Annotated in this window: 108 protein-coding genes and 1 tRNA gene (2 of these 109 only partly in view); 72 read left to right on the forward strand and 37 right to left on the reverse strand. The window is 71.2% G+C overall.

Annotated features, from left to right (window positions below; translation table 11 throughout):
• Positions 1–907, reverse strand: partial view of an ABC transporter substrate-binding protein gene (locus AC3ENQ_RS06090; RefSeq protein WP_431802715.1) — the 5' portion only. Its footprint begins 641 nt before the window's first position; only the first 907 of its 1,548 coding nucleotides appear in the window; it begins with the start codon at positions 905–907; its stop codon lies off the left edge, out of view.
• A 193-nt stretch (positions 908–1,100) separates the two neighbouring features.
• Between AC3ENQ_RS06090 and AC3ENQ_RS06095 the strand changes: the two genes are divergently transcribed.
• The 6 genes from AC3ENQ_RS06095 to AC3ENQ_RS06120 all read left to right on the forward strand — a co-directional run bounded on the left by AC3ENQ_RS06095 (position 1,101) and on the right by AC3ENQ_RS06120 (position 7,777).
• Entirely contained in the window at positions 1,101–2,111 is a 1,011-nt protein-coding gene (locus tag AC3ENQ_RS06095; protein WP_431802717.1) for an LLM class flavin-dependent oxidoreductase, read from the forward strand.
• Between the two features lie 73 nt (positions 2,112–2,184).
• Entirely contained in the window at positions 2,185–2,898 is a 714-nt protein-coding gene (locus AC3ENQ_RS06100) for an alpha/beta hydrolase (protein WP_431802719.1), read from the forward strand.
• A complete protein-coding gene (locus AC3ENQ_RS06105; protein WP_431802721.1) occupies positions 2,895–4,220 on the forward strand; it encodes an O-acetylhomoserine aminocarboxypropyltransferase/cysteine synthase family protein in 1,326 nt (441 codons plus the stop codon). The genes AC3ENQ_RS06100 and AC3ENQ_RS06105 overlap by 4 nt, the downstream gene beginning before the upstream one ends.
• On the forward strand, positions 4,217–5,278 hold the full coding sequence (locus AC3ENQ_RS06110; RefSeq protein ID WP_431802723.1) for an LLM class flavin-dependent oxidoreductase: 1,062 nt from the start codon (positions 4,217–4,219) through the stop codon (positions 5,276–5,278). Before AC3ENQ_RS06105 ends, AC3ENQ_RS06110 begins: the two co-directional genes overlap by 4 nt.
• A gap of 220 nt (positions 5,279–5,498) precedes the next feature.
• Entirely contained in the window at positions 5,499–6,626 is a 1,128-nt protein-coding gene (locus AC3ENQ_RS06115) for a pyridoxal-phosphate dependent enzyme (RefSeq protein ID WP_431802725.1), read from the forward strand.
• A complete protein-coding gene (locus AC3ENQ_RS06120) occupies positions 6,623–7,777 on the forward strand; it encodes a cystathionine gamma-synthase (RefSeq protein ID WP_431802727.1) in 1,155 nt (384 codons plus the stop codon). Before AC3ENQ_RS06115 ends, AC3ENQ_RS06120 begins: the two co-directional genes overlap by 4 nt.
• Before the next feature lie 169 nt (positions 7,778–7,946).
• Here AC3ENQ_RS06120 and AC3ENQ_RS06125 read toward each other — a convergent pair whose 3' ends face one another.
• Both AC3ENQ_RS06125 and AC3ENQ_RS06130 read right to left on the reverse strand, forming a co-directional pair.
• The gene (locus AC3ENQ_RS06125) at positions 7,947–8,630 is read right to left on the reverse strand and encodes a DnaJ family domain-containing protein (RefSeq protein WP_431802729.1); all 684 of its coding nucleotides are present in this window, start codon (positions 8,628–8,630) and stop codon (positions 7,947–7,949) included.
• Positions 8,631–8,726: 96 nt separating this feature from the next.
• The gene (locus tag AC3ENQ_RS06130) at positions 8,727–9,470 is read right to left on the reverse strand and encodes a GTP pyrophosphokinase (protein WP_431802731.1); all 744 of its coding nucleotides are present in this window, start codon (positions 9,468–9,470) and stop codon (positions 8,727–8,729) included.
• Between the two features lie 89 nt (positions 9,471–9,559).
• On the opposite strand from AC3ENQ_RS06130, the gene AC3ENQ_RS06135 reads away from it, so the two are divergent.
• From AC3ENQ_RS06135 to AC3ENQ_RS06160, 6 genes are all read left to right on the forward strand, one after another.
• Positions 9,560–9,961: a PadR family transcriptional regulator gene (locus AC3ENQ_RS06135; protein ID WP_431802732.1), complete on the forward strand. Its 402-nt coding sequence runs from the start codon at positions 9,560–9,562 to the stop codon at positions 9,959–9,961.
• Positions 9,958–11,925 (forward strand): HAAS signaling domain-containing protein, encoded by a 1,968-nt coding sequence (locus AC3ENQ_RS06140; protein WP_431802734.1) that lies wholly within the window; start codon positions 9,958–9,960, stop codon positions 11,923–11,925. Before AC3ENQ_RS06135 ends, AC3ENQ_RS06140 begins: the two co-directional genes overlap by 4 nt.
• Before the next feature lie 116 nt (positions 11,926–12,041).
• Positions 12,042–13,124 carry an FUSC family protein gene (locus AC3ENQ_RS06145; protein WP_431802736.1) on the forward strand — a complete coding sequence of 361 codons (1,083 nt, stop codon included), beginning with the start codon at positions 12,042–12,044 and terminating at the stop codon, positions 13,122–13,124.
• A gap of 166 nt (positions 13,125–13,290) precedes the next feature.
• Entirely contained in the window at positions 13,291–13,896 is a 606-nt protein-coding gene (locus AC3ENQ_RS06150; protein WP_431802738.1) for a PadR family transcriptional regulator, read from the forward strand.
• A gap of 141 nt (positions 13,897–14,037) precedes the next feature.
• Positions 14,038–14,877 (forward strand): sulfurtransferase, encoded by an 840-nt coding sequence (locus AC3ENQ_RS06155; protein ID WP_431802740.1) that lies wholly within the window; start codon positions 14,038–14,040, stop codon positions 14,875–14,877.
• Positions 14,878–15,049: 172 nt separating this feature from the next.
• Positions 15,050–16,000, forward strand: coding sequence for an aldose 1-epimerase family protein (locus tag AC3ENQ_RS06160; protein WP_431802742.1), 951 nt, complete (start codon positions 15,050–15,052; stop codon positions 15,998–16,000).
• Positions 16,001–16,119: 119 nt separating this feature from the next.
• On the opposite strand, the gene AC3ENQ_RS06165 is transcribed toward AC3ENQ_RS06160, so the two are convergent.
• Positions 16,120–16,323, reverse strand: a complete 204-nt coding sequence (locus AC3ENQ_RS06165) for a hypothetical protein (RefSeq protein WP_431802744.1) — start codon at positions 16,321–16,323, stop codon at positions 16,120–16,122.
• A gap of 178 nt (positions 16,324–16,501) precedes the next feature.
• On the opposite strand from AC3ENQ_RS06165, the gene AC3ENQ_RS06170 reads away from it, so the two are divergent.
• Together AC3ENQ_RS06170 and AC3ENQ_RS06175 are read left to right on the forward strand one after the other, a co-directional pair.
• Positions 16,502–17,155 carry an asparagine synthase gene (locus tag AC3ENQ_RS06170; protein WP_431802746.1) on the forward strand — a complete coding sequence of 218 codons (654 nt, stop codon included), beginning with the start codon at positions 16,502–16,504 and terminating at the stop codon, positions 17,153–17,155.
• 235 nt (positions 17,156–17,390) lie between these two features.
• Positions 17,391–17,463, forward strand: a tRNA-Arg gene (locus AC3ENQ_RS06175).
• A 48-nt stretch (positions 17,464–17,511) separates the two neighbouring features.
• Here the strand turns inward: AC3ENQ_RS06175 and AC3ENQ_RS06180 are convergent.
• Both AC3ENQ_RS06180 and AC3ENQ_RS06185 read right to left on the reverse strand, forming a co-directional pair.
• The gene (locus tag AC3ENQ_RS06180) at positions 17,512–18,882 is read right to left on the reverse strand and encodes an RNA polymerase sigma factor (RefSeq protein WP_431802747.1); all 1,371 of its coding nucleotides are present in this window, start codon (positions 18,880–18,882) and stop codon (positions 17,512–17,514) included.
• A gap of 28 nt (positions 18,883–18,910) precedes the next feature.
• Entirely contained in the window at positions 18,911–19,297 is a 387-nt protein-coding gene (locus tag AC3ENQ_RS06185) for a YciI family protein (RefSeq protein WP_431802749.1), read from the reverse strand.
• Between the two features lie 252 nt (positions 19,298–19,549).
• Between AC3ENQ_RS06185 and AC3ENQ_RS06190 the strand changes: the two genes are divergently transcribed.
• Together AC3ENQ_RS06190 and AC3ENQ_RS06195 are read left to right on the forward strand one after the other, a co-directional pair.
• A complete protein-coding gene (locus tag AC3ENQ_RS06190) occupies positions 19,550–20,374 on the forward strand; it encodes a sugar phosphate isomerase/epimerase family protein (protein WP_431802751.1) in 825 nt (274 codons plus the stop codon).
• Complete coding sequence (locus AC3ENQ_RS06195) at positions 20,371–21,531, forward strand: Gfo/Idh/MocA family protein (RefSeq protein WP_431802753.1); 1,161 nt, start codon at positions 20,371–20,373, stop codon at positions 21,529–21,531. Before AC3ENQ_RS06190 ends, AC3ENQ_RS06195 begins: the two co-directional genes overlap by 4 nt.
• A 120-nt stretch (positions 21,532–21,651) precedes the next feature.
• Here AC3ENQ_RS06195 and AC3ENQ_RS06200 read toward each other — a convergent pair whose 3' ends face one another.
• Positions 21,652–23,583, reverse strand: coding sequence for an alpha-amylase family protein (locus AC3ENQ_RS06200; RefSeq protein ID WP_431802755.1), 1,932 nt, complete (start codon positions 23,581–23,583; stop codon positions 21,652–21,654).
• Between the two features lie 121 nt (positions 23,584–23,704).
• Between AC3ENQ_RS06200 and AC3ENQ_RS06205 the strand changes: the two genes are divergently transcribed.
• Complete coding sequence (locus AC3ENQ_RS06205; protein WP_431802757.1) at positions 23,705–24,070, forward strand: VOC family protein; 366 nt, start codon at positions 23,705–23,707, stop codon at positions 24,068–24,070.
• An 83-nt stretch (positions 24,071–24,153) separates the two neighbouring features.
• A complete protein-coding gene (locus AC3ENQ_RS06210; RefSeq protein WP_431802759.1) occupies positions 24,154–25,692 on the forward strand; it encodes an L-serine ammonia-lyase, iron-sulfur-dependent, subunit alpha in 1,539 nt (512 codons plus the stop codon).
• Between the two features lie 134 nt (positions 25,693–25,826).
• Here the strand turns inward: AC3ENQ_RS06210 and AC3ENQ_RS06215 are convergent, their stop codons facing one another.
• Together AC3ENQ_RS06215 and AC3ENQ_RS06220 are read right to left on the reverse strand one after the other, a co-directional pair.
• Positions 25,827–26,483 (reverse strand): hypothetical protein, encoded by a 657-nt coding sequence (locus tag AC3ENQ_RS06215; RefSeq protein WP_431802761.1) that lies wholly within the window; start codon positions 26,481–26,483, stop codon positions 25,827–25,829.
• Complete coding sequence (locus tag AC3ENQ_RS06220; protein ID WP_431802763.1) at positions 26,408–26,806, reverse strand: hypothetical protein; 399 nt, start codon at positions 26,804–26,806, stop codon at positions 26,408–26,410. The genes AC3ENQ_RS06215 and AC3ENQ_RS06220 overlap by 76 nt, the downstream gene beginning before the upstream one ends.
• Before the next feature lie 344 nt (positions 26,807–27,150).
• Between AC3ENQ_RS06220 and AC3ENQ_RS06225 the strand changes: the two genes are divergently transcribed.
• Both AC3ENQ_RS06225 and AC3ENQ_RS06230 read left to right on the forward strand, forming a co-directional pair.
• On the forward strand, positions 27,151–27,621 hold the full coding sequence (locus tag AC3ENQ_RS06225; protein ID WP_431802765.1) for an Hsp20/alpha crystallin family protein: 471 nt from the start codon (positions 27,151–27,153) through the stop codon (positions 27,619–27,621).
• 315 nt (positions 27,622–27,936) lie between these two features.
• A complete protein-coding gene (locus AC3ENQ_RS06230) occupies positions 27,937–29,046 on the forward strand; it encodes a DUF2804 domain-containing protein (RefSeq protein WP_431802766.1) in 1,110 nt (369 codons plus the stop codon).
• A 30-nt stretch (positions 29,047–29,076) separates the two neighbouring features.
• On the opposite strand, the gene AC3ENQ_RS06235 is transcribed toward AC3ENQ_RS06230, so the two are convergent.
• Positions 29,077–29,505: a MarR family winged helix-turn-helix transcriptional regulator gene (locus AC3ENQ_RS06235; RefSeq protein WP_431802768.1), complete on the reverse strand. Its 429-nt coding sequence runs from the start codon at positions 29,503–29,505 to the stop codon at positions 29,077–29,079.
• Between the two features lie 97 nt (positions 29,506–29,602).
• Between AC3ENQ_RS06235 and AC3ENQ_RS06240 the strand changes: the two genes are divergently transcribed.
• The gene (locus tag AC3ENQ_RS06240; protein ID WP_431802770.1) at positions 29,603–31,480 is read left to right on the forward strand and encodes a DUF2207 family protein; all 1,878 of its coding nucleotides are present in this window, start codon (positions 29,603–29,605) and stop codon (positions 31,478–31,480) included.
• 117 nt (positions 31,481–31,597) lie between these two features.
• Here the strand turns inward: AC3ENQ_RS06240 and AC3ENQ_RS06245 are convergent, their stop codons facing one another.
• Complete coding sequence (locus tag AC3ENQ_RS06245; RefSeq protein ID WP_431802772.1) at positions 31,598–33,193, reverse strand: isocitrate lyase; 1,596 nt, start codon at positions 33,191–33,193, stop codon at positions 31,598–31,600.
• A 180-nt stretch (positions 33,194–33,373) separates the two neighbouring features.
• On the reverse strand, positions 33,374–33,697 hold the full coding sequence (locus tag AC3ENQ_RS06250) for a hypothetical protein (protein ID WP_431802774.1): 324 nt from the start codon (positions 33,695–33,697) through the stop codon (positions 33,374–33,376).
• A gap of 268 nt (positions 33,698–33,965) precedes the next feature.
• Between AC3ENQ_RS06250 and AC3ENQ_RS06255 the strand changes: the two genes are divergently transcribed.
• Positions 33,966–35,369, forward strand: a complete 1,404-nt coding sequence (locus tag AC3ENQ_RS06255) for an HNH endonuclease signature motif containing protein (protein ID WP_431802776.1) — start codon at positions 33,966–33,968, stop codon at positions 35,367–35,369.
• Between the two features lie 431 nt (positions 35,370–35,800).
• The gene (locus AC3ENQ_RS06260; protein ID WP_431802778.1) at positions 35,801–35,977 is read left to right on the forward strand and encodes a hypothetical protein; all 177 of its coding nucleotides are present in this window, start codon (positions 35,801–35,803) and stop codon (positions 35,975–35,977) included.
• Positions 35,978–36,341: 364 nt separating this feature from the next.
• Here AC3ENQ_RS06260 and AC3ENQ_RS06265 read toward each other — a convergent pair whose 3' ends face one another.
• From AC3ENQ_RS06265 to AC3ENQ_RS06280, 4 genes are all read right to left on the reverse strand, one after another.
• A complete protein-coding gene (locus tag AC3ENQ_RS06265; protein ID WP_431802780.1) occupies positions 36,342–37,184 on the reverse strand; it encodes a phosphotransferase in 843 nt (280 codons plus the stop codon).
• Positions 37,181–37,906: a class I SAM-dependent methyltransferase gene (locus AC3ENQ_RS06270; protein ID WP_431802782.1), complete on the reverse strand. Its 726-nt coding sequence runs from the start codon at positions 37,904–37,906 to the stop codon at positions 37,181–37,183. The genes AC3ENQ_RS06265 and AC3ENQ_RS06270 overlap by 4 nt, the downstream gene beginning before the upstream one ends.
• Positions 37,907–38,020: 114 nt before the next feature.
• The gene (locus AC3ENQ_RS06275) at positions 38,021–38,539 is read right to left on the reverse strand and encodes a hypothetical protein (protein WP_431802783.1); all 519 of its coding nucleotides are present in this window, start codon (positions 38,537–38,539) and stop codon (positions 38,021–38,023) included.
• Positions 38,540–38,830: 291 nt separating this feature from the next.
• Positions 38,831–39,001 carry a CsbD family protein gene (locus tag AC3ENQ_RS06280; protein WP_431802785.1) on the reverse strand — a complete coding sequence of 57 codons (171 nt, stop codon included), beginning with the start codon at positions 38,999–39,001 and terminating at the stop codon, positions 38,831–38,833.
• Between the two features lie 281 nt (positions 39,002–39,282).
• Between AC3ENQ_RS06280 and AC3ENQ_RS06285 the strand changes: the two genes are divergently transcribed.
• From AC3ENQ_RS06285 to AC3ENQ_RS06305, 5 genes are read left to right on the forward strand one after another with little or no spacing between them, the layout of a single operon-like run.
• Positions 39,283–40,131: a MetQ/NlpA family ABC transporter substrate-binding protein gene (locus AC3ENQ_RS06285; protein ID WP_431802787.1), complete on the forward strand. Its 849-nt coding sequence runs from the start codon at positions 39,283–39,285 to the stop codon at positions 40,129–40,131.
• Positions 40,128–41,180 carry a methionine ABC transporter ATP-binding protein gene (locus AC3ENQ_RS06290; RefSeq protein ID WP_431802789.1) on the forward strand — a complete coding sequence of 351 codons (1,053 nt, stop codon included), beginning with the start codon at positions 40,128–40,130 and terminating at the stop codon, positions 41,178–41,180. Before AC3ENQ_RS06285 ends, AC3ENQ_RS06290 begins: the two co-directional genes overlap by 4 nt.
• Complete coding sequence (locus tag AC3ENQ_RS06295) at positions 41,177–41,845, forward strand: methionine ABC transporter permease (protein ID WP_431802791.1); 669 nt, start codon at positions 41,177–41,179, stop codon at positions 41,843–41,845. The genes AC3ENQ_RS06290 and AC3ENQ_RS06295 overlap by 4 nt, the downstream gene beginning before the upstream one ends.
• Before the next feature lie 2 nt (positions 41,846–41,847).
• Positions 41,848–43,026 (forward strand): aminotransferase class I/II-fold pyridoxal phosphate-dependent enzyme, encoded by a 1,179-nt coding sequence (locus tag AC3ENQ_RS06300; RefSeq protein ID WP_431802793.1) that lies wholly within the window; start codon positions 41,848–41,850, stop codon positions 43,024–43,026.
• Positions 43,027–43,085: 59 nt separating this feature from the next.
• Positions 43,086–43,559: an S-ribosylhomocysteine lyase gene (locus tag AC3ENQ_RS06305; protein WP_431802795.1), complete on the forward strand. Its 474-nt coding sequence runs from the start codon at positions 43,086–43,088 to the stop codon at positions 43,557–43,559.
• Positions 43,560–43,575: 16 nt separating this feature from the next.
• Here AC3ENQ_RS06305 and AC3ENQ_RS06310 read toward each other — a convergent pair whose 3' ends face one another.
• Positions 43,576–44,541: an aggregation-promoting factor C-terminal-like domain-containing protein gene (locus tag AC3ENQ_RS06310; RefSeq protein ID WP_431802797.1), complete on the reverse strand. Its 966-nt coding sequence runs from the start codon at positions 44,539–44,541 to the stop codon at positions 43,576–43,578.
• Between the two features lie 279 nt (positions 44,542–44,820).
• Here AC3ENQ_RS06310 and AC3ENQ_RS06315 point away from each other — a divergent pair, with 279 nt between their 5' ends.
• Positions 44,821–46,995, forward strand: coding sequence for a glucose PTS transporter subunit IIA (locus AC3ENQ_RS06315; protein WP_431802799.1), 2,175 nt, complete (start codon positions 44,821–44,823; stop codon positions 46,993–46,995).
• Between the two features lie 62 nt (positions 46,996–47,057).
• Here AC3ENQ_RS06315 and coaBC read toward each other — a convergent pair whose 3' ends face one another.
• Positions 47,058–48,317: a bifunctional phosphopantothenoylcysteine decarboxylase/phosphopantothenate--cysteine ligase CoaBC gene (gene coaBC, locus AC3ENQ_RS06320; RefSeq protein ID WP_431802801.1), complete on the reverse strand. Its 1,260-nt coding sequence runs from the start codon at positions 48,315–48,317 to the stop codon at positions 47,058–47,060.
• 68 nt (positions 48,318–48,385) lie between these two features.
• Here coaBC and AC3ENQ_RS06325 point away from each other — a divergent pair, with 68 nt between their 5' ends.
• Entirely contained in the window at positions 48,386–49,129 is a 744-nt protein-coding gene (locus tag AC3ENQ_RS06325; protein ID WP_431802803.1) for an NRDE family protein, read from the forward strand.
• Positions 49,130–49,484: 355 nt separating this feature from the next.
• Positions 49,485–50,129, forward strand: a complete 645-nt coding sequence (locus tag AC3ENQ_RS06330; protein ID WP_431802805.1) for a YdeI/OmpD-associated family protein — start codon at positions 49,485–49,487, stop codon at positions 50,127–50,129.
• 60 nt (positions 50,130–50,189) lie between these two features.
• Here AC3ENQ_RS06330 and AC3ENQ_RS06335 read toward each other — a convergent pair whose 3' ends face one another.
• Positions 50,190–50,783 (reverse strand): TetR/AcrR family transcriptional regulator, encoded by a 594-nt coding sequence (locus AC3ENQ_RS06335; protein ID WP_431802806.1) that lies wholly within the window; start codon positions 50,781–50,783, stop codon positions 50,190–50,192.
• Positions 50,784–50,868: 85 nt separating this feature from the next.
• Here AC3ENQ_RS06335 and AC3ENQ_RS06340 point away from each other — a divergent pair, with 85 nt between their 5' ends.
• A complete protein-coding gene (locus AC3ENQ_RS06340) occupies positions 50,869–51,948 on the forward strand; it encodes a hypothetical protein (protein WP_431802808.1) in 1,080 nt (359 codons plus the stop codon).
• 266 nt (positions 51,949–52,214) lie between these two features.
• On the opposite strand, the gene pgi is transcribed toward AC3ENQ_RS06340, so the two are convergent.
• Positions 52,215–53,891: a glucose-6-phosphate isomerase gene (gene pgi, locus AC3ENQ_RS06345; RefSeq protein ID WP_431802810.1), complete on the reverse strand. Its 1,677-nt coding sequence runs from the start codon at positions 53,889–53,891 to the stop codon at positions 52,215–52,217.
• A gap of 84 nt (positions 53,892–53,975) precedes the next feature.
• Here pgi and cofD point away from each other — a divergent pair, with 84 nt between their 5' ends.
• Entirely contained in the window at positions 53,976–54,968 is a 993-nt protein-coding gene (gene cofD / locus AC3ENQ_RS06350; protein WP_431802811.1) for a 2-phospho-L-lactate transferase, read from the forward strand.
• A 129-nt stretch (positions 54,969–55,097) separates the two neighbouring features.
• Here the strand turns inward: cofD and AC3ENQ_RS06355 are convergent, their stop codons facing one another.
• On the reverse strand, positions 55,098–56,459 hold the full coding sequence (locus tag AC3ENQ_RS06355; protein WP_431802813.1) for an aminotransferase-like domain-containing protein: 1,362 nt from the start codon (positions 56,457–56,459) through the stop codon (positions 55,098–55,100).
• 174 nt (positions 56,460–56,633) lie between these two features.
• Here AC3ENQ_RS06355 and AC3ENQ_RS06360 point away from each other — a divergent pair, with 174 nt between their 5' ends.
• From AC3ENQ_RS06360 to AC3ENQ_RS06430, 15 genes are all read left to right on the forward strand, one after another.
• Positions 56,634–57,482: a nitrilase-related carbon-nitrogen hydrolase gene (locus AC3ENQ_RS06360; protein ID WP_431802815.1), complete on the forward strand. Its 849-nt coding sequence runs from the start codon at positions 56,634–56,636 to the stop codon at positions 57,480–57,482.
• 61 nt (positions 57,483–57,543) lie between these two features.
• Positions 57,544–58,986, forward strand: coding sequence for a dihydropyrimidinase (hydA, locus tag AC3ENQ_RS06365; protein ID WP_431802817.1), 1,443 nt, complete (start codon positions 57,544–57,546; stop codon positions 58,984–58,986).
• A gap of 11 nt (positions 58,987–58,997) precedes the next feature.
• The gene (locus tag AC3ENQ_RS06370; protein ID WP_431802819.1) at positions 58,998–60,026 is read left to right on the forward strand and encodes a TIGR03842 family LLM class F420-dependent oxidoreductase; all 1,029 of its coding nucleotides are present in this window, start codon (positions 58,998–59,000) and stop codon (positions 60,024–60,026) included.
• A 21-nt stretch (positions 60,027–60,047) separates the two neighbouring features.
• The gene (locus AC3ENQ_RS06375) at positions 60,048–60,938 is read left to right on the forward strand and encodes an ABC transporter permease (RefSeq protein WP_431803317.1); all 891 of its coding nucleotides are present in this window, start codon (positions 60,048–60,050) and stop codon (positions 60,936–60,938) included.
• Positions 60,935–61,765, forward strand: coding sequence for an ABC transporter ATP-binding protein (locus AC3ENQ_RS06380; RefSeq protein ID WP_431802821.1), 831 nt, complete (start codon positions 60,935–60,937; stop codon positions 61,763–61,765). Before AC3ENQ_RS06375 ends, AC3ENQ_RS06380 begins: the two co-directional genes overlap by 4 nt.
• Complete coding sequence (locus tag AC3ENQ_RS06385) at positions 61,762–62,550, forward strand: ABC transporter permease (RefSeq protein WP_431802823.1); 789 nt, start codon at positions 61,762–61,764, stop codon at positions 62,548–62,550. Before AC3ENQ_RS06380 ends, AC3ENQ_RS06385 begins: the two co-directional genes overlap by 4 nt.
• A gap of 124 nt (positions 62,551–62,674) precedes the next feature.
• The gene (locus AC3ENQ_RS06390) at positions 62,675–63,853 is read left to right on the forward strand and encodes an ABC transporter substrate-binding protein (RefSeq protein WP_431802825.1); all 1,179 of its coding nucleotides are present in this window, start codon (positions 62,675–62,677) and stop codon (positions 63,851–63,853) included.
• 74 nt (positions 63,854–63,927) lie between these two features.
• Complete coding sequence (locus AC3ENQ_RS06395; RefSeq protein ID WP_431802827.1) at positions 63,928–65,286, forward strand: aspartate aminotransferase family protein; 1,359 nt, start codon at positions 63,928–63,930, stop codon at positions 65,284–65,286.
• A gap of 140 nt (positions 65,287–65,426) precedes the next feature.
• Positions 65,427–67,730: a 7,8-didemethyl-8-hydroxy-5-deazariboflavin synthase CofG gene (gene cofG, locus AC3ENQ_RS06400; protein WP_431802829.1), complete on the forward strand. Its 2,304-nt coding sequence runs from the start codon at positions 65,427–65,429 to the stop codon at positions 67,728–67,730.
• On the forward strand, positions 67,727–69,280 hold the full coding sequence (locus AC3ENQ_RS06405; protein WP_431802831.1) for a flavin-containing monooxygenase: 1,554 nt from the start codon (positions 67,727–67,729) through the stop codon (positions 69,278–69,280). Before cofG ends, AC3ENQ_RS06405 begins: the two co-directional genes overlap by 4 nt.
• Positions 69,277–70,278 carry a glucose-6-phosphate dehydrogenase (coenzyme-F420) gene (gene fgd / locus AC3ENQ_RS06410; protein ID WP_431802833.1) on the forward strand — a complete coding sequence of 334 codons (1,002 nt, stop codon included), beginning with the start codon at positions 69,277–69,279 and terminating at the stop codon, positions 70,276–70,278. The genes AC3ENQ_RS06405 and fgd overlap by 4 nt, the downstream gene beginning before the upstream one ends.
• Positions 70,275–70,937 (forward strand): 2-phospho-L-lactate guanylyltransferase, encoded by a 663-nt coding sequence (locus tag AC3ENQ_RS06415; protein ID WP_431802835.1) that lies wholly within the window; start codon positions 70,275–70,277, stop codon positions 70,935–70,937. The genes fgd and AC3ENQ_RS06415 overlap by 4 nt, the downstream gene beginning before the upstream one ends.
• A 12-nt stretch (positions 70,938–70,949) precedes the next feature.
• Complete coding sequence (locus AC3ENQ_RS06420; RefSeq protein WP_431802836.1) at positions 70,950–71,786, forward strand: Cof-type HAD-IIB family hydrolase; 837 nt, start codon at positions 70,950–70,952, stop codon at positions 71,784–71,786.
• A 63-nt stretch (positions 71,787–71,849) separates the two neighbouring features.
• On the forward strand, positions 71,850–72,680 hold the full coding sequence (locus tag AC3ENQ_RS06425; protein ID WP_431802838.1) for an aldo/keto reductase: 831 nt from the start codon (positions 71,850–71,852) through the stop codon (positions 72,678–72,680).
• Positions 72,681–72,721: 41 nt separating this feature from the next.
• Positions 72,722–74,815, forward strand: a complete 2,094-nt coding sequence (locus AC3ENQ_RS06430) for a S9 family peptidase (protein ID WP_431802840.1) — start codon at positions 72,722–72,724, stop codon at positions 74,813–74,815.
• Positions 74,816–74,883: 68 nt separating this feature from the next.
• Here the strand turns inward: AC3ENQ_RS06430 and AC3ENQ_RS06435 are convergent, their stop codons facing one another.
• On the reverse strand, positions 74,884–76,053 hold the full coding sequence (locus AC3ENQ_RS06435) for an RtcB family protein (RefSeq protein ID WP_431802842.1): 1,170 nt from the start codon (positions 76,051–76,053) through the stop codon (positions 74,884–74,886).
• Between the two features lie 367 nt (positions 76,054–76,420).
• Here AC3ENQ_RS06435 and AC3ENQ_RS06440 point away from each other — a divergent pair, with 367 nt between their 5' ends.
• Positions 76,421–76,600, forward strand: coding sequence for a hypothetical protein (locus tag AC3ENQ_RS06440; RefSeq protein WP_431802844.1), 180 nt, complete (start codon positions 76,421–76,423; stop codon positions 76,598–76,600).
• Positions 76,601–76,635: 35 nt separating this feature from the next.
• On the opposite strand, the gene AC3ENQ_RS06445 is transcribed toward AC3ENQ_RS06440, so the two are convergent.
• Together AC3ENQ_RS06445 and AC3ENQ_RS06450 are read right to left on the reverse strand one after the other, a co-directional pair.
• On the reverse strand, positions 76,636–77,337 hold the full coding sequence (locus tag AC3ENQ_RS06445; RefSeq protein WP_431802846.1) for a Pr6Pr family membrane protein: 702 nt from the start codon (positions 77,335–77,337) through the stop codon (positions 76,636–76,638).
• A 29-nt stretch (positions 77,338–77,366) separates the two neighbouring features.
• A complete protein-coding gene (locus AC3ENQ_RS06450) occupies positions 77,367–78,197 on the reverse strand; it encodes a siderophore-interacting protein (RefSeq protein WP_431802848.1) in 831 nt (276 codons plus the stop codon).
• A gap of 79 nt (positions 78,198–78,276) precedes the next feature.
• Between AC3ENQ_RS06450 and AC3ENQ_RS06455 the strand changes: the two genes are divergently transcribed.
• The 4 genes from AC3ENQ_RS06455 (at position 78,277) to AC3ENQ_RS06470 (ending at position 82,151) form a co-directional block, all read left to right on the forward strand.
• The gene (locus AC3ENQ_RS06455) at positions 78,277–79,293 is read left to right on the forward strand and encodes a siderophore ABC transporter substrate-binding protein (RefSeq protein ID WP_431802850.1); all 1,017 of its coding nucleotides are present in this window, start codon (positions 78,277–78,279) and stop codon (positions 79,291–79,293) included.
• Between the two features lie 62 nt (positions 79,294–79,355).
• Entirely contained in the window at positions 79,356–80,333 is a 978-nt protein-coding gene (locus tag AC3ENQ_RS06460; protein ID WP_431803319.1) for an ABC transporter permease, read from the forward strand.
• Entirely contained in the window at positions 80,326–81,399 is a 1,074-nt protein-coding gene (locus tag AC3ENQ_RS06465; protein ID WP_431802852.1) for an iron chelate uptake ABC transporter family permease subunit, read from the forward strand. The genes AC3ENQ_RS06460 and AC3ENQ_RS06465 overlap by 8 nt, the downstream gene beginning before the upstream one ends.
• Complete coding sequence (locus AC3ENQ_RS06470) at positions 81,396–82,151, forward strand: iron ABC transporter ATP-binding protein (RefSeq protein ID WP_431802854.1); 756 nt, start codon at positions 81,396–81,398, stop codon at positions 82,149–82,151. Before AC3ENQ_RS06465 ends, AC3ENQ_RS06470 begins: the two co-directional genes overlap by 4 nt.
• 44 nt (positions 82,152–82,195) lie before the next feature.
• On the opposite strand, the gene AC3ENQ_RS06475 is transcribed toward AC3ENQ_RS06470, so the two are convergent.
• The 3 genes from AC3ENQ_RS06475 to AC3ENQ_RS06485 all read right to left on the reverse strand — a co-directional run bounded on the left by AC3ENQ_RS06475 (position 82,196) and on the right by AC3ENQ_RS06485 (position 84,456).
• The gene (locus AC3ENQ_RS06475; protein WP_431802856.1) at positions 82,196–82,453 is read right to left on the reverse strand and encodes a hypothetical protein; all 258 of its coding nucleotides are present in this window, start codon (positions 82,451–82,453) and stop codon (positions 82,196–82,198) included.
• A 98-nt stretch (positions 82,454–82,551) separates the two neighbouring features.
• Complete coding sequence (locus AC3ENQ_RS06480; protein ID WP_431802858.1) at positions 82,552–83,532, reverse strand: DNA-3-methyladenine glycosylase family protein; 981 nt, start codon at positions 83,530–83,532, stop codon at positions 82,552–82,554.
• A gap of 165 nt (positions 83,533–83,697) precedes the next feature.
• Positions 83,698–84,456: a winged helix-turn-helix domain-containing protein gene (locus AC3ENQ_RS06485; protein ID WP_431802859.1), complete on the reverse strand. Its 759-nt coding sequence runs from the start codon at positions 84,454–84,456 to the stop codon at positions 83,698–83,700.
• Positions 84,457–84,898: 442 nt separating this feature from the next.
• On the opposite strand from AC3ENQ_RS06485, the gene AC3ENQ_RS06490 reads away from it, so the two are divergent.
• The 4 genes from AC3ENQ_RS06490 (at position 84,899) to AC3ENQ_RS06505 (ending at position 86,138) form a co-directional block, all read left to right on the forward strand.
• Positions 84,899–85,270: a P-loop NTPase family protein gene (locus AC3ENQ_RS06490; protein ID WP_431802861.1), complete on the forward strand. Its 372-nt coding sequence runs from the start codon at positions 84,899–84,901 to the stop codon at positions 85,268–85,270.
• On the forward strand, positions 85,267–85,566 hold the full coding sequence (locus AC3ENQ_RS06495; protein WP_431802863.1) for a GNAT family N-acetyltransferase: 300 nt from the start codon (positions 85,267–85,269) through the stop codon (positions 85,564–85,566). The genes AC3ENQ_RS06490 and AC3ENQ_RS06495 overlap by 4 nt, the downstream gene beginning before the upstream one ends.
• A 90-nt stretch (positions 85,567–85,656) precedes the next feature.
• Positions 85,657–85,923: a hypothetical protein gene (locus AC3ENQ_RS06500; RefSeq protein ID WP_431802865.1), complete on the forward strand. Its 267-nt coding sequence runs from the start codon at positions 85,657–85,659 to the stop codon at positions 85,921–85,923.
• On the forward strand, positions 85,920–86,138 hold the full coding sequence (locus tag AC3ENQ_RS06505; protein WP_431802867.1) for a hypothetical protein: 219 nt from the start codon (positions 85,920–85,922) through the stop codon (positions 86,136–86,138). Before AC3ENQ_RS06500 ends, AC3ENQ_RS06505 begins: the two co-directional genes overlap by 4 nt.
• Before the next feature lie 25 nt (positions 86,139–86,163).
• Here AC3ENQ_RS06505 and AC3ENQ_RS06510 read toward each other — a convergent pair whose 3' ends face one another.
• Positions 86,164–86,985, reverse strand: a complete 822-nt coding sequence (locus AC3ENQ_RS06510; protein WP_431802868.1) for an alpha/beta fold hydrolase — start codon at positions 86,983–86,985, stop codon at positions 86,164–86,166.
• A 93-nt stretch (positions 86,986–87,078) separates the two neighbouring features.
• Here AC3ENQ_RS06510 and AC3ENQ_RS06515 point away from each other — a divergent pair, with 93 nt between their 5' ends.
• Genes AC3ENQ_RS06515 through AC3ENQ_RS06525 form a run of 3 tightly spaced genes read left to right on the forward strand, consistent with a single transcriptional unit; the run spans position 87,079 to position 92,887 of the window.
• Complete coding sequence (locus AC3ENQ_RS06515) at positions 87,079–88,572, forward strand: MFS transporter (RefSeq protein ID WP_431802870.1); 1,494 nt, start codon at positions 87,079–87,081, stop codon at positions 88,570–88,572.
• Between the two features lie 50 nt (positions 88,573–88,622).
• Entirely contained in the window at positions 88,623–89,846 is a 1,224-nt protein-coding gene (locus tag AC3ENQ_RS06520; RefSeq protein WP_431802872.1) for an exonuclease SbcCD subunit D, read from the forward strand.
• Positions 89,843–92,887, forward strand: coding sequence for an AAA family ATPase (locus AC3ENQ_RS06525; protein WP_431802874.1), 3,045 nt, complete (start codon positions 89,843–89,845; stop codon positions 92,885–92,887). Before AC3ENQ_RS06520 ends, AC3ENQ_RS06525 begins: the two co-directional genes overlap by 4 nt.
• 61 nt (positions 92,888–92,948) lie before the next feature.
• Here AC3ENQ_RS06525 and AC3ENQ_RS06530 read toward each other — a convergent pair whose 3' ends face one another.
• The gene (locus AC3ENQ_RS06530; RefSeq protein ID WP_431802876.1) at positions 92,949–93,980 is read right to left on the reverse strand and encodes an FUSC family protein; all 1,032 of its coding nucleotides are present in this window, start codon (positions 93,978–93,980) and stop codon (positions 92,949–92,951) included.
• Between the two features lie 68 nt (positions 93,981–94,048).
• Between AC3ENQ_RS06530 and AC3ENQ_RS06535 the strand changes: the two genes are divergently transcribed.
• On the forward strand, positions 94,049–94,228 hold the full coding sequence (locus AC3ENQ_RS06535) for a hypothetical protein (RefSeq protein ID WP_431802878.1): 180 nt from the start codon (positions 94,049–94,051) through the stop codon (positions 94,226–94,228).
• A 130-nt stretch (positions 94,229–94,358) separates the two neighbouring features.
• Here AC3ENQ_RS06535 and AC3ENQ_RS06540 read toward each other — a convergent pair whose 3' ends face one another.
• Positions 94,359–95,246, reverse strand: coding sequence for a hypothetical protein (locus AC3ENQ_RS06540; protein ID WP_431802879.1), 888 nt, complete (start codon positions 95,244–95,246; stop codon positions 94,359–94,361).
• Positions 95,247–95,347: 101 nt separating this feature from the next.
• The gene (locus AC3ENQ_RS06545) at positions 95,348–95,914 is read right to left on the reverse strand and encodes a phosphorylase family protein (RefSeq protein ID WP_431802881.1); all 567 of its coding nucleotides are present in this window, start codon (positions 95,912–95,914) and stop codon (positions 95,348–95,350) included.
• A 148-nt stretch (positions 95,915–96,062) separates the two neighbouring features.
• Between AC3ENQ_RS06545 and AC3ENQ_RS06550 the strand changes: the two genes are divergently transcribed.
• A complete protein-coding gene (locus AC3ENQ_RS06550) occupies positions 96,063–96,650 on the forward strand; it encodes a 4'-phosphopantetheinyl transferase family protein (protein WP_431802883.1) in 588 nt (195 codons plus the stop codon).
• Between the two features lie 28 nt (positions 96,651–96,678).
• Complete coding sequence (locus tag AC3ENQ_RS06555; protein WP_431802884.1) at positions 96,679–97,122, forward strand: DUF1622 domain-containing protein; 444 nt, start codon at positions 96,679–96,681, stop codon at positions 97,120–97,122.
• A gap of 54 nt (positions 97,123–97,176) precedes the next feature.
• On the opposite strand, the gene AC3ENQ_RS06560 is transcribed toward AC3ENQ_RS06555, so the two are convergent.
• Positions 97,177–99,249 (reverse strand): NAD(+) synthase, encoded by a 2,073-nt coding sequence (locus AC3ENQ_RS06560; protein ID WP_431802886.1) that lies wholly within the window; start codon positions 99,247–99,249, stop codon positions 97,177–97,179.
• Between the two features lie 92 nt (positions 99,250–99,341).
• Between AC3ENQ_RS06560 and AC3ENQ_RS06565 the strand changes: the two genes are divergently transcribed.
• Together AC3ENQ_RS06565 and AC3ENQ_RS06570 are read left to right on the forward strand one after the other, a co-directional pair.
• On the forward strand, positions 99,342–102,908 hold the full coding sequence (locus tag AC3ENQ_RS06565; RefSeq protein WP_431802888.1) for a TM0106 family RecB-like putative nuclease: 3,567 nt from the start codon (positions 99,342–99,344) through the stop codon (positions 102,906–102,908).
• A gap of 50 nt (positions 102,909–102,958) precedes the next feature.
• Entirely contained in the window at positions 102,959–103,258 is a 300-nt protein-coding gene (locus AC3ENQ_RS06570) for a DUF3467 domain-containing protein (RefSeq protein ID WP_431802890.1), read from the forward strand.
• A gap of 25 nt (positions 103,259–103,283) precedes the next feature.
• On the opposite strand, the gene upp is transcribed toward AC3ENQ_RS06570, so the two are convergent.
• Positions 103,284–103,916, reverse strand: coding sequence for a uracil phosphoribosyltransferase (gene upp, locus AC3ENQ_RS06575; protein WP_431802892.1), 633 nt, complete (start codon positions 103,914–103,916; stop codon positions 103,284–103,286).
• Positions 103,917–104,067: 151 nt separating this feature from the next.
• On the opposite strand from upp, the gene AC3ENQ_RS06580 reads away from it, so the two are divergent.
• On the forward strand, positions 104,068–104,499 hold the full coding sequence (locus AC3ENQ_RS06580) for a nucleoside deaminase (RefSeq protein ID WP_431803321.1): 432 nt from the start codon (positions 104,068–104,070) through the stop codon (positions 104,497–104,499).
• Here AC3ENQ_RS06580 and AC3ENQ_RS06585 read toward each other — a convergent pair.
• Together AC3ENQ_RS06585 and AC3ENQ_RS06590 are read right to left on the reverse strand one after the other, a co-directional pair.
• Entirely contained in the window at positions 104,388–104,687 is a 300-nt protein-coding gene (locus tag AC3ENQ_RS06585) for an alpha/beta hydrolase family protein (protein ID WP_431803323.1), read from the reverse strand. The two genes, AC3ENQ_RS06580 and AC3ENQ_RS06585, sit on opposite strands and share 112 nt — an antisense overlap.
• Before the next feature lie 22 nt (positions 104,688–104,709).
• Positions 104,710–105,822, reverse strand: a complete 1,113-nt coding sequence (locus tag AC3ENQ_RS06590) for an alpha/beta hydrolase (protein ID WP_431802894.1) — start codon at positions 105,820–105,822, stop codon at positions 104,710–104,712.
• A gap of 97 nt (positions 105,823–105,919) precedes the next feature.
• On the opposite strand from AC3ENQ_RS06590, the gene proC reads away from it, so the two are divergent.
• Positions 105,920–106,753 (forward strand): pyrroline-5-carboxylate reductase, encoded by an 834-nt coding sequence (gene proC, locus AC3ENQ_RS06595; protein WP_431802896.1) that lies wholly within the window; start codon positions 105,920–105,922, stop codon positions 106,751–106,753.
• Between the two features lie 48 nt (positions 106,754–106,801).
• On the opposite strand, the gene AC3ENQ_RS06600 is transcribed toward proC, so the two are convergent.
• The gene (locus AC3ENQ_RS06600) at positions 106,802–107,473 is read right to left on the reverse strand and encodes a potassium channel family protein (RefSeq protein ID WP_431802898.1); all 672 of its coding nucleotides are present in this window, start codon (positions 107,471–107,473) and stop codon (positions 106,802–106,804) included.
• 8 nt (positions 107,474–107,481) lie between these two features.
• Positions 107,482–108,924, reverse strand: coding sequence for a TrkH family potassium uptake protein (locus tag AC3ENQ_RS06605; RefSeq protein WP_431802900.1), 1,443 nt, complete (start codon positions 108,922–108,924; stop codon positions 107,482–107,484).
• A gap of 79 nt (positions 108,925–109,003) precedes the next feature.
• Between AC3ENQ_RS06605 and AC3ENQ_RS06610 the strand changes: the two genes are divergently transcribed.
• The 5 genes from AC3ENQ_RS06610 to AC3ENQ_RS06630 all read left to right on the forward strand — a co-directional run.
• A complete protein-coding gene (locus AC3ENQ_RS06610; RefSeq protein WP_431802902.1) occupies positions 109,004–109,417 on the forward strand; it encodes an ArsR/SmtB family transcription factor in 414 nt (137 codons plus the stop codon).
• A gap of 146 nt (positions 109,418–109,563) precedes the next feature.
• Positions 109,564–109,755, forward strand: a complete 192-nt coding sequence (locus AC3ENQ_RS06615) for a helix-turn-helix domain-containing protein (protein ID WP_431802904.1) — start codon at positions 109,564–109,566, stop codon at positions 109,753–109,755.
• A gap of 82 nt (positions 109,756–109,837) precedes the next feature.
• On the forward strand, positions 109,838–109,936 hold the full coding sequence (locus AC3ENQ_RS06620; protein WP_003792170.1) for a 30S ribosomal protein bS22: 99 nt from the start codon (positions 109,838–109,840) through the stop codon (positions 109,934–109,936).
• A 105-nt stretch (positions 109,937–110,041) separates the two neighbouring features.
• Entirely contained in the window at positions 110,042–110,332 is a 291-nt protein-coding gene (locus tag AC3ENQ_RS06625; RefSeq protein ID WP_431802906.1) for a rhodanese-like domain-containing protein, read from the forward strand.
• Positions 110,329–110,589, forward strand: partial view of a glutaredoxin family protein gene (locus AC3ENQ_RS06630; protein WP_431802908.1) — the 5' portion only. Its footprint extends 18 nt past the window's final position; only the first 261 of its 279 coding nucleotides appear in the window; its start codon is at positions 110,329–110,331; its stop codon lies off the right edge, out of view. Before AC3ENQ_RS06625 ends, AC3ENQ_RS06630 begins: the two co-directional genes overlap by 4 nt.

The raw sequence follows: 110,589 nt of genomic DNA on the forward strand, positions 1-110,589 counted from the left end.
CGATCGCGTAGCGCACCGCTTCGACCACTCTCGGATCGGTGAACGGCTCCTTGTTGAGATTCAGACTGAGGAACGAGATCACCCAGTTCGTCTTCGGGTCGCGGATGACGTCGAAGCCGGCCGTCTCGGCCTGCTCGATGAGCGCGGGCGTGATCGTCGCGAAGTTGTACACGCCGGTCTGCAGCGACGACACGAGCGTCGACGGGTCGTTGCCGCCGTCTATCTCGATGCGGTCGATGTGGATCTCGTCCGCGTCCCAGTAGTCCGGGTTCTTCTCGAGGACGATCTTGTCTTCGGGGACGAGGGAGACGACCTTGAACGGCCCCGCACCCACCGGCAGGCTCGTATTGAGCGCCTGCGGATCCTTCTGCGCCGCCACCTTGCTCGTGATGAGACCGGCTCGGTTGCTCAGGAGGTACGGCAGTTGGTAGTCGACCGTCTTCAGATGGACGACGAAGGTGAGGTCGTCGATCACCTCGACGGTGTCGATGTTCTCGTAGGAGCCCGCCAGGGCGGAGTTCTCCTGCCTTTTGGCGCGCTCGATGAAGTACTTCACCGCCTCCGCGTCGACGGGGGAGTCGTCGTGGAAGGTGAGACCCTCGCGGAGAGTGAAGGTCACGGCGGTGCCCTCGTCGTTGTACTCCCAGGAGGTGGCGAGCGCGGGGTGGAGCTTGCCGTCCTCGCCCCGCGTGATGAGCGACTCGTAGATGGGTGTCATCGTCGTCGTCGCCCCGGTCGCCCCCGTGACGATCGGGTCCCAGTTCGTGTTGAGGGCGGCCACGCCCCACTTCACCACGGCGGGCGCGGCGTCGCCCTCTCCGCGGGGCGTGTTCGAACCGCATCCGCTCAGGGCGAGCGCGACGGCCGCCGCGGCGGCGACCGCGGCGGTCAGGGTGAGTCTTCTCATGAGGTCTCCGTGCAGGGTGGGAATCGGGTGCCAGGGGCAAGGACGCGCCAGTCCACCACGGCCCGGCGGCCGGACCCCGCGGATCGTTACGTCGCATTGCGCCGCGTGTCGTCCGCTTTCATCGGCGTCGGTGGAGTCCGCGCGCGAGCCCCAGACTCGGGACATCCAGACCCGTCGCCGCGAAAGAGCCGTCATGTCTCCCACACCTCCCCGTCGCCGCATCGGCGTCTTCGTCCTCCCCTCGGCACGGGGCGACGCGAGCGTACTCACCCGTCGGATCGTCCAGGCAGCCCGCGATGTGGAGAACGTCGGCTTCGACGCCTTCTGGCTCGCCGAGGGTCACTTCGGCACGATCGGCGTCTCGTCGGCGCTGACCGTGCTCGCCGGCGCCGCGGCCGCCACCGAGCGCATCGACCTCGGCACGGCCGTCGTTCCGATCGCCTTCGACAGTCCTCTGCGCCTCGCCGAGGTGGCTGCGAGCGTCCACGCCCTCAGCGGCGGACGGCTGCAGCTGGGGGTCGGGAAGGGCAACGGGCACGGGTTCTCCTCCCAGGCGTACCGCGCCTTCGGTCTTGACGAAACCGGCCGCGAGGAGCTCTACTGGGGGGCGCTCGCGGATCTGCGCACCCTCCTCACCTCGGGCGCGCGGGTCGACGGCGAGCGCGTCGCCCTGTACCCGCCGCCGGCCGATCTGGCGACGCGGCTGTGGCAGGCGACATCGGGGGAGGCGACCGCGGTCGCGGCGGCGCGTTCCGGCGACGGGCTCCAGCTGCATCGCGTCGTGCGCGCCGGCGACACCGGCACCGTGCAGCGCGCCCTCGTCGACGCGTACGTCACTGCCTACCCCGCGACCGCCGCCACGGCCCCGCGGATCGCCGTGTCGCGCGCCGTGTTCGTCGCGGCATCCCGAGGGGACGCCCTCGAGCGCATCGGCGCGATCCTCCGCGACGACCCTGGCGCGCTCCCGCTCGGCCAATCGGGACAGACGGCGCTCGATTACGTTTGCCTGTCCAACACTCACGTGGGTTCGCCCGCAGAGATCGCCGCGTCTCTCGGCGAGGACCCCACGGTGCGCGCCGCGACCGATCTGCTCCTCGCCCCTGTCCTTCCCCTCGCCGACGCGGGATTCGCCGACCAGCTCGTGGGCATCGCGGAGGCGAGCGACCACGGGCTGCGCGCCCCCGCGCTCGCGTCGACGCTGTGATCGACCGAGACGTTGCCCGCAACACCCCGCAACAAGGTGGCGCCATGCGGCGTCGCTCAGTGAAATGGATGCCATGACCTCCGCTCCGACGCTCCCGCCCGTCCTTCACGAACCGCCCGCCGGAACACGCGTACGCGGTGTCCTCGCCCTCATCGCCGGGGCGGGGGAAGGCGCCGACGTCTACGCCCGATTCGGCCGCCGCCTCGCTTTCGACGGGTATGTCGTCGGCGTCTTCAGCGGCGACGACACAGCGCGGACGCAGGCATGGCTGGTCGCGCAGGAGCCTGGGCCGCGTGTCCTCGTCGGGTCGGATCGCGGCGCTGCGATCGCTCTGACGGCTGCTGCGGGCGCGCGCGGCGCGGGCATCGACGGCGTCATCGTCGCCGGGCTTCCGATCGCGGGTCGGGACGACGCGTCGGCGTCGCCTGAGGAGCGCTCCGCCTGCCCTGTCCACCTCGGTGTGCTCGCGGCGCAAGACGCACCCGGTGACACTCGCAGCGCCGCCGCGATCCCCGGCGACCGTGCGCTCGCCGGTATCCGCGTACCCGTCCTCGCGATCCACGGCGGCGCCGACCCCATCGCGCCGGTCGGGACCGCCCGCGAAACGCTCGCCGCGGTGCCAGAGCTGGAGTTCGTCGAGACGGTCGATGGGCTCCACGACGCGCTCAACGACCAGAGCCACCGCTCCGTCGCCGCGACGATCGTGCTGTGGCTCGAGCGGCTGCGCGCCGGAAGTGTCGAGCAGCCGATCGTGCGCCACCCGCTCGTCGAGGCGGCCCGCGCGTGAGCGACGGCTTCGCGTCGCTCCAAGTGCATGAGGGGTACACCCCTGGCACGCCGCAGAACGCGGTCGCGACGCCGATCTACCAGACGACGGCGTACGAGTTCGCCTCGCTGCAGGATGCCGAGGACATCTTCGCGCTTCGCAAGGCCGGCAACCTCTACTCGCGCGCCTCGACCCCGACGCAGGTGGTGTTCGAGCAGCGCGTCGCCGCGCTCGAGAACGGGACGGCAGCGGTCGCCGTCGCGTCGGGGCAGGCCGCGGTCGCCGTCGCGCTCCTCGCGCTGGCCAAGGCGGGGGAGCACATCGTCGCCGCGCGCCAGCTCTACGGCGGCACGGTCGACCTCCTGCAGGACACGTTCGCCGACTGGGGCATCGCGGTCGACTTCGTCGATCAGGACGACCCGGATGCGTGGCGCAGCGCGATCCGCCCCGAGACGCGCGCCCTGTTCGCCGAGTCGGTGACGAACCCCACGGCGCAGGTGCTCGACGTCCGAACGGTCGCAGACATCGCGCATGCGGCGGGCGTGCCGCTCATCATCGACAACACCGTCGCGACGCCCTATCTGCAGCGACCGAAGGACTTCGGTGCCGACATCGTCGTGCATTCCGCGACGAAGTACCTCGGCGGGCACGGCACCTCCATGGGCGGTGTCGTCGTCGACCTCGGCACCTTCGACTTCGGTGCCGACCCGGGCCGTTGGCCGCAGCTGACCCGCCCCTACGCCCGCATCCCCGGTGTGACGCTCTGGGACCGGTTCGGTGCGGCGGGTCAGGCGCTCGCCGTCCTCATCCGCACGAAGTACGTCCACGACCTCGGCCCCTCGCTGTCGCCGTTCAACGCGTTCCAACTCCTTCAGGGCATCGAGACGCTCGACCTCCGCATCGCGAAGCACACCGCATCCGCGCTCGAGGTCGCCCGCTTCCTCGACGCGCACCCCGCGGTCTCGGCCGTGCATCACCCCGGCATCCCGGGGAATGCGTGGGCGGATGCCGCACGCACCTACCTCCCCAAGGGCGCGCCGGCCGTGTTCTCGTTCGACCTCGCCGCGACCGGCGATGCCGACGCCGACCGCGCGCGCGTGCACACGGTGGTCGACGGGCTCGGGCTCGTCAAGCTCGTCGCCAACATCGGCGATGCCCGGTCCCTCGTGAACCATCCGGCATCCATGACCCACAGCCACCTCACCGACGTGCAGCTGGCGGATGCCGGGATCTCCCCGACGACGATCCGCCTCTCGATCGGGCTGGAAGACCCGGCGGACATCATCGCCGATCTGGAACAGGCTCTCGGCCGTCTCTCCGCGCCCTCGAAAGGAACCTCATGACGATCGACCTCGGCTACTGGACTCCGGTCTACGGCGGCTTCCTCCGAAACGTCGGCGACGAGGAGGGGATGGCGGCGACGTGGGCGTCGATCCGCGATATCTCGATCACCGCCGACCGGCTGGGCTTCCACACGACGCTCGTGCCGGAGCTCTACCTCAACGACCGCAAAGGTCCCGAGGCGCCGAGCCTCGAAGCGTGGTCGCTGTCGGCCGCGATCCTCGCCGTCACCGACCGGCTGCGTGTCATGACGGCCGTGCGTCCCGGCTTCCACCTGCCGGCGGTCCTCGCCAAAACCGTGTCGACGCTCGACTCGATCGCGCCGGGGCGCGTCGCGCTCAACGTCGTCGCGGCCTGGTGGGCGGAGGAGGCGCGGCAGTTCGGCGGACGCTTCACCACCCACGACGCCCGCTACGTGCAGGCGGAGGAGTTCGTCGACGTGCTGCGCGGGCTGTGGGAGAGGACGCCGTTCGACTTCGCGGGTGAGTACTACACGCTCGAGGGGACCATCGTCGAGCCGAAGCCGTCGGCCGCACCCGTCGTCTTCGCGGGCGGCGAGAGCGACGCGGGGAAGGAGTCGATCGCACGGTTCGCCGATGCCTACGTCATGCACGGCGGAACGCTCGAGGAGGTGACGGCGAACGTCGCCGACATCACCGAGCGCTCGCTCCGCTGGACGGGACGACCGATGCGGGAGATCGGCATGCCCGCGTACGTCATCGTCCGCGACACCGAGGCCGAGGCGCAGCGCGAACTCGAGCGCATCACATCCGTCGACGAGTGTTCGCCCGGCTACGCGTCGTTCGAGCAGTTCCGGCAGAACTCCAACCTCTCGCTCGAGCTCACCAAGCGGGAGTACTCGGTCGGCACCCGCGGGCTGCGTCCGAACCTGGTCGGCACACCCGAACAGGTCGCCGAGCGGATCCGGGCGTACGGCGACGCGGGCATCACGCTGCTGCTCATCCAGTCCTCGCCGCTGCGCGAGGAGCTCGAGCGCATCGCCGAACAGGTGTTCCCGCTCGTGCCGCAGAGCTCCGCACCCTCGCTTCTGGGGGTCTGAGCGCAGCGGGTGAGGCCGGGGAGTGTTACGCCGAATGTGTAACACTCCCCGGCATCCTGGGTCGTGGGTTACTCTGGCGGGGTGTTCCTGACCTGTCGCTGTTGTCGCTGACGCCGAGGCGCGTACCCCGCGCCCGCGTTCTCCCGACGACCCCGACAGCCCGCCGCTGATCCCCGCGCATCGCGCGCCTCACCCCGCGGCCCCATCCACAGGACTCCTCATGCGCTACGTCTCGCACATCGCCGACCTCGTCGGCAACACGCCCCTCGTCCGCCTCGGGTCCGTCACCGACGGCATCCGCGCCACCGTTCTCGCGAAGGTCGAGTACTTCAACCCGGGCGGCTCGGCCAAAGACCGCATCGCGAGCCGGATCATCGATGCCGCGGAAGCATCCGGGGAGCTCCGCCCCGGCGGCACCATCGTCGAGCCGACGAGCGGCAACACCGGCGTGGGCCTCGCCCTCGTCGCGCTGCAGCGCGGGTACCGCATGGTCTTCGTCGTGCCCGACAAGTTCGAGGGTGAGAAGACGGCGGTTCTCCGCGCGTACGGCGCCGAGGTCGTCGTCGTGCCGACGAACGTGCCGCCTGAGCACCCCGAGTCGTACTACAGCGTCTCCGACCGCCTCGCGCGCGAGATCCCCGGAGCGTTCAAGCCCAACCAGTTCGCGAACCCGAACGGACCGCGCGCGCACGCGGAGACCACCGGCCCCGAGATCTGGCGCGACACCGATGGGCGGGTCACGCACCTCGTCGCGGGCATCGGCACGGGCGGCACGATCAGCGGCACGGGGCGCTTCCTCAAGGAGGCGACGGCGGGCGAGATCGTCGTCGTCGGTGCCGACCCCGAGGGTTCGATCTACTCGGGCGGCCCGATCCACTCCTACGCCGTCGAGGGCGTCGGCGAGGACTTCTACCCCGACACGTTCGATGCGTCGGTCGTGGACCGGTACGAGCGGGTGTCGGATGCCGAGAGCTTCGCGATGACCCGCCGCCTCGCCCGCGAGGAGGGCTTGCTCGTCGGCGGGTCGTCGGGCATGGCGGTCGTCGCGGCGCTCCGCGTCGCGCGGGGCCTCCCCGATGACGCGGTGGTCGTGGTGGTCCTCCCCGACCACGGCCGCGGCTACCTCACGAAGCTGTACGACGACGCGTGGCTCGAAGCCCGCGGCATCCCCCTCGCCTCCCCCCCACCCACCCCACCCACCGCACCCACCGCACCCTCCGCGGTCACCGCACCCTCCCTCCCGCGAGACCGCGTCTTCTCGACGAAACCCGGCGAGAACGCCGGTGGTCTCGTCGAGAACGCGCGGTCTCGCGGGGGCCGAGACGACCTGACAGGAGTCCGTTCATGACCACCCCCGCCGCCCGCGGCTTCGCGAGCCTCGCCGTCCACGCCGGGCAGGAGCCCGACGAGAGCACGGGAGCCGTCATCCCGCCTGTGCACTTCTCGACGACATATGCCCAGGACGGCATCGGTGGCCTCCGCCAGGGCTACGAGTACGGCCGCAGCGGCAACCCGACCCGCACGGCGCTGCAGGCGCAGCTCGCGGCCCTCGAAGGAGGAGCGCACGCGTTCTCGTTCGCCTCGGGCCTCGCAGCGGAAGACGCGCTGCTGCGCGCCGCGCTGCAGCCCGGCGACGAGGTGCTTCTCGGCAACGACGTCTACGGCGGGACCTACCGACTGCTCGCGCGCGTGCTCGGTCCGTGGGGCGTCGGACTTCGGACGGTCGCCATGAGCGACACGGATGCCGTGCGTGCGGCCGTCGCGGCGGCACCCCCGCGCCTCCTCTGGGTCGAGACGCCGTCGAACCCGCTCCTGCGCATCAGCGACATCGCCGCGCTCGCCGAGATCGGACGCGAGGCGGGCGCGCTCGTCGTCGTCGACAACACGTTCGCGACCCCGGCGCTGCAGCAGCCGCTCGCGCTCGGCGCCGACGTCGTCGTGCACTCGACGACCAAGTACCTCGGCGGACACTCCGACGTCGTCGGGGGAGCGGTCGTCCTGAACGACGACGCCCTCGCGGCCGAGGTCGGCTTCCTGCAGTTCGCCGTGGGCGGCGTATCCGGGCCGATGGATGCCTGGCTCACGACGCGCGGCATCAAGACCCTCGACGTGCGCATGCGCCGGCACAGCGAGAACGCGGCATCCGTCGCCGCATTCCTCGAGGGGCATGAACGTGTTGCGCGCGTTTACTACCCGGGGCTCGCGGCGCACCCGGGGCACGAGCTCGCGGCGCGCCAGATGTCGGGCTTCGGGGGCATCGTCTCGGTCGCGCTCGAGTCGGGCGAGGCCGCGCGCCGCTTCGCCGAGTCGACGCGCCTGTTCACCCTCGCCGAGTCGCTCGGCGGGGTCGAATCGCTCGTCAACTACCCCGACGCGATGACCCACGCCTCGGTGCGCGGCACCGACGCGGCGGTCCCCGTCGAGGTCGTGCGCCTGTCGGTCGGCATCGAGGACGAGGCCGACCTCCTCGCCGACCTGGAGCAGGCGCTCCAGGTCTGATCTGGTCTGGAGCTCGTGCCCGGCGGGGGTTTCGTCGGCGCAGATCGTCGGCAGCGAGGGCTGTGGCCGCGATCTGTGCCGACGATTCCGCGCGTGGCAGCGTTTTGCGCCGACGATTCCGCGCGTGGCCGCGTTCTGCGCCGACGATCCTCAGCGACCTGCGGGACCCTCAGCGCCTTGCAGCGCGCTTCAGCGCCGGCGCCACCAGCGCCGCGGGCCCGGCGCCTGCGCCACGGCATCCCGGGCCTCGGCCTGCGCCGCCGCCTCCCGCGCCGCGGCGGCGGCTCGCTCCTCGCGGCGCGCGCCAGGCCGCGACCTCCGCGTCGGCGTCGCGGGTCGGGGTCACGACCGGAGGCCCGCCCATCAGCTGGCGGCGCGCGTCGATCACGCGGCGGTTGAAGTCCTCGACGTACTCGCGCACCTGCCCCTCGCGCGCGAGCGCGTCGACGCGCTCCTCGAATTCTGCGTGCTCGGTGCGGAGCATGAGGGCCGGCGGCCCGAGGCCGGAGAGCTTCTCGGTCTGGATCTTCCGGCGGATCCACCAATCGGGGTCGTGATGGCCGCCGAGCCCCTCGAGGGGCTTGCCCGCCCCAGGCAGGTTGTCGAACTCGCCGCGCCGGATCGCCTGCTGGATCGCGGTCTCGACGTACATCGCCCGCTCGTGCGGCGTCGGCGTTCCGGTATTCGAGCCGGCGCCCGAGTCGGCGCCCGATCCGGCCGGCGCGGATGCCGCGGCATCCGTCTCGCCCGCGGCGTCGCCGTCCTCGCCGTCGACCCCCGCCTCGCGCGCGGCCTGCGCGGCGCGGTAGCGCGCAGCGCTCAATGCCGAATCCCGCCGTGCGTCGCCGGTCATGAGCCCCACGCTACGGCGTGAGTGCGCTCCGTGGGCGCGTCGGGCGTGAACCGTCGCGGGCAACCCGCGCGCCGCGTCCACCGAATCCGCCCGCCGCTACACCGCCCGCACGGCGCCGACCCCCACCCCCGTGCCGCGCAGCTCGCCGCGCAACTCACCGCGCAACTCACCGTGCAACTCCCCGTGCAGGCGCTCCATCCGCGCGTCGAGCAGCGCGGCCGAGTCCGCGGCATCCTTCAGCTCGGAGAGCAGGCCGTCGGGGACGATGCCCGCGTACTTGTAGTAGATCTTGTGCTCGAGGCTCGCCCAGAAGTCCATCGCGATCGTGCGGAACTGCACCTCGACCGCGACGTCGACACGTCCCGTCGAGAGGAACACGGGCACCTCGACGATGACGTGCAGGCTCTTGTAGCCGTTCGGCTTCGGCGCGGCGATGTAGTCCTTGACGGCGCGCACGGTGATGTCGTCCTGCTGGGTGAGCAGGTCGAACAGACGGTAGGCATCCTTCGTGAAGCTCGTCGTCACGCGGATGCCGGCGATGTCGGTGATCCCGGCGCGGATGCCGTCGAAGGTCGGCTCGACGCCCTTGCGCACCACCTTGTCGACGAGGCTGTCGGCCGTCTTGACGCGGCTCGAGAGATGCTCGATCGGGTTGTAGTCGTGCATCTGCTGGAACTCGTCGCGCAGGATGCCGAGCTTGGTCTCGACCTCGCGGAGACCGAACTGGTACTCCAGCAGGAAGCTCTGGAACTCGTCGCGCATCGCGCGCAGCTGCGCGGGGGAGAACGTCGCCGTCCCCTCATCGGTCATGACGGTCAACGGCAGCGCGGGGGCGTCCATGCCCTCGACGGTACCGGCGGGGCTTGTGCGCGACCTGTGATGAAGGAACGTTCTTGAGCACGCCGCCATCACCAGGTACCTTGTGATGCATGTATCCGGAAGAGCGCGTGCAGACCAACCTGCGCAAGGGCGTCCTCGAGTGGTGCACGCTCGCGCTGTTGCGCGGCGGCGACCTGTACGGCCGCGACCTCGCGCGACGCCTCACCGGGCTCGGGCTCCTCGCGAGCGAGGGCTCGCTCTACCCGCTGCTCACGCGCCTGCGCGAGTCGGGCTGGGTGCAGACTCACTGGATCGAGTCGCCGAGCGGCCCGCCGCGGCGCTATTACCGGCTGACGGATGCCGGTCGCGACGCCGTCCGGGGCTTCGAGCGCACCTGGGCGGATGTCTCGGCATCCGTCGCCGCCGCCCTCGATCCCGCTCCCGCTGCCACTTCCGCCGCTCCCGCTGACACTCCCGCCGCTCCCGCCGACGAAAGGACCGAGCGATCATGAAGGACCAGCTCTCGGTGCTGCGCGACCCGCGCGCCCGCGCGTATCTCACCGAGGTCCACGCCGCCGTCGCCGCGGTCGACCCCGCCGCGGCGGACGGAATCATGCGGGAGATCGCCGATCACCTCCGCGAAGCCGCCGCCGAGCCCGGCTTCGACCTCGACCGCACGCTCACCGACCTCGGCGACCCGGCCCTCATCGCGGCCGGTGTCGAGCCGGCTGCGGCTGCTGCCAGCAGCGCTCCCGGCGCGTCACCCCGGTTCGCCGACTCCGCCGCTGGCGTGGTCGTGACGGTCCTCGCGCTGACGGTCGGCACGTGGTGGATGGTCCTGGTCGGCTGGCTCGTCGGCCTTGCGCTGCTGTGGTCGTCGCGGCGCTTCAGCCGGTCGGACAAGATCGTCGGCACCGCGGCGTGGCCGTTCGCGATCCTCGCGGGCCTCGCCCTGACCGCCGTCGGCCGATCGTCCGCGAACCCGCTCCCGTGGGGTGCGGGGTTCGCCGCGCTCATCGTCCTGCCCCTTCTCGCAGGTGCGTATCTCCTGGTCCGCGGGCTCTCCACGCGGGGCCGGAGCGAACCCGAGCGGATGCCGGTCATCGCCCGGTCCGGCCGAGGCGCGTGGCTCGAGACTCCGCTCGTCGCGGCGCTCGCGCTCGGAGGCATCGCGCTGGCATCGGCATCCTTCGTCGCCCTGGCGGCGCTGGCTGTGCGGAGCGAGCAGGTGTACGGGTTCCTCGTCGCCGCAGAGCTCGCGCTCGTGCTGGCCGGATGCCTCGTCTGGATCTCGCGGTCCTGGCGCGACGGCGACAAGACCTTCGTGACGCTGCTTTTCGTACTCGCCGGCGGCGGCATGGCATTCGCGGTGAACGCCGCGCTCGATGCGGGTCGAACGGTGACTGCGTGCACCGCCGACGGATGCCGTGCATGGACGCTCGTCGAGCCCTCCGCCCTGGTCGGGATCGTCGGGCAGCTCGCGCTGCCGACGCTGACCGCCGCCGCGGTGATCCTCGGCGTCGGCTTCCGCGCCGCCGCGGCGGCCGATCGCTGGCATCCGACCCGGGCCCAGGCGTTCGGAGTCGTCGCGGCGATGACGGTCGGCGGCGTCGGCTTCGTGCTCCTCGTCCTCAGCCAGATGCTGGCGTCGGGGGCGCTGCTGGCGGGAGCCGCGGCGCTTCTCGCCGTGTGGGCCGCCGCGATCATCGCGCAGTGGAGAGCGGAGGGGTGGATGCCGGTGGACCGCGCAGCCGCGGCGCTCGTGCTGCCGGTGCTCGCGGCGATCCCGCTGGTGCTCCCGTGGGAGTACACGGCCACCTCGGCGGTAGACGGCGGCGTGCGTCCGGCATCCTCCTTCGATCTCGGGCTTGTCTGGGGAGTCTTCGGCGTCGCCTCGGCGATCCTCGCGCTGTGGCTCGTTGTGCGCTTCGTGCCGGCGGGCGGGGAGCAGCCTGACGCTCGTGGGCGTGCGCCGCGCCCTGATGCCGAGGTCGGGGTGTCGGCGCGGCTCGTCGGTGTCGTCGGCTTCTTGCTCGTCGTGGCGTACGCGACGACGGCGGCGCTGCAGATCCTCGTGTGGAACCCACTCGCGGCGGCGCCGGGCGAGAGCCTCGACGAGATCTACGCGCATCTCGCGGCGGTCGGTGAGGACTTCAGCGTGCCGACGGTTCTCGGCTACCTGGCGATCGGCCCGCTGCTCGCACTCGCCCCACTGATCCTCTCGTGGCGGCGCGGAGCGGGGGTGCGCGGCATCGTGACGGCCTACTGCGGCATCCTCGCCGCCGGGGCGCTCGGGTATTTCATGGCCTCATTCGGCCCGGGGATGTCGCTCGCCGATGCGTACGACATCTCGGGCGGTGACCACGCGCCGTTCGGTCTGGTGCTCGCGATCGTCAGTGCCGTCGCCCTCGTCGCGGGTGTCGTCATCGGCATACCGATGGCGCGTCGCACCGAGGAGCGCATCTCGACGCGCTGAGCGGGGTGTGCGCCGGCGGCGGCGTGTCGACTCGCTGCGTTCGCTCGGCGGCCGGGGCATCGCGCCGCGCACAGCGCGGTCCGCGCGAGAATGGCGGTCCGCGCGAGAATGGGTAGGTGAGCCCCGACCACGTCCCCCTCCGCGCGCGCCTGCGCGCCGAGGCGACGCACGTCGCACGAAGCCTTACGACGTTCGGGCCGTCGACGGGTCGGCGCTGGCCGCTCGCCCTACAGGCCGCGCTCGCGATGGCCGTCCCGATCGTGGCGCTTGCGGCATCTGGGCGGTCGGACATCGCCCTGCTCGCCGCGACGGGCGCCTTCACGGTCATCTACGGCGGCTGGCTGCGTCCGCGCGAACGGGCGCGCTTCGCACCGGTCGTCGCGCTCGCCCTCTTCGTCTGCGCCGCTGCGGGGGTCCTCGCCGCCGCCGGGGGCACCGGCTCGGTGCTCGCCGGGGCGATCGTCGTCACGATCGTCTCGGCCGCCGTGGCGGGGTGGGTCTCGCTCGGCCCTCCCGGGCCGGTCTTCTTCGTCCTCGTCTACGGGCTCTCGGCGCAGGTGACCGCGATCCGCGACGGCGCACGCGTCGTCGACCCCTGGATCTACCTCGCTGTCGTCGCCGGGTCGTCGCTGTTCGCCTGCCTCCTCGTCGTCGCGCCGCTCCTCCTGCCGCGCTACCGACGCGCACCCGCGCGGCGGCTCCGTGACCTCTTTCCGGCGCGCTGGGACGCCGTCGCGCGCACCCTCACGCTCCGCGCCTCGATCGTCGCGGTCGTCGGCGTCGTCGCGGCGGCCGTCGTCGATCCCGCGCGGTCGTACTGGATCGTCTGCGCCGGCCTTGCCGTCGTCGGGATGCCGGTGGGCCGCCGCGACGCCGCAACGCGCGGCATCCACCGTGCCGTCGGAACCGTCCTCGGCGCCGGGCTCTATCTCGTCCTCGCCCTCCTGCCGCTGCCGGTATGGGCGCTCGGACTCTTGCAGGGCGGCCTGCAGTTCGTGATCGAACTCGTCGTCGTTCGGCATTACGCGCTCGCGCTCGTCTTCATCACCCCGCTCGTGCTGCTGATCATCGGAGCCGCGACGGGGGAGGGCGCGACGTTCACTCGCGCCCTGGAACGCGTCGTCGACACCCTCGTCGGCGCGGTGGTCGGGACCATCGCCGCGCTGTCGGTGCGGCTGCGTCTAGCCCCCGGGCGCTGACGGCGGCGTCCGCCTCGCCGCGCTCGCTCGATCACCGGGACAGCGACCGGAAGGCGGCCGGAAGAGACACGCCACGCGCACGCATGCTCGACATGCAATTCCCGGTATGCATATACTCGGAAATCAGATTCCCGGTATCTCCATCGGGAGCGGATCGGAGAAGCGGATGTCCGTGCGCCAGAGCCTGTTGGCGATCCTCGACCAGGGGCCGTGCTACGGCTACCAGCTGCGCGCCGAGTTCGATCGCCGCACGGGCTCGACGTGGCCGCTCAACGTCGGCCAGATCTACAACACCCTCGACCGCCTCGAGCGCGACGGCCTCGTCGCCAAGGGCGAGACCGATGACCAGGGCCATGTGTACTGGGAGATCACGGATGCCGGCAGCGCGGAGGTCGCGGCGTGGCTCGCCTCTCCCGTCGAGCGGACGCAGGGCACGCGCGACGAGCTCGCCATCAAGCTCGCGATCGCCGCGACCCTCCCGGGCGTCGACGTCGTGGGCGTCATCCAGGCCCAGCGCCGCGCGTCCCTCTCGCAGCTGCAGAGCCTGCAGCGCGCGAAGTACGCGGGGGCCAGCCCCGACGGTGCCGAGGAGCTCGCCTGGTCGCTCGTCGTCGACTCGATGATCTTCGCGGCCGAGGCCGAGGTGCGCTGGCTCGATCACACCGAGCAGCGCCTCGCGCTTCACCCGCGCCAGGCGCTCGCCCTCGAGCTGTCGACCGAGAAGCCCAAGCGCGGACGCCCGACTAAGGCCGACGCGACGGGCCGGCCGTGAGTCTAGGTTCATAACTCCGGAGATTCACCCTCCGGGGCGCGAGATCGACCCTCGGGGCGGGACTCTAGGCCCGATTCTCCGGAGTTGTGAACGCCGCGGCCGGGCGCCCCCGCTCGCCGCGGCCCGGGGTAGCGTCGAACCATGGACGACCTGATCACCGCCGCAGACCTCGCCGCTCGCCTCGACGCGCCGAATCCGCCGGTCGTCCTCGACGTGCGCTGGAGCCTCGGCGGCCCGCACGGCCACGCGCCGTATGTCGCAGGCCACATCCCCGGCGCGCTGTTCGTCGACCTCGAGGCCGACCTCGCGGCGCACGGCGCCCCGACCAAGGGGCGTCACCCGCTGCCGGACGCCGAGGCGTTCCAGGCATCCGCCCGCCGCTGGGGTCTGGACGACGGCGACGAGATCGTGGTCTACGACGACGACAAGGGGTGGGGCGCCGCGCGGGCGTGGTGGATGCTGACGGATGCCGGGGTGTCCACGCGCGTCCTCGATGGCGGACTCGCGGCCTGGCGCGCGGCGGGATACTCGCTCGAGGAGGGAGATGTCGTGAGGGATCCGGGCTTCGCGACCCTCCACCCCGGCCATCGGCGGCAGCTCACGGTCGATGAGGCGGCCGCGCTCGGGGCGAGCGCCGACGGCATCCTGCTCGACGCCCGCGCCGGTGAGCGCTACCGCGGCGAGACCGAGCCGATCGATCCGCGCGCGGGGCACATCCCCGGCGCGGTGAGCGCCCCGACGACCGAGAACGTGCGCGCCGACGGCACGTTCCTCGGCGCCGACGAGTTGCGCGGTCGCTTCGCGGACCTCGGCATCGACCCCGGAACCGCCCTCGGCGTCTACTGCGGCTCGGGCGTCAGCGCGGCGCACGAGATCCTCGCGCTCGCCGTCGCGGGTCACGACGCCGCGCTGTATCCCGGGTCGTGGAGCCAGTGGGCGAACCTCCCCGAGCGCCCCGTCGCCACGGGCGCCACGCCCTGAGCCTCGGACCCGACCCCCGCCCGCGCCCCGTCCGGTTTCGTCGGCGCAGATCGTCCTCATCGCGCCGGGTGACAGCATGTCGCGCCGACGAAATCTCCCGAGGCAGCGATCCGCGCCGACGAAACCCGCGCCCGCCCGCCCACGACGCGCTCCCATCCGCGAGAATCGACCGGTGACCACCACACCCCGCTCCGGCACGCAGTACTCGATCCGCTCCGGCGCCTACTTCGCCGAGATCGCGAGCATCGGGGCATCCCTCCGCCGCCTGCGGCACGACGGTCGCGACCTCACCGTCCCGTTCGACGCCGATGAGGTGCGCCCGGGGTTCCGCGGCGCGCTGCTCGCCCCGTGGCCCAACCGCGTCATCGACGGGCGCTACGCCTTCGCGGGTGAGCAGTACCGCCTGGCGCTCACCGAGCCCGAGCGCGGCCACGCGCTCCACGGCTTCGCCGGCTGGCTCGACTTCACGGACACCGCGCACACCGACGACGCCCTCACGCTCGCCGCGACGATCGAGCCGCAGACGAGCTATCCGTGGCGCGTCCGCGTCGAGACGACGTTCGAGCTGGGCGCTGACGGACTCACCCAGACCGTGATCGCGACGAACGAGGGGACGGATGCCGCGCCCTTCGGCACCGGCCCGCACCCCTACCTCGTCGCCGGCCCCGGCCCCCTCGACACCTGGACGCTGGAGCTTCCGGCATCCGTCGTGCTCGACGTCACCCCCGACCGGCTCGCTCCGGTCGCCCTCCACGACGTCGCGACGTTCGATCCCGCGCGCTTCGACCGGCGCGCACCGCGCGTGCTCGGCCCGGTCGAACTCGACCACGCGTACACCGACCTTGTGCGTGACGACGCGGGCCTCGCGACGGTGCGGGTGACCGACCCGTCGGGCACGGGCGTCGCACTCGCGTGGGATGCCGCGTGCCCGTGGGTCCAGGTGCACACCGCCGACCTCCCCGGCGGCCCCGCCCAGCCCTTCCACCGCGCGGGCCTTGCGGTCGAGCCGATGACGTGCGCGCCCGACGCCTTCAACGACGACCACTACCCGTGGGGCACGGGGCTGATCGTGCTGGATGCCGGAGCGCAGGCATCGGCATCCTGGCGCATCTTCGCGCTCTGACCCGCCCCGACACCCCGGCCGGCATTCCCCCCCGGGGCAGGCAGAAGGGCCCCGGAGTACTCTCCAAGGCCCTTCGCTGACGCCCGCGCCGCGATCACGGCCGGCGTGGCTGGTGAGGTTCAGTCTTTGTCGCCGCGGAGCTCCGCGTTGACCTCGTTCTTCGTCTCGACCGACTCCTTCTCGGCTTCGGCCTTCTTGACGTTGGCCTCCGCCTTCTTCTCGTCGAAGTAGTCGTCGACGCGGTCCTTCGTGTCCTCGAAGCCTTCTTTGATCTTGCGGCCCGCGGTCTCGGCGGCGTCCTTCGCGTCATCCAGGAATCCCATGATGCGCTCCTTTCGGGTGCAGTGAACGTGAGTCTGCGATCACGCTATGCGGCGCCTCGATCCACAGACAAGGGGTTGTCCCTATGGGTTTGCCGTGCTATGCCGACATTCCCCCGGCGGGACCCTCGCGCGCCGGGAACCCGGTTCCATAGGATCGAAACGAGGGGGTGGTGACCGCGTGGCAGGCAAGCACAAGCGCGTCCGCACCCGCGATGTCGTGGCCGAGGGGCTCTACATCGCGTCGGCCGCGACCCGCCTGAGCCTCAAGAACGCGATCCTCATGCACATCCTCGCCGACGGCGAGGACTTCGACCCCGAGCGGTACGTCCCCGAAGCGCGCGCGACGCTCGAGACGCTCGCGGCGGAGGCCGAGGACGAGGCGCACCGCGCCGAACACGAGCGCAAGATCGCACGGAAGCGCCACTCGATCTCCGACGGCACCCACGACTACCGCAGCCGCGACGTCCGGAACCTCCGCCGCCGCGAGAAGCAGTCGCTGCACGTCGCCGCCGAGCTTCGGGCGCGCGCCGCCGACGACGAGCAGCTGCACCGGCTCATCGCCGACGCGCGGGATGCCGCGTGGGACGAGGTCGCCGGGAACATCGAGCGGACGCTGCGCATCGAGGCATCCCGCCCCGATCTCGAGCCCGACTACGAGCGCATGCGCTCCGCGCGCATGCAGGCGCTGCGGCTCGTCGACCTGCCGAAGCTCCGCGCGCACCGGAGGAGTGTCGCCGCGCAGCAGAAGCTCCGCGAGGCGGGGGAGCTGCCCGACATCGTCACCGAGGGCGCGGTCCCCCGGGGCGCCGTCGAACCGGGGGAATTCGAGTAGGCGAGCCGGGAGGCATCCTCTGCGCCCCGCTTCGCGCGGGCTGTGTGTTTCGTCGGCGCACATCGTCGTCATCGAGGATTTCGTCGGCGCATCTCGTCCTCTCGCCGCGCGATGACGACGCTTCGCGCCGACGATCCCGCGCCCACGCGAGATGCGGCGGCCCGGTCGGTGGCTCGATTCGTCGGATGCCGACGCGTGCGCTAAGCTTGCCTACGGCCTTCCGCGAGGGAGGCATGCGCCCGTAGCTCAATGGATAGAGCATCTGACTACGGATCAGAAGGTTAGGGGTTCGAGTCCCTTCGGGCGCACACTGTGTTGAGACAGTGCTGAAGACCCCCGGTTCACGCCGGGGGTCTTCACTTTTCTCCGACGTGGCCACGCGCTTCGCGCCGCAGCCATCGGCGTTCGGCCTCGTTGCCGCTGAGGCGCGCGGCGAGCCCATACGCGGCGGCCGCCTCTTCGCCCCGGCCCGCTCGTGCGAGCAGGTGCGCCCGCACGGCGGCGACCCGGCCCGCGGGCACCCCGCCCGTGAGCCCGCCCCCGCCGGTGATCCCGACCTCACCCGTGACCCCGACCCCGCCCGTGACCTGGGCCCCGCCCAGCCCGTCGCCATCGATCGCCCCCAGCGCGGCGAGCCCGGCATCCGGCCCTTCGACCTCGCCCCGCGCGACGGCGTGTCCGAGCGCGCTCGTCGGCCCTGGATCGAGCCGGCACAGGACCTCGTAGAGCCCGAGGATCTCGCGCCAGTCGGTCTCCTCGGCGCGCGCCGCCTCGGCGTGGACGGCGGCGATCGCGGCCCGCACCTGGAGACGCCCTGCGCGCCTGAGGGCGAGCGTCTCCTGCAGCAGCGCGAGCCCCTCGGCAATGAGGTCTGCCCGCCACAGCGCGCGATCCTGCAGCTCGAGCGGGATCGGCATCCCCTCGGCATCCGTCCGCGCGGGCGCCCGCGCATCGGTGAGCAGCATGACCACGACGAGGCCTGCGGCTTCGGGGTACCACTCGTCCGCGGGTGACCCGAGCGCGAGCAGCATCCGGGCGATGCGCAACGCCTCCGCGCCGAGCGGGCCGCGGGAGACATTGGCGCCGCCCGCCGCCGTGTGTGCCTCGGTGTGGAGGAGCGCCAGGACCTCAAGCACCGCGGGGACCCGGTCGCCGAGGGGCGCCGCTCCGCCGGACCCGTCGCCGTCGAAGGGCAGCCCGCGCAGGCGCGTCTTCGCGCGTGAGATCCGTTGCGCGATCGTCGCTTCGGTCGACAGCAGGCCGCGCGCGATCTCGCGCGTCGTGAGGCCGCCGATGCACCGGAGCGTCAGCGCGACCTGCGACGCGCGGGGCAGCGCGGGGTGGCAGCACAGCAGGAAGAGGCGCAGCGTGTCGTCGCGATCGGATGCCTCGCCTTCGCGCGCCGAGAGACGGGCCGCCCGGTCTTCGCGATCGCGTCGCGCGGCGTTCGAGCGGACGGCATCCACGAACCGTCGAGACCCCACCCGCACGAGCCAGGCGGCGGGCTCCGCCGGAATGCCCTCGCGCGGCCACTGCACGACCGCCGCGGCGACCGCCTCCTGAAGGGCGTCCTCGGCATCGTCGAAGTCGCCGGTCCGGCGCGCGAGCACGGCGAGGGCGCGCGGCGTGGCCGACCGCAGTGCCGCCGTGAGGATGCCGGTCGGTGTGGCGCCGCGCGGCGCACCGCGCGCGTCGCTCACCGAGTCTCCCGGCATCGCGATCGGCATCGGCGCTCCCTCGACACGGCCCCGTCGCTCAGGTGTTCGCCGCGAAGTCGGCGTCGGTCCACACCCGCGCGATCCGCATGCCGCCGGGGGCGGCCGCCTCGGGGAATCGGGCCGCGATCTCGGCCGCCCGCGCCTCGTCGGCGACGTCGACGAGGTAGTAGCCCGAGACGACCTCGGTGACCTCGGGGAGGGGCGCATCGGTGACGAGAGGAGCCTCGCCCGGCGTCGCGGCGCGTTGTACGACCCGTTGCGCGGTGGTGTCGAGGGCCTTCGAGTCGACCAGTTCGCCGGTCTCCTGGAGGTCGCGCTCGACGTCCCAGTAGATCTGGTAGGCGGCGGCGCGCTCTTCGTCGCTCATGTCGGCGAACAGCGTGGCGACGGCGGGGCTTTCGTGGATCAGGATGAGGTACTTCACGGTGATCTCCTCACGGGGGTGCCAGTGCGGGTCGCCGGTCGCGACCCTCTCAGTGTGTCGGAGCCGCCCTGCAGTTTTCGACACGCCTGTGGATTTCGACACGCCTGTGCGAATTCGACCCCCGGAGTCCGTCGCTCCCCGATGCGCGGTCCACGGCATCCCCTCGAATACTTCCGGGCGGAGGTTTTATCGAGTAGGGTCGTGCCGACGGCACTGCCGCCGTCGATGACGACGTACCCCGAGGATGCACTCATGACTCTTCCCGAAGCTTCCGTCCAGCTCTACTCGCTCGCCAAGGAGTTCGCCGCCGACCCGCAGGCCTCGCTCGATCGGCTCGCCGCCGCCGGATTCCGGAACGTCGAGGCGTTCGACTTCGTCGGGCATCCCACCGAGATCCGCCGCGCGCTGGATGCCGCGGGCCTCGCATCTCCGACGGGTCACGCGCCTCTCCTCACCGACGAGCTGTGGACACCCGACGGGTCGATTCCGACGCCGGAGCCCGCTGTCGTGTTCGCGGCGGCCGCGGAGATCGGCATGTCGACCGTGTTCGACCCGTTCGTCGCCGCCGACCGCTGGCTCACCGAAGAGGGCGTCGCCGACATCGCCGAGCGCCTCAACGCGCTCGTCGACACCGCCGCGGGCTTCGGACTGTCGGTCGGCTACCACAACCACGCGCAGGAGTTCGTGGCCGACTTCGACGGGCAGAGCGCGTACGAGCGCTTCGTCTCGCTCCTCGACCCGCGGGTGCAGCTCGAACTCGATCTCTTCTGGGCGCTCACCGGCGGGCAGGACGTCCCCGCGCTCGTCGCGAGCCTCGGCGACCGGCTGACGGCCGTGCACGTCAAGGACGGCGTGGTCCCGGCATCCAACCCGTGGGCGCCGGGCGCTGCGGAGTTCGGCTCGGCCAGCCTCGACCAGCGCCGTGCCGGCACCGGCGACGTGCCGCTGGCCGCCGCCCTCGAGGCCGGTACCGCGATCCGCCACGCCGTCATCGAGTTCGACCACGCGCCGGGGGACGTCTTCGACGACGTCGCCGCCGGTCTCGTGTTCCTCACCGACGGCGGGTTCGTCGCGTGAGCGCCGCGGGTACGGAAGCCGCCCAGGCGCGCGGCCCGCTCGGCGTCGGCATCATCGGCACCGGCGTCATCAGCCAGACCTACCTCGAGAACCTCACCTCGTTCCCCGATGTCGCCGTCGTCGCCGTCGGCGACCTCGTCCCGGAGCGCGCGCGGGCCAAGGCGGAGGAGTTCGGCATCCCCTCGTGGGGGAGTGCCGAGGACGTCCTCGCGAACCCCGACGTCGAACTCGTCGTCAACCTCACGATCCCCGCGGTCCACGTCGCGGTCTCGTCGGCGGCCGTCGCGGCAGGCAAGCACGTCTGGACCGAGAAGCCGATCGGCCTCGACCGCGCGTCGACGCAGGCGCTGCTCGCGCAGGCGGATGCCGCAGGCGTCCGCATCGGCTCGGCGCCCGACACGCTTCTCGGGCCGGGGTTCCAGACGGCGAAACGGGCCCTCCTGGAGGGCGTCATCGGTACGCCGCTGTTCGTCCAGACGATCTTCCAGACCCAGGGTCCGGATGCCTGGCATCCCGAACCCGCCTTCCTCTTCGCCGAGGGCGCGGGCCCCCTGCTCGACATGGGTCCGTACTACTTCTCCGCACTCGTGAGCCTGCTCGGGCCCATCGACGCCGTCGCCGCACGCGGGTCGCGGCCGCAGCTCGAGCGCACCATCCGATCGGGACCGCGCGCCGGGGAGACGTTCCCGGTCGAGGTCCCCTCGACCGTGCAGGTGCTGACCTCGTTCGCGGGCGGCCAGCACGGCACGCACCTGCTGAGCTTCGACTCGGCGCTCGAACGCGCCGGCGTCGTCGAGATCCACGGCTCGGAGGGGACGATCGTCCTGCCCGACCCGAACATGTTCGAGGGGCGGATCGCCTACGTGAAGCCGCTCCAATCGATCACTGACGCCGCCCGCGGCGGCCAGGAGTGGATCGAGATCGAGCCCGTCGGTGCCGTGACCGGTCGCGGGTTGGGCGTTCTCGACATGGCGCGGGCTCTGAACGAGGGCCGGCCGCACATCGCGACCGGCGAGCTCGGCTATCACGTCCTCGACGTGATGCTCTCGGCGCAGGAGTCGGCCGCCTCCGGCGCCACCGTCGAGGTCGCCTCGACGGTGGCTCCCGTGCCGCTGCTGCCGGAGGACTTCGACCCGTTCGCGCGAACGCGGGTCTGACTGCCGGAAGCTGTCGCGAAAGCAGGGTCGATCCGCATCACGCGCGCCCGACGCGGGATGCGGGGCACGATCGGCCCTGCTTTCACGACGTGCGTGTGCGATCGGCCGCCGCGGCGTGGGTCACGCCGCCCGAGGCTCCACCCGCAACCACACGAAGCCGTGCGCGGGAAGGTCGATGCCGTCGGTGAGGTCGAGGTCGCGATCACCCACGAGGTCGGATGCCGACGCTTCGAACCCCGACAGCGTCAGCGCGTCGATGTGCACCGCGGCATCCCCGACGTTCGCGAGGACGAGCACGGTGCTCGCCTCGCCCGGCCGCTGGAATCCCACGACCGACGGGTGGTCGGTGCGGAAGCCGATCAGCTCGTTCCCGGCGAGCTCGGGGGCGAGCTGACGCGCGGCGATGAGCTTCGTCAGGCGTCGGAAGACGCGGCCCGCCGCCGTCGACTCGTCGCCGCGCTCGGCGTACCGGTCGCGGGGCGCGTTGCCGCGGTGTACCCAACGGCTGTCGCTGCGGCGGGCGGGATCGTCGGCGTACGAGTAGTCGTTAAGCTGCGCGACCTCGTCGCCGAGGTAGAGGAGCGGGATGCCGCCCGTCGACATCGCCAGGGCGTGCGCGAGGATCACCCGATCCTCGCCGCCCGGGTCGCCCGCCTCGATGCCCGCGAGCGACGCGGTGGTCCCGGTGACGCGCGCGTCGCCGGTGGCCGGGTTCTCCTGGAACGGAACGCCCCGGGCGAACGTGCCGTCGAACCGACCCGTGTAGAAGCGGTTGAGGAACTGCCGGTGCGCGAACGCGTCGATGCCGAGCGCCGCGGCATCCTCATCGGCGAACGTCCACCCGATGTCGTCGTGTGAACGCACGTAGTTCAGCCAGGCGGTGCCGGCCGGGAGGGCGTGTCGGTGGTCCAGGGCATCCTGAAGCAGGCGGCCGTCGCGGGTCGCGAGGGCCTCCCACGTGAGCGCCATCTGGAGCGGGTTGTACGAGAGGCGGCACTCTTCTGGAGAGATATACGTCACGACCTCGTCGGGGTGCACGATCGCCTCCGACGTGAACGCGACGCTCGGCGCGGCCAGCGCGAGCACCGCGTTGAACGCCCGCAGCAGCAGGTGCGCTTCGGGGAGAGACTCCGACGGCGTCCCGAGCCGCTTCCAGATGAAGGCGACGGCGTCCATGCGGAAGATGTCGACGCCCTGGTTGGCGAGGAAGAGCATCTCGCCCGCCATGGCACGGAACACCGCGGGGTTCGCGTAGTTGAGGTCCCACTGGTAGTGGGAGAACGTCGACCAGATCCAGCGCGGCGGCCCGTCCGACGATCCGTCCTTCGGGGGGATCGGCACGAACGAGCCGGGGTGGTCGTCGGGGAAGATCTCGCGCGTCGTCCGCTCGAAGGCATCCGGCATGGTGCGGTCGGGGAAGATCAGGTAGAAGTCCTCGAACTCCGGGTCGCCGGCAACGGCCTTCCGCGCCCACTCGTGCGCGTCGCTCGTGTGGTTGAAGACGATGTCGAGCATGAGCGCGATGCCCGAGGCACGCAGGTCCGCCGCGAGCTCGGACAGCTGCGCCATCGTGCCGAGGCTCGGGTCGACCCGGTGGTAGCTCGACACCGCGTAGCCGCCGTCGTTCTCGCCCGCCGGGTGGCTCGTCTCCGCCTCGAACAGCGGCATGAGGTGAAGGTAGGTGAGGCCGAGCTCCCGGAAGTACGGGATCTGGTCCCGGATGCCGGCGAGGTTCCCCGCGAAGCGGTCGACGTAGCAGACACCGGCGAGCATCCGCTCCGACTGGAACCAGTCCGGGTCGGCGGCGCGCTGGGCGTCGCGAACCTTGAGGTCGAGCGGGCGGGCGTTCCACGAGGCGGATGCCGCGGCGATCGTCGCGGCGAGCTGCTCCTGCCCGTCGTTGCGCCCGCCGTAGAGCGCGGCGAACAGGTCGTGCAGCCGCGGGAACTGCTCGTCGAATCGCGCGAGGAACGCGTCATCGAGCCTCCCGGCATCCTCTGCTGCGGCCAGCGCAGCGCTTCGGTCGGCATCGATCGTGCTCAGCGCGGTCATCGGTCGCCTCACCCCCTGATGCCCCAGCCTACGGGCGGGCTACGCTGGCGGCATCCCCGCGCCGCCGCGCGCACGTCCGCCTGCGTGCTCCGTGGGCGCGCCTGCTACCGGAAGGCTCCCCGTGGACCTCGTTCAGATCGCCCAGCACGCCGATGACCTCGACCGTGCCGCCGACTTCTACACGATGCTCCTCGAGCGTCCGCCACTCGCGCGCTTCGACGAGCCGAGGCTCCTCTTCTTCGACCTCGACGGTGCGCGGCTGCTGCTGGATGCCGCGGCTCCGAGCGCCCTCGTCTACCTGCGCGTCGACAACGTCCACGAGACGCTCGAGCGTCTTGCCGGGCTCGTCGACGTGGTCGCCGCGCCGCACGTCATCTTCGTGCACGAGGACGACACGCTCGGCCCGGTGGGCACCGAGGAGTGGCAGGCGTTCATCCGCGACAGCGAGGGGAACACGGTCGGGCTCGTCGCCTTCCAGCGCGCCTGACGCGGTCGGTTGCAGCCGGTCACGGCCCCGCGCGGACGGCTGCGGTGCGGACGGCTGCGGTGCGCGCGGCGTAGGCTCGCAGGGTGAGTGCGTACGTCTCGGCGTTCGAGCTGTTCTCCATCGGCGTAGGACCCTCGAGCTCCCACACGGTCGGCCCGCTGCGGGCGGGTCGCGATTTCGCGCGACGCATCGCCGACCTGCCCGGTCTCGCGCGCGTGACCTGCGACCTCTGCGGATCGCTCGGCGCGACGGGGATCGGCCACGGCACCCCCGACGCCGTCGTCGCCGGCCTCCAAGGGCACGAACCCGAGACCGTCGACCCCGCCGACGTCCGCGGTGCGTGGACGAGGTGGACCGACGGCGCACCGCTCGTCGTCGACGGCCGGACGCCCGTGCCCTTCGCGCAGAGCGACGTCGCCTTCGCGCCGCGGACGCGTCTGCCGGGGCACCCGAATGCGATGACGCTCCGCGCGTTCGACGCCGCGGGCGCCGAGCTCGCCGAGCAGACCTACTACTCGATCGGCGGCGGGTTCATCCGGCGGGAGGGCGAGCCCCCGGCCGTCGATGCGGTCGCCTACCCGCTGCCGTTCGCCTCGGCTGCCGAGCTGCTCGCGCTGTGCGACGAGCAGCACCTCACGATCGCCGAGGCCGCGCGCCGCAACGAAGAGGCGTTGCGGAGTGAGAGCGAGGTCGCCGCCGGGCTCGACGCGATCTGGGATGCCATGACCGCGTGCGTCGAGGCGGGCCTTGCGACCGGAGGCGAGCTTCCCGGCATCCTGCGCGTGAAGCGTCGTGCGAACGATATCCGCCTGCAGCTCGAGCGCGCCGAGGCCGAGTCGGGGCGCGAGCTCCCCGGCGAATGGCTGGGCGCGTTCGCGCTCGCCGTCAACGAGGAGAACGCATCCGGCGGCCGAGTCGTCACCGCTCCGACGAACGGGGCGGCGGGCATCGTGCCGGCGGTCGCGATGTATTGGTGGCGGTTCCTCGCCGACTCGGGCCTCGGGTCCTCGACCGCCGTCACGCCCTACGGCGAGCTCGTCGGGTCGGCGCTGCTCGGCCTGCATGGCGCGGACGAGGCGGCTGACGCGGGCGCGGGTGCTTCGGGTTCGGCCGGCGACGCCCCGAGCGCGGATGCCGTGAAGGCGCGCGCCGACGCGGCATCCGTCGCCGAGGCGAACCGACGTCGCGGCATCCGCCGCTTCCTGCTCACCGCGACGGCGCTCGGGTCTCTCTTCAAGGCGAACGCGTCGATCTCGGGCGCCGAGGGCGGGTGCCAGGCCGAGGTCGGGTCGGCGTGCGCCATGGCCGCCGGCGGGCTCACCGCCGTGATGGGAGGCACGAACCGGCAGATCGAGAACGCCGCCGAGATCGCGATGGAGCACCACCTCGGCCTCACCTGCGACCCCGTCGGCGGCCTCGTGCAGATCCCCTGCATCGAGCGGAACGCGATCGCCGCCTCGACCGCCGTGACCGCGGCGCGCCTGGCCCTCCGCGGCGACGGCGAGCACTTCGTGAGCCTCGATCAGGTGGTCGAGACGATGCGCCAGACCGGCATCGACATGTCGCACAAATACAAGGAGACGAGCGAGGGCGGTCTCGCGGTCAACGTCATCGAGTGCTGACCCGCGCCGCGCCGCCGCCAGGATTTCGTCGGCGCAGATCGCGCTCATCGGTCAGGGTGAGGACGAATCACGCCGACATTCTCCAGGATGCCGACGATTCGCGCCGACGAACTCCCGCGGACTCCCCCGCCAGGTCACCCCTGCCACCCGTGTCGGCGCAGAGCGCTTGCGACGACGTCGGGTGCGGTGCCGCCGCGCACGCGCGCTCCCGTGAGCCGCGTGACGTCCCACCCCTCGCCCGTGAACGCGGCGATGCGATCGATGTCGCGATTCCACTGTCGTCGACTCGTGCGGTGGTGGTCCCCCTCGACCTCGACGATCACGCCATAGCGCGGATACACGCTATCGGCGATGCCGAGGAGCCGACCGCCCACGTCGCGGATCTCGACATCGAGCTCCATCGGGGGGAGCCCGGTGGCCTCGGCATCCAGCCGGTACTCGGTCTCGAGTCGCGAGCTGCTGCCGACCCTGACCCGATCGAGCGCTCCCAAGAGGTGCGACCGATTCCGCCGTCCCGGTTCGATCGCCGCCGCGTGTAGCATCTCGATCGTCGTCAGCTGGGCTGAGGGCACCGGCGTGCCTCGGTCGTCGCGGGGCACACGCACGAGGTGATCGCCGACGACGACGAGCCAGCGCTCGCCGCACTCGCCACCGAGCATCGCCCAGGTCGTCGCGGGGCTCGACACGCGCAGCCCGCCGAGATCGACGGTGGAGATCAGGTGCGGGCGCAGCGCGTGAGATCGGATGCCGCAGCCCGCGGTGCCCGGACCGGATGCGGTGTCGCCACGCACAGATCGCCGTCGGGGTCGAAGTCGTCGGGCAGAGGCGCACCCCAGAGCGCCGCGGCGGTCCAGCCCGCGAAGATCGCGTGCGGACTGAGGGTGGGAGCGACGGCGACCGCCCGCCTCCGCACCCGCTCGCGCCGACGGCGATCGAGCGTGAGCGGACCGTCGTCGGTCTCGTCGGCGGGCGCCGGGCGCATGCGCACGCCGTGGAACGGGCGCTCGAGGTCCCGACCTCGAAGGCGCCCGGGCGTCACGCCCGCGGCGAGGGCTTCGGCGTGGGTGAATGAGGTCCCGAGGCTGAGGGGGAGTGGTTGCGGCGGTCGAGGCATCCCCACACCCTGCTCGCCCGCGACGCCGTGTGACGTCCTGCATCGCGAATCTGTGGAGGGATGGCGCACATCGCTTCTTGGGGAGGAGTCGATGGGCGGCACGCGAACGTCGGCACAGATCGCGCTCATGTTCCAGGATGCCGACGATTCGCGCCGACGAAACCGCAGGAGACGACGATCCGCGCCCACGAATTGCGACCCCGCCACCCGCATCGTTCGCCGTGCGAGAACGGCTGGCACTCGCCCCCCGAGAGTGCTAATCTGAGAGCACTTGAGCCGCAAAGGCTCAACTTTGAGACCACCGGTCCGGCGCCCGCCGGGCCACCAGAACAAGGGAGAGAACAATGGCCACGTATGACCCGTTCCGTGACCTCGACCGCCTCGCGTCGGGCCTCTTCGACACGCGCCGCGGCCCGCGCCGGATGCCGATGGACCTGTACCGTGACGGCGACCACTACGTCCTGAGCGCCGACCTTCCGGGCATCGACCCGGGTTCGGTCGACATCGACGTGGACGGCCAGCTGCTCACGATCCGCGCCGAGCGCACGCTGCCCGAGGGCGACGGCGTCAAGTGGATCACCCGCGAGCGTGAGGCGGCGAGCTTCCTGCGCCAGCTGAACCTCGGCCAGGGCATCGACACCGAGAACATCGCCGCGACATACAGCAACGGCGTCCTCACCGTCACGATCCCCGTGAGCGAGAAGGCCAAGCCCCGCAAGGTGCAGGTCGTCGCCGACGGCGCGGCGTCCACCCCGGCGCACGAGACCATCCAGGCCCACGAGTCCGACCAGGCGCCCCAGCCCGTCGACCAGTGACCTGGACCAGTGATCGACCACTGAAGAGCGCCTGAGCCCCGCGGCTCACGCCCCCCGAACCGCCCCGCGTCCGCACGGAGCGGGGCGGTTCTGGGTGCCACCGCGAGGGGTTTCGTCGGCGCAGATCGCCCCCACTGCGCCTGATGGGCGCGATCTGCGCCGACGTTCTCCGCGGTGAGGACGATCTGCGCCGACACTTGCGCGAGCGTGCGCGTGCGCGTGTGCGCGCGCGGGTGCCAGGAGCACACAGGCGATCGATAGAATCGGATCACCCGCCGCCCGCCCGAGGCGCGCAGGACGTCGACGAGGATGCCGATGACCACCGAGCCTGTCCCGAAACCCACCCCGCCCGCGGCCGGCGAACGCCCCGCCCCGCCCACGGCTGATGAACGCCCCGAGCGGGAACTCACCGAACCGGTCGCTCTCACGCTCCCGAACGGATCGCTCAACGATGCCGCGATCGGCTGGGCGCGTCGCCCGCTCGTCGACACGTCGGGCATCGCGGCGCGGCACGGCGTGCGCGTCCCCGGCTGGGGGCGCAACAAGCGGTGGGAGTACTGGAACGTCATCACACCGACTCACATCGCGGCGCTCACGATCTCCTCCCTCGACTATGCCGCCGTCCACGAGGTGTGGATCTTCGAGCGCGCGACCGGCCGCTCGTGGGGCCGGAACGCGACGGTCATCCCCGCCCGCGACGTCACCCTCCCACCCTCGCTCGGTGATGGCATCGCCCTCGCGCACGCGAAAGACCTCGCGGTCAGCGTCACACCCGCGGACGACGGGCGGGTATGGCGGCTGCACGCCGTCATGCCGGATGCCTCGTTCGATGTCACCGTGACCCGCCCCGAACGTCACGACCTGCTCGCCGTCGTCGTCCCCTGGACGAACCGGCTCTTCCAGTACACCGTGAAGGACGTTGCGCTCCCGGCATCGGGTGTGATCGTGACCGACGGCGTTTCGCACGACGTCGGGCCGGGCTCGTGGGCCGTGCTCGACCACGGGCGGGGGCGCTGGCCGTACGACGTCGCGTGGAACTGGGGCGCCGGGTCGGGCGCCCTCGCCGACGGGCGGAGCATCGGCATCCAACTCGGCGGACGGTGGACCGACGGCACCGGCTCGACGGAGAACGGCGTCCTCGTCGGCGGAACGATGCACAAGATCTCCGTGCCGGTGCGGTGGGAATACGACCTCGCTGCGCCGCTTCGGCCCTGGCGCATCACCGGCGGCGGGCTCGACGCCGTCTTCACGCCCTTCTTCGACAAGACGTCGCGGACGAACCTCGGCATCCTCTCCTCGCGCACCGATCAGTGTTTCGGTCAGTGGTCGGGCACGTTCTCGTGGACGGATGCCGCGGGTGCCGCGCGGTCCGTGTCATTCGAGGGCATCGCGGGTTTCGCGGAAGACGTGCACAACCGCTGGTGACAGCGTGTGCGGACGGAAGCCGAGGGAGCGTCAGACCCCGCGAAGCTTCGCCGTCAGAGCCTCGAGCTGGGTCAGCTCGTCGTCGGTGAGCACCGACATGCGGTCGGCGATCGACCGGCCGTGCGTCGTGGCGAGCTTGCGGAAGGCGACGAGCCCCTCGTCGGTCGCGCGGACGATCGCGCCGCGCCCGTCGTGGGGATCGGGGCACTTGCTGAGGAGCCCCCGCGCGACCATCCGGTCGACGAGGCGCGAGACGCTCGGCTGACTGATGAGCATGTTCGCCGTGACATCGCGCAGGCGCGCCGCGTGGTCGTCGCTCCGGGCGACAGTCAGGAGCACGTCGTACTCGGCCTGGGAGAGCTCACCGCCGGTGAAGTCGTCGCTCAGCTCCGCGAAGACCTCGTGCTGCGCGCGGAACAGGTTCTCCCAGGCGGCGACGGCGAGGCGGCGATCGGTCATCGCTCCACTGTAATGCGCGCTCGCGCATGCCCGGCGTCGGCCCGGCGTCGGCCCCGGCGGCGGGACCGCCCTTCACCGTCGCGCATAGTCTGAAGGCATGCTCCGCGTGCGCGTCATCACCCTCCTCGCCGCCGTCGACGCCGCACTCGCCCTCACGACGGGTGCCGCCGCGGCGGCCGCTCCGGCGCTCGAGGCGTCGGCTTCGGAGCCGGGCCTCTCCGCCGTTCCCGGCGACGTCGACGACCTCACATTCGATTCGTTCGACGCGGACTACGTGCTCACCCGCGCCGATGATCGCACGAGCCGGCTGCGGGTCGTGGAGACGATCGTCGCGGTGTTCCCCGACAGCGACCAGAACCGCGGCATCCGCCGATCGATGCCCGACACCTACAACGGCCAGCCGCTCGAGCCGGTGCTCGTGTCGATCACCGACGAGAACGGAGCGCCCCGCCCGGCCGACGTCGAAGACGTCGACGACGAGTTCTCCGTCGTCTCGCGGGCGGACGACTATCTGCACGGCAGACAGACCTACGTGATCACCTACACGCTCGAGAACGTCACGTGGGACTTCCCCGACACGGGGCTGGAGTTCTACTGGAACGTCAACGGCACCCGATGGGGCGAGCCGTTCGGTCGTGTCACCGCGCGGCTGCACCTCGATGCCGATCTTGCGCCATCGCTCACCGGGAATCAGGCGTGCTATCGCGGTGAGTACGGGCTGACGGATGCCTGCGACGACATCTCGCGGGCGCCCTCCGGAGACGGAGGCGCCACGATCACGGCGACGGCTGCGGGCGTCGCACCCTACGAGACGCTCACGTTCGCGGTGGGCTTCGCGCCGGGGACGTTCGCGATGTACGACACGTCGCTTCTCGCGTCGCCTGCCGGTTGGCTGCAGGTTCTGGCGCTCGTGGGGACGTTCGCGGCGGGAGCATTCGGCTTCCGCGCGTGGTGGAAGGCGAGCGCCGGCGGCAGAGGGCGTCGCACCATCGTCGCGCAGTACGAGCCGCCGGCATCCCTCGATGCGCTGGAGAGCGCGGTGCTGATCCGTCGGCGGAAGAAGGGAATCACAGCCGAGGTCCTCGAACAGGCGGTGGCGGGGTCGATCCGGATCGTCGAGTCGACGAAGAAGACATGGCGCGGAAAGCCCCAGCTCGTCGCCGAACTCGTCGACTTCTCGCTCGCGGACGAGAACGCGCGCCCTCTGCTCACGGGGATCTTCCACGGGCGCAAACCCGGGTCGCGCTACACCTTCGGCGTGAGGAATCAGGGGGCCGCGCGAGCGGCACAGAGGGCGCTCAACAGCGCCGAAAGCGAGATTCTCACCCGCGGATTGCGGCGGAAGATTCCGACCGCCGCGCGCGCGTGGCCCATCGCGGTCGCCTCCGTCATGGTCGTCGCGGTGTGGTTCTTCGGAATCGGCGCCATCGCGGACCACGCGAACTGGGTTGCGCCCGTCATCCTCATGGCGGTCTCCGTCGTCGCGCTGGTGGCGATCCTCGTGCTCCTCGCGCTTCGGCCCCTCACAGCGCGCGGCGCGCGCTTTCGCGATCACTTGCGGGGTATGGAGCAGTTCATCGCGTGGGCAGAGGCAGACCGCATCCGCATGCTGCAATCGCCCGAGGGCGCCGAGCGCGTCGCCATCGACGTCGACGACCCGCGGCAGAAGCTCGCCGTGTACGAGAGGCTCCTGCCCTACGCCGTCATCTTCGGGCAGGAGAAGCAGTGGGCTCGTGAGCTCACCGCGCTCTATCCCGGCGCGGGCGAGCGGGAGCCGCACTGGTACGCGGGGAGCGGGCCGCTCGACGCGACGGTGCTGGCCGCCGGACTTCGCTCGCTGACGATCGCGGCGCCGTATGAGTCCTCCGGGTCGGGGTCCTCGGGGTCGTTCGGGTCGTCGTCCTCGTCGGGCGGATCAAGCGGCGGCGGGTTCGCCGGCGGAGGAGGAGGCGGCGGAGGGGGCGGAGGGGTCTGATCCGGCGGATGCCGAGGGCGCGCATCCCGGCATCCGTCGCCTTCTGCGTGCCCCGTACACGCGACGCGGCCCCCGGCGGTGGATGCCGGGGGCCGCGTCGTGTGTGGGAGGTGTGGATCAGCCGAACTGGTTCATCGTGTTGTCCTTGCCGCCGGCCTTGAGAGCCGCGTCGCCGGCGAAGTACTCCTTGTGGTTGTCACCGATGTCGGAGCCGGCCATGTTCTGGTGCTTGACCGTCGCGATGCCCTCGCGGATCTCGCGGCGCTGCACGCCCTTGACGTAGGCGAGCATGCCCTCGTCGCCGAAGTAGCCCTTGGCCAGGTCGTCGGTCGACAGCGCGGCCGTGTGGTAGGTCGGCAGGGTGATCAGGTGGTGGAAGATGCCGGCGCGGGCCGAGCCGTCCTTCTGGAACGAGCGGATCTTCTGGTCGGCCAGCTGCGCGAGCTCGGTGTCGTCGTAGGCGACGTTCATGAGGTCGGCGCGGTCGTAGGCCGAGACGTCCTTGCCCTCTGCGACCAGCGCGTCGTACGCCTGCTGGCGGAAGTTGAGCGTCCAGTTGAACGACGGGCTGTTGTTGTAGACGAGCTTCGCGTTCGGGATCTCCTTGCGGATCTCGTCGACCATGCCGGCGATCTGCTCGACGTGCGGCTTCTCGGTCTCGATCCAGAGGAGGTCGGCACCGTTCTGCAGCGACGTGATGCAGTCGAGCACGCAGCGGGCCTCGCCCGTGCCGCTCTTGAACTGGTACAGGTTCGAGGCCAGACGCTTGGGGCGCAGCAGCTTGCCCTCGCGGCGGATCACGACGTCGCCGTCGTGCAGGTCGGCGTCGCTGACCTCTTCGACGTCGAGGAACGCGTTGTACTGGTCGCCCAGGTCGCCCGGCTCGGCCGAGACGGCGATCTTCTGGGTGAGGCCGGCGCCGAGCGAGTCGGTGCGGGCGACGATCACGCCGTTGTCGATGCCGAGCTCGAGGAACGCGTAGCGGACCGCGTTGATCTTCGCGAGGAAGTCCTCGTGCGGAACCGTGACCTTGCCGTCCTGGTGGCCGCACTGCTTCTCGTCGGAGACCTGGTTCTCGATCTGGATGGCGCAGGCGCCGGCCTCGATCATCTTCTTGGCGAGCAGGTAGGTCGCCTCGGGGTTGCCGAAGCCGGCGTCGATGTCGGCGATGATCGGGACGACGTGGGTCTCGTAGTTGTCGATCTGCGACTGGATGAACTCCACCGCGGTCTCGTCGCCGGCGAGGCGGGCCTCGTCGAGCTTCGTGAAGAGGAGGTCGAGCTCGCGGGCGTCGGCCTGGCGGAGGAAGGTGTAAAGCTCTTCGATGAGCGCGGGCACCGCGGTCTTCTCGTGCATCGACTGGTCGGGGAGGGGACCGAACTCCGAGCGGAGGGCGGCGACCATCCAGCCGGAGAGGTAGAGGTAGCGCTTGTTGGTCGACTTCAGGTGCTTCTTGATCGAGATGAGCTTCTGCTGACCGATGAAGCCGTGCCAGACGCCGAGCGACTGCGTGTAGACCGACGAGTCGGCGTCGTACTCGGCCATGTCCTTGCGCATGATGTCGGCTGTGTACTGGGCGATCTCGAGGCCGGTGCGGAACCGGTTCTGCGCCCGCATGCGGGCGACGTACTCGGGGTTGATCGCGTCCCAGGAGGGTCCGTTCTCGTCCTTCAGGGCCTGCACGGCCTGGATGTCGTCTTCGTAAGCAGACATTGCTTCTTCCTTTGCGGTGTTGGCGGTAGAGCTCGTGCGAGGGAGATCGGTGGCGGGATGCCGGTGGCCTCCGTGTCGCTGGAACCAGCATGACCCCAAGAAGAAGGGGTCTTTATGTCAAACAGCGCGTGAAGATCGTGCGAAATTCTGCTCTTGTGCAGGAAAGGGGCGGTGCGGGGGCTATTCGACGTCGTGGGGGCCGGTGAGGATCTCGTCGAGGGTGGCGAGTGAGATCTCGGCATCCTCGCCGCTGTCGCCCTCTCTCTCGGTGAGTCGGAACGCCCAGCCCGCCTCGGTCGCGAACGCGATCGCCTTCTCGAGCCGCGGCGCCTCGACGATGTGCTCCTGACCGAAGAGGGATGCCGTGTACAGCGGCGTCTCGTTCGCCAGCGCATCGCGTAGCTCGGGCGTGGAGCGCCCGATCAGGCGGTAGAGGTTCTGCAGCTGCGCGCCGGTCGCGCTGGGGGATCCGGTGACGATGAGCGAGATCACGAGGTCGTCCATGCCCCCATCCTCCCAGCCCCTTCGTCCCCCGTCCCCCCCGGTCGTTGAGCGAGGCGCGTAGCGCCGAGTCGAAACGCCCCCCTTCGCCGATCGACTGCCCCGACGGGTCGAGTCCACCTCGCTGATCGAGTGCCCGCGCGCAGCGCGGGTGTATCGAGATCACCGCGACCGATGTGTGCCGAAACTCTCACACATAGATCTGCGGATTACGTGTCCGATCGGCTGTTTTCGGGGTCGGAATGTCGGAGCCCCTCGCGACAATAGGGGTATGGATCTCCTCACCGCCCCGTTCCGCGACCTGGCCGAACGCCTCGCCGCGACGGTCGGTGACGCGGCCCGCGAGCGGGCGTTCGAGCAGGCATCCGACACTGAACTCGCCACCCACCTCGGTACCGTCGCGGAGCTCGGACGCCTCGTCGAGGCCCTCCTGCTCGACGCGGTCGGTGAGACCGGACGGCGGTCGGAGAACCCGATCCGCGACGACCGGATGACGTCCCGGCTCGGGTGTCATGACCTGAACGAACTGATCCAACGGACCACCCTCGTGTCCCCGGCGACCGCGAACCGGGTGATCCGTGCGGCGAAGACCATCCGCCCCGCCGTGTCCGACACCACCGGGGAACTCCTTCCCGCCCCGTTCCCGTCGGTGCGGGGCGCGGTCCTGGAGGGGGTGATCGGGGTGGACGGTGTCCTCGCGATCACCGACCCCCTCCAGCAGACCGCGCCCCGCGTGACCGCGAAGGCGCGCCGCCAGGCGGCGGACGTGTGCGTGAGCGAAGCGCGGGGCGAAGGACCCGACGGGGCGCCACCGGCGTGCGCGGACCTGCTGAAGATCCACGCGCAGACGTGGGCGCTGGCTCTCGATCAGGACGGTGCGGAACCCCGTGAGCGTGTCATGGAACGGAAGCGTTCCCTCACCCTCGGGGCCCCCACCTCGCACGGCATCCCGATCCGCGGAACCCTGCTCCCGGAAGTCGCCGCGCAGCTGCAGACGATCTTCGACGCGCATTTGGCGCCGACCGTCACGTTCACCGACCCCTACGCCGATGACGGCGACGGGCCGGTCGCGCCGCTCGATGACCGCACCCGCCCGCAGAAGCAGCACGACGCCCTCGCCGCCGCGCTGGGCACCGCCGCCTCCAGTGGCCTGCTCCCCACCCTGGGAGGTGCCGCACCCACGCTCGTCGTGCATGTGGATGCCGGAGACCTCACCGCCGGCACCGGGTACGCGCACGCGCAGGGCTGCGATCAACCGATCAGCATCGCCGTCGCCCGCCACGTCGCCTGTTCGGGCGTCATCCAGCGCATCGCCAGCCGCCCCGACGGGCGCATCCTCCGCATCGGCACCGAAGAACGTGTCTTCAACCGGCACCAGCGCCGCGCGATCGCCCTCCGCGACGGCGGCTGCATCATCCCCGGCTGCGGTGTCCGCGCCGCCTGGTGCGAAATCCACCACGTCACCGACCACGCCCATGGTGGACCCACCCACACCGACAACGGCGTGTTGCTCTGCTGGTACCACCACCGCTTCCTCGACCGCACCGGCTGGAAGGTCCGCACGAACAACGGCATCCCCGAAGTCATGCCACCCGGCTGGTTCGATACCTCGCACCGATGGCGACCCGTCACCACCTCACCGACACGACTGCGCAGGAAACTCCTGCGCACGTGACGCGCGCCGCGGGCCGACGCCCGGACCACGAGGGCACGAGGGCAAGGAGGGCAAAGAGAAGGCCGGTCGGAGAGGCTTCCGACCGGCCCGTGTCCCTTGCACCAAGAGTGTCCTGCAATCACATGTAGGTAGCTGCCACAGCAAAACAACTACCGTGCGAGCACTCTATAACGACCAGGTAACGGTGATCAAGGCCTCGGCGTTACCTTTTCGTGATTCTTTTGAACCTCACAGAATCGGTGCCCATCTGACCCGCCGACGACGTTGATTCTGTGTCCGCCTGGGCGGGGGAGACGCCGTGCTCCAAAAAGTGCGGGAGAACGCTCCCGGGAGATCGACCTCGCCGACCGGCATCCTCGACAACTGCGGAGAAGTTCGCCGAGTCCAGCGGTTCGCGGGGCGAAGTGCGCCGGGTTCGTAGGATGACGGGCGTGAAGGTGCTCGGGATCGACATTGCTTCCGCCCTCGCCGATCGCTGGGTGGACTGGTGGATGCTGGAGACGCACCCGTTCGTCGTCCCTGCGGGGCTCGCCGCCGAGCGGGCCTGGCCTGACGCGCGGTCGCGCGGGTCGAGGACGGCCGCCGGCCGAGCCGACACGCTGAGGTGACAGGAGCGGAGTGGGATGACTCCGCCTCAGTCGTCCCCGGAGCGCGCGCGATCGCCGGCACCTTCCCCGAGCGCAGCGGCCCGAACTGCTTTGGCGCCGTGATGCCGCCGCAGGCACAAGCCCTCGCAGGGCTGGATGTCGCCGACCAAGGTCCTCGCCGTGCGCGACGGGAAGTGCAGCTCGCGGAGCCCCGGGCTACGCCTGCACCGCTACATCTTGGTGCGGCCGTGACCCCGCGCGCGCAAGGATCCGGCCCGCGCGGCTGAGGCATCCTTCACTGGACGCGTTCGTCGAGAACACGGACGCCGTTCCCGCCAAACGCGACCACTGAGACCCGCGCGGTGCCGCGCTCCGCCCGCCGCGGTCAGGCGAACGGCGCGAGGGCCACGGCGAGCATGCGGTGTCCTTGGCGCTCGAACTCCTCGTCCCCGACCTCGTATGCCCAGACCGCGGTGCCGACTGCCTCGCGAAGCTGATCGATGGCCCATACCTCCGGGTCGCGAGGGTCAGGCCCGTAGCCGTCCAGGAATGCTCCCTCGAGCGCAGGATCTATCGCCCACTGCTGCACGGCGAGTCGGCACAGGTCGGTCGCCGCCGGCCGATGCTCGAACCTGCCGAAGTCGATCATGCCCACGCGCGCGCCGTCGTACACCCAGTTCCGTGGATGCCAGTCGCCGTGGGTCGCGACGACCGCCACCGGCCTTGCCGTGTACCGGGAGAGGACGTCGCGCGCGAGCGCCGCCGCGTCGTCGCGGATGCGGTGCTCCCGGTCGAGCCTCGTGAGCGCCTTCGCCGTCACGAGTGCCTCGTAATCCGGATCGAGTCGCGCGTCGTCGCCGTGGAACGCCCGCAGCAGGACGCCTGCCTGTCGATGCACTTCGGGCGAGAACTCGGCCGGGGTTCCCTGCACGAGATCTCCCGCGAGATAGGTCGTGATGAGCACGCCGGCCTCGGCATCCGCCGCGATCAGCTGGCTGGCCAGCCCGGCGCGAGCGAGGGGTGCGGTCGCGGTCTCGTGCGCGGCGATCTCGCGCGCGATGTGGTGGTTGTGCGGGCCTCCCGCCTTGACGACGTACTCGCCTGCGGCCGAGCGGACGCGGAGCACCGTCGTGTCGCCGAGCGGCCAGGACATGTCGGTGACGAGCTCGTGTGCGCCGATCGCGGCGACGACGACGTGCTGCTGCCGTGGGCTGAGCGGACGGGTCATCGGGCGGCGCGCGCGACGAAGACCATGAGCGGCGCGCTCCCCTCGAACGGCGTCTCGAGCCCGTCGCCGGAGACCGCCTCGACGTCGAAACCGGCTGCTTCCAGGTCGCGTGAGACGGTTTCGAGATCGCGGAACACCAGATCGAACCGGTCGATGACGGTCTCATCGGCTTCCACGAAGTAGTTGGATGCCTCGATTCGCACCGTGCCGGGAGCGATCTCTTCCGCCGTCATCCATTCGATGAGTTCTCCGTGCCTCGTGTGTCGCGTGCTGCGCGTCGGCGACGACCAGTCTTCCCACGCCCGGGCGTCGGGATTGCGCGTCTCGAAGGCGAGCGTCGCCCCGGGCCGCATCACCCGGCGCAGGTCGCGAAGGGTGCGACCCCACGCGTCGTCACCGATGTGCTGCGCGACGTTGCCGGTCATCAGCGCGTAGTCAAAGCCGCGGGCGGGCAGGGCGCGAGAGTCCCCGCGGATCCAATCGACCTGGTCGCCACCGGGGCGTGCGCGAGCGACGTCGAGCATCGCGGCGGAAGGATCGACGCCGACCACGGAGCGCCCGGGTCGGGCGAGGGTCGTTGTCAGCATGCCGGTGCCGCAGCCGAGATCGACGATCGCCGAGGCATCCACGTCAGCCGCCAACGCCCGGTAGAAGTCGTGGTCAGGGCCGTCCGGATTGTCGATGTCGTAGAGCTCGACGAGTCGCGGATCGTCGTAGGCCATGCCCCCACGCTATCGGCGGCGCGCGGCCCAGGCATCCTGGTGTGGGCACGTTCGTCGAGAACCCGCGAGGCGGTCCCGCTGAACGCGACCACTGAACAGCCGCGACGCGCGGGATCACGGCATCCGGAACACCAGACGGTCCTCCGGCGCGAACACGTGCTCGTCGTCGCAGCGGTAGCCGCGCAGCCATGGCACCCCGTCGACGACGCGGAGGTAGAAGCCCTTCGGATAGTCGTCGTCGAGGCGCAGCGGTGCACTCGCGACGGTGAGCGAGGCCGAGGGCGCGCGCCCGGCGTTCATCACCGAATCCGGCGCGGATGCCTGAGCGAGGGTCGCGAACCGCAGATAGGGCCCTGCCTGCGGCGGGCAGAGATCGAGCCCCGCGGCGCGCGCAGCGCCGAACACGTCGGCCAGCGTCCCTCCGTTCGGAAGCCCGAGTTCCGCGACCGACCGGTCGACGAACGCGATCTCCGTCGGCGCCTCGGCGCGCTCGAACGCGGCATCTGCGAGGAGCGTCTCCGCGTACGCGTTGAGGTGGATGCCGGCGCGTCGCAGTTCCGCGACGAGGTCGGCGCGGGCCCTGCCCCCGACGACGATGCGCAGGCCGTCGCGGGGGAGCGTGGGATCAGGCATCCCTCAAGGGTAGGGGGAATCTCGATACACGCCCGCTGCGCGGGCGCACTCGATCAGCGGGTGGGTGAGGGCCCTCCGCACGCGCGAACTCGGTCAGCGGATGGTGGGGCGCCCAAATCGTGGGCGCAGATCGCGCTCTCCCGGGATTTCGTGGGCGCAGATCGTCCTCACCGCGCGCGGAGGCGACGATTCGCGCCCACAAAACCTCGGGCCCCAGATAGAACCCGGGGCGCCACACACGAGAACGCCCCCGCTGGGGGCGGGGGCGTTCTGCGTTGGGGGAGTGAGGGGTTACTTGAAGGCATCCTTCACGTTCTCGCCGGCCTTCTTCACGTCGGCCTTGGCCTGCTCAGCCTTGCCTTCGGCCTCGAGCTTCTCGTTGTGCGTGATCTTGCCGAAACCCTCTTTGGCCTTGCCGCCGAGGTCCTCAGCGGCGTTCTTGATCTTGTCGTCGAGTCCCATGGGGTGCCCCTTTCTGTCGCGAACACCTCGAAACTACGAGCGCGAGGCGCGGATGCCGAGGGGGTTGACGCATCTTCGGAGGGGCGCTAGTTCCGCGACGGCATCCCATGACGATGTGTGACGGCGAGGTGGCCAGCACGCCCCACGCATCCTTACCGTGAGGGGCGCGCCGATGCAGCAACGCGCACACCCGCACCACCTCGAGCACCACCGGCACAAGCCGCGCCCCGCACCCCCGAACTCCGCGCTCACCCTTGCGCACGCACCAGAGGACCACGCACATGTCAACCTCACGCCTCTTCGCGACCGTCGCTGCGGCTGCGCTCGCCCTGTCGCTCACCGCCTGCGGCGCGTCCAGTCCTGACGCGGGCTCGTCCAGCGGCGCCGCAGACGACAAGACCGACATCAAGATCGGCTTCAACCCCGGTCCCTACAAGGAGATGTTCGAGGGAGGCATCCTGCCGATCCTCGAGAAGGAGGGCTACGACGTCGAGACCGTCGACTTCACCGACGGCATCGTCGTCAACGTCGCGGTCGACCGCGGCGAGATCGACGCCAACATCATGCAGCACCCCGTCTACCTCGACTTCGTCAACGCGCAGGAGGGCCTCGACAATGCGGCGCTCGTGCAGGTGCCGACCCCGCGCATGGGCCTGTTCGGGGGCAAGCAGACCTCGCTCGACGACGTCGCGAAGGGCGCGACCGTCACGGTTCCCAACTCTCCCTCGAACCTCTACCGTGGCCTGCTGATCCTGCGCGACGTGGGCTGGATCGACTTCGACGACGTCGACGACCCGAACACCGCCGACCTGTCGATCATCACCGACAACCCCCACGAGCTGAACATCACCCCGATCGAGAACGCACAGCAGGTCCCCGCGCTGCAAGACGTCGACTACGCGACGATCCAGGGGAACTTCATCGTCGCGGGTGGACTCGACTACGACGACGCGCTCGCCGTCGAAGACCAGCTCGTACAGTTCTCCAACGTCGTCGCCGTGCGTTCGAGCGACCTCGAGTCGGGCTGGGCGAAGGCGATCGCGGCGGCATACCGCTCGCCCGAGTTCATCGACTACATCACGAGCGACCCGCAGTACGACGGATACAACCTGCCGGCCTGGTTCGAGTGAGTTCGGACGTCTCCGCGAGCCCTGACGTCGCAGGGGGGATCGTCTTCGACGATGTATCGAAGACGTTCCCCTCGCGGAAGGCCGCCGCCACGACGGCCCTCCGCGGTGTCTCTCTCGATATCCGTCCGGGGACGATCCACGGCGTGATCGGCTACTCGGGCGCCGGCAAGTCGACGCTCATCCGCCTCGTCAACGGCCTCGAGAAGCCCACGTCGGGCCGGGTCGTGGTCGGAGGGACCGATATCGCGGCGCTGCGGGGTGCGCGCCTGCGCGCGGCGCAGAAGAGCACCGGCATGATCTTCCAGCAGTTCAATCTGCTCTCGACCCTGCGCGTGCGTGACAACGTCGCCCTCCCGCTGCGCCTCGACGGCGTCTCCGCGGACGAGGCTCGCACGCGCGCCGACGAGGTCCTCGAGGTCGTCGGCCTGTCGGCCAAGGCCGAGAGCCAGCCGGGCGACCTGTCGGGGGGCCAGAAGCAGCGCGTGGGCATCGCACGCGCCCTCGCGCGTAACCCCCGCGTGCTCCTCGCCGACGAGGCGACGAGCGCCCTCGACCCCACCACGACCACGCAGATCATCGATCTGCTCCGCACGATCAACCGCGATTTCGGCACGACGATCCTCGTCGTCACGCACGAGATGGACGTCATCAAAGACCTGGCGGACGAGGTCGCCGTCATGGCCGATGGACAGGTCGTCGAGCAGGGACCCGTGCTCGATCTCTTCGTCCGCCCCCGCGCGCAGATCACCCGCGACTTCGTCTCCACCGTCATCCCGCAGGGTCTTCCCGACCGCGTCCTCGAACACCTCGGCCACGACGGACTGTGGCGGCTGTTGCTGCTCGATGACCAGGTGACCCAACCGCTCGTGTCGAGCCTGGTCACCGACGTCGGTGTCACCGCGAACATGCTCCACGCCGACATGACCGAGATCGGAGCCCACACCGTCGGACAGATGATCCTCAAGATCGAAGGCTCGTCGCGGCAGGTGGCCGACGCGCAGGCCTTCCTCCGTCCGCGCGTCGCCCATTTCGAGGAGGTGACCGGATGAAGGTTGCCCCGTGGACGCTCGTCACTCCCGAGATGTTCTTCAAGGCTCTTGCCGAGACGCTGCAGATGCTCGGTGTGGCTCTCGCGCTCGGCTCGCTGCTCGGCATCGTCATCGGCACGGTGCTCGCTGTCACGCGCCCCGGCGGGGTGCTGCAGAACCGGCCGGTGAACGTGGCCCTCGGCGTCGTCGTCAACCTGATCCGTTCGCTGCCGTTCATCATCCTGCTCGTCGCCATCCTCCCCTTCACGCGGCTTCTGGTCGGCACGAGCATCGGCGTCTGGGCGGCCATCGTGCCCCTGACCGTCATGATCGCGCCCTACATCGGTCGCCTGGTCGAGAACTCCCTGCTCGAGGTTCCCGACGGGGTGATCGAGGCGGCCCGATCGATGGGGGCGACGCCGCTGCAGATCATCGGACGGTTCATGCTGCCCGAGGCGCGCAGCTCGCTGATCCTCGCGATCACGATCGCGTCGATCGGGCTCATCGACGCCACCGCCGTCGCCGGCATCGTGGGCGCGGGCGGCATCGGCGACCTCGCCCTGTCGTACGGGTACCAGCGCTACGACGGGTTCGCGATGCTCATCACCTGTGTGACGCTCATCCTGCTGGTCCAGGGGATCCAGGTGCTCGGCACTTCGATCGCGCGACGATACCGGAGGCGCTGAGCGTGGCATCCTTCACCGCGTCGGCACGCGTGCGCGCGCTACCGCAGAACTTCTGGGGAGCGATGGATGCCGAGGTCGCCCGGCTCCGCGCAGAACCGGGCGCACCCATGATCGACGTCTCCAAGGGCAACCCCGATCTGCCGACGCCCGAGCACATCGTCCGCGCCATGCAGTGCGCCGTCGCCGACCCCGCCAACCACCGCTACCCCTCCTACGCGGGCCGCCCGGCCGTGCGCGAGGCGATCGCGCACCGCTACCGCCGCGATCACGGGATCGAGATCGACCCCGCGACCGAAGTCGCGGTGTTCCACGGGTCGCACGAGGCGCTCATGGCCGCGGTGCTCGGCCTCGCCGACCCGGGCGATCGCGTCATCGTCCCCGATCCGGGGTACCCGATCTACGTGTCGGCGATCGATCTCGCGGGCGCGCGCGTCCATCCCGTGCCGCTGAGCGAGCCCGACTATCAGCCCGACTTCGCCGCCCTCGACGGCATCGACCGTGCGGCGGTCGTCCTGTTGAACTACCCGCACAATCCGACCGGCGCGCTCGCCGCCGACGACACCTTCCCTCGCGCGCTCGACGCGTCCGAGCGGCTCGGAGCGGCGTTCGTCCACGACTTCGCCTACGCGTCGCTCGGCTTCGAGGCGCCTCCGCGTTCCGCGCTCAGCGCCGACCCGCAGAAGGAGCGCACGGTCGAGATCCAGACGCTGTCGAAGACCTACAGCATGGCGGGGTGGCGATTCGGCTTCGCGGCGGGAAACGCCTCGATCATCGCGGCGATGACGCGTTACCAGTCACACGCGTTCTCGACGATCTTCGGCGCGATGCAGGATGCCGCCGCCGCCGCGCTCTCGGGCGACCAGTCGGCCGCGCGCGAGCTCGTCGACGTGTATCGGCGTCGTCGAGACCTCGTCGTCGCCGGACTTCGCGAGATCGGCTGGGACGTGATCGAGCCGGAGGGGACCTTCTTCGTCTGGGCGCGGGTTCCCGGCGGCGGCGACGCCGTGCGCTTCGCCGACCGGCTGCGCACAGAGGCGAGAGTCGCCGTGGCGCCGGGAGACGGGTTCGGTCCGCGCGGACGCAGCCACGTGCGGCTGGGACTCGTGCACGACGACGCCGTTCTCGCTGAGATGATCGAAAGGCTCGCCGCACTGACTCTTCCAGGCCGCCCGCCGCGTTGACCCGGCGCCGCGAACGGCGAACCGCACGTCCGCTTCCCTCACAGCCCGAAAGGAACCCCATGGCCGAGATCGAGAGCTTCACCCTGGACCACACTGCTGTTCTGGCGCCCTACGTGCGCAAGATCGGCGTCGAGCACGGACCGTCCGGAGACGCGATCACGAACTTCGACGTGCGCTTCGTGCAGCCCAACGAGGGCGAGATCCCGACGGCCGGTCTCCACACCATTGAGCATCTGCTCGCGGGGCTCCTCCGCGACCGCATCGCCGGGGTGATCGACATTTCGCCGTTCGGATGCCGCACGGGCTTCCACCTGCTCATGTGGGGCGAGCCGGAGGTCTCCGAGGTCGCCCGCGCGCTGACGAGCAGCCTGTGTTTCATCGCCGACGAGGCGACCGAGAGCGACGTCCCGGGGGTCTCCGCGGTCGAATGCGGGAACTACCGCGACCACTCGCTGCACTCGGCGCGCGAATGGTCGCGGCGCATCCTCGACGACGGCATCAGCCTCGACGCGTTCTCGCGCGTCCTCGCCTAGTCTCGCCCGGCGTCGCTCAGTACCAGCCGTTCGACTGGGAGTGGCCCCACGCGCCGCAGGGGGTGCCGTAGCGTCCGGAGATGTAACCCAGGCCCCACGCGATCTGCGTCGCGGGGTTGGTCGCCCAGTCGGCGCCGGCCGAGGCCATCTTGCTGCCGGGGAGCGCCTGCGGGATGCCGTACGCCCCGCTCGGGTTCGCGGCGTTCACGCGCCAGCCCGACTCCTTGTTCCACAGCGACACGAGGCACGCGAACTGGTCGTCGCCCCAGCCGTAGCTCGCCGCCATCATCGACCGGGCGATGCCCTGCGCCGATGCGGGGTCGACGTTCACGTTGACCGACGGCACCGACACCGAGCCGCCCGACGACGACCGCGCGGCCTTCTCGGCGGCGGCCTTCTCCGCGGCGGCCTGCTCGGCCGCGGCCTTCTCGGCGGCGGCCTTCTCGGCGGCGGCCTTGGCCTCTGCGGCGGCGTTCACGGCCTCGATCGCGGCGGCCTGTGCGGCGGCTTGTGCGGCGGCATCCTCTTCGGCCTTCTTCGCGACGGCGGCGTCGAGCTGGCCGCGCAGCGTCGCCGTCTGCACGAGCACGGACTGCGTCTCGGCCTCGGTGTCGGCGCTCAGCGAGGGCACGAGCATCACGGGCGTCACGTCGATGTTGCCGAGCTTGTCGATGTGCTCGCTCAGGGTGCTGGTGTCGATGACGGTGCTCGGGACATCGAGCGTGAGGCCCGACGCGGCGATGTCGGCGGTCACGTCGCGTGCCGCGGAGACGGCTGCGCGAGCCTTGTCGAGCGTCGACTCGCCGCGCGCGGTGATGGTCGAGAGGGGAGCGGAGACGCTGTGCGCGCGCGAAGAGTCGCTCTGCCCCGCCGCGTCCGGTGCGTTCGGGGGGAGGGCGGCGCCGGTCGCGCCGATCGAGGTGGCGACGAGCCCGGCGCAGATGAGCGCAGGCGTGACGAAGCGGAGAGAGAGACGGGGCATACGCGTACTTCCGGTAGATCAACGTCGCGGCGGCAGAGCGCTACCAGCGGCGTGCGTCCTCGGGTTGGACACGAAGGTCACAGGTTGGCAACGTTTTCTGGACAGACCCGGTACGAAACCTGAAAGAAGCCTGAATGCGGATGCTGGAATGTACACGCCGAGGTCCGCGACATCCGTTGGCCTGACCACAACCGCGGCGGGGGTCTTTCGGGGTGTCGGGGGCCAGGTATAGAGTCACCGCAAAGGCGACTTTCAGGCCACGTCCAGGGAGATGAAAGCATGGCTTACGACCCGGCATCCGAGATCATCGACGCGGTCGGCGGCGCCGACAATGTCGAGAGTCTGACCCACTGCGCGACGCGGCTCAGGTTCCAACTGCGCGACGGCGACAAGGCCGATAAAGACACCGCCGAGAAGATCCCCGGAGTCCTCGGAGCAGTGCCGCAGGCCGGCGATCGCTTCCAGGTCGTCATCGGCGGCGGCGTTCAGAACGTCTATAACGAGATCATGGCGCTGCCCTCGATGTCGGGCGCGCGCACGGCGACGACGACAGCCGACTCCGACGCCGACATCAAGGCCCGCGAGCGCGCGAAGGGCCCGCGCGGAAAGAACGCCTGGCTCGACACGCTCTTCGAGTACCTGTCCGACTCGTTCCGCCCCATCCTCGGCGCCCTGCTCGGGGCATCCCTGTTCATCACCTTCATGGCGCTCATGGCGACGCTCGGCGTCATCCCCGCGTGGAACTCGCCCGGCGTCACCCTCGACCCGTCGTGGGCGTTCGTGAACCTGATGTGGCAGTGCGTGTTCGTCTTCCTGCCGCTCATGGTCGCGTACAACGCCTCGGCCAAGATCGGCGCCGACCCGTGGGTGGGCTTCGCGATCATGGCCGTGCTCATGCTCCCCGGCTTCACCGCGCTCGGTGAGGGCGTCGAGAAGACGCCGCTGTTCGGGTTCGAGCAGGCGCAGGTCGCGATCGTGCAGATCTGGGGCTTGCCGATGCCGATCGCCGACTACTCGTCGCAGGTGTTCCCGCCGCTGCTGATGGCCGCGGTCCTCGGGCCGCTCTACAAACTGCTGAAGAAGATCATCCCGGCCAACCTGCAGCTCATCTTCGTGCCGTTCCTCGCGATGCTCATCATGATCCCGCTGACGGCCTTCCTCATCGGCCCCATCGGCGTCTACGTCGGCGCGGGACTTGCGAGCTTCCTCGCGGCGATCAACTCCTTCTCGCCGTTCATCTTCGCGATCGTCATCCCGTTGGCGTATCCGTTCATGGTGCCGCTGGGTCTGCACTGGCCGATCAACGCGATCATGCTCCTCAACATCCAGACCCTCGGCTACGACTTCATCCAGGGCCCCATGGGTGCGTGGAACTTCGCGTGCTTCGGTGCGACCGCCGGTGTCCTCTTCCTCGCGTGGCGCGAGAAGGACAAGGACATGAAGCAGACGGCGACCGGTGCGCTCGCGGCGGGTCTGCTGGGTGGCATCTCCGAACCGTCGCTGTACGGCATCCATCTCCGGTACAAGCGGATCTATCCGCGCATGCTCGTCGGATGCCTCACGGGTGGCCTCATCATCGGTATCGGTTCGCTGGTGCTGGGCCTGAAGAACGGCATCACGACGCAGGCGTTCGTGTTCACGTCGCTGCTCACGATCCCGGCCTTCAACCCGATCGGGTTGTACACGATCGCCGTGCTCAGCGCGTTCTTCGTCGCGATGGCGCTCATCATCTTCTCGGGTTACAAGGACCCGAAGGACAAGGCGGCCCCGGCGGTGGCGGGCGCGGCCGACGGCAGCGACGTCGTGGGAGGCGTCCGCGACGAGGCCGCGTCGGTCTCGGAGGTCGCCGGAGGCAGCGAGCTGCTTCCGGATGCCGGAGCAACCCGGGCCGGAGGTACCGCGACCGCGGGGGCGGCGACCGCCACCGCCGTCGCGGCCGGGACGGCGACCGCGGCCGCGCCGAAGGGCGAGGGTGAGACGACCGAGGTCGGTGCGCTCATCCAGATCGCATCGCCCCTCGACGGCAACGCCGTCTCGCTCGACACCGTGCCCGACCCTGTCTTCGCCGGCGGAGTCATGGGTCCGGGCGTCGCGATCGAGCCGTCGGGCGACACCGTGTACGCGCCGGGAGCCGGCACCGTGGTCGCGGCGCAGCCCACCGGTCACGCGTTCGGGCTGAAGCTCGACAGCGGTGTCGAGGTGCTGATCCACGTCGGCATCGACACGGTGAACCTCAAGGGCGAAGGCTTCGACGTCAAGGTCGTCAACGGCGACAAGGTCGAGACCGGATCGCCGCTCGTGGTGTTCGACCGCTCCGTCATCGAGAAGGCGGGCTACGCGCTCATCACCCCGGTCATCGTGCTGAACGCGGATGCCTTCGACACGGTCGACCCGGTGAAGCTCGGGCCCGTCTCGCACGGCGAGCCGCTGCTGGACGTGCAGACGAAGGCGTAGTCCGGGCGGTTGCGGCGTTTCGACTCGCTGAGCGAGCGCCGCAGCCGCGAGTCGAAACGGCCTCAGGTCCCGGCGCGCAGCGCGACCACGGCATCCCACACGGCGTCGGCGACCTCGCGCTTCGCGCCTGCGACGTCGGCGACGAGGGCGTCGTCTGCGCCGAGGAGCAGCACACGGTTGTCGGCGCTCTCGAATCCGATGCCCTCACCCACGGCGTTGACCGCGAGGAGGTCGACGCCCTTCCGGGCGCGCTTGCGGCGTCCGCGCTCGAGGAGCTCCTCGTCAGACGACGCGGTCTCGGCGGCGAACCCGACGATCGTCTGGCCCGCGCGGCGTCGCGCGACGAGCCCCGCGAGGATGTCCGGGTTCTCGACGAGATCCAGACGGGGGATGCCGTCTTCCTTTCGGAGCTTCTCGGCCGAGGGCGACGCGACCCGGTAGTCGGCGACAGCGGCGACCATCGCGACGACGTCGGCGGTGGCCGCGGCATCCGTCATCGCCGTCTCGAGCTCGGCGGCGGACCCGGCCCGCACGAGCGTGATGCGCGGGTGGTTCACTGCGGCATCCAGCACGCCGTCGTCGACGTGCGCCGCGACGAGCGCGACCTCCGCGCCGCGCTCGGCGGCGGCGAGGGCGAGCGCGGCGCCCTGGCGTCCGCTCGAGCGGTTGCCGAGGTAGCGGACGGGATCGATCGGCTCGCGGGTGCCGCCCGTCGAGACCGCGAGGCGCACGCCGTCCAGATCTGCGCGATCGGAGGCATCCGTGTCTGTACTGCGCACGACGCCGCCCGCTACGACGCCCGCCGCCACCTGCAGCGCCGCCGCGACGATCTCGTCGGGTTCGACCATGCGTCCCGGCCCGCTGTCTCCGCCCGTGAGAGGCCCATCGGCGGGACCGACGATGTGGACGCCTCGCGCGCGCAAGGTCGCGATGTTGGCCTGCGTGGCCGCGTGCTCCCACATCGCCGTATGCATCGCGGGGGCGACGACGACGGGCGCGGTCGTCGCGAGGAGCGTCACACCGAGGAGGTCGTCGGCGATGCCCGCCGCCATGCGCGCGAGGGTGTTCGCGGTCGCCGGGGCGATGACGACGAGGTCGGCGGACGTTCCGAGGGCGACGTGTCGCACCTGCGCGACGTCGTCATGGACGCTCGTCGTGACAGGATTCCTCGAGACGGCCTCCCACGTGGTCGTCCCGACGAAGCGCAGCGCGTCGGCCGTGGGAACAACGTGCACCTCGTGACCGTTGGTCACCAAGGCGCGCACGAGGTGCACCGTCTTGTACGCGGCGATGCCGCCCGTCACGCCCACGACAACGAACATGGTCCGATCCTCCCACGGATGCCTCGCTCGAGGCCTCGCGCGGAGGCGGCAGAGAGGTCACGAGCACCGTGTGCACCGTCATCGTCCACGTCCCTTCCGAGCCCGACGAGGCCGTCCGACTGCTCGCGGTGCGCGACGAGGACCCTGCCCGCACGTGGGATCCGCTCGGTGCGTGGTGGCCCGAGCTCCCCGGTGTCGTCGGCGTGCGCGACCGCCGCGCGGGCGGCGCGTGGCTCGCGGCCGACGCCGACCGCGGGCGCGTCGCGGTGATCCTCAACCGCGCCGACGTCGTGACCGACGGCGCGGAACCCCTCGCGTCGCGGGGGAGGGTCGTGCTCGACGCCGTCGAGGGGCGGATGCCGGAGGGTCAGCCCCGCACCCACGGCTTCAATCTCGTCGAGGTGAGCGCGGGGGAGGCATCCGTCACGATGTGGGATGGCGCCTCGGTGCGCCGCGTTGTGCTCGAACCCGGGATCCACATGATCGCGCACGACGACGTCGACGACCCCGCCACCGCACGCATCGCCGCGTGGCGCGACGCGTTCGCCGCGCCGGTCGATGAGGGCGGCTGGGCAGGTGGTGGTGCGGGCGGCTGGGCGGATGACTGGGCGGGTGCGTGGCTCGACATCCTCGAGCGCACGAGCGCCGTCGGCCCGGTCGATGACCGCGCGATCGTCCGCGACAACCGCCCGTTCGGGTATCCGACGCTGTCGCTGCTGGTGTGTGCGGCCTCGGCCGGCCCGGACGGCGTCGACGTCCGCTACGGCGAGTTCGACCAGCCCGGCGCCTGGAACCGCCCCGTCCTCGCCTGACGCGGCATCCGTCGCGCTCATGCCGGTCGCGCTCTGCGGCTCGCCGCGCGCCCCGCGTCACGTCGCGACGTGCCGCGCGTCGCCACTCGCCGTGCCGCGCCTCGCCGCTCGCCGTGCCGCGCGTCGCCACTCGCCGTGCCGCGCGTCGCCACTCGCCGCGCCGCCCCTCGCCGTATCACGCGCCCCCATGCCCCCGAGACCGCGCGTTCTCGACGAGACCCGGCGTTGTCATCGGGGGTCTCGTCGAGAGGAGGCGGTCTCGCGGGGTGGGGAGGGGGCATCGGCGCGGGGTGGGGAGTGCGCGTCCGCCAGGGGCGGGGTGGGCGTGTCGGAGGCCGGTGGTAGCGTCGCGCGCATGGACGGGGACGAGCCCGAAGTGGTGTTCTTCGCGGATGCCGCGGCGTTCCGCACCTGGCTGGCCGAGAACCACGACTCGGCGAGCGAGCTGTGGATGGAACGGCGACCGAAGGGGCATCCCGAGCAGGGCCTCCGGTGGGAGGATGCCGTGCCCGAGGCCCTGTGCTTCGGATGGATCGACTCGACGAGCCGGCGCATCCGCGAGATGCGTGCGCAGCGGTGGAGCCCCCGGCGTCCGGCCTCGAACTGGAGCGCCGTCAACATCGCCCACGTCGAGCGCCTCACCGCCGAAGGCCGCATGCACCCGGCGGGGATCGCCGCGTACGAGAAGCGACGCCCCGAGCGCAGCGGCGTGTACGCCTATGAGAACGCCGACGCATTGACGGATGCCGAAGAGGCGGCGATCGCCACCGATCCGGCCGCCGCGGCGTTCTGGGCCGAGGCGACGCCCGGCTACCGGCGCCTCGCGGCGAGCTGGATCCACGGCGGCAAGCGTGAGCAGACGCGCGCCGATCGACTGGCGGCGCTCGTCGCCGACAGCGCCGCGGGGCGGCTCATCCCGTTGCAGCGCTACGGGGACGCCCCCGCGTGGCTCGCCCGCGCCGCCGCCGCGGCCCGCGCCGCCGACCCCTCCGATCGCTGACCGGGGGTTGCGCGCGCTCAACGACCGAAGGCTGCGCGGCCCGAGGATGCGGCGCCGGGGTCAGTGGGGGAGGAGAGTCGGGAGCGCCGCGAGGTACCCCTCGGCGTCGAAATCGGGCATGAGGGTCTTCTGCAGGATGAACCCTGGCGCCGTCGAGAGCACGATGGGCCCGACCCGCTCGGCCCACAGGCGGGCGTCCCCCTCGACCTTGTCGGGGTGCGCCGCCGCCCAATCGGCGATGGCGCCGACGACGGTCGCGCGCAACTCGAGGAAGACCTCGCGCACGAGCGCGCGGATCTCGGCGTCGACGGCCGCTTGTCCCCAGAGCTGGGGCAGGACCGCGCTGATCTGTTCGCCGCTGATTCCGGAGATGAGCGTCGCCATGACCTCGCCGGGGGCGAGAGGTGGGTCTTCGCGTCGACGCGCCTCGAGCTCCGACCGGCGGGTGTGGAGGATGCGCGTCGCGGCGGCGACGAAGATCTCGTCCTTCCCGCCGGGGAAGTTGCCGTAGATCGCGCCGGCCGACAGCCCCGACTCCGTCACGAGGTCGGCGATCGACGTGCGCCCGAACCCGCGCGAAAGGAAACACCGGATCGCCACGTCGACGATCTCGTCGCGGCGCGCCTGACGGTATTCGTCGCTGACCTTCGGCATCCGTGTCCTCCTCCCGCTTGTCGATCCTAGAGGGAGCGAGTATAAAGAACGAGTATTCGTTTTCTTAAGTTCGCCAGGAGTTGCCATGGCCGCCCCCACCCCCGTCATCCACACGCCGCACACCCCGGTGCGGCGCGTCGGCGTGCTCTCTCTTGTTCTCGCGGCGGTCGTCGCGGTCATCGTCCTCGCCTTCGCCTGGCCGAGCGTCACGGCCGCGCCGCACGACCTTCCCGTCGCCGTCGCCGGCCCCGACCAGGCCGTCGACGCGGTCACCGACGCGGTCGCCGAGAAGCAGCCCGATGTCCTGGAGTTCACGCGCGTGGACGATCGGGATGCCGCAGTGGTGGCCATCGAGAAGCGTGAGGTGTACGGCGCGATCGTCCTCGGCGATGCTCCCGAGGTGCTCATCGCCTCTGCGGCGAACGCGTCGGTCGCGCAGCTGCTCACCGGCATCGCGGGCGCTCTCGAGGGTCAGGTGAACGCGCAGGCGGCCGCCGGCGCCGCCGCGGCGGGAGCTCCGGCCCCGGCCCACATCGCCGTCACTGTGACGGACGTCGTACCCCTGGCATCCACTGATCCGCGCGGAACGGGCCTCACCGCGGCGATGTTCCCGCTCGTGATGGGGGGAATGCTCGGCGGCATCGTGATCTCCCTCGCGATCATCGGGGCGATGCGGCGCGTGCTCGCGGTGGTCGTCTACTCCGCCGTGGGCGGGCTCGTGCTCACCGGCATCCTCGACGGATGGTTCGGGGTGCTGCAGGGGGACTTCTGGGTCCAGTGGGCGGCCATCGCCCTCGCGCTCGCCGCGATCGCGGCGCCGATCACGGGCGTCGTCGCGCTGATCGGGCGTGCGGGCATCGCCGTCGGGCCGATCGTCATGCTGCTCTTCGCCAACCCGATCTCGGGCGCCGCGATGCCGCGCGAGTTCCTGCCCGGCGCGTGGGGTCAGATCGGCCAGTGGTTCCCGCCGGGAGCTGCCGCGAACCTGTTGCGCGATGTGGCCTACTTCCCGGATGCCGACGCGAGCTTCTCCTGGCTCGTGCTCGCCGGATGGACCGTCGGCGCCCTGCTGCTCTCGGTGATCGGGCACTTCCGCACCGCCGGCGGCGCCGAGCCCGACGAGCTCGCCACGCACGAGGACGACCCCGTCGCCGCCGCCGTCTGACGGCATCCCCGCCGCGCCTCCCGTCCCCCTTCCCGCGAGACCGCGCGTTCTCGACGAAACCCCGGGCGAAAGACGCGGGTCTGGTCGAGAACAGGCGGTCTCGCGGGAAAGAGGCCGCCCGCCCCGTCCCCGCCGCGAGACCGCGCGTTCTCGACGAGACCCCGGGCAACAAACGGTGGTCTCGTCGGGAACAGGCGGTCTCGCGGGAAAGGCGCGGCCCCGCCCCGTCCCCGCCGCGCCCAGCCCGTGCCGCGCGCGGCGCGGGGTCAGGACCGGTGGGCGCGGTAGTAGTCCAGAAGCGCGCGCGTCGAGGCATCCTGTGCCGCGTACGCGTCGTGGTCGCCGTCGACGGCCGGCGCGATCTGCAGCGCGAGCTGCTTGCCGAGCTCGACGCCCCACTGGTCGAACGAGTTGATGCCCCAGATGACACCCTGCGTGAACGTGATGTGCTCGTACAGCGCGATCAGCTCGCCGAGGACGCGCGGCGTCAGCGCCGGAGCGAAGATCGACGTCGTCGGGCGGTTGCCCGGGAACGTCCGGGCCGCGACCAGCGCGCCGGTCGTGCCCTCGGCTTCGACCTCGGCGGCCGTCTTGCCGAAGGCGAGGGCCTTCGTCTGCGCGAGGAAGTTCGCGAGGAAGAGGGCGTGCACGTCGCGGCCATCGTCGTTGAGCGGATACGCGGGGTTCGCGAACGCGATGAAGTCGGCGGGGATCAGGCGCGTGCCCTGATGGATGAGCTGGTAGAACGCATGCTGCCCATTCGTCCCCGGCTCGCCCCAGAAGATCTCGCCGGTGTCGGTGGTCACGGGCGACCCGTCCCAGCGGACGCGCTTGCCGTTGGACTCCATCGTCAGCTGCTGCAGGTACGCCGCGAAGCGCGAGAGCTGCTGCGCGTACGGCAGCACCGCGTGCGACTGCGCGCCGAGGAAGTTCGTGTACCAGACGTTGAGCAGGCCCATCAGCACCGGCACGTTCTGCGCCAGCGGTGTGGATGCCATGTGCTCGTCCACGGCGTGGAAGCCCGCCAGCAGTTCGCGGAACGAGTCCGGGCCCAGCTCGATCGTGAGCGACAGGCCGATCGCCGAGCAGACCGAGTAGCGTCCGCCGACCCAATCCCAGAATCCGAAGGCGTTGGCCGTGTCGATGCCGAACGCCGCGACCTTGTCGAGGGCCGTCGACACCGCGACGAAGTGGTGCGCGACGGCATCCGTCCGCTGCGCGTCGGACCCGTCGATCACCCCTGCCTCCTGCAGCCCGCGCCAGAGCCACATGCGCGCGAGACGCGCGTTGGTGAGCGTCTCGAGCGTCGTGAAGGTCTTCGAGGCGACGATGAACAGCGTCGTCTCGGGGTCGAGATCCTTCGTCTTGTGGGCGAGGTCGAACGGGTCGATGTTCGACACGAATCGCGCCTCGATGTCGCCCCCGAACGGCTCGAGCGCCGCGGAGATCATGGCGGGGCCGAGGTCGGAGCCGCCGATCCCGATGTTCACGATCGTCTTCACGGGCTTGCCCGTGACGCCCACCCACTCGCCCGAGCGCACCCGGTCGGCGAAGACGGTCATGGCGTCGAGCACCTGCTGCACGTCGTGGTCGATATCCTGCCCGTCGACGGTGAGCGTCGGCTCCGAGCCGGGCGGACGGCGCAGCGCCGTGTGCAGCACGGCGCGGTCCTCGCTCGTGTTGATGTGGTCGCCCCGGAGCATCGCCGCGAACCGCTCGGCGACGTGCGTCTGTTCGGCCAGGCGCACGAGCGAGGCGAGGATGCCGGCGTCGACGAGGTTCTTCGACAGGTCGACGCGGAGGTCGGCGAGGTCGAACGTCAGCGCCTCGACGCGCGACGGGTCGTCGCGGAACCAGGCGCGCAGGTCGGGCACGAAGGCATCCTTCGCGGCGGTGAGTTCGGCCCAGGCCGACGTGGTCGTGGGATCGATCGGAGCGGTCACAGCTCCACGCTAGCGCGCGGGATTCGAACCGGCGAGGGATGCCGTTGAGCGTGCGGTCCGAGCGCGTCGCCGTACGCTGTGACGGTGAGCGCATCGCCGTCCGTGGTCCTGCTCGCCGGCGGCGCCGGCGGATCCGCCTTCGCCGTGGGGCTCCGCGACGAACTGCGCGCCCGCGGGGGTGAACTCACCGTCGTCTGCAACACCGCCGACGACCTGTGGCTCGCGGGGCTGCGCATCCAGCCCGACGTCGACTCGATGCTCTACGGACTTGCGGGCGTCAAGGACACCGCGAAGGGCTGGGGCCGCGCGGGCGACTCGCTGCGGGTCGCGGCCGAGCTGCACGCCTGGGGCGTCGGTTGGGACTGGTTCGAGCTCGGCGACCTCGACCTCGGTGCGCACATCTCGCGGACGTCGTGGCTGCGCGAGGGGGCGAGCCCGACGACGGTGCTGGCGCGGCTGCAGGCGCGGTGGCGCGACGAGATCGGCGCGACGCTGCTGCCGATGACGGATGCCGAGGTCGAGACCCACGTGGTGATCGAGGACTCCGGCGATGCCGGCGGCGCCGTGACGATTCACTTCCAGGAGTGGTGGACGCGCTACCGCGCGACGCGCGAACCCGAGCGGTTCGAGAACCCGGGCATGACCGGCGCGCGGCCCGCCCCCGGCGTGCTCGAGGCGATCGCCCGGGCGGATGCCGTCGTCTTCGCCCCCTCGAACCCGATCGTCTCGATCGGGCCGATCCTCGCCGTTCCGGGGATCCGCGACGCCGTCGCCGCGGCGCCCGGCCGCGTGGTCGGCGTCTCTCCGATCATCGGGGGAGCGCCCGTCCGGGGCATGGCGGACGTATGCCTGCGGGTCGCGGGCGTCCCGTGCTCTGCCGACGGTGTCGCGGGCCATTTCGGTGCCCGTGCGGACGGCGGCCTGCTCGACGCGTGGCTCCTCGCGGAGGAGGACGCGGCTCTCGCCCCCGCCGTCGCCTCCCTCGGCATCGACGCGCACGTTCGTCCGCTGTGGATGGCCGGGCCCGACCTCACCCGCGCGCTCGCCGCCGACACGCTCGCCGCCGCCGGGTTCTGACCCTCCCGGCCGTCCGCGGTTCACAACTCCGGAGAATCGGGCCTCGGCCGAGAGGGTGGGCGCTTTCGGGGTCGTTTGCGCGCGAATCTCCGGAGTTGAGAACGCCGCGCCGCCGCGACCCCCGTACCGTCACCCGAGCGGCGGCGCCTCCGCGGCGCGGGCGAGGGCTTCGGCCACGGGGTGCGTCCCCGACGCGAGCGCCCCGCCGGTCACGCGCACGTGCGGCCGCGGATCGGCACCCGGGACGGATGCCTGGAACGGCATACCCGCGCCGACCGCGATGCCCTCCGCAGCCAGGTGCACGAGCGCGGCACGCTCATCGGCCACCGGCATCCACAGGTTGATGCCGTCGGGAGCGCCGACGTCGACGCCCAGGCGCAGGAGCCGCGCGGCGAGCCGGTCGAGCCGGTCGCGGTAGATGAGACGCGCCGTCCGCACCCGGGCGATGGCGCCCTCATCGGTGAGGAGTCCGGCGAGCACGGTCTGCAGGAGGCGTGAGGTCCAGCCCGGTCCGAGCATCCGCCGCGCGACGATCCCGTCGACGACGTGCGCCGGGCCGCCGAGGGCCGCGATGCGGAGGTCGGGCCCGTGCGACTTCGAGAAGCTCCGCACGTGCACGACGCGCTGCGGCAGCCACGTCGCGAGGGTGACCGGAGGCGCCGTGCAGATGAGCGCCGAGTGGTCGTCCTCGATGATGAGCGCGCGGCTCCCGCCCGGGTCGTCGATGACCGTGCGGGCGAGCTCCCGTGCCCGCGCCTGCGACATCGAGACGCCCGTCGGGTTCTGCGCGCGCGGCTGCAGGATCACGGCTGCGACCCCGCGACTGAGAGCGCGTGCGAGGGATGCCGGGGTCACGCCGTCGGCGTCGCTGCGCAGAGGCACGACCTCGACGCCCATCGCGTCGAGCAGGTCGAAGAAGTACGGGAAGCCGGGGGACTCGACGGCAACACGCTCGCCGAAGCGGACGGTGACCTCGAGCGTCCGCGCGATGCCGTCGAGCGCGCCGTCGACGACGGTGATCGCCTCGACGCCCGCGCTCGGCCACGCCTCTCGCAGCAGCGCTTCGAGCTCGGGGAGCACGGGCAGATCGTGATAACGGCCGGTGTCGGCGCGCTCTGCGACGCGCGAGAGTGCGGCGTGCAGGGGCGGCAGCATCGCCGGATCGGGCGTGCCGAGCGACAGGTCGATCCGAGGCTCGGCCGCGGCGCCGGCCGTCGGGCGCGCGGCAAGGCTCTGCACGTGCGGCGTGAGCTCGCCCCGCTCGGCGCGGACGAAGGTGCCGGCACGCCCGCGCGCGACGATGAGTCCCGCGCGGGCGAGCGCGGTCCAGGCCGCGCCGACCGTTCCCGCCGAGACGCCGAGCGCCGCCGACACGTCGCGCACCGTCGGAAGGCGCTCGCCGGGGGCGAGCGTGCCGTCGTGGACGAGACGCGAGATCTCGGCGGCGAGCCCGGCGGGACTGCGCTCGCCCAATGCGGTGGGATCCAGCACGCGTCCACCCCTCCCGGTGCTCGACGCGACGCCGGTCGGCATCCGCGATCTGTTTACCGCCGCGTCACATTCGGAAATTGTCGGGAAATGTTCAAGCGAAACAGTAACAGGAATCGGCGGTTCGACTCCCGACGACCGACGATCGACCCCCGCAGCTTCGACGAAAGGTGCCCCATGACTACGGTGCGCGCGGCGATCTCGCAGACGACCTGGACCGGTGACAAGGAGTCGATGCTCGACAAGCACGAGCAGTTCGCTCGCGACGCGGCCGCGCAGGGCGCGCAGGTGACGTGCTTCCAGGAGCTCTTCTACGGGCCCTACTTCGGCATCACGCAGGACAAGAAGTACTACCGCTACGCCGAGCCCGTCGACGGCCCGATCGTCACCCGCTTCGCCGCGCTCGCGAAGGAGCTCGGCACGGTGCTCGTCCTCCCCATCTACGAGGAGGCGCAGACCGGCGTCTACTACAACACGTCCGTGCTGGTGGATGCCGACGGCACCATCCTCGGGACGTACCGCAAGAACCACATCCCGCAGGTCGACCGGTTCTGGGAGAAGTTCTACTTCCGCCCCGGCAACCTCGGCTACCCCGTGTTCGAGTCGGCCGTCGGCAAAGTCGGCATGTACATCTGCTACGACCGGCACTTCCCGGAAGGATGGCGCGAGCTCGGCCTGGGCGGCGCGCACATGGTGTTCAACCCGAATGCCACCAAGCCCGGTCTCTCGAACCGGCTCTGGGAGGTAGAAGGCCCCGCCGCCGCCGTCGCGAACGGCTACTTCGTGCTGCAGCCGAACCGCGTGGGACTCGAAGACAACGAGTACGGCGACGACGCGGTGTTCTTCTACGGCAACAGCCAGGTGATCGACCCGCGCGGCAACGTCGTCGGCGAGATCGGCTCGTCCGAGCACGAGGAGCTGCTCGTGCGCGACCTCGACCTCGACATGGTGCAGGAGATGCGCGACGACTGGCAGTTCTACCGCGACCGCCGGCCCGACACCTACGGGGAGATCGTGCTGCCGTGAGGCGTTTCGACTCGGGCCTGCGGCCCTCGCTCAACGACCGGAAAGGCGACCGGGAGGAATCATGACCACGACACTCATCACGGGCGGAACCGTCGTCAACGCGACCGGCACCGGCCAGGCCGACGTCCTCATCGACGGCGAGACGATCGCCGCGGTCCTCGCGCCGGGGTCGACGCTCCTCGGGCACGACCTCGCGGCATCCGTCGATACGGTCGTCGACGCGACGGGCAAGTACGTCATCCCCGGCGGCATCGACGCGCACACGCACATGGAGATGCCCTTCGGCGGCACGTTCGCCTCCGACACGTTCGAGACCGGCACGCGCGCGGCGGCCATCGGCGGCACGACGAGCATCGTCGACTTCGTCGTGCAGTACCCGCACGAGAACATCCTCGACCAGTACCACGTCTGGCACGAGAAGGCCGCGGGAAACTGCGCGATCGACTACGGATTCCACCAGATCCTCTCCGACGTGCAGGACTCGTCGCTCACGGCGATGGACGAGCTCATCGCCGAGGGCGTCACGTCCTTCAAGCTCTTCATGGCGTACAAGGGCGTGTTCCTCTCCGACGACGGGCAGATCCTCCGCGCGTTCCAGAAGGGCGCCGACAACGGCGCGATGATGATGATGCACGCCGAGAACGGCGCGATGATCGACGTCCTCGTGCAGCAGGCGCTCGCGCGCGGCGAGACCTCCCCCTACTTCCACGGCACGACGCGCCCGTGGCAGGCAGAGGAGGAGGCCACCCACCGCGCGATCATGATCGCCGACCTGACCGGAGCGCCCCTCTACGTCGTGCACGTGAGCGCCAAGCAGGCGGTGGAGCAGATCGCCGCGGCCCGCGACCGGGGCCTCAACATCTTCGGCGAGACCTGCCCGCAGTACCTCTACCTCTCGCTCGAGGACCAGCTCGGCGCATCGAGCGAGGAGTGGGGCGACTTCGAGGGTGCGAAGTGGGTGTGCTCGACGCCGCTGCGCTCGAAGCACGAGGGCCACCAGCACCACATGTGGCAGTCGCTGCGCACCAACGACATCCAGATGGTGTCGACCGACCACTGCCCGTTCTGCATGAAGGGCCAGAAGGACATGGGCATCGGGGACTTCTCGAAGATCCCCAACGGCATCGGCTCGGTCGAGCACCGCATGGACCTCATGTACCAGGGGGTCGTGACGGGCCAGATCACGCTGCCGCGGTGGGTGGAGCTGACGAGCACGACGCCGGCGCGCATGTTCGGCATGTACGGCAAGAAGGGCGTCATCCAGCCCGGCGCCGACGGCGACGTGGTCGTCTACGACCCGAACGGGCACACCTCGATCGGCATCGGCGAGGGCCGCGTCCACCACATGAACATGGACTACTCGGCGTGGCAGGGGTTCGAGATCGACGGCCACGTCGACACCGTCATCTCCCGCGGCAAGATCGTGGCGGATGCCGGGAACTACGTCGGCGCCAAGGGCGACGGCCGCTACATCAAGCGCGGCCTGTCGCAGTACCTGGTGTGAGGGGAGGCGGCATGGATTTCGGTGTCGTCCTGCAGACGAATCCGCCCGCGGCGCGGACCGTGCAGCTCGCGAAGCTCGCCGAGGCGCACGGCTTCAGTCACGTCTGGACCTTCGACTCGCACCTGCTCTGGCAGGAGCCGTACGTCATCCACTCGCAGATCCTGAACGAGACCAAGCGCGTCACCGTGGGACCGTTCGTGACGAACCCTGCGACGCGCGACTGGACCGTTACGGCATCCGTCTTCGCCACCCTCAACGAGATGTACGGCAACCGCACGATCTGCGGCATCGGTCGCGGGGACTCCGCGGTGCGGGTCACGAACGGCACGCCGACGACGCTGAAGGAGCTGCGCGAGGCGATCCACGTCATCCGCGAGCTCGGCAACTCGCGCGCCGTCGAATACAAGGGCGCGACGCTGCAGTTCCCGTGGAGCCGCGGGTCGGAGCTCGATGTCTGGGTCGCCGCGTACGGTCCGCTCGCGCTGAAGCTGACCGGCGAGGTCGGCGACGGGTTCATCCTGCAGCTGGCCGACCTCGACATCGCCGCGTGGATGATCCAGGTCGTCCGCGACGCCGCCGCGAACGTCGGACGCGACCCCGACGAGATCGCGTTCTGCGTCGCCGCCCCCACGTACATCGGCGAGGACACCCCCGAGGTGCGGGCGCACATGCGCGAGCAGTGCCGCTGGTTCGGCGGCATGGTCGGCAACCACGTCGCCGACATCGTCGCGAAGTACGGGTCGGGCTCGGACGTGCCCGCCGCGCTCACCGACTACATCGCGGGCCGCACCGGCTACGACTACAACTCGCACGGCAAGAGCCACAACGACCACGTCGACTTCGTGCCCGACGAGATCGTCGAGCGGTTCTGCATCCTCGGCACCGCAGACGAGCACATCGCGAAGCTCGAGGCGCTCCGCGCGATCGGCGTGACGCAGTTCGCCGGGTACCTCCAGCACGACAACAAGGAGGAGACGATGCGCGTCTACGGCGAGACCGTCATCCCCGCGCTGAACCCTCCGCTGACGGCGAAGCGGTAGGGGAGCGGCCACGTGAAGCGGATGCCGAAGCGCACGCAGGCGACCCTCTGGGGCGTCGTCGGCGTGCTCGCCGTCGCCGCGGTGTGGGAGCTCTACAAGGCGATCGGTCCCGCCGAGGGGCTCGCGGTCGGCGGCGACGGCACCACCGGGTCGAAGATCATGCTCCTCCCGCGCACGCACGATCGCGCGATGCCGCACATCACCGACATGATCGCGCGGCTGTTCGAGCCGACGAGCGGCGGGTCGACCCCGCCGCTCATCCTCACCGTCATCCAGGCAGCGGGACTGACCCTCGGGCTCGCGGCGCTCGGGTGGCTCATCGGCGTCGTCGTGGGGGCGCTCCTCGGCATCCTCATGCAACGGTGGCGTCTCGCCGAGTGGGGCCTCCTGCCGTGGATCGTCGTCAGCCAGATCGTGCCGCTCATCGCCTTCGCCCCGATCGTCAACGCGATCGGCGGGCAGCTCGACCGCTCCGGCATCCCGTGGCCGCAGTGGCTCTCGGTCGCCGTCATCGCCTCGTACCTCGCGTTCTTCCCCGTGGCGATCGGCATGCTGCGAGGGCTCAACGCGCCCGACCGCATCCACCTCGACCTCATGCATAGCTACGCCGCCGGGTACGGGCAGACCCTCCGCACGCTGCGCCTGCCCGCAGCCGTCCCGTACCTCCTCCCAGCGCTCCGGCTCGCGGCGGCGGGAGCGGTCGTCGGCGCGGTCGTCGCGGAGGTGTCGATCGGCATGCGCGGCGGCATCGGGCGCATGCTCATCCAGCTCGCCGGGCAGGCCTCGTCCGACCCCGCCGCGCCCTGGGGGCCGACGTTCGGCACGATCGCGATCGGCCTCATCGCAGCCGGCGGCGTCGCGCTGCTCGGTCGCGGCCTCTCCGTCTACCGTCGCAGCGAGGAGACCGCATGACGACCCCGACCGCCCTCCTGACCCCCGCCGTGGGCGACCCGACCGCGGCCGTCCACGCCGCCGGCGTCGGCAAGGTCTTCTCGACCAAGGACGGTGAGGTGACGGCGCTGGCCGGCGTCGACCTCGACGTCGCGGCGGGCGAGTTCGTCTCCCTCATCGGACCGTCGGGCTGCGGCAAGTCGACGCTCCTCCGCCTCATCGCCGACCTCGATGCCCCGACCTCGGGCACGCTCGAGATCTTCGGCAAGCCCGCCCGCCGCGCGCGGATCGACCAGGACTACGGCATCGCGTTCCAGCAGGCGGGGCTCCTCCCGTGGCGGACGGTCGCGGCGAACATCGCGCTGCCGCTGGAGTTGCACAAGACCGCCGCCGCCGAGCGCGCGGCGCGCGTCGATGAGCTCCTCGCGCTCGTCGGGCTCGAGGATTTCGCAGACCGGTACCCCGACCAGCTCTCCGGCGGTATGCAGCAGCGTGTCGCGATCGCCCGCTCGCTCGCCGCGCGCCCGAAGCTCCTTCTCATGGACGAGCCGTTCGGCGCGCTCGACGAGATGACCCGCGAGCGCCTGCAGGGCGAGCTCGCCCGCATCGCCGCCGAGACGGGCGCCGCCGTCGTCTTCGTCACCCACTCGATCCCCGAGGCGGTCTTCCTCTCCGACCGGGTCGTCGTCATGAGCCCCCGCCCCGGTCGCATCACCGACGTCGTCGATACGCGCGCGGACGGCCCGCGCGACGAGACGCTGCGGGAGTCGCCCGCCTACTTCGCGCGCGTCACCGCCGTGCGCGAGGCGCTGCACGGCGCGCCGCTCACGAGAGCGAACGAACGATGAGTACGGCAACGGATGCCTGGACCCCGCCCTCGTGGGCGAAGATCGCCGCGCCCATCGCGGTCGGGGTGCTCGGTCTCGTCGCCTGGTCGGCGTTCGTCGCCTCCGGCTCCGCGCCGCGCATGCTGCCCTCGCCGGCGGCCATCGCCGAGGAGTTCGTCCTCCGCTTCGGCATCATCGGGGAGGCGATGGCCGTCACCGGCACGAACGCTCTCATCGGACTCGTCGTCGGTTCGGTGCTCGCGATCGCGCTCGCCGCGCTCGCCGCCGCGTTCCGCCCCGTCGACGGCATGGTCGCCCCGCTCCTCGCGGCCCTCGCGGTTGTGCCGATCGTGGCGATCACGCCGATCCTGAACACGATGTTCGGGGCGTCGAGCCAGTTCGGCCGCCAGGCGGTCGCGGGCATCGCGGCGTTCGTCCCGGTGTTCGTCAACACCCTCCGCGGCCTCCGGCAGACCACGCCCGTCCAGCGCGACCTGTTCCGGGCGACGGCCGCGACGTCGGGGCAGACCTTCCGCCACCTCACGCTGCCGGCCGCGGTGCCCTACATCGTCACCGGCATCCGCATCGCGGCATCCCTCGCCGTCATCTCCGCCCTCGTCGCGGAGTACTTCGGGGGACCCGCCGACGGCATCGGCACCGCGATCGCGACGTACACGAAGTCGGGGCGCGCGGCGCTCGCCTGGGCGTTCGTGTTCGGCGGCATCCTCATCGGACTCGTCTTCTTCCTCGCGACGACGCTGCTCGAGCGCCTCGTCGCGAGGCGTGTGCCGTCCTCGTCGCCCTGACGAGCCCGGCACGGCCCGCGTCGTCGCGACGTCGGCCCGCACCACCCGCATCACACGTTCCACCGCTCCACTCGCACCACCGCAGCACCCGCACCACAGGCATCCGAAACCCGAAAGGACCAGCATGAGACACAGCATCCGCCGCGGCCTCGTCGCCGCCTCCGCTCTCGTCGTCGCCTCGCTCGCGCTCTCCGCGTGCAGCGGCGGCGGCGATGAGCCGTCGTCGTCGGGCGACAGCGAGGACTTCACTCCGCTCACCTCCCTCAAGCTGCAGCTGCAGTGGCTGCCGCAGGCGCAGTTCGCCGGCTACTACGTCGCCCTCGAGAAGGGCTACTTCGAGGAGGAGGGCTTCGACGACGTCGAGATCGTGCCCTCCGGCGGCGACATCGTCCCGCAGGACGCGCTCGTCGCCGGCGACGTCGACTTCGCCGTCGCGTGGGTCCCGAAGGTGCTCGGCACCCTCGAGGCGCAGGGCGTCGAACTCACCGACATCGCGCAGGTGTTCCAGAAGTCCGGCACGACCCAGGTGTCGTGGAAGGACTCGGGCATCGAAGCAGTCGAGGACTTCGAAGGCAAGCGCATCGGCTCGTGGGGCTTCGGCAACGAGTGGGAGATCTTCGCGGCCATGGCCGACAAGGGCCTCGACTCGACCACGGTCTCGATCACGACGCAGGACTTCTCCATGAACGCGCTGCTCGACGGAGACGTGGATGCCGCGCAGGCGATGACCTACAACGAGCTCGCCCAGCTGCTCGAGACCGAGAACCCCGAGACCGGCGAGCTCTACACGATGGACGACATCAACGTCATCTCCTACGAGGACACCGCCGGTGCCATGCTCCAGGACGCCATCTGGGCCGACACGAAGCGCCTCGCCGACGACCCGGCCTACGCCGACGCCGCCGTGCGCTTCCTCAAGGCCGTGACGAAGGGCTGGGTGTACGCCCGCGACAACGCCGAAGAGGCCGCGGACATCACCTACACCGCCGCGACCGCGCCGGGCGTGCAGGCCTTCCCCGTCGGCCCCGTGCACCAGCTGTGGCAGATGAACGAGGTCAACAAGCTCATCTGGACCGGCGGCGACTTCGGCGTGGTCGACTCCGGCGCGTGGGACAAGACCGTCGCCGGTGCGCTCGCCGCGAAGAACCAGGACGGGTTGAATCTCATCACCGAAGAGCCCGCATCCTCGGCATACTCGAACGAGTACATCGAGAAGGCGCTCGCCGAGCTCAAGGAGGAGGGGATCACCGTCGACGGGGACTACACGCCGATCGAGGTCACCCTCACCAAGGGCGGCCAGTAAGCGCCGGGCGGTCGCCGGGCGAGGCCGCACTCCCGCCCGGCGACCGCACGCACACGACAGTCAAGGAACACCGCATGAGCACCACCTCCGATCTCGGCACCGCCACGGACCTCGACGCCCGCACCCTCGAGCTCGACCGCGCGCACGTCTTCCACTCCTGGTCGGCGCAGGCCGCGCTCTCGCCGCTCGTGATCGCCGGCGGGTCGGGAACGCGCGTCTGGGACCACTCCGGGCGCGAGTACCTCGACTTCTCCAGCCAGCTCGTCAACGTGAACATCGGCCACCAGCACCCCGCCGTCGTCGCCGGCATCAAGGAGCAGGCCGAGATCCTCACGACCGTGAACCCCGCCAACGCCAACCTCGCGCGCGGCGAGGCCGCGGCGCGGATCGTCGCGCGTGCCCCGGAAGGATTCCACAAGGTCTTCTTCACCAACGGGGGAGCGGATGCCAACGAGAACGCGATCCGCATGGCGCGCCTGCACTGCGCGGCTCGGGGGGACGTGGGGAGAGACACGGTGCTCTCGACCTATCGCTCGTACCACGGCAACACGGGCGCCGCGATCGTCGCGACCGGCGACTGGCGACGGATGCCGAACCAGTACGCCCGCGGTCACGTCCACTTCTTCGGGCCGTTCCTCTACCGCTCGGAATTCTGGGCGCACAGCCCCGAGGAGGAGTGCGCGCGGGCCCTGCAGCACCTGCGCCGCGTGATCGAGTCGGAGGGGCCGCAGACGATCGCCGCCATCCTCATCGAGTCGATCCCCGGCACCGCCGGCATCCTGGTGCCGCCGCCCGGCTACCTCGCGGGCGTCCGGGAGCTCTGCGACCGGTACGGCATCATCCTCATCCTCGACGAGGTGATGGCCGGGTTCGGGCGCACCGGGCGGTGGTTCGCGTTCGAAGACCACGACGTCGTCCCCGACCTCATCACCTTCGCCAAGGGTGTGAACTCCGGCTACGTGCCGGTGGGCGGCGTCATCATCTCCGACGAGATCGCCGCGACCTTCGACGACCGCGTCTTCCCCGGCGGCCTCACCTACTCGGGGCATCCGCTCGCCGCGGCGTCGATCGTCGCGACGCTCGACGCGATGGAGGCCGAGGGCATCGTCGAGAACGCCCGCCGCATCGGCGAGGACGTGCTCGCCCCGGCGCTCGCCGAGCTCGCCGAGAAGCACGCCGTCGTCGGGGAGGCGCGCGGCGTCGGCGTCTTCTGGGCGCTCGACCTCGTCGCCGACCCCGAGACCCGCGAGCCGTTGCCGGCTCCCGCGGTCGCGACGCTTCGCAAGGAGCTGCTGGCCCGCGGCATCCTGCCCTTCACCGCCGAGAACCGCATCCACGTCGTCCCACCGTGCACCGTCACAGCCGACGAGGTCGCCGAGGCCGTCGCCGCCTACGACGAGGTCCTCGCGCTCGCGCTCGCGCTCGCGCTCTGAGCCCCGTTCCCGCTTCTCGCCCCCATGACTCGCACCGCCTCCGTGTTCGCAACTCCGGAGAATCGCGCGCCTCGGCGCGCGAAGCGCGTCATGCGGCTCGGAAGCGCGCGGATCTCCGGAGTTGCGAACGGGCGGCGACCGTGACCGGCGCCGTGGCGGGGGTGGTGACCGAGGAACAGGCGACCGGGCTCCTCGGGGCGACCGGCGCGGCGCTCGACGACCTCATGGCGCGGGCGGCGGCGCTCCGCGACGAGGGGCTCGTCCGGGCGGGGAGACCGGCGACGATCACGTACTCGCGGAAGGTCTTCCTGCCGCTGACGACCCTGTGCCGCGACCGGTGCCACTACTGCGCGTTCGTCGACACCCCGGCGCAGCTTCGGCGCGCCGGCGCACCGCTGTACCTCGACGACGAGCGCATCCTGCGCCTCGCGCGCGCGGGCGCCGCGCAGGGCTGCAAGGAAGCCCTGCTGACGCTCGGCGACCGCCCCGAGGAGCGCTGGCCCGAGGCGCGCGCCTGGCTCGATGCGCACGGCTTCGCCTCGACGATCGACTACGTCGCCCATGCGGCCGCGCTCATCACCGCCGAGACGGGCATGCTCGCCCACGCGAACCCCGGCGTCATGACGCCGGCCGAGCTCGCGACGCTCCGCCCCGTCGCCCCGTCGATGGGGATGATGCTCGAGACGACGTCGCGGGAGCTTTTCACCGAGCCCGGTCGCGCCCACTACGGATCGCCCGACAAGGACCCCGACCTCCGCCTCGGGGTGATCGCCGACGCGGGTGCCGCGCAGATCCCTTTCACGACCGGCATCCTCGTGGGCATCGGCGAGACCCTCGCCGATCGGGCGCGCTCGCTCTTCGCGCTCCGCGACCTGCACGCCCGCTACCGGCACGTGCAGGAGGTGATCGTCCAGAACTTCCGCGCGAAGCCGCGCACCGCGATGGCCGGCGCGCCCGACGCCGATCGCGACTCCTACCTCGCGGCCGTCGCCGTGGCACGGCTCGTCCTCGGGCCCGACATGCGCATCCAGGCACCGCCGAACCTCAGCGATCCGGGCGAGCTCGCCCTCCTCCTCGCCGCCGGTGTCGACGACTGGGGCGGAGTGTCGCCGCTCACCGCCGACCACGTCAACCCCGAGCGGCCCTGGCCGCACCTCGACGACCTCGCCGCCGCGACCGCCGGCGCCGGGTTCACCCTGCGCGAGCGGCTGACGGCCCATCCGGAGTACGTGCGGGATGCCGAGCGGTGGATCGACCCGGCGCTGCAGAGCGCCGTGCGGAGGCTGGCCGCAGACGACGGGCTCGCGGCGGCCGGGCACGCGGCCGCAACGCATCCGGTGGACGTGGTGCGCGGCCGGGTGTCGGCGCAGGGGCACGGAGGCTCCGGCATCCGTTCCCTGCTGGAGCGCGCCGCCGTCGATGCCGACACCGTCGCGCCGGACGAGTGGGAGCGCCTGCTCACCGCGACCGGCGACGATCTCAGCCGTCTCGTCGCGGCGGCCGACGAGCTCCGCCGCTTCACGATCGGCGACACCGTCTCGATCGTCGTCAACCGGAACCTCACGACCACCTCCCTCCGCCGCGTCGCGCGCGAGCCGGGCGATGTCACGATCGCCGACGCCGTCCTGATCGCCGAGGATGCCGTGGACCTCGGCGCCACCGAGGTGTGCGTCCAGGGGCGGATCCCCGCCGACGAGGACCCGGAGCTGTATCTCGATCTCATCCGGACGGTCCGCGCCGCAGCTCCCACGCTGCACCTGCACGCTTGGCGCCCGCAGGACATCGCCGACCTGTGCGACCGCGGCGGGCTCCGCCTCGACGAGGCGCTCGGGCAGCTGCGCGCGGCGGGCGTCGACACGATTCCCGGCACGGGCGTGAAGGTGCTCGACGAGGGCATCCGCGCCCGGGTCGCGCCGAGTGATCTCGAGGTCGACCGCTGGACCGAGATCGTCACCGCGGCCCATCGCGCGGGGCTCCGCTCGACCTCGGTGCTGTTCTACGGACACGTCGAGCAGGTCTCGGACCGGGTCGCGCACCTCGTGCGGCTGCGGGACCTCCAGCGGGAGACGGGCGGCTTCACCGAGTTCGTGCCGATCCCGCTTCCCACCCCCGCGCACCCCCGGGGCGCCTCGACGGAAGACGAGCACCGCGCGATGGTCGCGGCCGCGCGGCTGATGCTCGGCGCCGACATCCGGCACCTCCAGATCCCGTGGACGCGGCACGGTCGCGCGCGCACCGCCGACCTCCTGCGCGCCGGCGGCGACGACCTCGGCGGCACGCTCCTCGACGGGCGCGTGCGCCCCGATGCCGGGGTCGAAGACGGCCTCGAGCTGCCGCTCGCCGACGCCGCCCGCCTCGCGGCGAGCCTGTCGCGGCGCCTCCGCCAGCGGACGACCGACTACGGGACGCCGCCCGCTGCCCGCCGTCCGGGAACGGCCGCATGACCGGCCACGTCGAGGTCGCGATCGTCGGCGCTGGGTTCGCCGGCATCGCCGCTGCGCTCGAGCTGCGCGAGGCCGGCCACGAGGTCGTCGTCCTCGAGCGCGGCGACCGCGTCGGAGGAACGTGGCGCGACAACACCTACCCCGGGGTCGCATGCGACGTGCCCGCGCACCTCTACGGCCTCGCGCGGCATCCGAACCCCGGCTGGAGCGCCGAGTTCGCCCCGGGCGCCGAGATCCGCGACTACCTCGACGACGTCGTCGACCGCACCCGGCTGCGACCCTCGATCCGGTTCGGCGCGGTCGTGACGGGCGCCGATTGGGATGCCTCGCGGTCGCGGTGGCGCCTGGAGGGCACGGCCGGCACGCCGGAGTCGGCCGACGTCCTGATCCTCGCGACCGGTCGCCTCACCGAGCCCCGCATCCCCGAGATCGCGGGCCTCGCGGGTTTCGCCGGCGAGGTCGTCCACACCGCGCGCTGGCGACCGGGGCTCGACGTCGCGGGGCGCCGCGTCGCCGTCGTCGGCACCGGATCGAGCGCCGTGCAGGTCGTGCCCGAGCTCGCCCGGCGCGGCGCCGAGATCACCGTGTTCCAGCGCTCGGCCGCGTGGATCCTCCCGCGCGGCGGGCGCACGTACGACGCGGCCGAGCGGACGGCGCTCGCCGCCGATCCCGCTGCGGTCGTGGCCCTCCGCGCCGAGGCGCGCGCGGGGGAGGACGCCCGGTTCGCCGCGCGCGCGGGGCTGGCTGTCGCGGGCGCGGATGCCGGGGGCGCGGATGCGGGCGTCGCGGGCGAGGATGCCGCAGACGCGCGTGCCGCCGCGCTCGCCCACCTCGCCGCGCAGGTCCGCGAGCCGAGGCTACGCGCCGCGCTCACCCCCGACTATCCGTTCGGCTGCAAGCGCGTCGCGCTGTCCGACGACTTCTACCCCGTCTTCGATGCCGGCCGGGCGACCCTGGAACCCTCGGCCCTCGTCGCGGCCGACGGCGACCGGCTCACCGCCGCGAGCGGCGCGCACCACGACGGCATCGACCTGCTCGTCCTCGCGACCGGCTTCGAGGCCTCCCGCCCGGCGTACGCCGAGTGGGTGCGGGGAGAGGGCGGCACCCCGCTCGCCGACCACTGGGCCCGGGGAATGACCGCCGCCTGGACCACGATGGTCGCCGGATTCCCGAACCTCTTCATCCTCGGGGGCCCCCACGCCGCCCTCGCGCACACCTCCGCGATCCTCGTCCTGGAGCGGCAGGCGGCCTTCGTGCGCGACCTGCTGGCCGCGCCGGTCGCGGCCACGGACCCCGAGCCGCGGGCGCCCTCTGCCTCGCGTGTCCTCCGGGCCGACGCGGAGGATGAGGCATCCTTCGCCCGCGACATCGACGCACGCACCGCGGGCACGTCGTGGCTCGGCGGGTGCGACAGTTGGTACCTCGACGACCGGTCGGGGCGCACGGCGCTCCTGTGGCCGGGCACCGTCGACGATCTCGACGTCGTGCTCGCCGCGGGCGTGCGCGAGATCACGGGCCGCACGGCCCCCATCGGAGGAGGACGGCGATGATGCGCTACGGATACAAGGCCTCGGCCGAGCAGTTCGGGCCCACGCGCCTGCTCGCCGACTCGGTCGCCGCGGAGGCCGCCGGGTTCGACTCGGTGTTCGTCTCCGACCACTTCCAACCCTGGATGCACGAGGGCGGGCACTCTCCGGCATCCATCCCCATGCTCGGTGCGATCGGCGCGCACACCTCCCGCGTTCTCCTGGGCACGTCGGTCCTGACACCGACCTTCCGCTACCACCCCGCCGTCATCGCCCAGGAGTTCGCGACGCTCGGCGTGCTCTACCCGGATCGAGTGATCCTCGGCGTCGGTACCGGCGAGGCCCTCAACGAGGTGACGCTCGGGGCGACGTGGCCCGACCCGCCCGAGCGTTTCCAGCGGCTCAAGGAGGCGATCGCGCTCATCGAGGAGCTCTGGGATCACGAGCGCGTCACCTTCGAGGGCACCTACTACCGCGTGACCGACGCGACCGTCTACGACCGTCCCGACGTGCCGGTGCCGATCTACATCGGCGCCGCGGGGCCGGCCGCAGCCCGCCTCGCGGGGCGCGTCGCTGGGGGCTTCATCACGACGAGCGGCAAGGGGATGGGCCTCTACCGTGACACGCTCCTCCCTGCCGTCGCGGAGGGCGAGGACAAAGCCGGGCGCCCGCAGACGGCCGTCGAGAAGATGATCGAGGTCAAGGTCTCGTACCACCCCGACCCCGTCGAGGCTCGCGAGCGGACGCGGTTCTGGGCGCCGCTCGCCCTGACGCCGGAAGAGAAGACCGGCATCCACGACCCCCGCGAGATGCAGGCGCGCGCCGCGGAGCTGCCGATCGAGCGCGTCGCGTCGCGCTTCATCGTCTCGACCGACCCCGACGAGCACGTCGACCGCATCGCGGAGTACGTCGACCTCGGGTTCACACACCTCGTCTTCCATGACCCCGGCGACGACCAGCAGGCGTTCCTCGAGCGCTATCGCCGCGACATCCTGCCCCGCCTGCGGGAGCGGTTCGGGTGAGCGGCGGTCCGGGGACGGCCCGGGATGCCGGCTGGACGGTCCTCGTCCCGATCGCATCGTTCGCGGTCGGGAAGACGCGCTTCGGGCCGGAGGGCCTGCATCGCGCGACGCTCGCCCGGGCGATCGCGCTCGACACGCTGGATGCCGTGTGCGCCACACCCGGGGTCGGCCGCGTCGTCGTGGTCACGGCCGGTGACGACGTCCGGCGCGCGATGCCGGAGGGCGTCGAGGTGGTGCGCGAGGCCATTGCCGACGGGGCGAGGCGTTCCGGGGTCGATGCCGCGCTCGCGCGGGCCGCGGCGACGGTCGGGGCGGCTGCGCGTCGCGCCGCACTCCCCGCCGACCTGGCCGCACTGGCGCCCGCCGAGCTCGGCGCGGCGCTGGAGGCGGCCGCGGCCCATCCGCGCGCCGTCGTCGCCGACGCGGAGGGCACCGGCACGACCCTCCTGACCGCGGTCGCCGGTGTGCCCTGGGTGTCGGCGTACGGTCCGGCATCCTTCGCCCGCCACGTCGACCTGGGGTTTCACCCGCTCGAGGTGGCCGCGGACTCAGGTCTGCGCTGCGACCTCGACACACCTGCGCAACTGGCGGACGTCGCGTGCCGCGTCGGCCCCCGCACCGCCGCGCTCGCCGCGCCTCGCCGAACGCACGCGGGCTGAAAGGATGAAGCCATGATCGCGCCCGACATCCGCCTCATCGCCGTCGACATGGACGGCACCCTGCTGCTGCCGGACGGGTCGATCCCGGCGGGCATCTGGCCCCTCCTCGAGCGGCTGCGCGAGCGCGGCATCGCCTTCGCCCCCGCGAGCGGGCGTCAGCTCGCCACTCTGCAGCGGATGTTCGCGGGCGTCTCAGCGGGTGAGCCAGGCGCCGGCGGCGAACTCGACTACATCGCCGAGAACGGGGCGTACGTCGTCCGCGGCGACGTCGAGGTGTCCTCGGATGCCGTCGATCCGGCGTTCGCGGCATCCGTCGTGACGCGCCTGCGCGACCTCGTCGCGGGCGGCGCGCTCCGAGCGGGTCTCGTCGTCTGCGGCAAGAGGTCGGCCTACATCGAGGAGACCGATCCCGACTTCGTCGCCGAGGTGGAGAAGTACTACGCGAAGCTCGAGGTCGTGCCGGACCTCCTCGCCGTCGACGACCAGGTGCTGAAGCTCGCGATCTACGACCATGACGGCGGCGAAGCGCATACCGCGCCCGCGTTCGCCGACGCCGCCGCGACGCACCAGGTGGTCGTCTCGGGCCTGCACTGGGTCGACATCATGAACCGGACGGTCAACAAGGGCGTCGCGCTTCGGGCGCTGCAGGAAGCGCTCGGCGTGACTCCCGCCCAGACCGCCGCCTTCGGCGACTACCTCAACGACCTCGAGCTGCTGCAGGCGGCGGAGTGGTCGTTCGCGATGGACGACGCCCACCCCGACATCGTCGCCGCCGCCCGCTACCGCGCTCCGTCGAACGCCGACGCAGGCGTGATCACGGTGATCGAGGAGCTCCTCGGGCGCGACTGAGGCCCCCGGAGACCCCGCCCCTCCGACGCCCGCGGAGCCCGCGACCGGCGTAGCGTGGAGGGCATGGTCACGATTCCCACGGTCACCCTCAACGACGGCACGGTCTTCCCGCAGCTCGGCTTCGGCACGTACAAGCTCCAGGGGGAGGAGGGTACGCAGGCCATCGTCTCGGCGATCGAGAACGGCTACCGGCTGCTCGACTCCGCCGTCAACTACGAGAACGAGCGCGAGGTGGGCGAGGCGGTGCGCCGCAGCGGCATCCGCGACCAGCTCATCGTCACGACGAAGGTGCCCGGCCGCGAGCACGGCTACGAGGAAACGATCCACAGTGCGCACGCCTCGCTCGAGCGGCTCGGCCTCAACCGCATCGACCTGTACCTCATCCACTGGCCGAACCCCAGCGTCGACCGCTACGTCGAGACCTTCCGCGCCATGATCGCGCTGCAGGGCGAGGGCAAGGTCGGCGCGGTCGGCGTCTCGAACTTCACCGAAGCGATGCTCACGCGCCTCATCGACGAGACGGGCGTCACTCCCGCCGTCAACCAGGTCGAGATGCACCCGTACTTCCCGCAGGCGAAGCTCCGCGCCTTCCACGCGAGCCGCGGCATCCGCACCGAGAGCTGGAGCCCGCTCGCCCGCCGGAGCGAGCTGCTCAGCGAGCAGGTCATCGCCGGCATCGCCGCAGCCCACGGCGTCACCCCCACGCAGGTCGTCCTCCGCTGGCACACGCAGCTCGGCTCGACCCCGATCCCGAAGTCGGCGACGCCCGCCCGGCAGGTCGAGAACGCGGACGTGTTCGGATTCCTGCTGACGGATGCCGAGCTCGCCGCGATCTCGGGCCTCGAGCGCGGGCGCCTGTGGGGCGGCGACCCGGAGACGCACGAGGAGATGTGACCGGCGGCCGACGCGGGTCGCTCAGGGGATAGCGTGGGGTGATGGCTGACACCCCCTTCGATTCCCTCGACGACTACATCGCCCTCCCTCGCATCGAAGCGCTCGCCCTCTCGCCCGACGGGACGCGCGCCGTGCTGACGATCGCGACCCTCGGCAAGGACAAGACCGCCTACGAGCGCTCGCTGTGGCAGATCCCCGTCACCGGTGACGCGCCGCCCGTGCGCCTCACGCGCTCGGCGAAGGGCGAGGCGGGAGCATCCTTCACCGCCTCCGGAGACGTGCTCTTCGTCTCGGCGCGCGCCGACGTCGAAGCCGAGGACGACCCGGAGCAGGCGCAGCTGTGGCTCCTGCCCGCCGCGGGTGGCGAGGCGCGCCCCGTCACCCGGCTCGCGGGCGGGGTCTCGGGCGTCACGGTGGCCGAGGCATCCGACCGCATCGTGCTCGGAGCGCCGCTCCTGCCCGCCGCCGAGGACATCGAGGCCGACGCGGTGCTCCGCGCCGACCGGAAGAAGCACAAGGTCCAGGCGATCCTCCATGACGCGTACCCCGTGCGGTACTGGGATCACGACCTCGGGCCCGCGACGCCCGCCCTCCACACCCTGGATCTCTCGGCGCTCGCCGACACGATCGCGGTGCTGGAGGAGGAGGCCGAGGCCGACGAGGGCGCAGAGGGGAAGGATGCCGTCACGCTCCCGCCGCCGTATCCGACGACGCTCCCCCGGCCGCGCCTGCTGGCCCGCGGACGCGACGCCGACGATGCGGGACTCGCGCTCACCCCCGACGGGGCGACCCTCATCGCGTCGCTCCGCGTGGCGCAGGGGCGCGACTCGCGTTACCGGATCGTCGCGATCGACACTGCGACCGGCGCGCAGCGCGTGCTCTTCGACGAGCCCGACACGTTCTTCGAGGCCCCGACGATCAGCCACGACGGCCGGACGCTCGTCTTCGTGAAAGCCGCGATGGGGTCGCCCGACGCGCCGTCGGACCAGGAGCTGTGGGTGTCGGACATCGACGGGCAGGGCGCCCGGCGCATCGCCGACGGCTGGGACCGCTGGCCCACCGGCATCCGCTTCGACACCGATGACACCGCGCTCATCGTGACGGCCGACGACGACGGACGCGGACCGATCTTCCGCGTGCCGCTCGACGGGGGAGAGGTCGAGACGCTCGTTCGCGACGACTTCACCTACACGCACGTCGACGTCGATGCCGCCACCGGCGACCTCGCGGCGCTCCGCTCGAACTGGATGACGCCGCCGCACGCGGTGCGCGTCTCGCGCGACGGCACGGTCACCGCGCTGCGCAGCCCCGTCACGATGCCGGCCCCGGCCGCCGAGATGACCGAGGTCGAGACGACCGCCGCCGACGGCGCGCGCGTGCGCGGGTGGCTGCTGACCCCGCGTGGGGCCTCAGCGGAGACGCCCGCGCCGCTGCTGCTGTGGATCCACGGCGGGCCGCTGAACTCCTGGAACGCGTGGTCGTGGCGGTGGAGCCCGCAGCTCGCCGTCGCCCGCGGGTACGCCGTGCTCCTTCCCGACCCGGCCCTGTCGACGGGGTACGGGCTCGACTTCATCGCCCGCGGCTGGAACGCGTGGGGCGCCGCCCCCTACACCGACCTGATGGCGATCACGGATGCCGTGGAGGCCCGCCCCGAAATCGACGAGACCCGCACGGCGGCGATGGGCGGGTCGTTCGGCGGCTACATGGCCAACTGGGTCGCGGGGCACACCGACCGGTTCCGCGCGATCGTGACCCACGCGAGCCTGTGGGCACTCGACCAGTTCGCCGGGACGACCGACCACTCCGGCTACTGGCAGCGGATCTTCACCCCCGAGGCGATGATCGAGAACTCCCCGCACCGGTTCGTCCGCGACATCGTGACGCCGCTCCTCGTGATCCACGGCGACCGCGACTACCGCGTGCCGATCGGCGAGAGCCTGCGCCTGTGGTCGGAGCTCAACGAGCACTTCGCCGCCGAGGACGGGTCGCTGCCGCACCGGTTCCTGTACTTCCCCGACGAGAACCACTGGGTCTTGGAGCCGCAGCACGCGAAGGTCTGGTACGAGACCGTGTTCGGCTTCCTGGGTGAGCACGTGCTGGGCGAGGGGCCCGAGCGTCCGCGCCTTCTCGGTTGAGGCCTCGGTGATCGAGTGCCGACGCGCAGCGCCGGCACTCGATCACCGAAGGGTTGCGGCCCCGCCGGTCAGTCGCCCTTCACGTTGACGAGCTGGCGGAGCGTGTGCCGGATCTCGACGAGATCCGCGGCATCCGCCATGACCTGATCGATCGGCTTGTACGCCTGCGGGATCTCGTCGATGAAGGCATCCGTGTCACGGAACTCGATCCCCTCCATCGCCGCGCGCAGCTGCGCGTGCGTGAAGGTCCGCCGCGCCGCCGACCGCGAGTACTCCCGGCCGGCGCCGTGCGGTGACGAGTTCAGCGACAGCGGGTTGCCGAGCCCCGACACGACGTACGACGCCGTGCCCATCGACCCCGGAATGAGCCCGGGCCGCCCGGCATCCGCCTGGATCGCGCCCTTCCGCGACACCCACACACGCTTCCCGAAGTGCATCTCGCTCTCGGTGAAGTTGTGGTGGCAGTTGATCCGCTCCTGCTCGATCACGTCCTCACCCATCGCCTCGGAGAGCTGACGCGCCACCCGGTCCATCATCTCTTCGCGGTTGAGGAGCGCGAAGTGTTGGGCCCAGCGCAGCTCCGCGATGTACCGGCGGAACTCCTCCGTCCCCTCGACGAGGTAGGCGAGATCGGGGTCGGGCAGCTCGATCCACCACTGCTTCGCGAGCCGCTGCGCGAGCGCGATGTGGTGCGTGGCGATCTTGTTGCCGACGCCCCGGGAGCCCGAGTGGAGGAACATCCACACGGCATCCGTCTCATCGACCGACACCTCGATGAAGTGGTTCCCCGACCCGAGCGACCCGAGCTGGTGCCGCCAGTGCCCCGCGTAGCGGGCGGGATCGAACTCCTTCGCGGCGGCGAGGTCCTCGAGTTCGGCGACCCGCGGCTCGGCGGTGGCGACGACCTTCCGGTTGTCCCGGCCCGCCGACAGCGGGATCGCGCGCTCGATCGCCTCTCGCAGCGCGCCGAGATCGCGCGCCACGAGCTGCGCCTTCGTGAACTGGGTGCGGACGGCGATCATCCCGCACCCGATGTCGACGCCGACGGCCGCCGGCATGATCGCCCCGAGCGTCGGGATGACGGATCCGACCGTCGCCCCCTTGCCGAGGTGCGCATCGGGCATGAGCGCCAGATGCGGGTAGATGAACGGCATGCGCGACGAGGTGAGCGCCTGCGCGACGGTCTTCTCGTCGATGACGCTCGCCCAGCTGAGCAGCCGGTTCGTGAGCTTCTCCATGATTCCTTTCCTTGTTGTGGAGAGGTCCGAAAGGCTCGGCATGCGGAGAGGGCACACGCGAAAACGCCCCGGACCTTGCGGTGCGGGGCGTGTGACGGTGGCGGCGTCAGACGGCTCGCGCCGGAGGGTACGACTCGTAGCGGTTCTGGGGGTTGCCCAGTTCGGGCTTCACCAGTTCCGCTGCGGGGAGAGTGCGCAGGTGCGCCATCGTCGTGATCCTCCGGTTCGTGTCGTGCCGGTGTCGGCACAGCCTTGCGACACTAGCGGTACGGCGCGCCCATCGTCAACCCTGGTTCGCGCCCGATCCCGCGTCCGTATCGTGGCCGCAGAGGCGGCCCGCACCGCGCCGCCGGAGGAGACGAACGCCATGAGCGAGCAGAACGACAGCGGCCAGCCGGATGCCGACGACACCGACGTCACGGGCAAGGCCGGCGGCCTCGGCGAAGAAGGCACCATCCCGCCCGACCCCGACGGCGTCGCCGCGGGTCACACCGACGAGCCGTCGAACTTCAACCCCGAAGAGGACGAGGAAGCCCCGGCATCCTGACGGCGCGCGCCTGTTCCGTCCGCCGCGAGCCGTCGTCAGGCGGCGGCAGAACGCTTCGCTGCGATGCGCCGCTGGTCGAGCCGCGCGAGGCCGTGGTCGATGACGTAGTAGACGTAGCCGACCGCGATGAGGGCGATCGTGAGGCCCACGATCCACGCGATGACCCCGCCGACGCCGTTCGCCTCGACGTCCATGAACGGGTAGGGCACGCGGGCGCCGCCGCCGAAGTCGCCGCCGAGCGCACCATACGTGAACGCGAAGATCAGATAGATGTAGGGGATGATCGCCCAGAGCACGGGGTCGATCTTCCGGAAACTCCCCTTGGGAATGAACAGCAACCAGTCGACGATGACGAGCACCGGGCAGATGATGTGGACGAGGTTGTCGGTGAGGCTGAACGGCTCGCTCGCGCCCGGCTGCTCGAACAAGTACGGCACCAGGACGATCAGGTAGATGAGCATCGTCACGGTGATCGCCATCATGACGAAGCCCTCACCGCGCGCGGACGGCGTGGAGTAGCCGTACCAGCCCTTCGTCTGCATGTCGCGGACGGTCACGATCGCCGACCACACCATCCACACGAGGCACAGCACGTTGCTCTGCACCGTGAAGAAGAGGAACGACGACCACGACGGGTCGGCGCTCCACAGCCCCGTGACGCGGGCGATGCCGATCAGGATGACGAGCGAGGCCACCGCGCGATACGCGAAGGCGAGGGCGCGATAGGGCAAGGCCATGCCCTCCATCGTATGCGCCCGCGAGGGCCTCAATGCGGGGCGTGGTACTCGGCCTCGCCGCGCTTCCAGTAGCCCTTGACCACGATCTGGTCGGATGCCAGGCCCCACCGGTCGAGAAGCAGCGCCCGGCCGGGCTTGACGATCGCCTGCTCGGCTGCGATGAAGCCGAAGACGTCACCGGCGGGGCGGTCGTCCGCGGTGAGCGCGTCGATGCGGGCTGCCAGGGCCGAGCCGGCGGGCGCATCGCCCCGGTGGACCTGCTCGACGACGACGCCCGCGGGCGCGTCGATGGGCAGTTCGCGTGCGGCGTCGGGAACCTCGACGAGGATGCGGCCGGTGGCCTCGGCATCCATCAGCTGCGCGAAACGGCGCATCGCGGGAACGGCGGTCTCATCTCCCGCGAGTAACCACGCGTCCGGGCGGCCGGTGACCACCATCGACCCGCGCGGGCCGCCGACGCCCGCGAAGGCGCCGATCTCCGCCGACGCCGCCCACACGGCGCCGACGCCGTCGGCGCTGTGCACGTCGGATGCCCCGTGGATCGCGAACTCGAGATCGAGCCATCCGGCGTCGGCGTCCCACGCGAGCGGCGTGTATTCACGGCTCGGGGCGGCGCGCAGCTCCTCGACCGACTCGGTGGGACCTGCGGGGAAGAAGACGCGGATGTGGTCGTCGGAGCCGAGCGATGTGAAGCCGCGGAGGTCGTCGCCCTCGAGGCGGACGCGGACGTACTCGGGGGTGATCCACTCGCGGGCCGCGAGCCGGACGGCGCGGAAACGGAGGTCGAGGCCCTGCCGTTCGAGGCGGAAGGCGGGAGTGGTCTCGGCGGTGGGTTCGGGGGGTGAAGTCGACGTGCTCATCATTCTTAGGTTAGCCTAACCAAGCCGGACGCGTCGTCGACCGGCATCCCCTGCACACTCACCGAGAGATACGTCACGCATGCCTTCTTCGCACCGCACTCGTCTTCGTCCCGCCTCCCGCATGGCCCTCGTCGCGATCGCCGCCGCCGCCGCGATCGGCCTCGCAGGCTGCTCGTCCGCCGCTGCGCCGGCCGCCAGCCCCTCGGCCACCGCGGAGGCCACCTCGGTCACCGTGACCGACAACCACGGCGAGCAGACGGTCGCCCTGCCGGCCCAGCGCGTCGTCGCGACGGACAACCGGACGATCTCGGTGCTCGACAGCTGGGGCATCGACGTCGTCGCAGCACCGCTCGACATCTTCCCCGCGGGCCTGTCGTACAAGAAGGACGGCTCGGGCGTCATCAACCTCGGCAACCACGGCGAGCCCGACCTCGAGGCCGTCGTCGCCGCCGACCCCGACCTGATCATCAACGGTCAGCGCTTCGCGTCGCACTACGCGTCGCTCCAGACGCTCGCACCCAACGCGACCATCATCGAACTCGACCCGCGCGAGGGCGAAGACTTCGGCGACGAGCTGAAGCGTCAGGTCACGGTCCTCGGCGAGGTGTTCGGCAAGCAGGACGAGGCGGCGAAGCTCGTCGCCGACTACGACGAGTCGGTCGAGCGCGTGAAGAAGGCGTACGACGGTCAGTCCGTCATGGGCGTCATCACCTCCGGTGGCGAGATCAACTACGCTGCCCCCTCGACCGGCCGCACGCTCGGCCCGGTGTTCGACATCCTCGCCCTCACCCCGGCGCTGTCGAGCGACGGCTCGACCGACCACCAGGGCGACGACATCTCGGTCGAGGCGATCGCCGCCTCGAACCCCGAGTGGATCCTCGTCATGGATCGCGACGCGGGCGTCAGCGCGAACACCGACGAGGAGTACACGCCCGCCGCCGACCTGCTCACCTCCTCCGCGGTGCTGAAGAACGTCCCCGCGGTCAAGAACGGCCACATCGTGTACATGCCGGCCGGCACCTACCTCGATGAGGGCATCGTCACCTACACGACGTTCTTCAACAGCCTCGCAGACGCTCTTGAGAGCGCCTCCTGAGTTCGGAAGCAGTGATCCCGCTGTCCCCGAGCGACACCGCGCTGCGCGGCATCCCCGACCGGATGCCGCGCAGCGCGCGCCCGCGTTCGCGCCAGCGCCTCTTCACGTGGCCGCTCCTGGTCGGCGTGGTGGTCGTCCTCGCTCTCGTGACGCTGTCTCTGTTCGTCGGGGTCTACGACATCTGGAACGATCCCGACGGCCTCACCGTCTTCTTCGCGACCCGCATCCCCCGGACGGTCGGGCTCGTCCTCGCGGGTGCGGCGATGGCGATGTGCGGGCTCGTGATGCAAATGCTCACCCAGAACCGCTTCGTCGAGCCCACGACCACCGGCACGACCGAGTGGGCGGGGCTCGGACTGCTGCTCGTCATGCTGCTGTTCCCCGAGGCGCCCCTCATGGCGCGGATGATCGGCGCGGTCATCGCCGCGTTCGTCGGGACGATGCTGTTCTTCCTGTTCCTCCGCCGGGTCATGCTCACCTCGTCGATCATCGTGCCGATCGTCGGCATGATGCTCGGCGCCGTCGTCGGCGCGATCTCCACCTACGTCGCCCTGTCGACCAACATGCTCCAGAGCATGGCGATCTGGTTCACCGGGTCGTTCACCTCGGTCATGCGCGGCTACTACGAGCCTCTCTGGGTCGTCCTGATCGTCGTGGTCATCATCTTCATCGCCGCCGACCGCTTCACGATCGCCGGCCTCGGCGAGCAGGTCGCGACGAGCGTCGGGCTCGACTACCGGCGCATCCTCCTCATCGGGACGATGCTCATCGCCCTCGCCACCGGCGTCGTGACCGTCGTCGTCGGAAACCTCCCGTTCCTGGGGCTCATCGTCCCGAACGTCGTCTCGCTCATGCGCGGCGACGACCTCCGCTCGAACCTGCCGTGGGTCGCGCTGGGCGGCGTCGCGCTCATCACCGCGTGCGACATCCTCGCGCGCGTCGTGAACATGCCCTTCGAGGTGCCCGTCTCCCTGATCCTCGCGATGGTCGGCTCGGTCGCCTTCATCGCCCTCCTCCTGAGGCAGCGTCGTCGTGCCTGATCCGCGTACGCTCACGACAGCGGTGACGAGGGATGCCTCGGCATCCGGCTCCCGCTCCGGCTCCGCGCGCCACGTCGGTGCGTTCCCGTCGCGGGCGCGTGCCCGCCGGTACGGCGTGCTGCTGGTCGTCCTGGCCGTCGCCGCCGTCGCGATCGCCGTCGGCATCCTCGCGTGGGACAACCCCGCCCCCGCCGGCAGCGACGGGTTCTGGCGCATCGCGCAGCTGCGCGTCGAGAGCCTCGCGGTGATCCTCGTCGTCGCGTGCTGCCAGTCGATCGCCACGATCACGTTCCAGACCGTCGTCGGCAACCGCATCGTGACGCCCTCGCTCCTCGGGTTCGAGTCGCTCTACACGGCGATCTCGACGACGATGATCTTCGTCTTCGGCGTCTCGGGCGTGCTGATCCTGCAGGGCGTCGGCGCGTACCTGCTGCAGATCCTGCTGATGCTCGTGTTCGCCGGCATCCTCTACGGGTGGCTCCTGTCGGGCAAGTACGCGAACGTGCAGATCATGCTGCTCGTCGGGATCATCCTCGGGGGTGCGCTCGCCGCGTTCTCGACCTTCCTCCAGCGCCTGCTGACCCCGACGGAGTTCGACCTGCTCACGGCGCGCCTGATCGGCTCGGTCGCGAACGCCGACGTCGCCTACCTGCCCTACGCCGTGCCGCTCGCGGCGCTCGCGATCGTCGCGCTCGTCTGGGGCGGACGCCGGCTCGACGTCATCGCCCTCGGACGCCCGGTCGCGCTGGGTCTCGGCGTCTCGCATCGGCGCGACTCGATCCTGGCCCTCCTCGCGGTATCGGTGCTCATGGCGGTGTCGACCTCGCTCATCGGTCCCATGACCTTCTTCGGGTTCCTCGTCGCGATGCTCACCTACCAGCTCGCCGACACGTATTCCCACCGCCGCATGTTCGCGATGTCGTGGCTCGTCGGGTTCGTCGTTCTGGGAGGTGCGTACTTCGTCATGAAGCACGTCTTCTACGCGGCGGGTTCGGTCGGGATCATCGTCGAGATCGTCGGCGGCACCTTCTTCCTCGTCTACCTCCTCCGAAAGGGGCGCCTGTGATCACGCTCGATGCCGTCGAGAAGCGCTACAGCACCGATGTCGCGATCGGGCCCGTCACCCTCGACCTGCCCGCGGGCGGCATCACGGCGCTCGTCGGACCCAACGGCGCCGGCAAGTCGACGCTGCTCACCATGATCGGGCGGCTTCTCGAAGCGGATGCCGGCAGCATCTCGATCGGCGGCCATGACGTCGCCTCGACCCGTTCGCGCGAGCTCGCGAAGGTCGTCGCGATCCTCCGTCAGGAGAACCACTTCGTGACGCGGCTGACGGTGCGCCAGCTCGTCGGGTTCGGGCGCTACCCGTACTCGCAGGGCAGGCTCACGGCGGATGACGAGGCGATCATCGACCGGTCGATCGACTTCCTCGGGCTCGGCGCGCTCGAAGGTCGCTACCTCGACGAGCTGTCGGGAGGTCAGCGCCAGCGCGCGTACGTCGCGATGGTCCTTGCGCAGGACACCGACTACGTCCTGCTCGACGAGCCGCTCAACAACCTCGACATCCAGCACGCCGTGCAGATGATGCGCCACCTCCACCGTGCGGCGGCGGAGCTCGGGCGGACGATCGTCGTGGTGCTCCACGACATCAACTTCGCGGGACACTACGCCGACCGCATCTGCGCCATGAAGGACGGCCAGGTCGTCGCCTTCGGCGAGCCCGACGAGATCATCCGCGGCGATGTCCTCTCGGAGATCTTCGAGACCCCCGTCGAGGTCGTCGACGGCCCCCGCGGGCGACTCGCCGTCTATTACTGAGGCGGGCTGAAACTGGGGCGAGCGGGGCGAGCGGTCCGCCGTCCCTACAGCTGGGCGCCGTCGTCCCACGGGTCGTCGCGGTGCGGGGCGCGCCCGCGGAACGATTCGTAGGCGATCAGCCAACCGATCGAGATGATCGCGGCGACGAACAGTCCGAACCAGACGCTGCCCATGATGAGCCCGAACAGGATGCCGAGGGCCACGAGCACGACCGTGCCCCACAGCCACCCCCAGCGGCCCCGCGGCCAGCCGGAGGAGCCACGCGGGTCGTCGCCGGGTTCGTCTGCGCCTGCGAAGGTCATGCCCCCACTGTAGGTGCGGCGCCGACGCCGCGCTCGGAGATCAGGTCACCGACACCCACAAGGCATCCGCCGTCGCCGAGCCTGGGCGGGGCGGCGGATCAGCGCCGTCGGTGATCCTCCGGCGCGACGCGCGGACCGCGCCGCGGCTCGAACGCGCCGCTCAGCCCGATCAGCCGGATCACCCGCTGGCGGTGTCCGCGCCACGGCTCCAGCAGGGCGACCATGCCGTCGTCGTCCACGCGACGCCCCGTGAGGGCGTAGCCGACCTGATGGGCGAGGTGGTAGTCGCCGACGCTCACGGCATCCGCATCGCCGAACGCGCGGATGCGCGCCTCCGCGCTCGTCCACGCACCCACACCGGGAAGGCTCGTGAACACCGCGTCGCGCTCGTCGCCGTCAGAGGCCGCGGACGCCGCCGCCTCGATCGACGCGCGTCGCCGCGCCGCCCGGACGACGGCCTGTGATTGCGGCGGCTCGAGTCCCGCGCGGTGCCACGTCCAGCTGGGGACGAGGCGCCAGTCGGCGGGCGGGGCGAACATCGGGCGTGGGGTGGGGCCGGGGGCGCGCTCGCCGCACCAGGTGAGGATCATCCGCCACGCGCCGAACGCCTGCAGCGCCGTGACCTTCTGCTCGAAGATCGCGCTCGCGAGGGCATCGAACACGAGGTCGGTGCGGCTGAGGCGGAGGTCGGCGTGACGCCGGTGCACCTCGGCGATGAGGGGGTGGTGATGCGGCTCGAACCCTGCGGGGTCGTCGTCCGCGCCGCACAGGCGCGGCAACTGGTCGAGCGCCCACGCGGCACCCGGGCCCCACGCCGCGGCGCGGATGCGGGTGCGCTCGACGCGGATCGCGAGCGTCGCCACCCCGTCGGGCGTGCGGCTCGCGCGCCAGATCACGCCGCCGACCGTCGTCTGTGCCGGATCGTGGGTGCCGCGCTGCTGATACGCGATCGCGCGGTGCGCGTCGAGGGGATGCCGCGGGCGATACTCGCTCTCGAGCGGGCGTTCGTGTCGGGGGCGCGGGTCGCGGGCGGGGCTTGCGGTGCGTCCCGGCATCCGTGTCGCCGCCCCGTTCGTCATGCCGTCACCCTACGTCAGCACCACCGACATCGCGGTGCGGGGGCCCGGCGGGGGTGCGGTGATCTCGATACACCGCCGCTGCTCGGGTTCCTCGCGAGCAGACCCGCACCTCGACGCTCGGGAACGCCGCCCAAGCTCCCGGAAGCGCCGCCGGAGCCCCAGGGGTCAGAAGCGGTCGGGCGAAGGGGCGCCGTGGCCGAAGCGGATGACGACGTCGGCGTGCCGGTCGAAGCGGTAGCCGATGCCGCGGACCGTGCGGACGATGTCCTCGTAGCGGCCGAGCTTCGCGCGCAGGCGTCGCACGTGCACGTCGATCGTGCGCTCGCCCGGGGCCTCGCCGTCGTCGGTGTGGCTCCACAGCGACGAGACGAGCTCGGTGCGCTCGATCGTGCGGCCCTCGCGGAGCACGAGGTACTGCAGCAGCTCGAACTCCTTGAAGGTGAGCGCGGCGCTCTCGCCGTCGATGTGCACGCGGCGGCGCGAGATGTCGATCGTGACGCCGCCGGGGACGTGGTCCTGGTCAGGCTCGTCGGCCTTCGTACGGGCGACGGCCGACGGCTCATGCAGCGCGAGGCGGACCACATCGACGTCGCGACCGCCGGCGTGGGCGGGGGCGAGGGCGACGGTCGCGTGGCTCTCGGCGTGCGGGGCGAGCTCGGCGAGGGTCTGGCGGAGCGCGGTGACGAGCGTCGAGAGCGAGACGCCGTCGGCGGCGGCCTTCAGTTCATCGATGCCGACATAGAGGGCGAAGCCGCGCGGCGCGGTGCCGACGGGAAGACCGGCGGATGCCGGAGCGGCGGATGCCGGGGCGGCGGGAGCCGTGGCCACGGGCGCCAGCGGAACATCGACGGCGTGCAGGTGACGAGCCGGTGAAAGCGTGGCGGCGGCGGTGGCGGGCGGGGTGAGGAGGGCGGTGGTCGACATGGGAGCGAGTCCTTCGGGGTGGAACCCGGGCGGAGGTGCCGGAGCGGGTTCGGGTGTGTGCGGCGAAGGGCCGGCCGACTCGGAGGAGAAAGAGGAGCGGGAGTCGGAGGAGGCCGTGTGCGAGGCATCCGTCATCCGCGTTGTGCGCGGGAGGAGACGGCGGCTCGGGGGTCGTGATGATCCCTGTTCCGAGACAGAGTGCTCAGAGAATCAGGGGCGACCCGGCGGGGGTGACCGTCAGGAACACATTCGGCAACACATGGCAACGCGCGGCATCATGATGCCGGCATATCCGTTCGCCTCCCGGGCGGACAGAGTGCGTGCGTTGTCAGTCATGAGGCCGATTATGACGAACGGTGCCGCGATGTGTCAAACGGATCTCCCCGGCATCCGGCTTCATGACGGAATGTGACGGAGCCGACGCGCACGGCACAATCGAAGGATGCCTGCCCCCGCCGACGCGCCGAGCGACGCGCCCGGCGACGCGCCTCGACGCATCCGGATCGTCGGCACGTCGGGGTCGGGCAAGTCCCGTCTCGCCGAGCGCGTCGCAGCCCGGACGGGCCTGCCGCGGCTCGACCTGGACGCCGTGTTCTGGGACCGCGACTGGACGCAGCGCGACGTCGATGAGGCGCGCTCCCTCATCCGCGCCTTCGTCGCGTGCGCTGGGCGTGGACCGCTCACCTTCGCGTCCGTGCCCGCATGCTCGAGCGGATCGCGGCGGGGGAGCCCATTGTGCACCTGGCCGGGCAGCATGCGGTCGACGCGTGGCTCAGCTCCCTCCCGGCTGACCGGGCGTAGCGTGGAGACATGACCGACCTGACGTTTGCCGATGAGAAGGATGCCTCGCGCTACACCCTGCACAAGGGGTCCGACCTCGTGAGCGTCCTGGACTACCGCGATGACGGGCGCACCGTTGCGATGACGCGTGCGTACACGATCCCGACGTTCCGCGGTCACGGCTACGCGGGCGAGCTCGTCGAGCGTGCCGTCGCCGACCTCGAGGCCCGTGGCGACCGCGCCGTGAGCCCTGTCTGCTGGTACGTCGCCGACTGGTTCGACCAGCACCCCGACCGGTCCGGCATCCTCGCCGCGCGTCGCGCGAGCTGATGGCTACCTTCCCACCCGCACCCCGTCAAGCCCCTGACCTGGGGCGTCACGACGGGTGACAGTGGACGCACCGACGACGAAGGGTGCGCCATGTCAGACCAGCGAGAGAAGAACGACCTGCCCGAGGGTGTCATCGACGCCGAGCCCGCCGGAGGGTGGGAGAGCGGCGACGTGAACGACGGGGAGACGCGCGAGCGCTCGGCCGCCGAAGCGCCCGAGGCCGCGCTGCCATCGGATGCCGATGAGGATGCCGACGGGCCGGCGACCGGATACTCCGTCGAGGCTGTCGACGACGTCGACGCCGCCGAGGTCTCGCAGGGCGTCGACGCCGATCTCTCGACGGGCGACGGCTCGTGAGCGAGGGGACCCAGGACGAGCCGGCGCTCGATCAGAACGCCGCGTCCGATCAGGACAAGCTCGACGGCCTCGTCGCGCAGCTACGCGCCGACGTCGCGGGCGAGAACGCCGCCACCGTCGAGCAGGCCGTACGCCGGCGGTTGGACGACACAGGGATCGCGCTCGGCGAGGAGCGGATCGCCGCGCTCGTCGCGGAACTGTCTTCGGGGCGCTGAGCGGGCGGGGCTCGGCCCGCGCCGCTCAGATCTGCGCGAACGCGCGAATCGCCTCGGCGGCCGGACCCGCGTCGCGGATGAGCGTCTCGTGGCCGTGCCCGGCGATCTCGACGCTCTCCGCGGACGGGATCGCGGCGACCACCTCGTCGCACCATTCCGGCGGCGCGACGGGGTCGTCCTCGCCGCGCACGACGAGCGTCGGCGCGGCGACGCGCGGGTAGGAGTCCTCCGGACGGTGTACGAGCATCGCGTGCATCTTGCGCCCGAGGTGAGGTCCGGCGCGCAGGTACTCGCGCGCGCCGAGGATCAGGACCTTGGGGCTCTCGCCCAGGAGGTCCAGGCCGAGCCGGATCAGCTGCGCGAATGCGCTCCGGTGGTGACGGTCAACGGTCGGGGCGACGAGCACGAGCCGGCGCACCGTCGCGGGGTGGCGCACCGCGGTCTCGGTGACGACCTGCGTGCCCATCGAGTGCCCGATGAGGGTCACCGGGCCCCGGTCGAGATGCCGCAGGTACGCGGCCACGAGGTCGCCGAGGCGCTCCATCGTCGGCGTGCGCGGGGGTTCGGGGGCGTCGCCATAGCCGGGGAGGTCGAGCGAGACGACGAGGGCATCGTCCTCGAGACGCTGGGTCAGATCGGCGAACACCTTCCGGCCCATGCCGATCCCGTGCACGAGGACGACCGTGCGCGGGGATGCCTGGTCGCCGCGCTTCTCGGCGATGAGCGTCGCCCCGTCGTACGAGAACTCCTCGATGTCGCCGTCGTCGGTCGGAACGCCCGTCAGCTCATCGATCGCCGTGTCGACGGCATCCGCAGCCTTCTCGACCGGCCCGTCGTCTTTCGCCATGAGATGAGCGTAGGAGGTGGGCGGAGGCGTCTTCTGAGCGAACGGTGAACGCGGATCGCCCCCGCGCCTCCCCGCGGGCATAGCCTGAGTGCGATGTCCACACCGCCCGGCTCTCCGCCCACCGCCAGCATCCCGCTCGGCCACGGCCAGCGCTGGCGCGCGTTCTGGGTGTGCGTGTCGGTCGCGGCGCTCACGATCATGGACCTCAGTAAGGTCAACGTCGCCCTCCCCTCCATCGAGAAGGCACTCGGGGCCTCGCCGACCGAGCTCCAGATCATCGTGTCGGGCTACGTCCTCATGTTCGGCCTCGCCCTCGTGCCGTTCGGACGCCTCGGCGACCAGCGGTCGCGGCGTCAGCTGTTCATCCTGGGCCTCTCGCTCTTCACGATCACGAGCGTCGTCTGCGCCCTCGCGCCCAACGCCGAGGTGCTGTTCGCGGGGCGCCTCGTGCAGGGGCTCGCCGCAGGCATCCAGATGCCGCAGGTCATCGGCACGATCCAGCAGATCTTCGTCGGCAAGGAGCGCGGGCGCGCGTTCGGCCTGTTCGGCGCGACGATCAGCATCGCGACGGCGATCGGCCCGACGCTCGGCGGCCTCATGATCGCGGTCGGCGGCGCGCAGGACGGCTGGCGCTGGATCTTCTGGATCAACGTGCCGCTGTGCCTGCTCGTCCTCGCGGGGGTCATCTTCCTGCTGCCCCGAACGAGGATGCCGAGCGCGTCGCGCCTCGAGCTCGACCCGATCGGCCTCGTGCTGTTCAGCATCATGATCATCACGCTCATGTGGCCGTTCCTCCTGACGACCGGGTCGCCCGACGACGACCCACGGCGCTGGTGGACGCTCGCCCTCGCCGCGGTGTTCGCGGTCGCCTTCGCCTGGTGGGAGCACCGGTATGCGGCATCCGGGCGGGCGCCACTCGTGCCGTTCGCCCTCTTCACCGTCGACTCGTATCGCAACGGCACGCTCATCGCGACGACCTACTTCACGGCGGTGCCGGCACTCTTCCTGCTGACGACGCTGTTCCTCCAGCTCGGCATCGGGCTCGCGCCGGTGTTCGCCGGGATGGTCTCGATCGGCTTCGCGCTCGCGAGTGCCGTCACCGCCTGGTACGGGGGCAACAACGTGGCGCGGCTCGGCCGGCCGCTCGTCGTGTGGGGCGTGGCGATCGTCCTCGTCTCGGCGATCGTCCTCACCGTCGTGGCCTACACCGTCCCGGTCGGGATCGTCGCCTACGCGATGGCCGCGGTCATGATGGTCGCGGGGGCCGGGGCGGGGCTCGTCGTCGCGCCGAACCAGACGCTCACGCTCGCGGAGATCCCGACGCGTTCGGGCGGTCTCGCGGGGTCGGTCGGCCAGCTCGGGCAGCGGATCGGCACGGCGGTCGGCACGGCTGTCGCCCTCTCGCTGTTCTACGCCGCGGTCTACCGCGACGTGGGCGCGGGCCGCGAGGGGATCGACGTCTACCACGATGCCTACGCCTACGGGATGCTCGCGGTCGTCGTCTTCCTCGCGGTCGCCCTCGTGCTCGGTCTCGTCGACCTCGCGGCTCGACGCCGCGAACGCCGGGCGGGCGGCTCGGGGGGCTGATCGCGGCATGCCCTCCGGGCGATGTCGGAGGGTCGATCTACCGTGGAGTCATGCGCATCCTGCACACCTCCGACTGGCATATCGGGCGGACCTTCCACGGTCACTCCACGCTCGAGGCGTTGCGCGGCGTGCTCGAGGCGCTGACCGACCAGGTGCGTGCGCACGACGTCGACGTCGTGATCGTCGCGGGTGACGTGTTCGATTCCGCGACGCCGGCCGCCGCCTGCTACGCCCTCCTCTCCGACACGCTGCGCGGCCTCGCCGCCACCGGTGCCGAGGTGATCGTCACGAGCGGCAACCACGACTCGGCCGCCCGGCTCGGCTTCCAATCGGGGCTGCTCCGCAGCGGCATCCACGTGCTCACCGACCCCGCGGCGGTCGGCATCCCCGTGACGGTGCGCGACGCGCACGGGCCGGTGCACGTATATGGCATCCCCTTCCTCGAACCGGCGCTGGTGCGACACACCTGGCCCGACGCGCGTTCGCAGGCGGGCGCCCTCGGGCACGCGATGGGTCTCGTCCGCGCCGATCTCGCCGCCCGAGAGGCGAGCGGAGAACGCGGCCGGTCGGTCGCGATCGCGCACTGCTTCGCGGCGGGGGTTGAACCGACACCGCATCTCGAGCGCGACATCCAGCAGGGCGGCCTCGACGTCGTACCGCTTCAGGCCTTAGACGGCGTGGATTACGCCGCGCTCGGCCACATCCACGGACGGCAGACGCTCGCGCCGCACATCCGGTACGCGGGAGCGCCGCTGCACTACAGCTTCGGCGAGGGCGACAAGCCGCGCGGTTCGTGGCTCGTCGAGCTGGATGCCGAGGGGCTTGGGGACGTCGAATGGCTTCCGCTACCGGTGCCTCGGCGTCTGCGGACGCTGCGCGGCGCGTTCGACGAGCTTCTCGCCGACCCGGGCCTCGCCGATGCCGAAGACGCCTGGGTGTGCGTCGAGTACACCGACATGCTTCCCCAGACCGACCCGCTGCGGCGGCTGCAAGAACGGTTCCCGTTCTGCGCGAAGGTCGTGCACGCACCCGCCGTGACGGCGGAGAGCGACGGGCGCTCGTACGTGCAGCGCGTGCGGTCGGCCCGCAGCGACACGGAGCTGCTGGATGCCTTCCTCGCGCACGTGCGCTCGGGTGAGGGCCTCACCGACCGCGAGAGCGACGTGTGGAACGACGTGCGCGACGAGCGGGTGCGCACCGGGGCGGGAGAGGGCGTCGGCGCCGCGCCGGCGGCCGCGGTCGTACGCGGCGACGCGGCGGGGGTGGGCGCGTGAGGCTCCACACGCTCGAACTGACCGGATTCGGGCCGTTCCGTGAAACACAGCGCATCGATTTCGACGCGTTCGCCGGCGACGGGCTGTTTCTCATCTCGGGGCGGACGGGTACGGGCAAGTCGAGCATCCTCGACGGCGTGAGCTTCGCGCTCTACGGCACCGTGCCGCGCTACGACGGTGCCGAGAAGCGCCTGCGCAGTGACCACAGCGCCCCTGCCGATCCGACCGAGGTGCGCCTCGAGTTCACGATCGGCGACACGCGCTGGCGTGTCACGCGGGCACCCGAGTACGACCGCCCTGCCAAGCGCGCCGGGGGCAAGCGCGGGGGCTTGACGACAGAGCCCGCCCGCGCCGTGCTCGAAGAACGCGTGGGCGAGCAGTGGATCGGCCGCGCCGCGAAGCCGCGTACGGTCGGTGAGACGCTCGGCGAGATCCTCGGACTCAACGCGCAGCAGTTCCAACAGGTGATCCTGCTCGCTCAGAACAAGTTCTCGCGCTTCCTCCTCGCCTCCGGTGACGAGCGGCAGACCCTCCTGCGCACCCTGTTCGGCACGCGCCGTTTCGAGCAGTACCGCGATGCGCTCGATGAGCGTCGCAAAGACGCGCAGCGCCGACTCGACACCGCCGGCGAGCACGCGCGCACCCTGACGGAGCTCGCCCTGCGACTCGTCGCCGAGCACGACCTGGGCGGCGGAGGCGCAGCCGGCGAGGCGACCGGCGACGCGGGGGCCGCGGCAGACGATCTCCTCGCGGCGCAGGCGCGCGCCGACTATCGCGTCGAGCAGGCGGCGACCGCGCGCGAGCAGGCGGATGCCGCGGCATCCGAGGCCTCGCGGCACCTGGTCGAGCGCACCGAGCGCGCGCAGCGTGCCCGCGAGCGCGCGGCCCTGCGCACGCGCCTCGCCGCGCTCGAGGAGCGCGAGCCGGCGATCTCCGCCGACCGCGACCGGCTCGCGGCCGCACGCGTCGCCGAGACGCTCCGCGCGACGCTCGACGTGGTCGACCGTGCGTCCGCCGCCCATGAGGCCGCCGCGCAGCTGGCCGACCGGGCGGAGCAGGAATGGGTCGCGCACGGCGGCGACGCCCTCGCCGACGGGCCGGGCGACCGCGCGGGCGAGAGTCAGGCCGTGGACCTTGGTGAACGGATCGACGCGCTGACCGCCGACATCGCCCGATGGGATGCCGCGGCCGCCCTCGAACGGGAGCAGTCCGAGCGCGAGGCGCGCCTCGAGGCCCAGGCAACCGAGATCGCCGCGCTCGACGCGGAGATCGCCGAGCTCGACGCTCGCCTCGCCGCGGCGCCCGACGAGCGCGCCGCCCTCGAGAACGCGACGGCCGCGGCTCGGGCCGGTGCCGCACGCCGAGACGACCTCGGGGCGCGTCGCGCCGAGCTCGAGGCCCGGCTCGCCGCTGCGCGGGAGGCGGCTCGACTGTCGGAGCGGAGCGTCGCTGCCGAGCGCGAGTATCTCGAGGCCAGCACCGCGGCAGGCGATGCCGCGACCGCGGTCACAGCGCTTCTCGCCCGACGCCTCGCCGGGCACGCGGGCGAACTGTCGGCCGCCCTCGTCGACGGCGAGCCCTGCGCCGTCTGCGGATCGACCAGCCACCCCGCGCCCGCTCCATCGTCCGACGACCCCGTCACCGACGACGCGCTCGCCGACGCGGAAGCGGCACGCGAGGGCGCGCAGCGCGGCGCGGCCGATGCCGCCGAGGCGGCCCGCGTCGCGCGCGAGGCACTCGCCGCCGCCCGCGCGCGTGCGGGCGACCAGAGCGAGCTCGAGCTGGTCGCCGCGCTCGCCGACGTCACCGCGCAGGCGGATGCCGCCGATGCCGCCGCCGACGAGCTCACCGCCCTGACCGAGCGCCTGACCGCGCTCGACCGGCGCATCGACGCCGCGCGCACCGTTCGCGACGACCTGGGAGCGCGCCGCGCGGCCCTCGGGGAGGAGCACGCCGCGACCCGATCCGCCTCGACCGGCGCAGCGCGCACGATCGCCGAGGCGCGCGGCGACTTCCCGACCGTCGCGGCGCGCATCGCGGCAGCGACGGAAGAGCGCGCCCGCGCCCGCGCCCTCGCCACCGCGCGTGAGGCCCGTGACGAACGCGCGCGCGCTCTGGCTGCCGCCGAGGACGATGCGCGCGTCGGCGTGGACGCCGCGGGGCTCTCCTCCGCAGCCGATGCCCGCGCGGCGCTCCTCTCGCCCGCTGAGCGCGACGCGCTCGACGCCCGCATCGCCACGCACGCCGCCGACCTCGCCGGGACGCGTGAGCGCCTGCTCGAACTCGAACTCGTGCTCACCGACGACGATCCCACCGACGCCGATCTCGACGCGGTCTCCGCGGCCGCGCGCGACGCCGACACCACCCGCACCGCCGCGATCGCCGCGCACCTCGACGCGGAGTCGGTCGCGACACGGTTGCGCGACCTCGCCCAGCAGGTCGATGACGCGTCCGCGGCCGTCAGCGGTCTCGCCGACGACGCGGCGGCCGTCATCCGCCTGGCCGACACCGTCGCCGGTCGCGCCCCCAACACGATGAAGATGGACCTCGAGACCTTCGTCCTCGCGGCGGAACTGGAGGAGATCGTCGCGGCGGCGAATCTCCGGCTCACCGAGATGTCATCGGGCCGCTACAGCCTGCACCACTCCGACGCGCGCGCCGCGCGCGGACGCGCCTCGGGGCTCGGCATCGAGGTGCTCGACGCCTACACCGGGCGGATGCGGTCGCCGCAGTCGCTGTCGGGTGGCGAGACCTTCCTCGCGTCGCTGTCCCTCGCCCTCGGCCTCGGCGAAGTCGTGACGTCGCGCGCGGGAGGCATCCGCCTCGACACCCTCTTCGTCGACGAGGGGTTCGGCTCACTCGACCCCGAGACGCTCGACCTTGCGATGCGGACGCTCGATGAGCTGCGCGCCGGCGGTCGTACCGTCGGCGTCATCAGCCACGTCGAGGCGATGAAGGAGCAGATCCCCGCGCAGCTCAGCGTCGAGGCGGCGCCCGAGGGGCCGAGCGTCATCCGGCAGGACGTCGCCGTCCTCGCCTGATCGATCGGGCCGGACGGCCTCCGCCGAGACCGGATCGGGCCGCCGTGCGCAGCGGTCCTGCTCACGCGGACGCGGCAGGGGTGGGGCGCGCGATCCCCTCATGGATGCGTCGCAGGTCGACCAGAAGCGATCCGATGAGCATCCAGTGCCGCGGCGGAACGGTGTTCACCTCGAGCGGACGCGTCAGCGCGGGCGGCTCGTCGCTCACCGGCGCACCGGTCCCCGGCGACGTCAGACGCAGATCGTGGCCCGCGCGGTGCAGCTGCTCCGCGATCGACCCGATCTCGCGGTCGGCGCTGATCGTGTCGTCGTAGTCGTCGACGAACGCCCGCGTCATGCCGATGGTCTGCGTCACGATGGCGAACAGACGCTGCACGTCGGACTCCAGGGCATCGACCTCCCGTGCTCGGGTCCTTCCGCGCGGGTTGAGGGCGAGCGACGATCGTGCGTCGGTGAGCGCGCGCTCGGCATCCGCCACCGAGCCGCGCAGAAGCCGCGCGTCGTCGAGCAGCGTCTGCAGCTGCGCGGCGCTCTGCGGCGCGACGAGCGCGTCGGCGAGTGCCTCGAGGCTGCGCGCGGTGGCGTCGTTCACCGCGCCGACCTTCTGCTGCGCCGGGGCGAGGCTCAGCGGCGGCACGATGACGACGTTGACGATCAGACCGATGAGCGCGCCGATCGCCGTCTCGAGAACGCGATCCACGGCGTAGCCGGGTGTCGCCGATCCCAGTGCGAGGACGAGCATGGCGCTGATGGCGACCTGGTTCGCCGTTCCGGGCGCCGCGCGCAGCCCCCACGCGAGCAGCAGTGCGGCCGCGACGGCGAGGGCTATCGCCCAGAACCCGTTGCCGAGGAGCAGCCCGATCGCCGAAGCGACGAGCACTCCCGTGATCACCCCCACCGTTCGCTCGACTCCCCGCCCGAAGGATTCGCCGACGCTGGGCTGAACCGTGAGCAGGGCGGCGATCGCAGCGAACACCGGCGGCGGGCCGGGGATGAGGGCGCCCGCGACGAGCCACGCCGCGATCGTCGCGACAACCGACTTGACGACCTGCAGAAGGGGCGTGCGCCGGGCGACGCGGAGCGACCATTTCATGTCCACACGCTACGCGCTGACGTCGGTCCCCGCGCCGGTCGCCGCGGACCGAGGCCTAGGCTGGAGACATGAGCAAGAGCACGGTGCTGACCATCCTCGGCGCGATCGTCGCGATCGTGATCGCGTGGTTCCTCGTCGACGTCGTCTTCAAGGTCGCGTGGTTCTTCGCGAAGGTCGGGATCGTCGCGGTCGTCGCCGTGGTCATCTTCGTCCTGCTGCAGCTGCTGCTGCGCCGCCGCGAAGACTGACCCGACCCCCACCCTCCCACGTGCGCGCGAAGCCCTCGCCGCGCGACGAAACTCCCGTCACGCGACGACGAGCCCCCGCCGCGCGACGCGAGGTCGCAGCGACGGGGGCTCGAATCGGGCCGAGACCAGCTCAGCGCAGGTAGGTGTCCGCGGAGTCGTAGATCGTCTGGTACAGCGAGCGCAGCTGGTCGGCGGTGATCGCGCCGCCCATCGAAGGCAGCGTCTGCTCGACGATCGCGTCGATGCCGTCCGGTCCGGTCACGAGCAGGCCCCGGCCGACCGTCAGCAGGGTGTCGTCGGTGAACACGCTGTCGACGATCTCCGGCGTGATCGAGGGGTCGAGCTGCCCCATGATGTCCTGCACCTTCGGGCGCACATCGGCGAGATACGCCGCCTCGTCGCCGGCCGACGCGTCGGGGGCGGTCGCCTCCGGTGAGGGCGAGGCGGATGCCTCATCGGTCGGCGTCGGCGCGGGGCTCTCGCTCGCGTCGGTGGTCGCCGTCGGGGCGGGCGTCGTCGACGTGCCGCCGGCTGCGAGACCGATGAACACCAGCGAGGCCAGGAGGGCGACGACGCCCAGGATGCCGCCGACGACCGACAGCACGAGTGCGGTGATGCTGAGGGGCTTTCCGCCGTTGCGCTTGCCGACAAGGCCGACGATCGACACGATCAGCGCGATCAGCAGCACGAGGCCGCCGAGGAGCACGGCGAAGAAGCCGAACCACGGAATCGGGACGAAGCCGAAGAGCACGAGCACGACGCCGACGATCGCGAGGATCAGGGCCGTCCAGGCGACGCCCTTGGAACGCGTGTCGGGCGCAGAGGGGCCCGTGCCGTTGGGCTGCTGGGGGTAGCCCGGCTGACCGTACCCGGCGGGGGGAACGGCGCCGCCCGCGGGCGGCTGCGCCGCGTAGGCGGGCTGTTGCGCCTGGTAGGCCGGCGGGTAGACCTCGGTCGGCTGCGTGGGCTCGACCGGGCGCTGGGGCTCCGCCGGGTCGTTGGGCGGTGTGTTCGACATGATGTCCTTCGTCGGTGGGAGAGTCGGTGGTGAAAGTCGGTGGGATGAGATGTCCCGGCGACGCGCGAAAGCGACGGGCCGCCAGAACGAGGCTACCGGCCTCAGACGCCGTAGCGCTTCGTGATCTCCTGCCGCAGCGTCACACTGCAAGCCGCCACGGCCTCGTCCCAGTGGGTGGTGGCGCCGTCCTGCGCGTTGTCCGACACGGCCTTCAGTACGGTGATCGGCACGCCGTACTGTTGCGCGACCCAGATGTACGCGTAGGCCTCCATGTCGACGAGCGTCGCGCCCAGGCCGCGGATGAACGCCACGGCATCCGCATCGTCGACGAAGCTGTCGCCCGTCGCGATCGTCGCCGTTCCGCGGCCGGTCTCGACGCGCGCCGGGAGGGACACGTGCTGACCCGCGACGCCCTCGAGGTCGGTGACGTCGTGCTGGATCGCCACGGCGATGTCGAACACACCGGATGCCTCGACGGAACCGGCCGGCGCGAGCGAGCCCGCCGTCCCGACGACGACGATCTCGTCGACGCGGCCGGCCTCGAGGCGCCGCGTGAGGGAGTACGCCGCCTTCAGCTTTCCGGGGCCGGTGACGAGGCGCTCGAACCCGGCGGGGTCGAGGTCGAAGGCGACGAGTTCGGAGTCCAGGGCGGCGACGAGGAGTTTCACCCCTCCAGTGTCCCATCGAGGCGGCATCTCACCTTTTTCACACCGGTGCGCACCGCCCGCGTGGCGTCATCGTGGTCCAAGATGGGGGCGAGGGGTGTCTTCGCGTCGGCGGGGCGCCCGTCGTGCGGATTCAGCGATCGGAGCGATCATGGCCTTGCAGACCGTCCTTCTCGAGACTCCTCCGGAGTTCACCGCGCGCCTCGGCTGGGACCCAGGCACGACGGTCCACGATCGGCGTCGCATCATCGCGCAGGAACTCATCGCCGGCAGGCTCTCCTGCGAGGCGAAGGACATCCGCATCGAGCGGGAGGCGCCGCGCGGCTTCGGCTATCACACACGTCTGATCGCCTCGCGCGACGGCGAGGAGTTGCCGATTGCGATCGTGACGGCGAGCTACCGCGCCGCGACCGTCGTCGCGATCTGCGACCCGGGGCTGCCGCTCGGCATCGACATCCGCGACATGAATCCGGATGCCGCGGACATCCGCCTCATGCAGAAGCACTCGAGTCTCATCGATGAGAGCAACATCCCCGACCTCCTGCAGCACTGGGTGCGCGTGCAGGCGGTGCTCGAGGCCGACGGACGCGGCGTGCGTGTCGCTCCGGAGCGCGTCAAGCTCGACCCGGGTCGGAACCTCGGGTGGATCCCCGACCGCAAGATGCGCTACAAGCTCATCGACGCGTCGCGCGACGGCTGGGTCATCACGCTGGCCATGGGCATCCTGCCGAAGGAGTGAGCGCGGGCGCCGGCAGGAGGGGGAGGGCGTGACGATCGAGCCGGTCTTCACGGGTGTCGCCGTGACCTTCGAGGTCGTCGGCGTCGTCGCGATCGTCGTCGGCTTCGCCGTCGCGATCGTGCTCGCTGCGCTCGAGCTGGCGCGTGGCCACGGTGGCGGCGCGGCGTACCTGACCCTCCGGCGCACGCTCGGCGGCGCCATCCTGCTGGGGCTGGAGATCCTCGTCGCGGCCGACCTCATCCGCACGATCACCTCCAAGCCCTCCATCGAGGAGGCGCTCGTCCTCGGCATCGTCGTGCTCATCCGGACGATCCTGTCGCTGTCGATCCAGATCGAGATCGACGGGGTGCTTCCGTGGCGGCGCGCCCTGCTGACGAGCGGTGCGCAGGTGATGTCGCGCGAAATCGGTTCGGCGCGCCGCGGCGGGCGGGCCTACGGCGGGCGGGCGGATGCCGCGGGGCGCGAGTCCTGAGCGCTCGCGCGACGGCGGTCAGCCCCGCGTCGCCCGCCGGCCGCGCCTCGCTCGTCAGTCCCGTGTCGCCTCGTCGCCGGCCGCGAGCGCCGCGTCGAGCTCCGCGAGCCACGCCGTCGCGTTCCCGTCGGAGGGCGCACGCCAGTCGCCGCGCGGCGAGAGCGACCCGGCGGGCAGCACCTTCGGGCCGTTCGGGATCGCGGTGCGCTTGAACTGCGCGAACCCGAAGAACCGGTTCAGGAACACGCGCAGCCACCGCACGATCGCCTCGCGGTCGTAGGCGTACCGGTCGGCGGCGGGGAACCCCGGCGGCCACGCTCCGGCATCCGCGTCGGACCACGCCTGCTCGGCGAGGAACACGATCTTCGAGGGCCGGAACCCGTAGCGGAGGATGTGGAAGAGCGCGAAGTCGTGCAGGGCGTAGGGGCCGATCGTGTCCTCGGTGGACTGCACCTTGCCGTCTTGACCCGCGGGCACGAGTTCGGGGCTGATCTCGGTGTCGAGCACCGACTGCAGCACGTCCTTCGCCTCGGGCGTCAGCGTTTCGTCGTCGCTGTGCGCGATGACCCAGCGGATGAGGTGCTGGATGAGGGTCTTCGGCACGCCCGCGTTGACGGCGTAGTGGCTCATCTGGTCGCCCACGCCGTACGTCGCCCACCCGAGGGCGAGCTCGGAGAGGTCGGAGGTGCCGACGACGAAGCCGCCGTTCTGGTTCGCGAGGCGGAAGAGGAAATCGGTGCGGGCGCCGGCCTGCACGTTCTCGAACGTGACGTCGTAGAGGGGCTCGCCGTTCGCGTAGGGATGCCCGAGGCCCTTCAGGATCTCGGTCGCCATCGGGCGGATGTCGATCGTCGAGGTCGTCGCGCCGATCGCCTCGGCGAGGGCGAGCGCGTTCGACTTCGTGTGCTCGCTCGTCGCGAAGCCGGGGAGCGTGTAGGCGAGGATGTCGCTGCGCGGGCGGTCCATGGCATCCATCGCCCGCGCGACGACGAGGAGGGCGTGGGTCGAGTCGAGACCGCCCGAGACGCCGATGACGGGCTTCGGTGAACCGATGGCGCGCATGCGCTGCACGAGCCCCGACACCAGGATGTTGAACGCCTCGTAGCAGTCCTGGTCGAGTCGGGCGGCGTCGTCGGGGACGAAGGGGAACCGGTCGAGCGGGCGACGGAGCTCAGTGACGGTGGCCGGCGGCACGAGCTCGAACGGGATGCGCCGGGCGCTCGCCCAGGCATCCACCCGGTTGTCGTCGAACGTTCCCTGACGGAGGCGATCCTGGCGGAGGCGGTCGAGATCGACGTCGGCATAGGAGGTGCGCGGTCCATCCGGGAAGCGCGGCGTCTCGGCGAGGAGCGTTCCCGCCTCGTAGATCATGGTCTGGCCGTCCCACGAGACGTCGTTGGTCGACTCGCCCGCGCCGGCGGCGGCGTACGCGTAGGCGGCGTTGCACCGGAACGACTGCGACTTCGCGAGCAGGTGCCGGTCGTCGGCGCGCGCGACGGTGATCGGGCTGCCGGAGAGGTTCAGGAGCACCGTCGCCCCCGCGAGCGCCGCGGTGGAGGACGGCGGGATCGGCACCCACATGTCCTCGCAGACCTCCGCGTGCACGGCCAGCCCCGGCACGTCGGATGCCTCGAAGAGCAGATCGGTGCCGACGGGCACTTCGCGCTCGCCGATCGTCGCGGTGTCGGGGGCGTCGGCTCCGCTCGCGTACCAGCGCGCCTCGTAGAACTCGCGGTACGTCGGGAGGTAGGTCTTCGGGGCGATGCCCAGGATCTCGCCACGGTGAATGATGACCGCGCAGTTGTACAGGCGTGCGCCGAGCAGGAGCGGCGCGCCGACGACCAGCAGCGGTCGGATGAGGCGCGAGCCCTCGGCGACCGTCTGGATCGCTGCGCGGACGGCATCCAGCAGGGTGTCCTGCATGACGAGGTCGTCGATCGCGTAGCCCGACAGGCACAGCTCGGGGAACACGGCGACCGCCGCGCCCTCGTCGTGCGCCGAGCGGGCGGCCGCGAGCACGGCGGCGGCGTTCGCTGCCGGGTCGGCGATCGCGACGGGGATCGTGCAGGCCGCGACGCGCGCGAACCCGTGCCGGTAGATGCTCTCGAACGGAAGGGTCTCGCTCACGGGTCCAGTCTGACACCTCCCTCCGGTCGTTGAGCGAGCTCACGAGTCGAAACGTCCGACCCCCCGTCTAGTGTCGATCGCGGAAGGGTGACATGCGATACATCGAAGGAGACGGGGCCGGAGCGCTGCCGCGGATCGTCTGGAGCGCGAGCGATCTGAAGGCGGCGGCCGAGTGCGAGTTCGCGTGGCTGCGGCAGATCGACGCGAAGCTCGGGCGCGTTCTGCTCGTCGAGGAACCGGAAGACCTGACCCTCGAGCGCGCCGCCCGGCTCGGTGACCAGCACGAGCTGCGCCGGCTCGAGGCGTATCGCGAGGAGTATCCGGGGCGCGTGGTCGAGCTGCCGCAGACCCGGTCGTCGGATGCCGAGGGCATCGCCGCCGCCGTCGCCGCGACGAACGCCGCGCTCTCCGACCCCGACGTCGCCGTAATTTACCAGGCCGTCTTCGCGACCGACGAGTTCGTCGGCTTCGCCGACTTCCTGCTGCGCGGCGAAGACGGACGGTGGATCGTGCAGGATACGAAGCTCGCCCGCCGGGCGCGGGTCACCGCGCTCATGCAGCTGGCGGCATACGTCGACCAGCTCGACCGCCTGGGTGTGCCGCACAGCGATCGCGTGGAGCTGCTCCTGGGCGACGGCACCACCTCGGTGCACGCCGTCCGTGACATCATGCCCGTCTTCCGACTGCGCCGCGAGCGGCTTCGCGCGCTCATCGCCGACCGCGATCTCGCGGCCGGGGCGGCGGGGGAGCCGATCGCGTGGGGCGATGATCGCGGGGCGCTGCACGTCGTTGCCGACGGCCGCTGCGCCACGTGCGATGCCGAGGTCGTCGAGCATCGCGATCTGCTGTTGGTGGCGGGTATGCGACCCGTGCAGCGCGAGCGGCTCCGCGCCGCCGGCATCCGGACGATCGATGACCTCGCCGCGGCACGCGAGGCTCCCGATCCGATGTCGTGGGACACGTTCTCGGGTCTTCGCACGCAGGCTCGGCTGCAGCTGGAGAGTCCCGCGGGCGGCGTACCGCCGCGCGAGGGGGTAGAGGCCCCGGATGCCGCGGTCGGGGGAGCGGAGACGCACCCGGTGCCGACGTTCGAGGTCGTCTTCCCGACGGCGATCGGTGCTCTGCCCCGCCCCGATCACGGCGACATGTTCTTCGACTTCGAAGGCGATCCGCTGTACACCGAGACCCCGCCGGCCGGTGGGGTGCCGCAGTGGGGCATCGACTACCTCTTCGGGTGGGTCGATGACCGGGAGCAGTACACGGCCCTCTGGGCGCACAGCTTCGCCGACGAGCGCGCCGCCCTCGAGACCTTCCTCGACATCGTCGCGCTGCGCCGCGCCGCGCACCCCGGCATGCACATCTACCACTACGCCCCCTACGAGACGACCCACCTGCTCGCGATGGCGGCGCGCTACGGCACGCGCGAGGCCGAGGTCGACACCCTGCTGCGCGACGGGGTGTTCGTCGACCTCTACCCGATCGTCCGGCGCGCCCTGCGCGTCGGGTCGCGGTCGTACTCGATCAAGAAGCTCGAGCCGCTCTACATGGGCGACGAGGTGCGCACGAGCGACGTGCAACGCGGCGACGACTCGATCGTCAAGTACGTCGAGGCGCGCGGCCTCATCGACGCCGGCCGCGCTGAGGAGGGCGAGGCGGTGCTCGCCGACCTCGCCGACTACAACCGCTACGACTGCGTGTCGACGCGGCGCCTGCGAGACTGGCTCGTCGACCGTGCGCGCGACGCGCACCTGACTCCGTCGGCCGACATCGACCAGAGCGAGGCGGCGTACGAGCCCTCGCCCCGTGCCGACGCGCTCGCCCGGTTGGCGACGGATGCCGCGTCCGCGCCCGACCCCGACGAGGCGGCCGTCGCCGCGCTCCGGCTCGGGTCGGCGGCGATCGACTACTACCCGCGCGAGGCGAAGACCTTCTGGGCCACGCACTTCCTGCGGCTGCGCGAGCCGGTCTCGATCTGGGAGGACACGCGCGACGTCGTCGTCTTCGACCACGACCGCTCCCGCGTGCTCACCGACTGGCACATCCCGGAGGGGGCGCGCGCGCAGCGCCGCGTGGTGGAGCTGCGCGGCGACCTCGCCCCCGGCACGAAGCTCTCCGCCGGCACGGCACCCTTCGTCCTCTACGAGCTGCCGGCGCCGTTCCCGGTCGAGACGAGCACGCGCTGGATCCACGTGCACCGCACCGTGCGGGTGATCGACACGCTCGACGACGGCGTCGTGATCGAAGAGAACGCGGTCCAGGGATTCACCTGGCAGGACCTGCCGATCGCCCTCACACCGCCCGCGCCGCCGAAGGCCGGCAGCCAGCAGGTGGCGATCGACGAGTGGGCCGATGCCGTGATCGCCGCAGCCCCGGCATCCGAACCCGCCTTCCCGCACGACGCCGCGACCGACCTGCTGCTCCGACGAGCGCCCCGCACACGGTCCGGGGTGCTCGCGCGCGGCTCGGGCGATGACGTCGCGGACATCACGCGGGCCGTCGACGACCTCGACCACAGCTACCTCGCCGTCCAAGGCCCTCCGGGGACCGGCAAGACCTACGTCGGCTCCCACGTCATCACCCGGCTCGTCGCGGAGCGCGGCTACAAGGTCGGCGTCGTCGCCCAATCGCACGCGGTCGTCGAGAACATGCTCGACCGCATCGTCGCGGCGGGGGTGCCGGCCGAGCAGGTCGCGAAGGCGCAGAAGTCCGGCGCCACGGGTGAGGCGACCTTCACCGCCATCGCGAAGGACGGGTACGCCGCGTTCGCCGCCGAGCACCCCGAAGGCTACGTCATCGGGGGGACCGCCTGGGACCTCTCGCACCCGCGCCGCGTGCCGCGCGGGAGCCTCGACCTGCTCGTGATCGACGAGGCGGGCCAGTTCTCGCTCGCGTCGACCATCGCGGTGTCCGTTGCGGCGCAGCGCCTGCTTCTTCTGGGCGACCCGCAGCAGTTGCCGCAGGTGAGCCAGGGGACGCACCCCGAGCCCGTGGACACGTCTGCCCTCGGCTGGGTCATGGACGGCGCGGCCGTCATCCCCGAAGACCGCGGCTACTTCTTGGCGCAGACGCGACGGATGCGGCCCGAGGTCGCCGAGCCCGTCTCCCAGCTCTCCTACGAGGGCCGGCTCGCGGCGCACCCCTCGACGTCGGCGCGCCACCTCGAGGGCGTCGCACCGGGCGTGGTCCCGGTCGCGCTCGGGCACACCGGCAACTCCACATCGTCACCCGAAGAGGCGGATGCCGTCGTCGCGATCGTCCGCGATCTCGTCGGGCGGCCGTGGGTGTCGGGCGAGGACGTGCCGCCGCGGCCGCTCGCGGCATCCGACATCATCGTCGTGACGCCGTACAACGCGCAGCAGGTGGTGGTCGAGCAGGCGCTCGCGGACGCCGGCTTCGGTGCGGTGCCCGTCGGGACGGTCGACAAGTTCCAGGGTCAGGAGGCGGCCGTCGCGATCGTGTCGCTCGCGGCGTCGTCGGGACGCGACGCGCCGCGCGGACTGGAGTTCCTGCTGTTGCAGAACCGGCTGAACGTTGCCATCTCGCGCGCCGAGCACACCGCCTACATCGTCTACGGCACGGGACTGCTCGACGATCTGCCGCGCACGCCCGACGGCGTCACCCGCCTGAGCGCCTTCGCGCGTCTCGTCGGCGCCGCCTGAACCGCTCTAGACTCGCGATAGCCCGACGACGACCCGACGAGGGGGACACCATGGCCGACGACGCACCGCGCCAGTTCGAGATCGAGCTTCCGCCGGAGGCGGTCACGGGCAGCTACGCCGACTTCGCGAACGTCTGGCACACGCAGGACGTCTTCGTGATGGACTTCGTGTCACTCGCGCGGCCCCCGCAGGCCGGGTCCGACGCCGACGGCAACCCCGTGACGATCGTCCCGGGGCGTGTCGTCCAGCGGGTGCGGATCCCTCCCCAGCAGGTGTTCGAACTCGCAAAGGCGCTGACGCAGCAGCTCGAGTTCTGGGAGCAGGAGACAGGGCACCGCGCCGGCGCCTGAGTGGCCTCGGCGGGGCGAAGAGGGCTCAGACCGTGCCGTAGAGGCGGTCTCCGGCATCCCCGAGTCCGGGCACGATGTAGCCCTTGTCGTTGAGACGTTCGTCCAGCGCACCGAGGACGAGCGTCACGTCGCGATCGCCCACCTGCTCCTCGATCTTCGCCACGCCCTCGGGCGCCCCGAGGATGCAGATCGCGGTGACGTCCTGCGCGCCGCGCGCGAAGAGGAAATCGATCGCAGCCCCCAGCGACCCGCCGGTCGCGAGCATCGGGTCGAGCACGAAGCACTGGCGGTCGCTCAGATCCTCCGGCAGTCGCTCCGCGTACGTGTACGGCTGGAGGGTCTCTTCGTTCCGGGCCATGCCGAGGAAGCCGACTTCGGCGGTCGGGAGGAGCTTGACCATCCCGTCGAGCATGCCGAGCCCGGCGCGCAGGATCGGCACGACGAGCGGCCGCGGCTCCGAGATGCGGACACCGGTGGTGGTCGTCACGGGCGTCTGGATCTCGACCTCGTCGACGCGGACATTGCGCGTCGCCTCGTAGGCGAGCAGCGTCACGAGTTCTTCGGTCAGCTGACGGAACACCGGTGAGGGGGTGCGCTCGTCGCGCAGCACCGTCAGCTTGTGGGTGATGAGGGGGTGGTCGGCCACGTGCACGCGCATGACCTCAGCCTACGGCGCGGCCCGCGCGGCTGCCTACGTCGGCGCGGCCCGCGCGGCTGCCTACGTCGGCGCGGGCAATCGAGGTGGGAGCTCCCGCGGCCCGTACGCTGGTCGCGTGAGCCTGCCGATCCCGCCCGCCGACGCCGCAGCGATGCGACGCGCGCTCGCGCTCGGTGCGGAGGCCGCGGCGGCTGAGGAGATCCCGGTGGGAGCAGTCGTGACGGATGCCGCGGGCGCGATCATCGGCGAAGGTCGCAACCTCCGCGAAGAGACGGGCGACCCCACGGCGCACGCCGAGATCGTCGCGCTCCGCGCAGCGGCGGCATCCACCGGCTCGTGGAATCTCGAGCATTGCACCCTCACCGTCACCCTCGAGCCGTGCCTCATGTGCGCCGGAGCGATCCTGCAGGCGCGCGTCGGGCGGGTGGTCTTCGGCGCGTGGGACGACAAGGCCGGGGCTGCCGGCTCGGTCTACGACGTGCTCCGCGACCGGCGTCTCCCCGTGCGCGCCGAGGTCGTCGGCGGCGTCGCCGAGCCCGAGGCGCAGGCGCTCCTGCGCACCTTCTTCGACGCCCGGCGCTGAGCGATCGACGCGAGGAACGCGATCGCCCGTGACGGCGCGATCTCCCCCTCGGGGTCGCGCACGCTCTCGAGACCGTGACCTCGGCCCGAGAGGATGCAGTCGGACACGTCCACGTCCGCGGCGCGAAGCTCGTCGATCAGCGACCGCGTCCACGCGACGGGCACGGTGTTGTCGGAGTCCCCGTGCATGATCAGCACGGATGCCGCGCGCTCAGTCGGACGAGCTGATGATGATCGTCTCGGTCGGCGGCGCGGGGTACACGGTCTTCCCGATGTAACCGATCAGCGCGAGGATCGCGCGGCGCACCTCGGCGGGGCGCTCGAGGTGCGGCGAGTGACCGACGCCTTCGAGAGTGAGCTCGGTGACCTCGCCGCCGGCGGCGGCATAGGCATCCAGCACGTCGCGCGTCTGCGAGATCATCGGCTGCGCGGGCGCGACCTCCTCACCCGGCCACCCCGGAATGACCCCGGCGACGCCGAGCTGGTTGAGGTCGAAGAACGAGGCATCCGACACGATCGCGTCGGCGGTGCCGTGCACCCACAGGATCGGCGGCTTCACCGCGAGGTCGACGATGCCGCTCGTGTCGAAGTAGCGCGGTGCCATCGTGTTGAGAACGCCGATCTTCCCCGCACCGAAACCGGGCCAGTTCGGGCTCTCGACCCCGTCGCCGGGGTAGTTCCCCTCGGCAGTCGAGGTCGTGTTCATCGACTCGATCCAGATGTCTTCGTGATCGCTCGTGTAGCCCGGGGCGACGTAGGTGGTGCGGAAGACGTTCCGCGGCGACGACGGCGCGTCGTCACTCATATCCCGATCGGTGAGGCGCTGCACGAAGTCGGGGTTCGCGCCCCCGCCCCCGCACCCCGCGTCGTCATCGGTGAGGCGCGACCCGTCGCGCCGCGTGCCGCCGAACCCGTAGGGCGAGACGGGTGCCTGGAGGGTGAGGGAGAGCACCGGGTGATCGAGGGCGTACTGCATGACGACGCCGCCGCCCATCGACCAGCCCACGAAGTGTGCCGTCTCGATGCCGAGCGCCGTGAGGGTGGCGTGCACGTCGTCGCTGAAGTCGCGGACGCCGCGCGTCGCGTCGACGGGCAGGCTCTCGGTGCCGCCGAACCCGCGCAGGTCGATCGCGATGACACGCAGCTCTGCGGGAAGGTCCTGCATGAGCTCCTGCCAGAACAGGCTCGACGAGACGTTGCCGTGGATCAGCACGAGCGTGTGATCGGGAGTCGTCTCGGCGTCGTCTCCGGCGCGCTCGAGGATGTTCACGGTCAGCCGGTCCGTGTCGATGAGCCGCGAGGTGATGCCGTCCAGGAGGGTCATGACGGCATCCTACCCCCGCACCGATTGCACCTGAATCGACTCTCAGGTGTCTGTCGGGTCTGGGCCGCATCCGGGTTCCAGCTTCTAGGATGGAGCCATGCCCCACACCCTCCCCACGATCGCGATCCTCGGTGCCGGCTCGATGGGGGGCGCGATCCTGAGGGGCCTCGTCCGCTCCGGTCTCGCCCCCGAGGTGACCGTCACGAACCGCACCGCCGCGAAGGCCGCCGTGCTCGCCGACCTCGCGGGTGTGACGAGCCTCGCGCTCGAAGAGGATGCCGACGCGAACCTCACCGCCGCGGCTTCAGCCGACATCGTCCTGATCGGCGTGAAGCCCGTCATGGTGCCCGACCTGCTGCGCGAGATCGCGCCCGTGCTGCGGCCCGGCGCGATCGTCGTGAGCCTCGCGGCGGGGGTCACGATCGAGACCTTCGAGTCGATCGTCGGCGAGGGCGTCCCGGTCGTTCGCGCCATGCCCAACACCCCTGCCGTGGTCGGCAAGGCGGTGACCGGGATCGCGGGCGGATCCGCGGCATCCGCCGACCACCTCGCGCGCGTGCGCGACCTGTTCGAGACGTGCGGCGTGGTCATCGAGGTGCCCGAAGACCAGATCGACGCGCTGTCGACGATCTCGGGCTCGGGCCCGGCGTACGTGTACCTCCTGATCGAGGACCTCACCGAGGCCGCACGCGGCAAGGGATTCTCCGACGCCGACGCGCGCCTCATGGCCGAGCAGACCTTCATCGGCGCGGCAGCCCTGCTCGACGCGACGGGAGAGGACCCGGCCGAGCTGCGTCGCCAGGTGACGAGCCCGAAGGGCACGACCGAGCGCGCGCTCGCGGTGCTGCAGGGCGCGAACCTCGCCGGGATCTTCTCCGAGGCGACGGATGCCGCGCTGGCCCGGGCCCGCGAACTCGCCTCCGGCGCCTGACTCGCCTCCGGCGCCTGACGCCCGCGAGGCGCGATGGTACGGCCGCGCTCAGCGGTCGAGCGAGGCGAAGCGCTCGATGTCGGAGTTCGTCCCCGACACGATGATGAGGTCGTGGTTCGTGACGATGGTGTCGGCCTCGGCGTAGCGGAACGGCTTGCCCGGGCTCTTCACGCCGACGACGGTCACGTTGTACTTGGTGCGCACGCCAGACTCCGAGAGCTTGATGCCGCGAATGAACTTCGGCGGATACATCTTGGCGAGCACGAAGTCGTCGTCGAACCGGATGAAGTCGAGCATGCGGCCCGACACGAGGTGCGCGACGCGCTCGCCGGCTTCGCGCTCGGGGTAGATGACATGGTTCGCGCCGACCCGGGCGAGGATCTTGCCGTGCGACTGCGAGACGGCCTTCGCCCAGATCTGCGGCACCTTCAGGTCGACGAGGTTCGCCGTGATGAGGACGGATGCCTCGATCGACGACCCGACCGCGACGACCGCGACCTGGAAGTCCTGCGCCCCGATCTGCTTGAGCGCCTCGATGTTCTTCGCGTCGGCCTGCACCGTGTGGGTGACGCGCTCGGACCACTTCTGCACGAGGTCAAGGCTCTCGTCGATCGCGAGCACCTCCCGGTCGAGCCGGTCGAGCTCGCCGGCGCACGCGGCACCGAACCGGCCGAGGCCGATGACGAGGACGGGAGCGTCGCTCCTGAGTTGTTCAACCACGGCGCTGCTCAACCAACGATGGGCCTCTCGACGGGCAGCGCATAGTGCTGCGAACGGTTCGTCGCGGCCACGGCCGCGGCGAGAGTCACTGTACCAACGCGCCCCATGAACATGGTCAGGGCGAGGACGTACACGGCAGGGTCGGGGAGCGTCGCGGTGAGCCCGGTCGACAGGCCGACGGTCGCGAACCCGGAGATCACGTCGAAGAGCACCTCTTCGATCGGTGCCTGCGTGATCTGTCCGATCGTGACGGTGGAGATGGCGACGATCGTCGACCCCCACGCGACGACCGAGAGGGCCACGCGCTGTACATCGCTCGGGATGCGGCGCCCGAACGCCTGCACGGCGGGGCGGCCCTTCGCCTCCGACCAGACGGCGAGAGCGAGGACGGCGAGCGTCGTCACCTTGATTCCGCCGGCGGTGGATGCCGAGCCGCCGCCGACGAACATCAGCATCGACCCCACGACGAGCGACGACCCGTTGAGGTCGCCGATGTCGATGAGCGAGAAGCCGCCGGATCGGGTCATGGCGGACAGGAAGAACGCTTGGAACGTGCTGTTCCAGGCATCCATGCTCCCGAACGTGCGCGGATTGGCGTACTCGAGGAGCAGGAAGACGGCCGCGCCGACGAAGAAGAGGATGACGGTCGTGATGAGCGTGAGCTTCGTGTGCAGCGACCAGCGGCGTACGTGCAGGTGGTGGCGCCACAGCGTGAAGATGACCGGGAATCCGATCGATCCGAGGAAGACGCCGACCATGAGCATCGTGAGGAAGAAGTAGTCGCCGGCGAACGGCGTGAGTCCGCCGGCGTTGGGGGTGAAGCCCGTGTTCGTGAAGGCCATTGCGGAGTAGAACGGCGCCTCCCAGAGAGCCGTCACCGGGTGAACGCCGTTGATGAGCAGCGACGGGTAGATGAGGATCGCGAGAACGGCCTCGATCACGAGAGTCGAGAGGGCGACGGTCGACAGCAGCTGTCCGACCTCGCCGAGCCGCACCGTCTGGCCTTCGTTGACCGGGCCGCGGTGGGCGCGCATCGGGTTGGTGTCTCCCGCCGCCAAGAGCTTGGCTCGCAGGCCCAGGCGCTTCGAGATGACCAGACCCAGGATGGATGCCAGGGTGAGCACACCCATCGCGCCCACGTTCACGCCGATGTAGACGAGCACGTGCCCGAACGCCGACCAGTGCGTGGCCATGTCGACGGTCGACAGGCCCGTGACGCAGATCGTCGAGACGGCGGTGAACAGGGCGTCGGCGAAGGGGGTGCGCTCGCCGGTCGCGGAGGCCGCCGGAAGCGAGAACAGGGCGGTGAACACGAGGATGAGCGCCGAGAAGATCAGCACCGCGAAGCGGGAGGGTGAGGACATCGCGAACTCTCGGGCTCCGTGCCCCACCGCGGTGCCCGCATCGGCGAGGCGCCGGCGTACGCGGACGGCGACGGAATCGTCCGTCATGGCCGCCTCCTCGCCTGGTTCCGGTCCCGCTCGGTCGTTGTCATGGTACTCGGGGCGCGCCGCGGGCTAACCTACCTTCATGGCGGACATCTTCGACGTGATCGCCGACGGTACCCGTCGGGACATCCTGCAGCTGCTGCGCGAGCGCGGAGCGGCCGGCGAGCACGGCACGAGCGTCTCGAACATCGTCGCCGACCTCGGTGTCAGCCAGCCCACCGTCTCCAAGCACCTCAAGGTGCTGCGCGAGGCCGAACTCGTCTCGGTGCGCGAGGAAGGGCAACACCGCTACTACAGCCTGTCGGTCGGGCCCCTCGACGAGGTGGACGACTGGCTCGTGCCGTTCTTCGACGATGGAATCGCGGCTGCGGATGCCGCCGCCACCGTGTCGACCCTGCCCGACTCGGCCGCGGCCGCCGCCGATCTGGTCGGGCGCGCTGCGGCATCCACGAAGCATGCGTTCGACAGCATGTTCAAGAGGATCCCCGGACGCTGACGCACACCCTCGGCATGTGATCGTGCCGGGCCCGCGCGGTCACAGCATTCACAGAGGTTTACACGTGTCCCAGCCACCGTCTACGCTGGTCGCGGGGGATTTTCGGCAGTCATCGGCCCTCCGCCGATGCTGGGGGGAGTGGAATCATGGCTGAGTTGTCCGACGTGCGTTTCTTGACGGTCGCCGAGGTGGCCGAGCTCATGCGCGTCTCGAAGATGACCGTGTACCGCCTCGTGCACTCCGGCGAGCTTCCCGCCGTGCGCTTCGGGCGCAGCTACCGCGTGCCCGAAGAGGCGGTCACCGAGGCTCTGCAACGCCCCATCGCCGACGTCGGCTAGACTGTTCCGAGGGCATTTTCGTGGTGCCCGTTCCCGGACGCGAAAGATCCGCGTCCAGACCCCTGACATAGTGAGGTTTTCCGTGGGTTCTGTCATCAAGAAGCGCCGCAAGCGCATGGCGAAGAAGAAGCACCGCAAGCTGCTTCGCAAGACTCGCCACCAGCGTCGCAACAAGAAGTAAGCGGCGAACGACACCGAGCGCCTGTCCCGAGCGGACGGGCGCTTCGTGTCTGCGGCGCGTCCGACGCGTCGTGATCGAGAAACCCGATCTGCGAGAGGAACGTCCATGAAGACGATCACCGTCACCGAGCTCGCGTCTCGCGAGAACACGCCCCTCATCGACGTGCGTGAGACCGACGAGTTCGCAGCCGGTCACGTGCCCGGCGCGATCAACGTGCCGCTGTCGACGCTCGGCGAGAACCTCGACAAGCTGCCGTCCGAGGCCTTCGACGTCATCTGCCAGGCGGGCGGCCGCTCGGCTCGCGCCGTCGAGGCGCTCGAGGCCCGCGGCTACGACGCGACCAACGTCGAAGGCGGCACGGGCGAGTGGATCGCCTCGGGTCGCCCGGTCGAGTGACCACTCTCACCCTCATCTCCAAGCCCGACTGCCACCTGTGCGAGGTCGCGCGTGAGATCGTCGACACCGTCGTCGCGGAGATCGATGACGAGGGAGAGGTCGAAGTCGAGGAGCTCTCGATCCTCGACGATCCGGCGCTCTACGCCACGTGGTGGGAGAAGATCCCGGTCGTGCTCATCGATGGCCGTCTGCACGCGCATTGGCGCGTGGATGCCGCCCGGCTGCGGACCGCGCTGACCGCGGCATCCGAACCTACC

The organism is Microbacterium sp. bgisy203, assembly GCF_057706945.1.

Bases quoted from the DNA above. Each gene is read 5' to 3' on its own strand.
- AC3ENQ_RS06095 (WP_431802717.1), top strand. From the start codon at position 1,101: ATGTCTCCCACACCTCCCCGTCGCCGCATCGGCGTCTTCGTCCTCCCC.
- AC3ENQ_RS06100 (WP_431802719.1), top strand. From the start codon at position 2,185: ATGACCTCCGCTCCGACGCTCCCGCCCGTCCTTCACGAACCGCCCGCC.
- AC3ENQ_RS06110 (WP_431802723.1), top strand. From the start codon at position 4,217: ATGACGATCGACCTCGGCTACTGGACTCCGGTCTACGGCGGCTTCCTC.
- AC3ENQ_RS06115 (WP_431802725.1), top strand. From the start codon at position 5,499: ATGCGCTACGTCTCGCACATCGCCGACCTCGTCGGCAACACGCCCCTC.
- AC3ENQ_RS06120 (WP_431802727.1), top strand. From the start codon at position 6,623: ATGACCACCCCCGCCGCCCGCGGCTTCGCGAGCCTCGCCGTCCACGCC.
- AC3ENQ_RS06125 (WP_431802729.1), bottom strand. From the start codon at position 8,630: ATGACCGGCGACGCACGGCGGGATTCGGCATTGAGCGCTGCGCGCTAC.
- AC3ENQ_RS06130 (WP_431802731.1), bottom strand. From the start codon at position 9,470: ATGGACGCCCCCGCGCTGCCGTTGACCGTCATGACCGATGAGGGGACG.
- AC3ENQ_RS06135 (WP_431802732.1), top strand. From the start codon at position 9,560: ATGTATCCGGAAGAGCGCGTGCAGACCAACCTGCGCAAGGGCGTCCTC.
- AC3ENQ_RS06140 (WP_431802734.1), top strand. From the start codon at position 9,958: ATGAAGGACCAGCTCTCGGTGCTGCGCGACCCGCGCGCCCGCGCGTAT.
- AC3ENQ_RS06150 (WP_431802738.1), top strand. From the start codon at position 13,291: ATGTCCGTGCGCCAGAGCCTGTTGGCGATCCTCGACCAGGGGCCGTGC.
- AC3ENQ_RS06155 (WP_431802740.1), top strand. From the start codon at position 14,038: ATGGACGACCTGATCACCGCCGCAGACCTCGCCGCTCGCCTCGACGCG.
- AC3ENQ_RS06165 (WP_431802744.1), bottom strand. From the start codon at position 16,323: ATGGGATTCCTGGATGACGCGAAGGACGCCGCCGAGACCGCGGGCCGC.
- AC3ENQ_RS06180 (WP_431802747.1), bottom strand. From the start codon at position 18,882: ATGCCGATCGCGATGCCGGGAGACTCGGTGAGCGACGCGCGCGGTGCG.
- AC3ENQ_RS06190 (WP_431802751.1), top strand. From the start codon at position 19,550: ATGACTCTTCCCGAAGCTTCCGTCCAGCTCTACTCGCTCGCCAAGGAG.
- AC3ENQ_RS06200 (WP_431802755.1), bottom strand. From the start codon at position 23,583: ATGACCGCGCTGAGCACGATCGATGCCGACCGAAGCGCTGCGCTGGCC.
- AC3ENQ_RS06220 (WP_431802763.1), bottom strand. From the start codon at position 26,806: ATGCCTCGACCGCCGCAACCACTCCCCCTCAGCCTCGGGACCTCATTC.
- AC3ENQ_RS06225 (WP_431802765.1), top strand. From the start codon at position 27,151: ATGGCCACGTATGACCCGTTCCGTGACCTCGACCGCCTCGCGTCGGGC.
- AC3ENQ_RS06230 (WP_431802766.1), top strand. From the start codon at position 27,937: ATGACCACCGAGCCTGTCCCGAAACCCACCCCGCCCGCGGCCGGCGAA.
- AC3ENQ_RS06235 (WP_431802768.1), bottom strand. From the start codon at position 29,505: ATGACCGATCGCCGCCTCGCCGTCGCCGCCTGGGAGAACCTGTTCCGC.
- AC3ENQ_RS06240 (WP_431802770.1), top strand. From the start codon at position 29,603: ATGCTCCGCGTGCGCGTCATCACCCTCCTCGCCGCCGTCGACGCCGCA.
- AC3ENQ_RS06245 (WP_431802772.1), bottom strand. From the start codon at position 33,193: ATGTCTGCTTACGAAGACGACATCCAGGCCGTGCAGGCCCTGAAGGAC.
- AC3ENQ_RS06250 (WP_431802774.1), bottom strand. From the start codon at position 33,697: ATGGACGACCTCGTGATCTCGCTCATCGTCACCGGATCCCCCAGCGCG.
- AC3ENQ_RS06255 (WP_431802776.1), top strand. From the start codon at position 33,966: ATGGATCTCCTCACCGCCCCGTTCCGCGACCTGGCCGAACGCCTCGCC.
- AC3ENQ_RS06265 (WP_431802780.1), bottom strand. From the start codon at position 37,184: ATGACCCGTCCGCTCAGCCCACGGCAGCAGCACGTCGTCGTCGCCGCG.
- AC3ENQ_RS06270 (WP_431802782.1), bottom strand. From the start codon at position 37,906: ATGGCCTACGACGATCCGCGACTCGTCGAGCTCTACGACATCGACAAT.
- AC3ENQ_RS06275 (WP_431802783.1), bottom strand. From the start codon at position 38,539: ATGCCTGATCCCACGCTCCCCCGCGACGGCCTGCGCATCGTCGTCGGG.
- AC3ENQ_RS06280 (WP_431802785.1), bottom strand. From the start codon at position 39,001: ATGGGACTCGACGACAAGATCAAGAACGCCGCTGAGGACCTCGGCGGC.
- AC3ENQ_RS06285 (WP_431802787.1), top strand. From the start codon at position 39,283: ATGTCAACCTCACGCCTCTTCGCGACCGTCGCTGCGGCTGCGCTCGCC.
- AC3ENQ_RS06295 (WP_431802791.1), top strand. From the start codon at position 41,177: ATGAAGGTTGCCCCGTGGACGCTCGTCACTCCCGAGATGTTCTTCAAG.
- AC3ENQ_RS06305 (WP_431802795.1), top strand. From the start codon at position 43,086: ATGGCCGAGATCGAGAGCTTCACCCTGGACCACACTGCTGTTCTGGCG.
- AC3ENQ_RS06310 (WP_431802797.1), bottom strand. From the start codon at position 44,541: ATGCCCCGTCTCTCTCTCCGCTTCGTCACGCCTGCGCTCATCTGCGCC.
- AC3ENQ_RS06315 (WP_431802799.1), top strand. From the start codon at position 44,821: ATGGCTTACGACCCGGCATCCGAGATCATCGACGCGGTCGGCGGCGCC.
- coaBC (WP_431802801.1), bottom strand. From the start codon at position 48,317: ATGTTCGTTGTCGTGGGCGTGACGGGCGGCATCGCCGCGTACAAGACG.
- AC3ENQ_RS06330 (WP_431802805.1), top strand. From the start codon at position 49,485: ATGGACGGGGACGAGCCCGAAGTGGTGTTCTTCGCGGATGCCGCGGCG.
- AC3ENQ_RS06335 (WP_431802806.1), bottom strand. From the start codon at position 50,783: ATGCCGAAGGTCAGCGACGAATACCGTCAGGCGCGCCGCGACGAGATC.
- AC3ENQ_RS06340 (WP_431802808.1), top strand. From the start codon at position 50,869: ATGGCCGCCCCCACCCCCGTCATCCACACGCCGCACACCCCGGTGCGG.
- AC3ENQ_RS06360 (WP_431802815.1), top strand. From the start codon at position 56,634: ATGACTACGGTGCGCGCGGCGATCTCGCAGACGACCTGGACCGGTGAC.
- hydA (WP_431802817.1), top strand. From the start codon at position 57,544: ATGACCACGACACTCATCACGGGCGGAACCGTCGTCAACGCGACCGGC.
- AC3ENQ_RS06370 (WP_431802819.1), top strand. From the start codon at position 58,998: ATGGATTTCGGTGTCGTCCTGCAGACGAATCCGCCCGCGGCGCGGACC.
- AC3ENQ_RS06375 (WP_431803317.1), top strand. From the start codon at position 60,048: ATGCCGAAGCGCACGCAGGCGACCCTCTGGGGCGTCGTCGGCGTGCTC.
- AC3ENQ_RS06380 (WP_431802821.1), top strand. From the start codon at position 60,935: ATGACGACCCCGACCGCCCTCCTGACCCCCGCCGTGGGCGACCCGACC.
- AC3ENQ_RS06385 (WP_431802823.1), top strand. From the start codon at position 61,762: ATGAGTACGGCAACGGATGCCTGGACCCCGCCCTCGTGGGCGAAGATC.
- AC3ENQ_RS06390 (WP_431802825.1), top strand. From the start codon at position 62,675: ATGAGACACAGCATCCGCCGCGGCCTCGTCGCCGCCTCCGCTCTCGTC.
- AC3ENQ_RS06395 (WP_431802827.1), top strand. From the start codon at position 63,928: ATGAGCACCACCTCCGATCTCGGCACCGCCACGGACCTCGACGCCCGC.
- AC3ENQ_RS06405 (WP_431802831.1), top strand. From the start codon at position 67,727: ATGACCGGCCACGTCGAGGTCGCGATCGTCGGCGCTGGGTTCGCCGGC.
- fgd (WP_431802833.1), top strand. From the start codon at position 69,277: ATGATGCGCTACGGATACAAGGCCTCGGCCGAGCAGTTCGGGCCCACG.
- AC3ENQ_RS06420 (WP_431802836.1), top strand. From the start codon at position 70,950: ATGATCGCGCCCGACATCCGCCTCATCGCCGTCGACATGGACGGCACC.
- AC3ENQ_RS06425 (WP_431802838.1), top strand. From the start codon at position 71,850: ATGGTCACGATTCCCACGGTCACCCTCAACGACGGCACGGTCTTCCCG.
- AC3ENQ_RS06430 (WP_431802840.1), top strand. From the start codon at position 72,722: ATGGCTGACACCCCCTTCGATTCCCTCGACGACTACATCGCCCTCCCT.
- AC3ENQ_RS06435 (WP_431802842.1), bottom strand. From the start codon at position 76,053: ATGGAGAAGCTCACGAACCGGCTGCTCAGCTGGGCGAGCGTCATCGAC.
- AC3ENQ_RS06440 (WP_431802844.1), top strand. From the start codon at position 76,421: ATGAGCGAGCAGAACGACAGCGGCCAGCCGGATGCCGACGACACCGAC.
- AC3ENQ_RS06445 (WP_431802846.1), bottom strand. From the start codon at position 77,337: ATGGCCTTGCCCTATCGCGCCCTCGCCTTCGCGTATCGCGCGGTGGCC.
- AC3ENQ_RS06450 (WP_431802848.1), bottom strand. From the start codon at position 78,197: ATGAGCACGTCGACTTCACCCCCCGAACCCACCGCCGAGACCACTCCC.
- AC3ENQ_RS06455 (WP_431802850.1), top strand. From the start codon at position 78,277: ATGCCTTCTTCGCACCGCACTCGTCTTCGTCCCGCCTCCCGCATGGCC.
- AC3ENQ_RS06460 (WP_431803319.1), top strand. From the start codon at position 79,356: ATGCCGCGCAGCGCGCGCCCGCGTTCGCGCCAGCGCCTCTTCACGTGG.
- AC3ENQ_RS06475 (WP_431802856.1), bottom strand. From the start codon at position 82,453: ATGACCTTCGCAGGCGCAGACGAACCCGGCGACGACCCGCGTGGCTCC.
- AC3ENQ_RS06480 (WP_431802858.1), bottom strand. From the start codon at position 83,532: ATGACGAACGGGGCGGCGACACGGATGCCGGGACGCACCGCAAGCCCC.
- AC3ENQ_RS06485 (WP_431802859.1), bottom strand. From the start codon at position 84,456: ATGTCGACCACCGCCCTCCTCACCCCGCCCGCCACCGCCGCCGCCACG.
- AC3ENQ_RS06490 (WP_431802861.1), top strand. From the start codon at position 84,899: ATGCCTGCCCCCGCCGACGCGCCGAGCGACGCGCCCGGCGACGCGCCT.
- AC3ENQ_RS06495 (WP_431802863.1), top strand. From the start codon at position 85,267: ATGACCGACCTGACGTTTGCCGATGAGAAGGATGCCTCGCGCTACACC.
- AC3ENQ_RS06500 (WP_431802865.1), top strand. From the start codon at position 85,657: ATGTCAGACCAGCGAGAGAAGAACGACCTGCCCGAGGGTGTCATCGAC.
- AC3ENQ_RS06510 (WP_431802868.1), bottom strand. From the start codon at position 86,985: ATGGCGAAAGACGACGGGCCGGTCGAGAAGGCTGCGGATGCCGTCGAC.
- AC3ENQ_RS06515 (WP_431802870.1), top strand. From the start codon at position 87,079: ATGTCCACACCGCCCGGCTCTCCGCCCACCGCCAGCATCCCGCTCGGC.
- AC3ENQ_RS06520 (WP_431802872.1), top strand. From the start codon at position 88,623: ATGCGCATCCTGCACACCTCCGACTGGCATATCGGGCGGACCTTCCAC.
- AC3ENQ_RS06530 (WP_431802876.1), bottom strand. From the start codon at position 93,980: ATGAAATGGTCGCTCCGCGTCGCCCGGCGCACGCCCCTTCTGCAGGTC.
- AC3ENQ_RS06535 (WP_431802878.1), top strand. From the start codon at position 94,049: ATGAGCAAGAGCACGGTGCTGACCATCCTCGGCGCGATCGTCGCGATC.
- AC3ENQ_RS06540 (WP_431802879.1), bottom strand. From the start codon at position 95,246: ATGTCGAACACACCGCCCAACGACCCGGCGGAGCCCCAGCGCCCGGTC.
- AC3ENQ_RS06550 (WP_431802883.1), top strand. From the start codon at position 96,063: ATGGCCTTGCAGACCGTCCTTCTCGAGACTCCTCCGGAGTTCACCGCG.
- AC3ENQ_RS06565 (WP_431802888.1), top strand. From the start codon at position 99,342: ATGCGATACATCGAAGGAGACGGGGCCGGAGCGCTGCCGCGGATCGTC.
- AC3ENQ_RS06570 (WP_431802890.1), top strand. From the start codon at position 102,959: ATGGCCGACGACGCACCGCGCCAGTTCGAGATCGAGCTTCCGCCGGAG.
- upp (WP_431802892.1), bottom strand. From the start codon at position 103,916: ATGCGCGTGCACGTGGCCGACCACCCCCTCATCACCCACAAGCTGACG.
- AC3ENQ_RS06580 (WP_431803321.1), top strand. From the start codon at position 104,068: ATGCGACGCGCGCTCGCGCTCGGTGCGGAGGCCGCGGCGGCTGAGGAG.
- AC3ENQ_RS06585 (WP_431803323.1), bottom strand. From the start codon at position 104,687: ATGCACGGGGACTCCGACAACACCGTGCCCGTCGCGTGGACGCGGTCG.
- AC3ENQ_RS06590 (WP_431802894.1), bottom strand. From the start codon at position 105,822: ATGACCCTCCTGGACGGCATCACCTCGCGGCTCATCGACACGGACCGG.
- proC (WP_431802896.1), top strand. From the start codon at position 105,920: ATGCCCCACACCCTCCCCACGATCGCGATCCTCGGTGCCGGCTCGATG.
- AC3ENQ_RS06605 (WP_431802900.1), bottom strand. From the start codon at position 108,924: ATGACGGACGATTCCGTCGCCGTCCGCGTACGCCGGCGCCTCGCCGAT.
- AC3ENQ_RS06610 (WP_431802902.1), top strand. From the start codon at position 109,004: ATGGCGGACATCTTCGACGTGATCGCCGACGGTACCCGTCGGGACATC.
- AC3ENQ_RS06615 (WP_431802904.1), top strand. From the start codon at position 109,564: ATGGCTGAGTTGTCCGACGTGCGTTTCTTGACGGTCGCCGAGGTGGCC.
- AC3ENQ_RS06625 (WP_431802906.1), top strand. From the start codon at position 110,042: ATGAAGACGATCACCGTCACCGAGCTCGCGTCTCGCGAGAACACGCCC.